Below are 115,045 nucleotides of genomic sequence, written 5' to 3' on the forward strand. Positions count from 1 at the left end.
CGTGCCGCGCGGGGTCGACGCGCGTCCACCGTTCCTGCACCGCACCCTCGGTGCGGACGAGCTGGCGGGGGCGATCGACGCGGCGGCCCGGCACCGGTTCGACCTCGCCACCGAACTCCCCGTGCGAGGCGTGCTGTTCAGCCTGCGCGACCGCCCCGACGAGCACGCGCTGCTCGTGCTGATCCACCACATCGCCGGGGACGGCTGGTCCCTCGCGCCGCTCTTCCGCGACCTGTCCCGCGCCTACGCCGTACGGGCGGCCGGCTCCGCAGGTGACGCGGACGCCCCCGTACTCCCGCCCCTGGCCGTCTCCTACGCCGAGTACGCCCGGCGCCGGGCCGACCGCCTCGGACGGGCCGACGATCCCGAATCCCTCCGACAGCGCCAAGTCGGCTACTGGAAGGACGTGTTGGCGGGCCTGGACCCCGAGGGCCCGCTGCTGCCGAGGCGTCCGGAGCGGCCCGCCGTGCCGGGCCCGGCCGCGGCGACCGTCGTGCGCCGCATGGACGCGGAGAGCCACGCCCGCGTCGTCGAGGCCGCCCGCGCCCAGGGCGGCACCCTCTTCATGGCCCTGCACGCCGCGCTCGCCGCGGCCCTCGTGCGGGTGGGCGCCGGCGCGGACCTGGCGGTCGGGGCGCCGGTCGCGGGACGAGCGGGCGACGACGGCGTCGAGGACGCCGTCGGGTTCTTCGTGAACATGCTCGTGCTGCGCACCGACGTCTCGGGCGACCCGACCGCGCGGCAGCTCCTCGCCCGCGTCCGGGACGCCGACCTCGGCGCCTTCGCCCACCAGGACGTGCCGTTCGAGCACGTGGTGGGCGAGCTCAATCCCGTACGGACGCAGGGCAGGCAGCCGTTCACCGACGTCGTCCTCGCCCTGCAGAACAACGCGCGCGCCGAGGTCGGCCTGCCCGGCGCCGACCGGGGCGTCGAGGTGGTGCGCGCCGGAGCCGCCCGCTTCGAACTCCTGGTGGACGTCACCGACGCGACCGGCCCCGGCGGCGTACCGGAAGGGCTGACCCTCACCTTCGAGTACCGCGCCGAATCCCTGGCCGCCGACTTCGTGACCTGGCTGGCGGACGCCCTGCCGCAGGCCCTGGAGAGGGCCGCCGCCGCACCGGACACCCCGCTCACCCGGCTCATCACCACGGAGCCGCCGCGCCGCGCCGACGAGCGGGACGGGAACGCGGCCCCGCCGGTCGCCTTCCCGGCCGCTTCGACGGCCGCCTCCGCGGCGGTCTCCGAGGCCCCCGCCACCCCGCTGGAGCGGGAGATCGCCGCCGTCTGGCGCGACGTGCTGGCGGGGCGGAGTGCCGGAGCGGGAGACGGGGCGCGCGGGGCGGGCACAGAGACTGTCCCCGATGCCGATGCCGATGCCGATGCCGATGCCGATGCCGCCACCGGCCCCGACATCGGCCGCCACGACGACTTCTTCGCACTCGGCGGCAACTCGCTGCGCGCGGTGCGTGTCGCCGCGCGGCTCAGCACCGGCACCCGCACCGTGACGGCCGCGCAGCTCTTCGCCGCGCCCACCGTCGCCGCCCTCGCCGCCGAACTGGCGCGGACGCCCACCCAGGACGGGCCCGCCCCGGCGCCCATCACCCGGCGGCCGCGCGTGCCGCGCCAACAGGACCAACAGAGCCGTCTCGGCGGGAAACAGGAGGAGAGGCCGTGGACCTCAGCGTGATGTTCTTCGGCGCGGACAGCGGCGCCGGCGCGGAGGGGACCGACCCCGCGGGAACGGGCACCCGGCACGCGGACACGTACGACGACATCCTCACCGTCGCGCGCACCGCCGACCGGCTCGGCTTCCACGCCGTGTGGACCCCCGAGCGCCATTTCCAGCAGGTGGGGCAGGTCTTCCCGAGCCCGCCCGTGCTCAGCGCCGCCCTCGCCGTCGCCACCGAGCGCATCGGCATCCGCGCGGGCAGCGTCGTCCTGCCCCTGCACCACCCGTTGAAGGTCGCCGAGGACTGGGCGGTCGTCGACAACCTCTCGCACGGCCGGGTCGGCCTCTCCGTCGCCACCGGCTGGCACTCCGCCGACTTCGCCCTGGCCCCCGGCCACTACGAGGACCGCAGGGAACGCACTCTGCGAACCATCCCCGAACTGCGCAGGCTGTGGGCGGGCGAGCCGGTCGAGTACCCGGACGGCACCGGGCAGCCGGTCAGTGTCGTCCCCCAGCCCAGGCCCGTTCAGCGCGAGTTGCCGCTGTGGGTCACCACGTCCGGCAACCCGGAGACCTGGGAGGCCGCAGGAAGGCTGCGCGCCGGTGTGCTCGGCGCGACCGTCGGGCAGAGCAGGGACGAGCTCGCCGAGAAGATCGCCCGCTACCGCGCGGCCTGCGCCGACGCCCCCGACCAGGGCGGCACCGACACCCACGGCCGTGTGACGCTCATGGCGCACACCTACGTCGGCGCCGACGACGCCCAGGTGCGGCGCCTGGCCGCCGCGCCCCTGAAGGCGTACCTCGCCTCGTACCTGCGCCAGACCGCCGCCAACCGCGCCGCCCAGGGCCGGGAGGGCGAGAAGCTGACCGACGAACAGACCGGCATGCTCGCCGAGTTCGCGTTCCAGCGCTACCTGAACTGGGGCAGCCTGCTCGGCTCGCCGGGCACCTGCGCCAAGATGCTCGCCGACCTGCGCGACCTGGGCGTCGACGAGGTGGCCTGCTTCATCGACTTCGGCATCGGACGGGACGAGGTCCTCGCCGGACTGCACCGCCTCGCGGAACTGAGAGAGGCCGCACTGTGACGTCGACATCCCCCTCCATGGCCGACCGGTTCAGCGCGCTCAGCGCCGAGCAGCGGGTGCGGCTCATGCGCCGCCTCGTCGAGGCCGGCCGCGCCCGGGAGATCCCCGCGGTCGTGCCGCCCCGGGACCCGGACGGGAGCGTGCGGCTGAGCTCCGCGCAGCGCGACCTGTGGGTGTACGAGTCGCTCTATCCCGGCACCCCGGCGCTGAACCTCTGCTGTGCCTACCACTTCGAGGAGACGCCGGAGTCACCGAAGTCACCGGAGGCGTCGGACCCGGCACAGTCGGACGGCCCCGTGGACCCGGCCCATCTGGAGGCCGCGCTCACCCTCATCCAGGCCCACCACGACATCCTGCGCACCCGCATCTCCGGTACGGCGGACGACCTGCGCGTCGACTTCCCCGACGAGGGCCCCTTCGTCCTGGAGCGCGACGACCTGCGCGGCACCGGCACGACCATCGAGGAGGCCTTCCGCGCCTTCCGCCGCCGCCCGTTCGACCTCGCCGGCGAGCGCCTGATCCGCGGCCGCTTCGTGCGCGTCGACGAACGGCGCTCGACGCTGATGCTGAGCCTGCACCACATCATCACCGACTGGTGGTCCTTCGACGTCCTGCAGACGGAGTTCGCCGAGGCGTACCGCGCGCTGCGCGAAGGTACCGAGCCGCGGCTGACCAGGCCCGCCGTCCAGTACGCCGACTTCGCCTCCTGGCAGGGCGAGTTGGAGGCCGCCGGGGTCTTCGAGGCGCGCCTGGACTTCTGGCGCCGCTATCTGGCCGCGCCACCGGGACCGCTGACCGTGCCGGGCCGCGGCGGCGCAGGGCTCGCCGACGACGGCCGGGACGGTGCGGACGGCGAGGACGGCATCGTCCAGATCCGCTTCCGGGTCGACGCCCCCACCGCCGGGGCCGTCCGCGCGCTGGCCCGTGAGCGCGGCGCCTCCGTGTACGTCGTCCTGATGACCGCCTTCGCGGTCCTCGCGCACCGCGTCACCGGCGCCGACGACCTGGTGCTCGGCACCCCGGTCGCCAACCGCTCGGCCAAGGGCCTCGACCAGGTCATCGGCTATGTGATGAACGCGGTGCCGACCCGCTGGCGCATCGCGGACCAGGACTCCTTCGCGGACGTCCTGGCCCGCTTCGGCACCGACTTCGCGGCGCTGATGGGCAACGCCGACCTGCCGGTGGGCCGGATCGTGTCGGCCGCCGCGCCGGAGCGCAGCGCGGGCCGTTCCCCGCTGTTCCAGTGGGTGTTCATGCACCTGACGGAGCAGTCGAGCGTGTCCGCCGTACGCGAGTTCGCCGAGCCCGAGCGCATCCACACCGGCGGCGAGCACGACCTCGTCGGCGTCGTGCGGGACAGCGGCGACGGCATGGACGGCAGCTTCGAGATCCGCACCGACCAGTTCTCGGCCGAGGCCGTGCGCCGCTGGGCGGACAGCTATCTCGCGCTGCTCCAGCAGATCACCGCGGACCCGACCGCCCTCGTCCGGGACCTCGACGTGCTGCCCGCCGCCGAGCGCCGCCGCGTCCTCGCCCTGTCGGCGGGCCCCGCCGCGCCCGCCCCCGAGACGCTGCCCGGCACAGTGGCCCGGCACGCCGCCCGCACCCCGGACGCGGTCGCCGTCGAGGGTGACGGCGTGCGCCTCACGTATGCCCAACTCGACGACCGCATCGACCTGTTGGCCGGGCTCTTCGCCCGGCACGGTGCGGGCCCCGGGCGGACCGTCGCCCTCGCGCTCGGCCGGTGCGCGACGCTGCCGATCGCCGCGCTCGCCGTACAGCGGGCGGGCGCCGCCTATCTGCCGGTCGACCCCGACTACCCGGCCGACCGTGTCCGCCGCACCCTCGACGACGCGGCCCCCGCGCTCCTGGTCACCGACGCGCGCACGGCCGCGGCGGGCGTACTGCCCGACACGGGCCTGCCCCGACTCGTCCTCGACGACGACGTGTGCGGGGAGTCGTACGACATCACGGACGGCAACACGGGCGGCACGGCGAACGGCATTGCGGACGGCGCCGCACCCGGTGTGCCGCTCGCGGGAAAGGCCCCGGTGCCCGCCCCGCCCCTCGACCCCGCGCACGCCGCCTACGTCATCCACACGTCCGGCTCCACCGGCACCCCCAAGGGTGTCGTGGTCCCGCACGCGGGCGTCGCCGCGCTGGCCCACAGTCTCGTGGACCGTTTCGCGCTGGACGCGAACACCCGTGTGCTGCAGCTCGGTTCGCCGTCCTTCGACATCTCCGTGGCGGAGATGTGCATGGCGTTCGGGCCCGGCGGCACGCTGGTCGTGCCCCCGCGGGGGCCGCTCGTCGGCGCCGCGCTCGGCCGGGTCCTCGCCGAGCGGCGGATCTCCTGCGCGATGGTGCCGCCGTCCGTCCTCGCCACCGTCCCCGAAGGGTCCTACCCGGCGCTGCGCGCCCTCGCGGTCGGCGCGGAGGCCTGCCCGCCCGCCCTCGTGGCCCGCTGGGCCGTCGGCGGCCGCCGCTTCCACAACGCCTACGGACCCACCGAGGCCACCGTCGCCGCCACCCTCTCCGGACCACTGACCGGCGACGGCACGGTCCCGCCCATCGGCACCCCGGTCGCGGGCACCACCACCCACGTCCTGGACGCGCGGCTGCGCCCGGTGCCGACCGGCGTCGCCGGCGAGCTCTACCTCTCCTCGGCGGGGCTGGCCCGCGGCTACCTGAACCGGCCGGGCGCCACCGCCGAACGCTTCGTCGCCGACCCCTTCGGCACCCCCGGCTCCCGCATGTACCGCACGGGCGACCTGGTCTTCCGCGACGACGACGGCACCCTGCACTACCTGGGCCGCACCGACGAGCAGGTGAAGCTGCGCGGCCTGCGCATCGAGCCGGGCGAGATCGCGTCCGTGCTCTCCGGACACCCGACGGTGTCCGTGGCCGCCGCGGTCGTACGCGACGACGACGCGGGCCGCCCGCAGCTGACCGGCTACGCGGTGCCCGCCCCCGGGGAGACCGTCGACCCGACCGCGCTCCTCGCGTACGCCGCCACGCGTCTGCCGGCCCACATGGTGCCCTCGGACATCGTGGACCTGCCCGAACTCCCCCTGACCCGCAGTGGAAAGCTCGACCGCGCAGCCCTGCCCGCGCCCCGGGCCGCCACGGCGACGCGCGCGCCCGCCTCCGCCCGCGAGAAAGAGCTGTGCGGCCTCTTCGCCGACATCCTGGGCGTGCAGCGGGCCGGTGCCGACGACGACTTCTTCCGCCTCGGCGGCGACAGCATCATGGCCATCCAGCTGGCCGGGCAGGCCTCGGCCGCCGGTCTCGTACTGGCCCCGCGCGACGTGTTCACGCTCCGCACCCCGGCCCAACTGGCTCTCCACGCGCGGTCGTCGGACGGCGTCGGCGCCATCGAGGGCCCCGACGGTTCCGGCACCGGCCGCTTCCCGCTGACCCCCGTCATGCGGTGGTGGCGCGAACAGGGCGGCGACACCTGGGCGTTCACCCAGTCGATGGCCTTCCCCGTGCCGCCCGGCACGGACCCGGTGCGGATCGGGGCCGCCGTCCGCGGACTCACCGAACGGCACGGGGTGCTGCGGATGCGCCTCCTGCCGGAGGAAGCGGCGGCCGAGGTCGCCGAGGTGATCCCGGCGGGCGTGGGCGCGGGCGTCGGCCCGGAGCGCGTCTCCGTCGCAGGGGAGGACGAAGCCCTGGACCTGGCCCGCGTACGGGCGGCATCGGTCCGCCTCGCCCCCGAGGACGGCGAGATGATGCGGGCCGTCTGGTGCGACGCGGGCCCCGAGCGGCAGGGCCTGCTGCTCCTGACCCTGCACCACCTGGCGGTCGACGGCGTCTCGTGGCGGATCATCGGGCCGGAGCTGTCGGCCGCCCTCTCCGGAGAGGACACCGGGGCGGCGCCGACGCCTCCCGGGACCTCCTTCCCGCGCTGGGCCAATCTGCTCGACGAAGAGGCCGTGCGTCCGGAGCGGGAAGCCGAACTTTCCTACTGGCAGCGGCAGGTGGAGCCCGCCACCGCCGATGACGCCAGGATCGCCGACGGCCGCGGCGCCGGCGCGCACCGCGCGACCGTCACCGTCGAACTCCCCGTCGACCTCACCACGGCCGCCCTCACCACCTTGCCCGCCGCCTACAACTGCGGCGCCGACGCGGTCCTGTTGACCGCCCTGGCGCTCGCGGCCGTACGCCACCGGGGCTCGGGCACCGGCCTGCTGGTGCACATGGAAGGGCACGGCAGGGAGACACTGTCGCGTCCCGCGGACGTGTCCCGCACGGTCGGCTGGTTCACCACGCAGTACCCCGTACTCCTCGACATCGGGGGAGCCGGGGGAGCCGGGGGCGCCGGGCGGTACGGCACATCGGGCGGCGCCGCCACGAGCGACGCCCTGAAGTCGGTGAAGGAGCAGCTGCGGGCCGTGCCCGACGGCGGCATCGGCTGGGGCCTCCTGCGCCACCTCAACCCGAAGACGGCCCCTGAGCTCGCCGGACTCCCCGTACCCGACGTGCGGTTCAACTACCTCGGCCGCCTCGCGTCCGGCGACGCGGCGGGCGGCACCCTGCTCGACGGCGGCCCCGGCGCGGTGCCGCTCGGCCACGCCCTGGAGATCGACGTCCTCGCCACGGAGACCACGGAGGCCACGGAGGCCGCGGAGGCCGCGGGCGGGGCCGGGAGTACGGGCGGCGGCGACGGGCTGCGCCTCGAAGCCACCTTCTCGTACGCCGAGGGGATCCTCGCGCGGGACGACGTGCGCGAGCTCGCCCGGCTCTGGCAGGAGGCGCTCGACACCCTCATACGGGAGACGGAACAGGGCGGGCCGGTCGGCGCCACCCCCTCCGACTTCCCGCTCGTGGACCTGTCCTACGACCAACTGGCCATGCTGGAAGGTGACATGGACGGGCTGCTCGACGGCGACCCCGGTGCGGAGGCCGCCCGATGAGCGGACACCCGGCCGGCACAAGGCCCACGAGCGGACGCATCGCGGACGTCCTGCCGCTCACCCCGGTCCAGGAGGGCCTGCTCTTCCACGCCGTGCGCGACGCCGAGGGACCCGACCCGTACCTGGTCCAGGCCCGCTTCCGCATCGGCCCCGCCGTGGCCCCGGCCGCCGTGCGCACCGCGCTCACCGCCCTCCTGGAACGGCACCCCAACCTGCGCGCCTGCTTCCGCCACGAACGCCTCGAACGCCCGGTGCAGGTGATCCCGCACACCGTCACCCTGCCCTGGGCCGAGGCCGACCTGACGGGCCGCGCGCCCGACGACGTCGAGTCCGGCATCGCGCGGCTGCTGGCCGAGGACCGCACGCGCCGCTTCGACGTGGCGCGCCCGCCGCTGGTCCGCGCGACGCTCGCCCGGCACGACACGGGCCACGAACTCGTCCTGTCCTTCCACCACATCCTGCTCGACGGCTGGTCGATCCCCATCCTGGAACGGGACCTGGCGGCCCTCGTCTCCGGCACCGCCCTGCCGCCCGCCGTGCCCTACCGTCAGTACGCCCTCTGGCTGAGCCGCCAGGACCGGGCCCTGGCGGAGGCGGCCTGGCGCGAGGCGCTCGACGGCCTGGAAAGGCCCGCGCCGCTCGCTGCCGAGGCGGTGAGCGCGGGGGAGCCCGCCACCGGGGGAGAGAGCGATGGGGAGCACGACGCGACCCGCGTCGACACGGTCCGCGTGCGGCTCACCGCCGACCTGACCGCAGCCCTGGTGCGCCGCGCCGCCGACGCGGGCGTCACCCTCAACACCCTGACGCAGGCCGCCTGGTCCCTGGTGCTCGCCCGGATGACCGGCGCCCGGGACGTCGTCTTCGGCGGGGTCGTGTCGGGCCGCCCGCACGACCTGCCCGGCGCCGGCGAGATGGTCGGCCTGTTCATCAACACGCTCCCCGTGCGGATCCGGCTCCGCGAAGGGGAGAGCGTCGCCGCCCTCCTGTCCCGCGTCCAGGACGAGCAGGCACGCCTCGGCGCGTACCATCACGTGCGGCTCGCGGACGTGGCGCAGGCTGCCGGTGCCGGGACCGGCGTCGGATCCGGATCGGGTGAACTCTTCGACTCCGTCCTCGCGTTCGAGAACTTCCCGCGCGGCAGCCAGGCCGCCCAGGACGGGCCCGGCACGGTCCGTGTCGTCGACGTCCAGGACGCCACGCACTACCCGGTGACGCTCGCCGTCGTCGCGGGCGAGCGGATGCTCCTCGCCGTGGGCTGCCGCCGCGGCCTCTCGGCCTCCGCCGTCGCGGCCCGGGTGGTGCGGGCCTTCGAGCAGCTGGCGGGCGACCCGGAGACACCGGCCGACCGGATCGACGTGCTGCCCGTGGAGGAGCACCGGGAGCTGGTGGCGGGGGCGGCCGGAGGCCCAGCCGATCAAGCCGATCAAAGCGATCAAGCCGATCAAAGCGATCAAGCCGATCAAGGTGACCAGGGCGGGCCGGGGGCCGTGCCGGCGACCGTGACGGCGCGGTTCGCCGCGCAGGCGGCCCGTACGCCGGACACGCCCGCCGTCGAGGCCGACGGCGAGGTCATGACGTATGCCCGGCTCGACGAGGAGTCCGACCGCCTCGCCCGCCGCCTCGCCGCGGCCGGGACGGCCCCCGGGGCCACCGTGGGCCTGCTGCTGCGCCGCTCCCCGTCCCTGGTCGTCGCCCAGCTCGCGGTGCTCAAGACGGGCGCGTGCTGGCTGCCGCTCGACCCGGCACAGCCGCGCGAGAGGCTGGCCCGGCTCCTGGACGAGGCGTCGGCGGAGCTGGTCCTGACGGACGAGGACCCGGCACACCCCGTACAACTGCCGCCGCACGTACGCCACTTGTCCGTACGGGGAGCGTCGCCCGAGTCGCCGTTCGGTGACCGTTCGCGTCCCGGGTCCACGGCCTGCGTGATGTACACGTCCGGGTCGAGCGGCGAACCGAAGGGCGTCGCCGTTCCCCAGCGGGCCCTCGTCGAACTCGCCGCGGACAGCCGTTTCGGGGGCGACGCGCACCGCCGCGTGCTCCTGCACAGCCCGCACACCTTCGACGCCGCCACCTACGAGGTGTGGGTCCCGCTCCTGAACGGCGGCACCGTCGTCGTCTGCCCCGCCGGGCCCGTCACGCCCGCCCTGCTCGCGCGGGTGCTGCCCGAGCGGCACGTCACCGCGCTGTGGCTCACCGCCGAGCTGTTCCGCACGGTCGCGGAGCTGGCGCCCGGTGCGCTGCGCGGGGCGCGGGAGGTGTGGACCGGCGGCGACGTCGTGGACCCCGAAGCGGTGCGCCGCGTCCAGGAGCACTGCCCCGGCACGCAGGTCGTGAACGGCTACGGACCCACCGAGACCACGGTGTTCGCCACCACGCACCCCGTCGGGCGCCCCGCCCCCCGCGGACCGGTCCCGATCGGCCACCCGCTCGACGGCACCCGCGTCCACGTCCTCGACGCCCGCCTGCGGCCCGTCCCGCACGGGTGCGTGGGGGAGGTGTACATCGCGGGGGCGGGGCTCGCCCATGGATACCTCGGCCGCCCCGGCGCCACCGCCGAACGCTTCGTGGCCGACCCGTACGGTCCGCCGGGCACCCGCATGTACCGCACCGGCGACCTCGCCCGCCGGGCCCCGTCCGGCACCCTCGTCTTCGCCGGGCGCGCCGACGACCAGCTGAAGATCCGCGGCTTCCGCGTCGAGCCGGCCGAGGTCGAGGCGGCCCTGGCGGCCTGCCCCGGCGTCACCCGCGCGGTGGTCGCCGCCGTACCCGCCCCGGGCGGCGGGAAGCGGCTGGCGGCGTGGGTGGTCATCGCCGACGGTGCCGGGCCGGCGGGCGCCGAGGGACTGCCGGAGAGGCAGGGGGCACCGGACGCGCCGGTGGCTTCGCCCGTCGCCGACGGCGATCCGCTGGAGCGGGTCAGGGAGGCCGCCGCCCGACTCCTTCCCGCGCACCTCCTGCCCACCGCCTGGGCCCGCGTCGACGCCGTGCCGCTGACCCCGCACGGCAAGACCGACCGGGCGGCCCTGCCCGAACCCGGCACCGGGGCAGCGCCCTCGCGTGCTCCGCGCACCGCCCGCGAGAAGGAGCTGTGCGCGCTGTTCGGCGAGGTCCTCGGGGGTGCGGAGGCTGGTCCCGACACCGACTTCTTCGCGGTCGGCGGGCACTCGCTGAGCGCGCTGCGCCTGGTGGGCCGCATCGAGACGGCCTGGGGCGTACGGGTCCCGGTGGCGACGCTCTTCGCGGCGCCGACGCCCGCCGCGCTGCTCGCCCGCCTGGACGGCCCGGCGCGGGACACCGCCGAGAGCCTGGCCCCGCTGCTCGCCCTGCGCGCGGAGGGCGACGGCGTCCCGCTGTTCTGCGTGCACCCGGGGCTCGGCGTGGGCTGGGCCTACACGGCCCTGCTCCCGCACCTGGACCCCGCCCGACCGGTGTACGCCCTGCAGGCCCCGGCCCTGACCGAGGAGTCTCACCAACCGCACGCCAGTGTGGGCGAGTTGGCGGAGGCGTACGTCGAGCGCGTCCGGGGCGTCCGGCCGCACGGCCCGTACCTCCTGCTCGGCCGGTCCTTCGGCGGACCCGTCGCGCACGAGATGGCGGTGCGGCTGCGCGCGGCGGGCGAGGAGGTCGCGCTGCTCGCCGTGGTCGACGCCATGCCCAAGCCACCGGAGGTGGCCGGTACGCCGCTCGCCCCTGACGTCGTCGAGGAAGAGGCCCGGCGCATCCTCAAGGAGGAGGGGGCCGCACTCGACGGGATCGGCGCGCGCCGCCTCGCCGCCCTGTCCGGCGCGATCGCCGAGCACGTCGTCCTGGGCCGCGCGTGGGTGCCGTCCCCGTACGACGGCACCGTGTCCCTCTTCGCCGCCACCCGTGACCCCGAGGCCATCCCCACCGGGACGAAGGCGGAAGCCTGGCGGCGCGCCGCCGCAGCGGTCGAGGTGCACGAACTGGCGTGCGCCCACGCCGAGGTGCTCGACCCGGCACCGGCCGCCCGGATCGCCGCGGCCATCGAGAGCTCCGTCCGGCGCTCCCTCCAGCACGGCTCCGAAACACCCCTCCAGGGAGAGTGAATCCAGTGAATCCATTGCACCCGGTGGACGCGGTGATCCCGGAGGATGATCCGGCGAGTCAGGTGGGGCAGGCTGGCCCGGAGGCGCAGGCCGACACCCTGGACGAGGCTCCGACGCCCGTCGAGGAGTACGAGTTCCCCGTCTCCGACGCCCAGAGCCGCCTCCTGGTCCTCGACCGGATGAACCCCGGCACCGCGCAGTACAACGTGCCCGCCGCCTTCGCCGTGCACGGCCCCTTCGACCTGGGTGCGTTCACACGCGCGCTCGACACCCTCGTGGCCCGCCACGAGTCCCTGCGGACGGTATTCCGCACCGCGCCCGACGGCACGCAGACCCAGATCGTCGCCGCCACCGGCCGCGCACACCTCGCGGTGGAGAAGGACGTCGCCGTCGGCGAGGCGGACGCCCGGCTGCGGGCCGACGCCGCCCTGCCCTTCGACCCGGCGACCGGACCGCTGCTGCGATGCGCGGTGTACGCCGTCGACGACGGCAGCCACCGCGTGCTGCTCGTCGCCCACCACCTGATCTGCGACGGCTGGTCGCTCGGCGTCATCCTGCGCGACCTGTCCGCCGCGTACGCGTCCGAGACCGGGGGAGTGGCCCACCAGGCCCCCGAACTCCCGCTCCAATACCCGGACTTCGCCGTCTGGCAGCGCGAGCGGCAGGCCGAGGGTGCCTACGCGCAGGCCGTCGCCCACTGGGCGGGACGGCTGCGCGGGGCGCCCGAGGTCGTCTCGCCGCCGCTGGACCGGCCGCGACCCCCAGTGCGCTCGGCGGCGGGCGGCAGTGAACGGTTCCTGCTGGACGGCGGGGTCCGCGCCCGCCTCGCCGAGGCGGCCGGAGCCCGTGGCGCCACGCCGTTCATGGCGCTGTTCGCCGCGTACGCCGCGTTCCTCGCCCGCCTCAGCGGCCGGGACGACCTGGTCGTCGGCTACCCGGTGTCCGGACGCGACAGGCCCGAGCTCCAGGAGATGGTCGGCATGCTGACCAACACCCTGGCCCTGCGTGTCGACCTCTCCGGCGACCCGTCCTACGCCGAGCTGATCGGCCGCGTCCGTGCCGCCCTGCTCGCCGGACAGCCCCACCAGGACGCGCCGTTCGAGGACGTCGTGGACGCCCTCGCCCCCGCCCGCGAGACCAGCCACGACCCGGTGGTCCAGCTCGTCTTCGCCTACGACGACGACACGGACCTCTCCCTCGATCTTGCGGGAGCCCGCGTCTCGCGTGTCGAACTGGCCCTGGATACCGCCAAGTTCGACTTCCACCTGCACGTGGAGCGATGGAGGGGTGCGGGTGGGGCGGCCGGCGCGGACGCGGCCCCGACAGCGGGTGGTGAGGCCGGCGCGGGCGGCGACGACCTCGCCGCGCAGTTCATCTACCGCAGCGACCTCTTCGAGCCCGCCACCGTGCGCGACTGGGTGCGCACCTTCGAGACGCTCCTCGACGCGGCTCTCACCCGCCCCGACGCGCCCCTCTCCACCCTCGACCCCGTCCCGGCCGACGAACGTGCCCGCGTCGTCGCGGCCGCCGACCGCACCGCGGAGGCCGCGCCGACCGACCGCCTGGTCCCCGACCTCATCGCCGACGTCGCCGCCGCCCGCCCCGACGCCACCGCCCTGGTCTGCGGCGACGTCCGGCTCAGCTACCGCGAACTCCTCGCCCGTGCGGACGCGTTGGCGGACCGGCTGCGTGCGGCGGGAGTGCGCCCCGGCTTCCGGGTCGGCCTGCTGCTGCCCCGCTCGCCCGAGATGGGTATCGCCGCGTTGGCGGTGCTCCGCGCGGGCGGCGCGTACGTCCCCCTCGACCAGGCCCACCCGCACGCCCGCCTCGCGCACATGGTCGAGGCGTCAGGAACGGGCCTGCTCGTCACGGCGGCGGAGACCGCGGCCAAGGGGGAGGCGCTGGCCGTGCCGTGCCTGCGCGCGGACGAACCCGCCGACGCGACGGCGGCCGTCGCGGACACGGACACGGACACGGACGCGGACACGGTCACGGTCACGGTCACGGATGGCGTGGCCACGCCCGACGAGACGCCCGCCCGCTCTCCGGAGGACCGGCCCTCGCCGCAGGATCTCGCGTACGTTCTCTTCACCTCTGGCTCCACGGGCGTGCCGAAGGGCGTCGCCGTCGAGCACCGCGCACTGCTCAACCTCACCGTCGCCGTGCGCCCCGCGTTCCCCGTCACCGCCGAGGACCGCGTGCTGCAGTTCGTGTCGTTCGGCTTCGACGTGGCGGTCTCCGACCTCTTCTTCCCCTGGGTCGCCGGCGCCGAGCTGCACATCGCACGCGACGACGAGCGGCTCGGCGACGCGCTGTACGCCCGGCTGCGGGACTCGCGCATCACGTACGTGTTCCTGCCGCCGTCCGCCGCGATGCTGCTGCCCGACGTCGCCGGGCGCCTGCCCCACCTGCGGACACTCGCCGTCGGCGGCGAGGCCTGCCCCGCCGAACTCGTCGAGCGGCTCAGCGAGCCGGGCCGCCGCATCGTCAACGCGTACGGGCCGAGCGAAGCCACCGTCTACGCCACCACCGCCGACCTCGAACCCGACGAGCCCGTGGTGATCGGCCGTCCGGTGCCGGGCTCGCGCGTGCACGTCCTCGACGACCGGTTGCGTACGGTGCCCACGGGCGTGACCGGCGAGGTCTACATCGCGGGTGCCTCGCTGGCCCGTGGCTACATCGGCCGCCCCGGCATGACCGCCGAACGCTTCGTCGCCGACCCGTACGGCCCGCCGGGCGCCCGCATGTACCGCACCGGCGACCTCGCCCGCATCGACGCGCGCGGCAGGACGCACTACCTCGGCCGCTCCGACTCCCAGGTCAAGCTGCGCGGCATCCGCCTCGAACTCGGGGAGATCGAGGCCCTGTTGGCGGGCTCGCCGGACGTGGCCGTCGCCGCGGCGGCCGTGCGCGGCAGCGGCGCCGAACAGCGCCTGGTCGCCTACGTCGTGCACCGGGAGGGCGCGGCCCCCTCGGACGCCACGCTCCGCGCCCACCTCGCCGAGCGGCTGCCCGGCTACATGCTGCCCGAGGTCTACGTCCACCTCGACGAGCTCCCGCTCAACCGCTCCGGCAAGATCGACCGCCCGCGCCTGCCCGAACCCCCCACCGACCGCCAGGAGTCGGCCCGCCCGTACGCCGAGGCACGCACCGCGACCGAGCGGCACGTGGCACGGGTGTGGGGGCGCGTCCTGAACCTCCAACGGGTCGGCGTCCACGACAACTTCTTCGACCTGGGCGGCAACTCGGTGCGGCTGCTGGGAGTCCTGGACGGGCTCCGCGCGTCGGCGCGGACGTCGGGGGCGGAGAACCCGGGGAGCCCGGGGAGCCAGAGCCCGCAGGGCCCGCAGAGCACTCAGGCCCCAGAGAGCCCGGGAAGCCAGACCCCGCAGGCCCCGCAGACCCCGCAGACCCCGCAGAGAACGCAGGCCCCGGAGAGCCCGCAGAGCCCGCAGAGCCCGCGGAACGGGGAGGTGGTTTCGCCGGACCCCGCCCCGGCCGACCCGCCCCCCGTCGGGCAGGCCCTGGCCGACCTCTCCCTCGTGGACCTGTTCCGCAACCCGACCGTCGCCGCCCTCGCGGCCCACCTCGACCGGGCCGCCCGAGCCACGGCCGAAGCCGTCACCGAAGCCGGTGCCGAACCCGGCACAGGGACCTCCACCACCCCCGAGGCCTCCGCCACCGCCGCCGACGCACAACGCCGGGGCAACGACCGCCGCGCACGCCAGAACGCCGCCGCACAACGGCTCCGCTCCAGGAAGGGCACGCCACGATGACCGAGCCAGCCACGCCAGCCACTTCAGCCGCTCGGGACACCGGCTCCGGCACAGCGCCCGACCTCGACCCCGACCTCGACCTCGACCTCGACCTCGACTCCGACCTTGGTCTCGACCTCGGTCCTGACCTCGACTCCGCCCTCGCGATCGTCGGCATGAGCGGGCGGTTCCCGGGCGCCCCGGACCTCGACACGTACTGGACGAACCTCCGTGACGGCGTCTGCTCCATCGCCGACTTCACGGAGGAGGAGCTGCTGGCCGACGGCGCCGACCCGGCGGAACTGCGCGGCCCCGAGCACGTGCCCGCCAAGGGCCACCTCGCCGGCGCCGACCGTTTCGAGGCCGAGCTCTTCGGCTTCAACCGGACCGAGGCCGCCGCGCTCGACCCCCAGCACCGGATCCTCCTGGAGACCGCCTGGGCCGCCCTGGAGGACGCCGGGCGCGACCCGCTCGCCACGCCGGGCCGCACCGGCGTCTACGTCGGCGGCAGCCCCACCGAGCACATGCTGGCGGCCCACACCGACCGCCGCCTCGCCGCCTCGATCGGGGCGATGCAGATCCGCATCCTCACCGACCGGGAGTTCCTGGCCCCCTGGATCTCCTACCGTCTCGGCCTCGAAGGCCCGAGCCTGACCGTGCAGACGGCCTGCTCGACCTCGCTGACGGCCGTCCACCTCGCCGCACAGGCGCTGCTCCTCGGCGAGTGCGACACCGCGCTCGCGGGCGGCGTCAGCGTCGACTCCGTACGCAAACAGGGGTACGTGCACTACGAGGGCGGCATCTTCTCGCCCGACGGCCGCTGCAGGCCCTTCGACGAGCGGGCGGGCGGCACCGTGCCGGGCAGCGGTGTGGGCGTCGTCGTGCTGCGCCGCCTCTCGGACGCGCTCGCCGACGGCGACCCGGTCCGTGCCGTCCTGCGCGGTACCGCACTGACCAACGACGGCGCGACGAAGGTCGGCTTCACCGCCCCCGGCGTCGAACAGCAGACGGCGGCCGTCGTCGAGGCATGGTCGGCGGCGGGTCTCGCACCGTCCGCGGCCCAGTACGTGGAGGCCCACGGGACGGCCACGGCGCTGGGTGACCGCATCGAACTCGCGGCGGCCACAGCGGCGTTCACGGACGCCCCCGACTCCCGCACGGAACCGGACACCGCCACCGATATCACCACTGGCACTGCCACTGCCACGGGTATCGGTATCGGCTCCGTGAAGTCCAACATCGGCCACCTGGACGCGGCCGCGGGCGTGGCCTCGCTCATCAAGGTGGTGCTCATGCTGGAGCACGCCACCCTCGCCCCGACCGTCAACCTGACCCGCCCCCACCCCGAACTGGGCCTGGCGGCAACCCCGTTCAGCGTGGTCGACCGCACCGCCCCGTGGCCGCTCCCCGCCCGGGGCGGCCCGCGCCGCGCGGGGGTGAGCTCCCTCGGCATCGGCGGCACGAACGTCCACGTCGTCGTGGAGCAGGCACCGGAACACTCCGCGCCACACACCCCGGGGGCGGCGGGCCGCACCGAGTTCCTCCCCCTCTCCGCCCGCACGGAGACCGCCCTCGCCACCCTCGCGGGCAAGCTCGCCGCCGCCCTGCGCGCCCCCGGCGCCCCGGCCCTCGCCGATGTGGCGCACACCCTGCGCACCGGCCGCACCCCCATGGACGTACGGGCGTACGTGGTGGCCACGGACCGGGCGGAGGCGGCCGACCGGCTCGCGGCCCTGGCGGCGGGCCGGCCGACGGGCGGGACCGACGCGGACACCGGCCCCGACACCGGTCCCGACCCGGACGGGCTGCGCGCGCTCGGCGAGCGGTGGCTGAAGGGCGGCACGGTGCCGTGGCCCGAGGAGGTGGGCGAGGGACGCCGGGTCAGCCTGCCGACGTACCCGTTCGCGGGGGAGAGCTTCGGCGCGCTCACCCTCGTGGGCCGTACCGAACCGTCCACGGCGGTCGAGGAGGCAGCCGCGCCGGGCGACGACCTGGCCGAGGGAATCACCGCCCTCCTTGAGGAGGCCCTTGGCCTGGACGAGCCCGCCGCCCCGGGGACGACCTACTTCGCGGCGGGCGGCGACTCGCTGACCGCCGTCCACCTGGTGGGCAGGCTCCGGGACGACTTCGGCATCGACGTGCCGATCACCCTGTTCCTGGAGGAGCTGACCCTCGGGGAACTGACCGTTCGCATCGTCGAGTCGAAGGAGTCCGACGGGACCGAGGACTCGCTGGACGCGCTCCTGTCGGAGTTCGAAGCGGAGTGAGGTGCCGCGCCCGCCCGGGGCGGCGCCGCGCACATCAGGTGAGGGCGGCGCCGTCACCCGTCACGGCGTCGCCGCGCTCCGGTCGGGCAGCGCGGAGGCGATGACCTCGGCGACGTACGGCAGGTGGGAGTCGAGGTAGAAGTGCCCGCCGTCCAGCACGTGGCAGGAGAATTCGCCCCGGGTCTCGCTCTCCCAGGGGCGCACGTCGTCCACCGCGACCCGGGGGTCGGCGTCACCGGTCAGGGCGATGACCGGGCAGTCGAGCGGGGGCCCGGGCCGGTGGACGTACCCGTCGAGGAGCCGGTAGTCGGCGCGCACCGGCGGCAGGATGATCGGCAGCAGTTCGGGGGAGGACAGGACCTCGTCGGCGGTGCCCGACAGCTTCCGCATCTCCGCGACCAGCTCGGTGTCGGACATCTCGTGCACCGGCCGCACCACCGCGGCGGGTCGCCACGGCACCGAGGGCGCCTGCCGCGCGGAGACGAACAGGGCCACCGGCGGCCGCCCCTCCGCGCTCATGCGCCGCGCGGTCTCGAAGGCGAGCACCCCGCCCATGCTGTGCCCGAACAGCGCCGTCGGCGTGCCGTCGCGCCACCCCGGCAGCGCGGCGAGCACGGCGTCGACGATCTCGTCGGCACGTTCGGCGAACGGCTCGCCGTACCGCTCCTGACGGCCCGGGTACTGCACGACCAGCGGGTCGACGATGCCGGAGACGGCGGCCGACAGCGGGTTGTAGGCGCTCGCGGAACCGCCCGCGTGCGGGAAGCAGAGCAGACGGGTCCCGGCATCGGGTGCGGGGTGGAAGCAACGTATCCAGTCGCCCACGAGCGCGCCCTCCTTTCGCGTGCCGCGTTCGGCGGCGGGTTCGGTGTCAGGTGTCAGGTGTCAGGCGTGACGATGACCGCCAGCATGCCTGATGAACGGGCCGCCGCGTTGATCGTTCGGCGGAGGGCGGCGCAGATCACGGTGCGGGTCACGGCTCAGGTCACGGTGCGGGTCACTGTGCGGTTCACGCCGCAGACCACGGAGCCGCGGCACGCGGGGAGGACCGGACCCGCACCCACCTAGACTTGCCCCTGGACCTGGAGGAAACAGCGGGCGGGAGGCGGGCACGTGACGACGACGGGAGTCGACGGCCACGACGCGCACGATCCCCCCGCCGAGCTGCTCACGGAGGCGGCCGCCGCCTTCGGCCTGCTCGCCTCGTCCGCGCGCCTGCACATCGTGTGGGCCCTCGCCCAGGGCGAGAGCGACGTGAGCGGCCTCGCGGAACGGGTGGGCGGCGCACTGCCCGCCGTCAGCCAGCACCTGACCAAGCTCAAGCTCGCCGGACTCGTGGGCTCCCGCCGCGAGGGCCGCCGCGTGGTGTACTTCGTCGCCGACCCCGACGTGGTGACGGTGGTGCGGCTGATGGTCACCCAACTCGCCTCCCGCGCCGAGGCGTCCGCCGCCCCGGTCCGCGGCCTGCGCGGAACCGGTGCCTGACGGGCTCGGTCCCGTGCCCGACGGCCCGGTGTCCGAGACGCCGACGGCCGTCGGGGAAGCGGGCGCCGCGGCGCCGACCGCACTCCAGGTGCTGCGCGCCCTGGACACCGGACCGCGCGGCCTCACCGAGGACGAGGCCGCGGCCCGCCTCGCCCGCCATGGCGAGAACACCCTGCCGGCCCGGCGGACGATTCCCTGGCCGGGTCGCTTCCTGCGCGGCCTGCGCGACCCGTTCACCGCCGTCCTGTTCTGTCTCGGCCTGGTCTCCGCGACCGTCGCGGCCTGGGGCACGGCCTGCGTGATCACCCTCCTCGTGGCGGTCAGCTGCGCGCTCCGCGCCACCGGCGAACACCGCGCCGACCGCGCGATGACGGCCCTGCGCGACCTGGTGCCCAGCACGGCGACGGTCCTGCGCCGCCCTGCCCCCGACGCGCCGGCGGAGCCCCGCGAACTCCCGGTGGACGAGCTCGTCCCCGGCGACATCGTCCGCCTCGGCCCCGGCGACCTGGTCCCGGCCGACGTCCACCTGCTCGGATCGCGGGGCCTGTACGTGAACCAGGCGCCGCTGACGGGGGAGTCGGCGCCGGCACCGAAGCACGCGCCGACCACGGCGGCACGCCCGCTCTCCTCCCCGGCCCTCCCCGCCCCGAGCCTTTCCTCAGCCCCGCCGCGTTCCCCCGCCCTCTTCGAGGCCCCTCACCTCTGCTTCCAGGGCAGCAGTGTCACGGCGGGAGGCGGCACGGCGGTGGTGACGGCGACGGGCGGACGTACGCGCTTCGCGACGGCGCACGTTCCGGGCGCCGCACCGCCCTCCGGGGCCGCGGGGGGCCGCCGCCCCACCGCCTTCGACCGCTCCGTGCGCGGCATCTCGTGGATCCTCATCCGCTTCATGCTGCTCACGCCCCCGCTGGTGCTCATGGCGGACGCGGCGCTGCGGGGCCGCGGCCTGGAGACGCTGCCGTTCGCCGTGGCGGTGGCGGTCGGGCTGACCCCGGAGATGCTGCCCGTCGTCGTCACCACCTGCCTGGCACGGGCCGCCGCACGCCTCGCCCGTACCCACGGCGTGATCGTCGGACGGCTGCCCGCGCTGCACGACCTGGGCGCCATGGACGTCCTGTGCGTCGACAAGACGGGCACGCTCACCCAGGACCGCCCCGTGGTCGAGCGGGGCGTCGACGCGGAGGGCCGCCCCGCCGCCGAGCCCCTGCACTGGGCGGCCGTCAACGCCTGGTGGACGCTCCAGCTGGCCGAGCTGCCCGCACCGGACGCGCTGGACGAGGCGATCCTCGACGCGGCCGACGAGGACGCCGTCACCCGCTGCGAGGGCGTCACCGCCCTGCCCTTCGATCCCGTACGCAGGCTCGCCACCGCCGTCGTCCTGCGCCCCGGCGCCGGCCTCGGTGTCCACACGCTCGTGGTCAAGGGCGCCGTCGAGAACGTACTGGAGCACTGCGCGCTGCCCGACGAGGAGCGCGCATGCCTGAACGCCCGCGCGGCACGCCTCGCGGGGGAGGGCCTGCGCGTCCTCGCCGTGGCCACCGCCGACCGCTCCGCCCGGCACCGCGACTGGATGCCCGCCGACGTGCGCGGCCTGACGTTCCGCGGCTTCGTCACCCTGCGGGACACGCTGGCACCGGCCGCGGGACCCGCACTGCGCGCCCTCGCCGACCGCGGCGTCAAGGTCAAGATCCTCACCGGTGACCACCCGGGCACGGCGGCAAGGGCCTGCGCCGACCTGGGCCTGGACCTGCCCCCCGACGACATCCGCACGGCCGCGGACCTCGACGCGCTCACACCCGCCGAGGTGGCCGAACTGGCCCACCGCACCACCGTCTTCGCCCGCTGCACCCCCGAACACAAGGCCCGCCTGGTCGAGGCCCTGCGCGCCCACGGCCACACCACGGGCTTCCTCGGCGACGGCGTCAACGACCTGCCGGCCCTGCGGACGGCCGACGTGAGTGTGGCCCCGCACGACGCGGTGCCGCTGGCGCGGGAGGCGGCGGACGTGGTCCTGCCGGAGCGCGCCCCCACCGAAGGACCGCCCGCCGGGCCCCCGGGCCTGATCGAAGGACCGCCCGCAGGACTCGTGGGCCGGACGCTCGTGGGCCGGACGGAAGAAGCGCCCGAAGGACCCTCGGGCCTGACGGCGATCGGCCACGCCATCACCGCCGGCCGGGGCAGCAGCGCGAACATCGCCACGTACCTGCGGATCACGCTCTCCTCGAACCTCGGCAACGTCATAGCGATGCTCACCGCCGGCCTCCTGCTCCCCTTCCTGCCGATGCTCCCGGCCCAGGTCCTGGCACAGAACCTCTGCTTCGACGCCGCCCAACTGGCCTTCGCGTACGAACGCCCCGCCCCCGGAGCCCTGCGCCGCCCCGCCGCCCTGCGCCCGCGCTCCTTCCTCCGCTTCATCGCGGGCTTCGGCGTCCTGAACGCCGTGGCCGACCTCGCGACCTTCGCGGTCCTCGCCCTCGCCGTGCCGGGCCCGACGGGTACGGAGGACGAGTCGCTGTTCCACTCGGGCTGGTTCACCGAGAACCTGCTGACCCAGGCCCTGGTCATGCTGCTCCTGCGCACGGTCCGCGGCAGGCCCACGCCGATCACCTGGGCGGCGGCTGCCCTGGCGACGACGGGCCTCCTGCTCCCGCTCTCCCCGCTCGGCCCCCTGCTGGCGATGACCGCGCTGCCACCCCTCTACTACGCGCTCCTGGCCGCGGTCCTCGCGCTGTACGCGGGGGCGTTGACGATGCTGAGGCGCGGGTCCGCGGGGTGGCGCTAGGCGAGCCCGGGTCGGTCGCGCGCGCCGGGTCGGTCGCGGGCCGGGTCAGCCGCGCGTGGCGTCGGCCGGCTCAGCCGTAGGAGAGATCGGAGCAGGGCCCGTCGTCGGCGGACCGCGCCTTGGCACCGGAGCGCCCTTCGCCCGCAGGGGCCGCCCCCTTCGCCCCACCGGTTGTTCCCTCGGCCGTGCCACCCTCCGCCTTGTCTCCCGCCCGCTGCTGCCCGACGTACGACCTGCCGAGAATCACGCTGATCCCGGCACGCCCGTCACCGGTCCCCTCCGTGGCGGCCCTGACCTTGGCCCCCGGAAAGGCGCGGGCCACGATCTCGGCCCGCGCTTTCAACTCTTTCCCGCTCCCCTTCGCAGCTGCCCCTCGCCCCTCCCCGTACTCGACGACGGTGTCGGCGTAGGCCTGACTCCCGGACGTACCGGTGTCGGTGACGGTGAACCCGCGGGAGGACAGGGCCCTGGCGGCGTCGGCGGCGAGACCGTCGACGGTGGTGCCGTTGTAGACGCCGACGGAAATCCCGTCACCGGAGACGGCGGCGTCGCTCCGCGACTTCTTCCCGTCCACGGCCTTGTCTCCCTTGAGAGCGGCCCACAATTCCGAGGCGTCCGGCTCGACGACGGCGACCCGGGCGCCGTCGTAACGCCAGGGAAGCGTGACGAACTTGGTGTTGTGCAGATCGATGTCCTTCATGGACATCGCGAAGGAGATCAGTTTGTCGGCGGACCCGAGCCCGGGATCGACGGTCATGGAATGCACGGCGGCATCGGCAAGCGGAAACAGCTTGCCGGGGCTCAGACCGTCACTCTTGACCTTCTTCAACAACGCGCTCACGAAGGCCTGTTGCCGCTTGATCCGCCCGATGTCGGAGCCGTCGCCGATGCCGTGCCGAATGCGTACGTAGTCGAGCGCACGCCGCCCGGAGACCTCCTGGACGCCTTCCTTGAAGATCCGCTTGCCGCGGGCGGTGCGATGGGGATTGAGATCCCGCTCGTACACGTCCTTGGGGAGACAGACCTCAACACCCCCCACCACATCGGTGAGTTCGGAGAACCCTTTGAAGTCGACGACCACGGTGTGATCCACCCGCAGGCCGCTCAACTTCTCCACGGTGTTCTGCGTGCAGGCGGGATTCCCCTTCGCGGTCTCTCCCACGGAGTACGCGGCATTGAACATCACGTGACGCTGCGGCTCGGTCCACTTCCCGTCCGGCAACTTGCACGGCGGTATGTCGACGAGGGCGTCGCGGGGTATGGAAACGGCGACGGCATGGCGCCGATCACCGTAGACATGCAGCAGGAAGGCGGTGTCGGACCGCCCGATGTCCTCGGCGTCCCCGCCGCCGAGCGCCTTGTTCCCCCCGGTCCGCGCGTCGGACCCGATGACGAGCACGTTCTGTCCCTCGGAGCTCCCGGCGTCGGGCCGGTCCCCGGAGACACCGTCGGCGCTGAACGTCTCGATGCTCCCGTTCAGCTTCAGATAGAGCCAGCCGCCCCCGCCCACACCCAGCACGAGGAGGGCCCCCAGAACGCCGAGCCCCACCCGCCGAGCCCGCCGTCCCCGCCCGCGCTTCCGCCGGACCCCAGCCATCCGCCCACCTCACTGCAGCCCCGTCGCCGTCGGTTGTACAGTTGCGCAATATAGCAACTGTTGCACGGCAGAGAACCCGACGAAGGCGAGGCCCCGCAGTGATCCGCAACGCCCTGGAGCCCTGGCACCTACTGATCGTGGCGATCGTGGTGATCGCCCTGTTCGGCTCGAAACGACTCCCGGACGCCGCCCGCTCGGTGGGCAAGTCGATGCGCATCCTCAAGAGCGAGACGAGGGCGCTGAAGGAGGAGGGCGGCGCGAAGGGCGAGTAGGGCTCCCCCTACTCGACGGCGGGCGCCCGCACCGCGGAGATGTCGAACTGCAACCGCACCTTCTCGCTCACCATGGTGCCGCCGGCGGCGAGGCGCTGGTTGTAGACGAGCCCCCACTCGGTGCGGTCGATGGTGGTGGTCCCGTCGAAGCCGACCCGCTCGAACCCGAAGGGGTCCACGACGGACCCGAGATAGTCGAGCTGCAACTCGACGGGCCGGGTGACATCGCGGATGGTGAGATCCCCCGCCATCCGAAAACTCTCGCCACCGTCGTGAACGGCGGAGGTGCTGCGAAAGACCATGTCGGGAAACCGGCGGGCGTCGAAGAAGTCACCCCCGACGAGATGGGCGTCCCGCTGCTCGACTCCGGTGTCGACGCTGCCGACCCGGATGACGATCTCGGCCCGCGACCGCGAGGGCCGGTCACCGTCGAAGTACAGGGCACTCTCGTAATCGGCGAAGGCCCCGCGAACGGTGGTGACCATCGCGTGCCGCACGGAGAACCCGATGCGGCTGTGCGGCCGGTCGATGGTCCACTGCCCGCTCAACGCGCTCAACGAGGGGTCGAGCGCGACCCCACCGCTCCCGGGCCCGCCCGTCGGCGCCGGCTCGATGGTGTCGGTCTGCCGCCGGCTGAAGATGCCCACGAGGTCGTACCCTCCTCCGAATTGATCACTCCGCTTGACCCCTCGTTCTATCCCGCCCCACCCACCCACCACACAGCGAGATGGCCCGCCTCGTCCGTCTTCCATGGCATCGGCGACAAGGATGCACAGGATCAACAAGTTGTGGATGCACGGTGGGGCGACCCGCGGTCACGCACGGTCATCGCGGGGCGATGGGCGGACGTCAGGCGCTCAACACATCGCCTGACGAGCCGAACAGGGGCCTGAGCCACCCTTCTGGATTTCCGCGACCGACCTGATCAGGTCGCCCAAGCCGTCGAAGCCGATGGGGCCTTCCGCGATACGCCGCACCGTCGGGAGACTCGCCGTCTTCTGGCCGAGGTCCGAGATCGCGGTGCGTGAGGCAACGTGGAACGACCACTGGGCGACGTTCAGCGAGTCGTAGTCCTTGTGCTGGACAGCGGTGTGCAGTGCGAAGACGTAGACGTCCGCGTTATGGGTGGCCTCGACCTCGCCGCCCCCCGGCGCCCGGACCCGGCGCTTTGCCACGGAGAAGCTGATCCGCGACAACTCGCGCTGTTCCCACGACTGGAGATAGGCGCTGGCTTTCACCTCGACTCGAAGCCCCTCGTCGCCCTCCACGTCGTAGCAGTCCCACTCATCCGGCTGGCCGGTGCTTCCCAAAGCGGTGTGCACGAGGAATTGGGCAAGCAGCCCGCGCGAGGTGTTGGTGACCAGACTGGGAACCGCGTACCGCCAGAAATCGGCAACCGTCCTGCCGCCCAAGCCGATGAAGGGCTCAGTTCCGGTGAGCTCCGCGGCACGCCGGGGAGCGCCCCAGGGCCTGTCGCCCGCATCCATGTCCGTCTCCCGCTCTGTCGGGCCGCGGCCGTGAGCCGTAAGGCCGGAGGCGTGTTCTCCGGCAGCGGCGAGGGCCGGGACGGCGTACGACGTTCATGGCGGAGGGTATCGAGACCGTTCTCCGCGAAGAGTAGGAGGAGGCTGCGGAACGGGCCCAGCCGTTCGACCGCCACCACCAGCTGACGGCGATGGCCGCCGGATCACTCCGCCAGGCGCACGCCCACCTGCCGTGTGGTCGTGGGGGCATGGCGTAACAAAAGGCGTAACAAGGGGTAGAGGCGTGCTCGGCTCTGCCGTGTGGCATCGCCGGCGGCGACGCTCCAAGATCTCGTCAACGCCTGGTCCACGCCTCGTCCACAGACCTCGACATGCGGCCGCTTCGGGCTGCACATACGCGAAGACCCCGGCCTCAGCGTTTCCGCTGGTGACGGGGTCTTCGGGCACCTCATACAAGGTGCCCCCGGCAGGATTCGAACCTGCGCACACGGCTCCGGAGGCCAGAGGAGCCGGATCGTCCATCCACCATCTGACCTGCGCGGGGGAGCGTCAGCCAGGGCTCGCGCTCCATGATCATTACGTCCCTATTACGCGGGCGACCTGTCAGCCTCCGCCCGTGCCCCGTATGGTCGTTGGCATGATCTCGGGCAGCGACGGCGGCGACGATACGGGGTTCACGGCCGAGAGTACGGGCCGCATCCTCCGGGACGCCTGCCGCTCCGCCGGCCTCGACCCGACCGGCGCCGAACTCCTCCGCCTCGGCTCGAACGCGGTCTACCGCCTTGCCTCGGAACCGATCATCGTCCGCATCGCCCGAGACCCGTCCGTCCTCTCCGAGATGGAGCGAGCCGTCGGCGTGGCCCGCTGGCTGGAGCGCTCCGACTTCCCCGCGAACCGGGTTCCGCCGCACGCCACTCAACCGGCCGTGTTCGGCGGCCGCGTGGTCACCTTCTGGGAGAGCGTCCAGGACCAGGAGGAGTACGCCACCGTGGGCGAGCTGGCCGACCTCCTGCGCCGCCTGCACTGGCTGGAGGAGCCCGAATCCCTCGGCTTCCCGTACTTCGACCCACACGCCAAGCTGGCGGCCTCCCTGGCCGGTCTGGACACCATCGCGGACCAAGACCGGGAGTTCCTGGAGGAGCGTGCGGCAAGGCTCGGCAAGGAGTACGACCGCCTGGACTTCGTCCTCCCCTTCGGCCTGATCCACGGCGACGCCAACATCGGCAACATCCTCCGCCACCGAGACGGCCACGCCGTCCTGATCGACCTCGACGGGTTCGCTCTCGCCCCGCGGGAATGGGACCTGGTCCTCACTGCCATGTACTACGAGCGGTACGGCTGGCACACGGCTGAGGAGTACCAGGACTTCGTCTTCCGCTACGGCTTCGACCTGATGAACTGGCCCGGCTACGAAACCCTCGCCGATCTCCGCGAACTGATGATGGTCGCTTGGGTTGGCCATCAGGCGAATGACAGCGAGCGCTCGGCCGCGGAATTCAGGAAGCGCCTGCACTCACTCCGGACAGGCGAAGGCCGGGAGACCTGGGGCGCCTTCTGAGCGCGCCCGTAGATCTGTAGTTGGCACGCCTACGCGGACGAACGGGTACCGCTCTCCGCGGTCAGCCACAACCGGTGCTCGCGTACCTGCTCCGCGAACGCCCGTGACACGGCGTTGTCCCCGGCCGTGAAAAGGCCCGTCCGGAACTCGGCCAGATAGCTCACACACCGCGCCGACTTCAGGTTCTCCCCGAGATCCAGCGCATCCACAGCCACCCGGCACGCCTCCTCGATGTCGCCGGCGCGAAGGTGGGCGTCGGCGAGCACCATGGTGGCGAAGAAGTCGCTCCGCACGTGGCTGCCGCTCATCGCGTTCTCGGCGTGCGCGACGGCCTGGCGAGCGCTGTTCACGTCACGGAAGCAGTGTGCGGCTTCGGCGGCCAGTTCAGCGGCGTCGAAGTAGGTGATCCACTCCGGCTCGTCCTCCGCGTTGCGGCTCTCCAGGGCACGTGTCGCGGCCGTTAGGGCGGCTTCGCATCCCCTTACGTCCCCGGTCCTGGCAAGCGCGCGTGCCTCCATGGCGTGGAACTGGGCCCGAAGCGTCGGCGTAGCCACCGCCGAGATCCCCATGAGCGCGGCGCGGGCGAGGGTTGCGGCCTCCGTGTACCGACCGAGGAAAGTGGCCTGGTGGCTCATGGCCGACAGGATGCTTCCGGCAAGGCGACGGTCGTTCCCGTCCTGGGCGAGCCGGAGGGCCTGGAGGAAGTAGCGCTGCGCGAGTCCGTGATGGCACGCGTCGTAGGACATCCACCCGGCGAGAAGCGTCGCCTCCGCCACGGTGGAGTAGAGCGCACGCCCCACGGCATCGCTGTAGCTGCCGCGCAGTAGGGGGACCACGTCCGTGCTGAGGTACTGGATCACGGAGCGCCGAGCGTGGTCGCCCCCGAACCGATCGTCGAGCTGGGCGAACATGTCGGCTGTCGTCTTCACCGCGGCTACGTCGCCGAGCCCCACCCGCACTGCTCCCGGCCGCACGGACCGGGGTGCGGGTCCCGGTGCGACCAGCCACCGCAAGGAAGCCTCGTTCCACGCGGGCTCGGATGCTTCGGCCTGTAACAGCGGCTCGTACCGGTTCAGATCCGCAGTCCAGAGCCGTTCAACGGTGCCGATCGCAGTGTCTGGGCTGTCCGGGTAGCCGGCGTCGAGAAGAGCAGCGTCCTGGCTTCCGCCCTGCTCCAGCCCCAGTGCGTCCGGCCCCAGCCCGAGCGCGTCAGCAAGCAACGCTCCGTAGAACGCGTCGGGTGTGCTGTGTCCGTTCTCCCAGCTGGCGATGCGCCGCTTCACGCTCTCGTCGGAGGGGAGTTGGTGTCCGCGTGCGGCTGCTACTCGCCGCAACTCACGTACCAATCGGAGCTGACTCCAGCCGCGTTCGGCTCGCGCACGGCGCAGACGTTCGTTGACCGGACCCATGGCTGACGTGTCCCCGCCCTCCTCGACGCATGGCAAAGGGGTGGTGCGTGGTGCTTGTCCATCATGAACGTACGTGACGGATCCGGCCTGTTGGCATAGGCGAACGGAATTCAATCGAACTCCATTCGCGGATGACGAGGGGTGACGCTTCCTCGTCCCGCACGTCACCCCTCGTCGCCTCTCGTCATCTGCCCAGCTCAACGCCCTCACCGGGAGTGTGGAACCACCGCGCCGCAGGACAGTGCGACGGCGGAACCGAGGTGGGGAGACGACGTGCAAACGATGACCAGGAGAGGCATCGAGTGGCTTTCGGCGAGCGCAGACGACCCGATGACGTGTCGAGCCCACTGGGCCGACGACCCGCGCCAGCCGACGATGCTCCACACCGGACGCCTCTTCGACGTGGTGTCCGTCGGACAACGCCTCGGGCTGGAGACCTTCGAGCAGATGTGCCGCCAGGGGTTGCCCTGCGGCCCGGCGATGGTGGATCGCGCAGCCCAGCGCGTCGGCTTCTTCCTCGGCTCGAACAGCCGCGATTGGTTCGCGCACTTCGTCAACCGCGAGAGCACCAAGCCGCTGGCCTACCGCTACCTCGGTGCGAACGCGGTAGTCGTAGTGCCGGGTCCCATGCCCTTGTCCGGCGATCGCTATGAATGGCTCCGTGCACCGATCCGCCGGCCGGAAGCCAACCCCCTCCGGCCGATCGCGTTGGCCATGCTCCTTGCTGCCTCCGCCGAGCTCCTGACCCGGGTCGACCACTACGGAGAGCGTTTCCGCTCTCCCGCCGATGCCCTCGCGGCCTATCCCGAGGAGCCGAGCACCAGTGCATGACGAACCGTCTGGCCGCGTCGATGCCGCCCGTTGGACACCACTGGACAGCGACGGCTGGTACGCCGCCCGCAACGCCACCATGGCCCTCCGGGACGCCCTGACCAGTGCTGGCCTCGACCACGACTTCCCGTACCTACGCGCCGACTTGAATGCCCTCGGCCACGGCCTGGTCGAACTGGGCCGTGTCTCGCCAAGCACGGCCGAGCACCTGGCCGAACTGTTGCGGCTGGGCTTGTCGAGCCCCGCAGAATCCCGCCCAGACACCGCGACCGACCACACCCCGGGGGAGTGAGCCATGACCGACCGACACGGAGTCATCGCCCCGCGCGCCGAGAATCTGAACACCGGCGTGAACTACGTCCGAGGCTGGGCGGAAGGCCGGCGCAGCGCGGACACCCTCGCTCAGCAGCTCGCCGCCCTCGGCCTGGAATCCGACTTCCCCGGCCTCAGGGTTGACGTGAACGTGCGCGGTGACGGACTGGTCCGCCTCGGCACGATCCGCCCGGAAGCGGCCGAGTTGCTGGCGCAGCTCATCACTGCGGGAGTACAGGCGAAAGCCTAGCGAGCAGCCTTGTCTGCCTCGGCTGTTGCCCGCTGAACGCCACGCACTACATCGCGATCACAAGCCAGGTGGCCTGCCGCCCGGCCGGGACCGGCGCCCCAGCGCCGCAGCCCGGGCGGACGACAGGCCACCTTCGTCGAGTATCAAGATGGTTCGGTTCAATGCCCTTCCGCGATGCATTGCTGCTCCCAGCTCGGCTGGTGCAGACATCGTGCGGTGATTGACTACGGACGATGGAGCCGCTTCCCAACGACCCGGCTGCTCTGTTCAACAAATCTGTGCAGCGCTGTGCGGTACCTGTCCCGTCGGGATCGATACTCGGGTTCTGCCGCATTACCTCGACGCCAGTACGCCCCTAAGGCTTGGCCGGCGTCGTTGACCTCCTGCAGGGCGGCCAACAGCGCAGCATCCTGAGACAAGATTTGTATGCGCGCAGTGGCCAGACGATGACTGGCCAAGTCCCAATGGATCACGCGATCCTCAAGGTTCAGGACCTGCTCTTCCCAGATACGGTTTAGAAGATCTCCACTGGAGGCTGCGACATGAGCGCACGCCTCCATGAGTGACTCCACAGCCCTCGCGCGTGCCTCACTCCGTTTGCTCAGGTACTGGCCCAGCAGCGCAATTGCCGCTCCCGTGGCGGTTGCGAGAAGCGTTCCCCAGGCGTTCACAGGGGAAGGATGCCCGCCAACACGCTTTCCAACTGTGGTGGTGGGGCGCTGGGGTGCGTTCGGGGGCGTCCACCTGGGTTCATGGCCGGTCAGCTACCTGTGCCAGCTCTGTTCTGGGTCTCGCCTGAACGGCTGTGAACGTAGCTGAATGAGACGCAAACTGAGACGGCTCCGACGAGGCTGGCCAACACCTCTGGGTAGCCGTGGGGGGAAGGGCAACTATGGAGAGCGTAACTATGGCGGCCGTGATTGCGGCTGTTGCAGCGGTGGTCGGGGGCCTCCCGACCGCGTTCGCCACACGGTCCGTGGAGCGGTTGCGGCTGCGGGCAAGCCTGCTGGAGAAGGCTCAGGAGCGCCGCCTGGCCAGCATCGAGAGCTTCATGTTGGCAACGAGCCTGTGGATGGACTGGCTCACGTTCGTCCAGGAGACCGGCTGCGAAGGAAAGCACAAGGAGCATAACCATCGGGTCCGCGCCCGCGACGAAGCGTATCGGCGGTTGTTGCTCTTGGCTTCAGATGAGTTGTATCGGTGGTTGAAGGACACCTACCTGCCCGCGGAATACCTGGTGCGGGAGACCTATGTGCGGCAACTGCGGCACGGTGTGGAGGTCGATGAGCGAGCACTGACCGCTCGACGAGCCTTCAACGCCATGCTGAGGGATGACCTCGTGGACAAGGTGCGCCCGGAGATCCACAAACTGCGCGCCCCCCTGGCGTGAGCCCTAGCTGCGCGGCCGGGGCTCTGAGCTTGGGAAGCTTGGGTTCTTTGAGGGCGTGTGCCCTATTGACCTGTGGGTATGTGGTGCCGACGTCGGTTGGTTGGCGACTGAGTGCCCCGCTGTTCCCCGTGGTTCCCCGCAGGATCTGGCACACCTATGTCCTTGTCGCGCCCATCGCAAGCCCACCACCCCCAAGGGCCCGGCGGTCCTGTACGGCGGTGGCGTCTTCGGCGGGTCGCTGACGCTCTGTCTGGTGGTGCTCACGTCGCTCGGCGTGCTTTGAACACTCTCGAAGTTCCCGGTGGACTCACCTTGCTTCCGGGACCTCGCGAGATACAGGCCTACGGTGCCGCGTCCGTGCCTACGCTCATCCTGTGACGATCACACCTGTTGTGGCTGGACTCCTCGGCACCGTAATCGGAGCCGTCGCGTCTATCGCTGCGTCAGTGTTGACCCAGCGGGCCACCAACGCGCGCGAACGCGACCACAAACTGTGGGAGCGGCGAGCCGACGCACTGGAGGAGATCCACCGGTACACGCTGGCGCGCAAGAACACCCGAGGGTGGGTGATGGCCAGCAAGCGACTACCGGACGACTGGGACCCCAACCGACCTCAGGAACCTGTACGCCTGCTCGAAACGAAGGTTGCGCTGTACGCGCCAGTGGCGGTCTCTGATGCTTACAAGGATTGGGGAACGAAACTCGTCGGCTTCGTCCTCGCTGTTGCTGGCTATCAAAACGAGACGGCGCGATTGTCGGGCTCACCGGAGCCAGAAGGGGCACAAATCCTCCTCGAAGCATCCTGGGCTATGGCCGAACACAGAGCCCGCGAATGGGAACAGGCCGAAGACCGCCTGTTCAAAGTCCTGCGTGATGCCTCGATCCTGCGTCCTGAACGGCAGTGGCGGCTCCGTCGCTGACCTCGGAAGGGCACGCCCCGCCACCACGTCGGCTGGCGGGCTGAATGCGCGAGAGCTCCGGAGACCCCTTGGGAGCTGGGCACCGCAGCAGGTCACGGCCCTGCACGTGGCGGACTAGGGCGACAAGGTCACGCATTGGGCACGGTTGGCTGAGCACCGCTTTAGGAGTTCTGCCGCACACCGAAACCGGACGGCTTTAGCGGCGCTTGAACCGACACCTACTACTGCGCAGAGCCGTTGCCATCTGCCGATGTTGATGTCAGTCGTAGATGTCAGGCGACACCGTTTGGCATGATCACGAGCGCTCGTAGCCGACCCCGTCAGTTATTCAACTGCCGTCGGCTGGGTCCTGCCAGTGCCAAGGCACGTGCGGAGGCACCCAGGCATCGCCGCTACCCCGGTCAAGTACGGGCGGCTCACAGTGATTGGGTACAGGGCTTCCGTCGATGACAGACTCCAGGGTGAGCTGCACGTAGCGAAGGTACCCACGTACGTCACGGATCTGGCGAGCACTGTTTCCTTGCCCTATGCCTCGCCGTGCGACATCGAAGCCCAGCTTAACCAGAGTTCTGAAGCGTGCCCGGACTTGATCGTCCTCGATGGACAGAAGATCCGTTTGCATGCCATGGCGGACGGATTCGAGAGCTTCCGCGCACCGCTCACGAGCCTCCGCACTCAACCGTGGCTCATCCAAAGCTACGTCCGGAAGTGAGGGTAGCCATGCGTAGAGTGCTGCGAGTCGTTCTAACAGCCGCTGAGCAGCCTCGGCAGAGCGCTGCTGAGTCCATTGGCTACGCGCCAACGCCGCACCGGCAGTCTGCTGCTCAGCGGCAAGTGCACCTTGAGCCTCTATGGACTTAGCGGTTTGCCAACGTGCCACATACACCGCGATTGCTCCGCCGGCCAAGGTCCCTATCAGCGCACTCGTCGTCTCGCCCGCTAGCTCTCCCCAGCTACTCATGGAGGCATCCTCGCCTCGACCGCGCCGGTCAAAACGGCGTGATGAGCAACGGCATGGGCGGAAAGGAGTGGAGGTCGAGCCCGAGCGACGAGCCCTCCGCTTGGGAAGCGGCGATCATCTGGGGCCTATTCGGAACTGACGTGGGAGAAAGGTTGAACTTCGGCCTCCCTGGGATTGACAGCCTTCACCGTGGTTCCCCGCTGTTCTCCGCGCGATCTGGTGCGCTTGTGGTGCGCGGACTGGCGTGCCGCATGCCGAGGCTCCGTCCGTGCAGCTGGCCATCGCGTACCGGTCCTACGACACGGAAGTCACCATCGTATTGTCGGCACGAGGCTCCAGCGGTAGAGAGGTTCACTACCGTGCCTCATCCGTCGGTCGGCGCCGCCGTGCAACGACCTTGCGTATCTGATCTAGAGGGTCTTGAAACCGCCCTCTCCTACGGCTGATGCATCGTGCTCGCGTCAGTTCCACGTCCTGCCTGTCGGGGTACGCGTCAGGCCTGTCTCGTTCCGCTGCGTAGAGGTATTCGGAGAGCATGCGGTACTGCCACTCCAAGGACGTCACCCGTGCTCCGTCGGGGTGCTTACCAAAGCGCTTCTGCACAGCCGTTCGCCCGACCCCGAAGTGCTCGGCGATACGACCCCACGAATAGCGTCTGGTCCGAGCCTCAGCTACAACGTCTCCCACCACACGTGGCATTGCGTCCTCGCACAGTGCAGCAGCGCGGAGGAGGCTTATCCCCTCGACGTGCGCGTGCAAGTACCAGATGCCGAAGCGCACCGCCGCTTCTGCCAGGTCCTCGTCGTTGGAGACGATCCATGGATCCAGAGGCCAGGCGGGATCTTCGTACGACACCCAAGGCCACGGGCGCGAAGGGTCAAACACCGGGTGGCCGGGATCGTTGACCGGCGAATTTTCCGCAGGTACGTCGTCCATGCGTCCACTGTAGGTGGACACTTAAGCCTATTCCATCCCGGATGTGTCGGGTGAGCATGCCAACATATGCACACATCAACGGAGTTGAGGCCAACAGGCGACCACTCCGACATCAACGGGAGTGGAAGACCGGAGGGCTGCGTGGCCGAGATCTACATGTATGCCGACGAAACTGGCGACCTCGACATGTCGGGCTCCACGGGCGCCAGTACCTACTTCGGCTTTGGAACGGCAGTCTTTGAGGGCGATCATGGCCACTGCCTCTGGCAGGGGCTCCAGCTGCGGTGTCGCCTAGAACGCAATGGCGTCCTTTTGCCTCAAGGGCTGCACGCCAAGAACGATTCGTACGCCACCCGGTCCGAGGTCTTCGACCTCATCAAGGAGCAAGCCCCCCGCATCGACACGACTTTCCTGTTGAAGAAGAACGCCTACCAGCGAATACGTGACGCAGGCCAGATGCGGCTGTACAAACTCGCCTGGTACTTGCACTTCAAAGAGATAGTCCGTCGCGTCAGCTCACCGGGCGACACGGTGTACGTGATTGCTGCTTCCCTGACGACGAACAAGAAGGAGGGCAGTGCACGCCTCGCGCTTCAAGATGTGTGCCAACAGCTCTCAACCGATCGCGAGATCATCCTTTGTGTCTGGAACGCGCCCACTTCGTGGGGTGTCCAGGTGGCCGACTACGCGCTGTGGGCGGTACAGCGGATCTTGGAAGGCCGTAAGTGTGCTTGGTACGAGCCCTGTGTGGCGCCCACCCTCGCCTCGACCTTCACTCCCTGGGGGCAGACAAGGTAAAGGCCAGCTATCCCGTAAGGGAAGAAGTCCCCTGGACCCCTTATCACTGGCCAGTAACCATGCAACCCGATGACGCCTCGGAGCGTCAAGCGTGCCGCCCGTTCTGCGTCGATTTTACATCGAGCACTTGATCCATTGAAGCGTCAGGCGGTCGCTTAAGGGCTCAGTGTGCGGTCTTCCCAGGCGCCCTCCGTGCATCGTCCGAGCGCTCATCATAGGGAGCTGTGCCCTCGACGGCTCGGGAGTTGATGAAGCTTGCCAAGCTGGCCCACCTCCTTAACCCGCAACTTCCCCAGCTCCCATCCCGTCCGCCGTCGACCCACATTCCGTGGAGCGGGCGTGGTTCGGGGCGTCAAGGTGGAGCGCGCCACTGTACGAACGACCTTGACGCCCCGGGCCGCGTCTGCTCGGCTCTGCCTGGGTCGATGGTGGACGGGATGGGAGCTCCCAACGCTCGCCACGATGTGCCCGCGGCCGGGAATGGCGCCCCCTCCATCCCGGTGCTGGCCGATCCCCCGCCGGAGGCATCGTCTGTGACCGTGTGTCGCGTGAGTGGGGCGCTCGATTCATGACCCCGGGCCAATCCATGCGTGGGCGGGCGTCGGCGCAGCCGGGGCGTAGCGGGCCGAAGGCAGGAGCGGCAGCCCCGGCGGAGCCGTGAGCCCGCCCGGCGGCGCGGAGCGGCGCCGGGTACTTGAAGAAGTAGAGAAAGTCTGAACCGTGCGCTGAATCCAGCGTGGCTCGCTACAGCCGGAACGCAAGCTCCAAGTCATGCCCTGGAAGGTGGAACTCCTCCAAGGCTAGCGGCTTGTCCGTGGCTGTGAGCGTGACTCGGAGGATGTGCAGCATCGGCACCCCGTCGGCGAGTCGGAGGGTCTGGGCCTGATCCGGGAGGGGCATGCGGGTGCGGATGTACTCAGTGAAGTGGAGTTCGTGGCCCAGCTCGGCGAGCGCGTTGTAGAGGTGCGGAGCCGGCGGCGGGGGCTGCTCCTCGTATTTGGTGTCCAGGAGAACCGAGAACGGGATGTAGGTGCGGTGGAGTTGGCGTAGGCGGCCCTGGTCGGCGGTCTGCAGGGCGTCGTAGGTGAACAGGGGCTCGCCGGGCGGGATACGGAGTAGGTCTGCCAGGGCAAGCGGGGCGTCAGTGCGCGTCGCCGTGGGCTCTTCGGCGTCGGTCCAGCGGATGCCGTCGGCCTCTGTGTATGAGCCGTCGGAGGCACGGCGGACGCCCCGGGGGAGCGTGAGGCTGGGGCGGTTTTGGGGAGAGCGGGCGAACGTGCCTCGGCCCATGATGGCCTCGACCAGTCCAGACGCCCTTAGTTCGGTGAGGCCCTGACGGACTGTCGGGCGCGTCACGCCGAACTGCTTGGCCAGTGACTCCTCAGAGGGGAGCGGCTGGCCGGCCGGGAAGGTGCCGTCCAGGATGCCTTCGCGCAGGTAGTCGGCGATCTGCCGGTACTTCGGCTGCGTGTTCTTTGGCGGCATGCCCAGTCCTCCGTGGCCTTCGGCCTTCGGCCTTCGCGGCTTGTGCGTTTCCGTAGACGAGCTGTCCACGAACGTGGACAGCTTCTCTTATCCCAACACGGTTCACAACCCGTACTACGGGTCGCCAATCTGGACTCACGTCACCCGTACTACGGGTGGTCTAGCAACCCGCAGGACTCGCTTGCGGGTGCCCATGAGAGGAGTCCAAGAAGTGGCAACCCTTCCGATCGACACCGCCAAGTTCACGGGGATCATCTGCGCCGTGCCCCCGACTCCGCGGCTCGTCAGCCGTGAGTCCGGGCAGGTCCGGGTGGACCGGGACACCGGCAAGACGCTGAATCAGGTGGGCCTGTGCCTGATGGCTGGCACCTCGGCGGACGTGGTGAACGTGAGCGTTCCCGGTGAGCCGTCCGGCGTGCAGAACGGCACGCCTGTCTCCGTGCGCGACCTCGTCGCCATCCCTTGGGAGAACGAGGGTCGGCACGGGATCGCCTACCGCGCCGCCGAGATTCGACCTCTGCAGGCGGCCTCTGCCGCAAAGGGGGCCGGGCAGTGATGACCCTGGCGTCCTCCGACCCGGCGGCCGGGGCTATCTGGCCGAGTTGGGTCCTTGTGGTCGCCGCCGTCGTGGTGCTGGGCCTGTTGATAGCGGGCCCGGCGCTTCGCCGGAGGCATCCGGCTGCCTGGTGGCTGTTACTCGGCTACCCGGCCGCCGCTTTCCGCGTCACCCGCACCTGGCGGGCTCTCATGGCAGGGTGCGGACTCGCCGTGAGTCGTCGCCCGGCGCTGACGGTGGTGGCCGGGCTCGTCGGCAACGGGGCTCCGCCGCCCCAACCCCGCGTTCCCCGTTACGGGTTCATCCGGCCCACGCCTACCGGCTTCGTCTTCCTGGCTCGCCTGCTCCCTGGGCAACTGCCCGAGGACTTCGTGAAGGCGGCTCCCGCCATGGCGGAGGACTGGCAGATCCACGCGGTCCGGGTCACGTCCCAGCGGCCCGGTGTCGTACGGATCAACGCCCTGTACGCCAACCCGCTCGCCGCACCACGGGCGCCGCACACCCGTGGACCAGGGCGACTGCTGCGGGTCGTCGTCGGGACACTGGAGACCGGAGCGGCCTGGGTCATAGACCTGCGCCACATACCGCACTGGCTGATCGTCGGTGCCACCCGTTCCGGCAAGTCGACGCTGATCAACGCACTCGTCGCCGGTCTCGCGCCGCAACCGGTCGCCCTCGTGGGCATCGACTGCAAGGGCGGCATGGAACTGTCGCTCTACGGGCCTCGCCTCTCCGCCCTCGCGACCAACCGGAGGCAGGCGGTGCGGCTGCTGTCCGCGCTGGTGGATCTCACCCTCGATCGCATGACGGTCTGCCGCGCGGCCGGCGTCCGCAACATCTGGGGCCTCGCGGAGAAGGAACGGCCGGTACCGGTCGTCGTGATCGTCGACGAGATCGCGGAACTCTTCCTCGTCGCCGGGCGCCACGAGAAGGACGAAGCACACGCAGCAGGTACCGCGCTGATCCGGCTCGCCCAACTCGGCGCCGCTCTCGGGGTGTTCCTCGTCGTCGCCGGACAGCGCGTCGGCTCCGACCTCGGCCCCGGGGTGACCGCGCTCCGGGCCCAGCTCGGTGGCCGGGTCTGCCACCGGGTCGCTGATCCCGGTACGGCGGAAATGACACTCGGCGACCTCAACCCTGACGCGCTCAAGGCTGCTCAGGCCATCGCTCCCGAAGAGGCCGGCACTGCCGTGCTCGCCTCTGGCGATGGCTGGGAGCGCGGCCGGTCTCACCTGATCACCGAAGCGGAGGCCGAAGCCGTTGCCGCCGCCCACGCGCACCTGGCACCCGCACTGCCCGAACTGTCCGTCGCCCTGGCCTGACAAGGAGAGTCACCGTGCTGGTCACCACGTCGGCCGTGCTGCTGCTCGGCAACAGGTCGTCCTGGTCGCCCTCGACGACACCGAACGCCGACTCTGCCCCGGACATGCCGCTGCGGTCTGGCTGACCGACCCGACGTACCGCTTCAGCGCTAAGACCCCGCCGGATGCCATCGCCGCCGTGATGGGGCACGCCTTCGGCCCCGGGGGCGGTGGTCGGCGATGAACGCGCCGTTCTCACCCTCCCCGGGCGTTGCCGCTCTCCTGGAGCGGGCGGCACAGCCGGACTTCCCCGGTTGGCGTCGCGCCATCGTCCGCCTAGGCGGCTGCACCAACCCCGTTCATCTCGTCGGCTCCAGCGTCCTGGTGGACACCGCCACGGGGGAGACCTTGGCCGGTGCCGAGGAGCCCAGCAGTCCGGCCAGCGCGCGGCGTCTGCTGACCGCCTGCGGGAACCGCCGGGCATCCGTCTGCCCTGCCTGCTCCCGCCTCTATCAAGCAGACACGTACCAGCTCGTACGCGCCGGCCTCGTCGGCGGCAAGGCGGTCCCGGAGACGGTGGACACGCACCCCCGGGTGTTCGCCACTCTCACCGCGCCCGGCTTCGGACCGGTCCACACTCGCCGGGAGCAGTCGGGCCGCGTACGCCCGTGCCGCCCCCGGCGGGGTGCCGCGGACTGTCCGCACGGCCTGCCCCTCGGCTGCACCCTCCGCCATGCTGCGGACGACCCTCGCCTTGGCGAACCGCTCTGCCCGCGCTGCTACGACTACGCCGGAGCCGTGCTCTGGCAGTCCTGCGCGGGCCTGCTCTGGCACCGCTTCGGCATGAGCTGCGACGGGAGATCGCCCGCCGGGTCGGAATCTCCCGCACGGAGCTGGGGGGCCCGGGTCTCGTACGCCAAGGTCGCCGAGTACCAGCGGCGCGGCCTGGTCCACTTCCATGTGGTCGTCCGCCTCGACGGCCCGGACGGACCGGACTCCTTCCCGCCCACCTGGGCGAGCATCGCCCTGCTTGCTGATGCCGTCCCGGCCGCAGCCTCCCGAGTGCGGCTGCGGGCGCCGGGTAGCTCGGTCGTCGGGGCCCGGGTGCTGTGCTTCGGCGCGCAGATCGACGTACGCCCGGTCGCCGCTTCCGCGACGGGAGAGCGGCCATCGTCGGGGGCTGTGGCCGGGTACATCGCCAAGTACGCGACCAAGGGCGCCGAGTCGGCCGGCGCGGTTGACGGGCGTATCCGTTCCCCGCGGGAACTGGTCCTTCTGCCGGTGCGGGCGCACGTGCTGCGGATGATCGGTACGTGCTGGTGGCTCGGCGGCCTGCCCGCGTTCGCCGCCCTCGGCCTGCGTCGCTGGGCCCACATGCTCGGCTACGGCGGTCATTTCTCCACCAAGTCCCGCCGCTACTCGACCACTCTCGGTGAACTCCGTCGTACCCGCGCCGACCACCGGGCCGAGGAGCAGCGAGCCGCGCTCGGCTTCGCCGGCCGTCCCGTAGCCCTGGTTGGGAATTGGCGGTACGCCGGGCGCGGCTTCTCACCGGAAGGGGCGCTGCTCGCGGCCTCCGTACGGCAAGGCGGTTGTCGGCATGGCGCGTAACCGGCCATCGGCCGAACTCCTCACCGTGCGGCAGGTCCTGGAGGAGTTAGGAGGCGTCTCCCGCCGCACCTTCTACCGCTGGCGTGAACTCGAACTCGCCCCGACCTGCATTCGCCTCCCGAACGGCCAACTCCGTGTGCGCCGCGACGTACTCGACGCCTGGGTGGACGAGCGGGCGGAAGGCGTGGACGGGGATGCGCGGTGAAGTCGTACAAGGTCGTCATCTGGAAGCTGAGCGTGAATCGCTCTGCCAAGAAGCCAACTCATCTCGTGCGTTGGTCAGCGGAGGGCGAGCCGTTCCACGACTCCTACAAGACCAAGCCGCTCGCCGACCGCTTCCGCGCCAAGCTCCTGCGTGCCACGGAGAGAGGCGAAGCCTTCGACACGGTGACGGGCCTGCCCGACTCCCTACGGGGCGGCAAAGTCGCGCTGAGTTTCGTGGAACTGGCCGTGAAGTACCTCGATGCCCGGTGGGCGGAGGCTTCGGCAAAGCAGCGCGACAGTGTCACCGATGCGCTGGCCACGGTCCTGCCGGTCCCCGTGAAGGCGTTGCGCGGGCGGCCTGACCCATCAGCCCTGCGTCGGGCGCTGCGGTCGCACCTGCTGCCTCCGCCTCGTCGAGAACGGGAGCGTCCCGAGGAGATTGCCGCTGCCTTGGCCTGGCTGTCGAAGGCGTCCTTGCCGGTGGTCGAACTCTCTGAGGGAACCCGCGCACAGGACCTGGTCGACGCGCTCACCCGACGTCTCGACGGCAAACCGGCCGCGACGCAGACCTACCGGCGTTGCCGCGCGGTGGTCTTCAACGTGCTGCAGTACGCCGTCGAACTTGGCGCACTGACCGTCAACCCGCTCTCGCAGGTGCGCCGGACTCGGGGCAAGCGGGCGGTGCATGAGGTTGATCGGCGCGTGGTGGTCAATCCCCGGCAGGCGCGGGAGCTGCTGACCGCGCTCACCTACGTCGGCGAGTACGACCGGGCGAGCGGCCGTCGACTCCGCGCCTTCTTCGGGTGCCTGTACTACGCGGCGGTGCGACCCGGCGAAGCACTGGGCTTGCGTCGCTCGGACTGCTTCCTCCCGGAGAAGGGATGGGGCCGCATCGAGCTGGCGGAGACCCGGCCGACAGCCGGGAAGGCGTGGACGGACTCTGGCGAGGCTCACGATCGTCGTGGACTCAAGCAGCGGGAAGCCGGTGAGATCCGGACTGTGCCCATCCCGCCCCCTCTGGTTCGACTGCTCCTCGACCACATCAAGGAGTTCGGTACGGCTGCGGACGGGCGTCTCTTCTCCAGCGAGCGGGGCAACGTCGTCGCGGCCTCGTCGTACTCGCGGGTCTGGAAGCAGGCTCGGGAACTGGCGCTCCCTCCGCAACAGGTCGGGTCGGTCATGGCGGCCCGGCCGTACGACCTCCGGCACGCGGGAGTCTCACAGTGGCTCAACTCCGGCGTCCCCGCGCCTGAAGTAGCCGCGCGGGCCGGGCACTCGGTCGACGTGCTGCTGAAGATCTACGCCAAGTGCGTCGACGGCCAGGAAGCGGAGATGAACGACCGGATCATGCAGGGGCTGGGGGAGGGGGACGGCGAGACCTGAGACCGAGGGAAGCCCGCTGAGAAAGGCCCTGGAGCCGTTGTGCTCCGGGGCCTTCTCCATGCCATCGACCGCACCCCGAAAACGGCCGCTCACCTGCACCAACAGCCGCCAAGATCATTACGTAGCCATTACGTGATCACTGGCAAACGACTGCTTCAGCCCGCCTCCACCTGCATATACAAAAAGACCCCGTCGTCAGCGTCTCCGCTGGTGACGGGGTCTTAGGCACACTTGCACAGTGTGCCCCCGGCAGGATTCGAACCTGCGCACACGGCTCCGGAGGCCGTTGCTCTATCCCCTGAGCTACGGGGGCGTATCAGCGCTGTTTGCGCGGTGACGGGTAGAACACTACCAGCTCTCCGGGGCTCTCCATGAACAGGTATTTCGAGGCCTCGACGGGGGTGCCGGAGCGGGTCCGGGCGGCGGGGCGGAGGCCCCCGTGCACGCGCTCCGCACGGGGCGGAAGTAGGGAAAACCGGGACGCGGTGGCGGGCGCGGACCTACTCTCGAGTTGTGCCAGGCATGCCCGGCCGCGTGCTTGTTGTGGACGACAACAAGGTCATTCGGCAACTGATCAGGGTCAACCTCGAGCTGGAGGGCTTCGAGGTCGTGACCGCGGCCGATGGTGTCGAATGCCTGGACGTCGTGCACCAGGTCCAGCCCGATCTGATCACCCTCGACGTCGTCATGCCCCGGCTCGACGGCCTGCGCACCGCGGCGCGGTTGCGCGCCGACGCGCGGACGCGGAACCTGCCCGTCGTCGTCATCAGCGCCTGCACCCAGTACGAGGTCGAGAGCGGGCTCGAGGTCGGCGTCGACGCCTTCCTCGCCAAGCCCTTCGAGCCCAACGAACTGGTCGAGGCCGTCCGCCGGTTGATGGGGCGCGGCGGGCGCGGACCCGGACACGATCCCGGCCATCAGGGGCCCGGACGCGGATACACGCGCGACCGCGGCCCCGTGCGGAACGAGTGCCGGGCCAGCGGGTCCGGCGGGAGCGAGCGCTCCGCGTAGTCCCACGTGACGTACCGATACGTACGTAGGCCGATGCGTACGTAGTACATGTCCCCACCTGCCCACACCCGCCCCCACGCGCTCACTCCTCCCGTGCGCCGGCGCCCCCGTCCACATCCCGGACTATCCGGGAAACCAAGTCGCGTTCCGGCCCCCCTCCTCCCATACGCTTGTCCCGTGACACCCGTCGAGCTCTCCCGCACCGTGCTGCGCGCCATGCGCCGTGCCGTCGATGCCGGGGAACTCAGCGTGGTGCTGCCCGAGGCCGGGAGCGTGCGCGTCGAGCGGCCGCGGCCCGGGGGGCGCGGGGACTACGCCACCAATGTGGCCCTGCGGCTGGCCCGTGCCGCCGGGCGGTCGCCGCGGCAGGTGGCCGAGGTGCTGTCCCCGCGGCTCGTCGCGGAGCCCGGTGTCGCCGGGGTCGAGATCACCGGGCCCGGGTTTCTGAACATCACCCTCGCCGGCAGCCGCGCCGAGACTCTCGTGCGGGACATCCTTGAGCGCGGGGGCTGCTACGGGCATGTCCACCCCGGCACCGGGGAGCTCGCGCAGCTCCACGTGGCGCGCGAGGTCCGCGCCGTCGTCGTCGCCGACAGCGTTTGCCGGATTCTCCGGTCCCAGGGTGCTCTTGTCCGCGTGACCTGCGACGAAGCGCCGGATCCCGCGTGGGTGGATGTGCTGGGCGTGCGGGTGGACGCATGGGGGAGGCCGCCCGTGCCGCTGACCGGACCCCGCCCCGTCCCCGCCGGAGCGGACCCGCTCCGCCTCGGCCGCGACGCCGCCCGGTGGGCCCTGCTCCATCCCGCCGCCCACGACCGTCCCCGTGTCAGCCCCGAGCAGGGCGGCGACGAGCATCTGGCGCAGCGTGAGGCCAACCCGCTCTTCCGGGTGCGGTACGCCTGCGCCAGGGCCCGCGCCCTGACGCGCAACGCCGCCGCGCTCGGCTTCGACGCCGCTCCCGGCGACCTGGGACACGGCGACCTGGGACAGGGCGACCTGGGACACGACGACCCGGGACACGGCGACCCGGCGCACGGCGCCCCCGCCCGCGATGGCCTCGCCCCCGGCGACACCGTCCTGCTCGACGCCCTCGGCGACCACCCGGCCGTCCTCGCCGCCGCCGCGCGCCACCGCGCCCCCGACCGCCTCGCCCGGCACCTCGTCGCCACCGCCGACGCCTTCCTCTCCTTCCAGAGCCCCCCGCAGGGGACGCCCGGAGGTGGCGTGCTGCCGCTCGGTGACGAGAAACCCTCGGCCGCCCACCGTGCCCGGCTCGCGCTCGCCGAAGCCGCCGGGACGGTGCTCGCCGGTGGCCTGTCCCTGCTCGGCATCAGCGCACCCGAATACCTGTGACATCCGTGAACGTGAGAGAGCATGCGACGGATGTGACGGACGTAACACACGTGAGAGACGAGACGACACAGCCATGAGCCGTTCCGCACACCCCGCAGGGCCCCGCCACGCCGACGTGCTCCCCGAGGGGCACTACAGCGCGCCGCCCGCCGACCTCAACGCCCTGGACGCGAAGGTCTGGTCCCGCACCGTCACCCGTACCCCCGAAGGTGCCGTCAGCGTGGGCGGCATCGAGGTGACCCGGCTCGCCGAGGAGTTCGGCACGCCGGCGTACTTCGTCGACGAGGCCGACTTCCGCGCCCGCTGCCAGGCCTGGCGCGACGCCTTCGGCCCCGGGGCCGACGTCTTCTACGCGGGCAAGGCCTTCCTCTCGCGGGCAGTCGTGCGGTGGCTGGACGAGGAGGGGCTCAACCTCGACGTGTGCAGCGGTGGTGAGCTCGCCACCGCCCTCGCCGCCGGGATGCCCGCCGAGCGCATCGCCTTCCACGGCAACAACAAGACGCCCGAGGAGATCGAGCGGGCCGTCGAGGCCGGCGTAGGGCGCATCGTGCTCGACTCCTTCCAGGAGATCGTGCGCGTCGCCCACATCGCGGAGCGGCACGGCAAGCGCCAGCGCGTGCAGATCCGCGTGACCGTGGGCGTCGAGGCGCACACCCACGAGTTCATCGCCACCGCCCACGAGGACCAGAAGTTCGGCATCGCGCTCGCGGGCGGGCAGGCCGCCGAGGCCGTGCGGCGCGCGCTCAAGCTCGACGGGCTCGAACTCATCGGGATCCACTCCCACATCGGGTCGCAGATCTTCGACATGGCCGGGTTCGAGGTCTCCGCCCGCCGCGTCGTCCAGCTGCTCGCCGAGGTGCGGGACGAGCACGGCGTCGAGCTGCCCGAGATCGACCTCGGCGGCGGCCTCGGCATCGCGTACACCTCCGACGACGACCCCCGCGAGCCGCACGAGATCGCCAAGGCGCTGAACGAGATCGTCACGCGCGAGTGCGCGGCCGCGAAGCTCAGCACCCCGCGCATCTCCGTCGAGCCCGGCCGCGCCATCGTCGGCCCGACCGCCTTCACGCTCTACGAGGTCGGCACGATCAAGCCGCTCGAAGGGCTGCGCACGTACGTCTCCGTGGACGGCGGCATGTCGGACAACATCCGCACCGCGCTGTACGACGCCGAGTACACCGTCGCCCTCGTCTCGCGCTCCTCGGACGCCGACCCCGTGCTGGTGCGCGTCGTCGGCAAGCACTGCGAGAGTGGGGACATCATCGTGCGGGACGCGTTCCTGCCGGCCGACCTGGCGCCCGGCGACCTGATCGCCGTGCCGGCGACCGGCGCGTACTGCCGCTCGATGGCGAGCAACTACAACCACGCGCTTCGCCCGCCCGTCGTCGCCGTCCGCGGCGGCGAGGCCCGGGTGATCGTCCGGCGCGAGACGGAGGAAGATCTCCTGCGTCTCGACGTCGGATAATGAAATAACCGTCTCAGGATCCGGACAATGGACAGAAAGTCCGTTCCGGTGGGTGAGACTGGTTCCACCGTAGATGTATGAGAAGTGAGGTCGGATGATGCGTACGCGTCCGCTGAAGGTGGCGCTGCTGGGCTGTGGGGTTGTCGGCTCAGAGGTGGCGCGCATCATGACGACGCACGCCGACGACCTCACAGCCAGGATCGGCGCCCCGGTGGAGCTCGCCGGGGTCGCCGTCCGCCGCCCCTCCAAGGTGCGCGAGGGAATCGATCCCTCCCTCATCACCACCGATGCGACCGCCCTGGTCAAGCGCGGCGACATCGACGTGATCGTCGAGGTGATCGGCGGCATCGAGCCCGCACGGACCCTCATCACGACCGCCTTCGAGCACGGTGCCTCCGTCGTCTCGGCGAACAAGGCGCTCATCGCGCAGGACGGCGCCGCGCTGCACGCCACGGCCGTCGAGCACGGCCGCGACCTCTACTACGAGGCCGCCGTCGCCGGCGCCATCCCGCTGATCAGGCCGCTGCGCGAGTCCCTCGCCGGCGACAAGGTCAACCGCGTCCTCGGCATCGTGAACGGGACGACCAACTTCATCCTCGACGCCATGGACACGACGGGGGCCGGGTATCAGGAGGCCCTCGACGAGGCCACCGCCCTCGGGTACGCGGAGGCCGACCCGACCGCCGACGTCGAAGGCTTCGACGCCGCCGCCAAGGCCGCGATCCTCGCCGGCATCGCCTTCCACACGCGCGTGCGCCTGGACGACGTGTACCGCGAGGGCATGACCGAGGTCACCGCCGCCGACTTCGCCTCCGCCAAACGCATGGGCTGCACCATCAAGCTCCTCGCCATCTGCGAGCGGGCCGCCGACGGCGGGTCCGTCACCGCGCGCGTGCACCCCGCCATGATCCCGCTCAGCCACCCGCTGGCATCGGTGCGCGGCGCCTACAACGCCGTCTTCGTCGAGGCGGAGGCCGCGGGACAGCTGATGTTCTACGGCCCCGGCGCCGGTGGCTCGCCCACCGCGTCCGCCGTCCTCGGCGACCTCGTCGCCGTCTGCCGCAACAAGCTCGCCGAGGCCACCGGGCCCGGCGACTCCGCGTACACCCAGCTGCCCGTGAGCTCCATGGGCGAGGTCGTGACGCGCTACCACATCAGCCTCGACGTGGCCGACAAGCCGGGCGTGCTCGCCCAGGTCGCGACGGTCTTCGCCGAGCACGGCGTATCGATCGATACGGTCCGTCAGACGGGGAAGGACGGCGAGGCCTCCCTCGTCGTCGTCACCCACCGCGCGCCCGACGCCGCCCTCACCGGCACCGTCGAGGCGCTGCGCAATCTCGACACCGTGCGTGGTGTCGCCAGCATCATGCGGGTTGAAGGGGAGTAAGCAGCAATGACCCACCAGTGGCGCGGAATCATCGAGGAGTACCGGGACCGTCTTCCGGTCTCCGGCACCACGCCGGTCGTGACGCTCGGCGAGGGCGGCACGCCGCTCGTGCCCGCACAGGTGCTCTCCGAGCGGACGGGCTGCGAGGTCCACCTCAAGGTCGAGGGCGCCAACCCCACCGGGTCCTTCAAGGACCGCGGCATGACCATGGCGATCACCAAGGCCAAGGAGGAGGGCGCGCAGGCCGTCATCTGCGCCTCCACCGGCAACACCTCGGCGTCCGCGGCCGCCTACGCCGTACGCGCGGGAATGGTCTGCGCGGTCCTCGTGCCGCAGGGCAAGATCGCGCTCGGCAAGATGGGCCAGGCCCTCGTCTACGGCTCGAAGATCCTCCAGGTCGACGGCAACTTCGACGACTGCTTGAACCTCGCTCGAGGCCTGTCGGAGAACTACCCGGTGGCGCTGGTCAATTCGGTGAACCCGTTCCGCATCGAGGGCCAGAAGACCGCGTCGTTCGAGATCGTCGACGCGCTCGGTGACGCGCCCGACATCCACGTCCTTCCCGTCGGCAACGCCGGCAACATCACCGCCTACTGGAAGGGCTACAAGGAGTACGCGGCCGACTCGGTGTCGACCCGTACCCCCCGGATGTGGGGCTTCCAGGCCTCCGGGTCCGCGCCCATCGTGCGCGGCGAGGTCGTCAAGGACCCCTCGACGATCGCCACCGCGATTCGCATCGGCAACCCCGCGTCCTGGGACTTCGCCCTGGCCGCGCGCGACGAGTCGGACGGCTTCATCGACGAGGTGACGGACCGTGAGATCCTGCGCGCCTACAAGCTGTTGGCGTCCCAGGAGGGTGTCTTCGTCGAGCCGGCGTCGGCCGCGTCCGTCGCCGGTCTGCTGAAGGCCGCCGAGCAGGGCAAGGTCGACAAGGGGCAGAAGATCGTCTGCACCGTGACCGGCAACGGCCTCAAGGACCCGGACTGGGCCGTCGCGGGCGCTCCGCAGCCCGTCACCGTCCCGGTCGACGCGGCGGCCGCGGCCGAGCGTCTGGGCCTCGCGTAACCGCAGGCCAAACCCGCGACTCCGGACAGGGGGTGGCACAGGGGGCTTACGACACGCATCGTGCGCCTCCTGTGCGCCCTATGTCGCCACAGAACCTTCCTTCGATAGGCTGTACCGAACCCGCCCCGCCGCACATGCCGCGGTGCCGCCGTCGTTCGCGGCCTTCGGGTGTTCCGTACATGTGGCACGTACTGAAAATACGGAGCCTCAAAAACACGCAGCTCAAGGAGAGTCATCGAGCGATGGCCGGTCCCGCGTTCCGCGCCGCCGCCGTCCGGGTGCGCGTCCCCGCCACCAGCGCCAACCTCGGTCCGGGCTTCGACGCCCTGGGCCTGTCGCTGGGTCTGTACGACGACGTGGTCGTCCGGGTGGCCGACTCCGGGCTGAACATCGACATCGCCGGAGAGGGCAGTGAGACCCTCCCGCGCGACGAGTCGCATCTGCTGATCCGTTCCCTGCGCACCGCCTTCGACCTCCTCGGCGGACAGCCGCGCGGGCTCGAGATCGTCTGCGCCAACCGCATCCCGCACGGCCGGGGCCTCGGCTCCTCGTCCGCGGCCATCTGCGCGGGCATCGTCGCCGCGCGCGCCGTGACCATAGGCGGCGAGGCCCGGCTCGACGATGCCGCGCTGCTCGAACTGGCCACCGAGATCGAGGGCCATCCGGACAACGTCGCCGCCTGTCTGCTCGGCGGTTTCACGCTCTCCTGGATGGACGGGGGAGCCGCGCGGGCCATCAGGATGGACCCCGCCGATTCCATCGTTCCGGTGGTTTTCGTACCCGGAAAGCCCGTCCTCACCGAGACGGCCCGCGGCCTCCTGCCGCGCACCGTCCCGCACGTCGACGCGGCTGCCAACGCGGGCCGGGCGGCCCTGCTCGTCGAGGCCCTGACCAGGCGCCCCGAGCTGCTGCTGCCCGCCACGGAGGACCGTCTGCACCAGGAGTACCGCGCCCCGGCCATGCCGGAGAGCGCCGCCCTGGTGGAGCGGCTGCGCGCCGACGGCGTGCCCGCGGTGATCTCCGGCGCGGGCCCCACGGTCCTCGCGCTGGCCGAGGAAAGCGCGGCCGACAAGGTCGCACGTCTGGCGGGAGAGGGCTGGGCGGCCAATCGCCTGGCACTCGACGCCACGGGAGCGAGCGTGCTGCCACTTGCGTCCTGACGCAGTGAACACAGGGATTTCGGGGTGTCCCGATCCCGAGAGGGGGAATGTTTGTTGGATCCGGTAGTGTTAATCTCAAGTCTGCACCCGTCCTCACCATGGCGAGGTGCTTTGTGTCCCCGTCCGGGACAACCATTCTTCCGGGAGCCCCCCAAACTGCTTCGTGCCTTGCACTGAGCGGTCCTGAACACGCTCCGGAACCGGCATGACCGAGCCGGGTGACACCGCACATCAGTGGCACCGCGCCGGGAATCGCCATCACCAATGAATTCTTCCGCCGCGTTGGCGGACCACCGCCCCGGCACGGTCCACAGAATGCAAGGACCGACCGCCGGACAGCACAACCGGTCGCCGAGCCAGACAGGCCGACGTCCGCTCCAGGGAAGGACCCTTCGTGAGCGACACCACCGATCTGATGGGCGTGACTGCCGACACGCCCGCCACGGACGCCTCCGCGGCGCCTGCCACCGGTGCTTCGGCCGGGTCCCGGCGGCGCCGCGGCACCGGCCTCGAGGGCATGGTGCTGGCGGAACTGCAGCAGGTCGCATCGGGCCTTGGGATCAAGGGCACCGGGCGCATGCGCAAGAGCCAGCTGATCGAGGTCATCAAGGAGGCGCAGGCAGGGGGCGGAGCCCCGGCGAAGAGCGCCGCGGCTTCCGGGGACACCACCGAGTCCAAGCCCAAGCGCCGGGCCACCTCGAAGGCCCGTACGGGCGAGGACGCCGCCGAGCCCGCCAAGGCGAGCGCGGACAAGTCCGCCGGTGCCAAGGCCGAGAAGGCCACGGCCCAGCAGCAGATCGACATCCCCGGCCAGCCGGCCGGCGGCCCCGCACGCTCGGGCGACGCCGAGCGGGACGAGCAGCCGGCCGGTGAGCGCCGCCGCCGTCGCGCCACCGCCGACGCGGGCAGCCCCGAGACGGTCACCGCCGAGGCGAAGGCCGACAAGGGCGACGCGTCCGAGGGCAAGGGCGAGAAGGCCGACAAGGGCGGCGACGGCTCCGGCGACAACGACGGCCGCCGGGACCGCCGTGACCGCCAGGGCCGCGGCCGTGACCGTGACCGCGACCGCCGCGGCAACAAGGGCGACGACCAGCAGGGTGGTGGCGGCCGCCAGGACCGTCAGGACCGCCAGCAGCAGGGTGGCGGCGGCCGTCAGGACCGCCAGGACCGCCAGCAGCGTGACAACGGTCCGCAGGACGACGACGACTTCGAGGGCGGCCGGCGCGGCCGCCGGGGCCGTTACCGCGACCGCCGCGGCCGTCGTGGCCGCGACGAGCAGGGCTTCGGCAACGAGCCGCAGGTCTCCGACGACGACGTCCTGATCCCCGTCGCGGGCATCCTCGACATCCTCGACAACTACGCGTTCATCCGTACGTCGGGCTACCTCCCCGGCCCCAACGACGTGTACGTCTCGCTGGCCCAGGTCCGCAAGAACGGCCTGCGCAAGGGCGACCACGTCACCGGCGCGGTCCGTCAGCCCAAGGACGGCGAGCGCCGCGAGAAGTTCAACGCGCTCGTCCGCCTGGACTCGCAGAACGGCATGGCGCCCGAATCCGGGCGCGGGCGGCCGGAGTTCAGCAAGCTGACGCCCCTTTACCCGCAGGACCGGCTCCGTCTGGAGACCGACCCGGGCGTGCTCACCACCCGCATCATCGACCTCGTCGCGCCCATCGGTAAGGGTCAGCGCGGTCTGATCGTGGCCCCGCCGAAGACCGGCAAGACCATGATCATGCAGGCGATCGCCAACGCGATCACGGTGAACAACCCCGAGTGCCACCTGATGGTCGTCCTGGTCGACGAGCGTCCGGAAGAGGTCACCGACATGCAGCGGTCGGTGAAGGGCGAGGTCATCTCCTCGACCTTCGACCGCCCCGCCGAGGACCACACCACGGTCGCCGAGCTCGCCATCGAGCGCGCCAAGCGTCTGGTGGAGCTGGGCCACGACGTCGTCGTGCTGCTCGACTCGATCACGCGTCTGGGCCGTGCGTATAACCTGGCGGCGCCGGCCTCCGGCCGCATCCTGTCCGGTGGTGTCGACTCGACCGCGCTGTACCCCCCGAAGCGCTTCTTCGGCGCCGCGCGCAACATCGAGGACGGCGGCTCGCTGACCATCCTCGCGACCGCGCTCGTCGACACCGGGTCCCGCATGGACGAGGTCATCTTCGAGGAGTTCAAGGGCACCGGCAACGCCGAGCTCAAGCTCGACCGCAAGCTCGCCGACAAGCGCATCTTCCCGGCGGTGGACGTCGACGCGTCCGGCACCCGTAAGGAAGAGATCCTGCTCGGCAGCGACGAGCTCGCCATCACCTGGAAGCTGCGCCGCGTGCTGCACGCGCTCGACCAGCAGCAGGCGATCGAGCTGCTGCTCGACAAGATGAAGCAGACGAAGTCGAACGCCGAGTTCCTGCTGCAGATCCAGAAGACGACCCCGACGCCGGGCAACGGCAACGACTAGTCGTCCTCTGCGGTCCCCGGCCGTCACAGGCCACTGGAAGGGCCGTCCCGTCACTGCTGTGACGGGACGGCCCTTCTGGCATGTGGTGTGGCGCGAGCGAGACCTTGGCCACACACATAAGAGATTCTCACGGTCACGGGCAGTAGCGCCGTGGCGGAAAAAACCGCAGGTGAGGGGCTGAAATCGAGGGGGAGGGGTACACGGTCGGTCACGAGTGTGCGCCGGGGCGCGCACGGGTCGCTGTGCAACCCTTCAAGCGGTTTTGCCGTCTGACAAGTACGACAAACCGCGCCTGACCCTGGAAGCAGGGGATATCCGACCGACGAGGACCGAGGAGCCCATGACCGACGAGAGCACTTCAGCGGACGCGGCCGAATCGAAGGCCAGGCGCGCCCGCGGGGGAGGTGGCCGTCGCCGCAAGCCGCGCAAGCGCAGCAAGGCGCTCGTGGTCACTGCGTGGACCGCGGCCTCGGTGGTCGTTCTCGGCGGAGGAGGCCTCGGCTTCCTGTACTTCAAGCTCAACGGCAACATCAAGGGCGTCGACATCAACGCCGCGCTCGGCACGGATCGCCCCATGGACGTCGACAACGGCTCCCAGGACATCCTCGTCCTCGGCTCCGACTCGCGCTCCGGCGACAACGCCAAGTACGGCAAGGACGAGGGCGCGGCCCGCTCGGACACCGCGATGATCGTCCACGTCTACAAGGGCCACAAGAAGGCCAGCGTCGTCTCCATACCGCGTGACACCCTGATATCCCGGCCCGAGTGCACGACGGACGACGACGAGACGGACCCCGGCGGCCAGCGGCAGATGTTCAACACGGCGTACGAGGTGGGCGGGCCCGCCTGCGCCGTCAAGACCGTCGAGAAGATGTCCGGCGTCAGGATGGACCACTACGTCGAGGTGGACTTCACGGGCTTCAAGAAGCTCATCGACACCCTCGGCGGCGTCGACATCACCACCAAGAAGGACATCCGCGACAAGGACAGCCACCTCGACCTGGACGCCGGCACCCACACCCTCAACGGGGAGCAGGCCCTCGGTCTGGTCCGCACCCGGCACGGCGTCGGCGACGGCAGCGACCTCGGCCGCATCCAGCTCCAGCAGGCCTTCATCAAGGCCCTGCTCAACCAGGTCAAGGACGTCGGCGTCTTCAGCAACCCGAAGAAGCTGTACGACCTCGCGAACGACGCGACCAGCGCCATCACCACCGACTCCGACCTGAACGACGTCAAGAGCCTCGCGAGCTTCGCGAACGGGCTCAAGGGCATCGGCGCGGGCGACATGAAGATGGTCACGCTGCCCATCCAGTACGACCCGGCCGACCCCAACCGGGTGCTGCCCCTGGAGAAGGCCGACCAGGAGGTCTGGGACGCGCTCAGGGCCGACAAGCCCATCCCCAAGTCCGCCACCGAGCAGTCGGCGGGCGACAAGGGCGACGCGGGTGACGTGGTCGACAGCCACTGAGCAGTCGGTGAGCAGTCGGTGGGCAGCCACTGACCGGTCACCGGCCGGTCACTGAGCCCGGCCCCCGGACCTTGGGGAATAGATCGGCCCCCACCCCGGTTTTGGGAGATACGGCCGGTCCTGGCAGACTGGTACGTCGGCCCCGGTTCACGTACGAGCAATCCGCGCGTACGACCCGGTGCCCTCCCGAAACTAGGAGACACCTTGAAGCGCGACATCCACCCCGAGTACGTCGAGACCCAGGTCAGCTGCACCTGTGGCGCCGAGTTCACCACCCGCAGCACGATCTCCAGCGGCACCGTCCGCGCCGAGGTCTGCTCCGAGTGCCACCCGTTCTACACGGGCAAGCAGAAGATCCTCGACACCGGTGGCCGTGTGGCCCGCTTCGAGGCCCGCTTCGGCAAGGCTGCAGGCTCCGCCAAGAAGTAGCGAGCCACTGCGCCGGTCATCGGCCGCCCTCGCGAGGGGGCGGCCGGGACCGGCGCTTTTGCCGTCCCGCAGCCAATTCGCGTGGATCCACCGCGCAGAAACCCAGGAGCCCCCGATGTTCGAGGCGGTCGAGGAACTGATCGGCGAGCATGCCGATCTCGAGACGAAGCTCGCTGACCCGTCGGTCCACGCCGATCAGGCCAACGCGCGCAAGCTCAACAAGCGCTACGCCGAGCTGACCCCGATCGTCGCGACGTACCGCTCCTGGAAGCAGACCGGGGACGACATCGAGACGGCGCGCGAGTTCGCCGCCGACGACCCCGACTTCGCCGCCGAGGTCAAGGACCTGGAGCGGCAGCGCGAGGAGATCACCGAGAAGCTGCGGCTGCTGCTCGTGCCCCGGGACCCGTCCGACGACAAGGACGTCATCCTGGAGGTCAAGGCGGGCGCGGGCGGCGACGAGTCGGCCCTGTTCGCCGGCGACCTGCTGCGCATGTACCTGCGGTACGCGGAGCGCGTCGGCTGGAAGACCGAGATCATCGACGCCACCGAGTCCGAGCTCGGCGGCTACAAGGACGTCCAGGTCGCGGTGAAGACCAAGGGCGGCCAGGGCGCCACCGAGCCCGGCCAGGGCGTCTGGGCGCGACTGAAGTACGAGGGGGGCGTGCACCGTGTGCAGCGCGTGCCCTCCACCGAGTCCCAGGGACGCATCCACACCTCCGCGGCCGGCGTCCTGGTGACGCCCGAGGCCGAGGAGGTCGACGTCGAGATCCACGCGAACGACCTGCGCATCGACGTCTACCGCTCCTCGGGCCCCGGTGGCCAGTCCGTCAACACCACCGACTCCGCGGTGCGCATCACGCACATTCCCACCGGAGTCGTCGCTTCCTGCCAGAACGAGAAGAGCCAGCTCCAGAACAAGGAGCAGGCCATGCGTATTCTGCGTTCCAGGCTCCTCGCGGCGGCCCAGGAGGAAGCGGAGAAGGAGGCCGCGGACGCCCGCCGCAGCCAGGTCCGCACCGTCGACCGCTCCGAGAAGATCCGGACGTACAACTTCCCCGAAAACCGGATCTCGGACCACCGCGTCGGCTTCAAGGCGTACAACTTGGACCAGGTGCTCGACGGTGACCTCGACGCGGTCATCCAGGCCTGCGTCGACGCGGACTCCGCCGCCAAGCTCGCCGCCGCGTAAGGCACCCCCCGAAAGACCCTTCACGACCCGCCCCGGAGGACCAGCGTGAACCTGCTGCTCGCGGAAGTGGCCCAGGCCACCCAGCGGCTGGCCGACGCCGGCGTGCCCTCGCCGCGCAACGACGCGGAGGAGCTCGCCGCCTTCGTGCACGGCGTGAAGCGGGGCGAGCTGCACTCCGTCAAGGACTCCGACTTCGACGCCCGCTACTGGGAGACGGTGGCCCGGCGCGAGGCCCGTGAGCCGCTGCAGCACATCACCGGGCGGGCCTTCTTCCGCTACCTGGAACTGCAGGTCGGCCCCGGTGTCTTCGTGCCGCGCCCGGAGACCGAGTCCGTCGTCGGGTGGGCCATAGACGCCGTCCGCGCGATGGACGTCGTCGAGCCGCTCATCGTCGACCTGTGCACCGGATCCGGCGCCATCGCCCTCGCCATGGCCCAGGAGGTCCCGCGCTCGCGGGTGCACGCCGTGGAGCTCTCCGAGGACGCCCTGAAGTGGACGCGGAAGAACGTCGAGGGGTCCAGGGTCGACCTCCGCCGCGGAGACGCCAGGGAGGCCTTCCCGGAGCTCGACGGCCAGGTCGACCTCGTGATCTCCAACCCGCCGTACATCCCGCTCACCGAGTGGGAGTACGTCGCCCCCGAAGCCCGCGACTACGACCCCGAGCTCGCCCTCTTCTCCGGCGAGGACGGCCTCGACCTGATCCGCGGCATCGAGCGCACCGCCCACCGGCTGCTGCGCCCCGGGGGAGTGGTCGTCATCGAACACGCGGACACCCAGGGCGGGCAGGTCCCGTGGATCTTCACCGAGGAGCGGGGCTGGGCCGACGCGGCCGACCACCCCGACCTGAACAACCGCCCGCGCTTCGCGACGGCCCGCAGGGCGATGCCGTGAGGACCAAGACTTCGAGTCAGCAGCACGTTTCAGTGAGGAGTCCGGACTAATGGCACGGCGATACGACACCAACGACGCGACCGACCGTACGACCGGTCTGCGCGAGGCCGCGTCCGCCGTCCGCCGTGGCGAGCTGGTCGTCCTGCCCACCGACACCGTCTACGGCATCGGCGCGGACGCCTTCTCCCCGGAGGCGTGCGCCGACCTGCTCGACGCCAAGGGCCGCGGGCGCAACATGCCCACCCCCGTCCTGATCGGCTCGCCGAACACGCTGCACGGCCTGGTCACCGACTTCTCCGAGATGGCGTGGGAGCTCGTCGACGCCTTCTGGCCCGGCGCCCTCACTCTCATCGCCAAGCAGCAGCCCTCCCTGCAGTGGGACCTCGGCGACACCCGCGGCACGGTCGCCATCCGCATGCCGCTGCACCCCGTCGCCATCGAACTGCTCACCGAGGTCGGCCCCATGGCCGTCTCCTCCGCCAACCTCACCGGGCACCCCGCCCCCGAGGACTGCGACGCCGCCCAGGAGATGCTCGGCGACTCCGTCTCCGTGTACCTGGACGGCGGCCCGACCCCCGGCATCGTCCCGTCGTCGATCGTCGACGTGACGGGCAAGGTGCCGGTGCTGCTCCGTGCGGGCGCCCTTGACGCGGACGAGCTGCGCAAGGTGGTACCCGACCTCGAGGTGGCGAATTGACAGCCCCTGAGACGGGGCGTGGCATAGCGGGCTTCCCGGGCTCTGCGGGTGCGTTCCGCATCCTCCACGTCAGTACCGGCAACGTGTGCCGCTCGCCGATCACCGAGCGGCTGACCAGGCATGCCCTGGCCGACCGCCTCGGGGACCCGCTGACCGGCGGCCTGATCGTGGAGAGCGCGGGCACCTGGGGCCACGAGGGCGCCCCGATGGAGACCAACGCCGAGACCGTCCTCGCCGACTTCGGGGCGGACGCCAGCGGCTTCATGGGCCGCGAGCTCCTCGACGACCACGTCATCCGCGCCGACCTCGTGCTGACCGCGACGCGCGACCACCGCGCGCAGGTCATCTCCATGGGGCACTCGGCGGGCCTGCGCACGTTCACCCTCAAGGAGTTCACGCGGCTCGTGCGGGCGATAGACCCGGCGACCCTGCCCGACCCCGACGGGGAGGGCGTGGTCGAGCGTGCCCGCGCCCTGGTGCGGGCCGCCGCGGCGCTGCGCGGCTGGCTCCTCGCGCCCAACGTGGAGGCCGACGAGGTGTACGACCCGTACGGGGCGCCCCTGCCGTTCTTCCGCTCGGTGGGCGACGAGATCAACCAGGCCCTGGACCCCGTGGTGACGGCGCTGACCGGGGTGCCCGCACACATGTAGCCGCGGCCCCGCGCGGGCCCGCCCGCACCGGCCTACATTGGATCTGAGGTCACCCCTGCGAGGCCCCGGAGCCCACGATGACGGTCAGCACGGCACCCAGCGCCCCCGCGGCGTACACGGATCTCGACGCGCTGCGCCGACAGGACCCGGAGCTCGCCGACGTCCTCATCGGTGAGGCCGCCCGGCAGGCCGACGCGCTCCAGCTGATCGCCGCCGAGAACTTCACCTCGCCCGCCGTCCTGACCGCCCTCGGCTCCCCGCTGGCCAACAAGTACGCCGAGGGCTATCCCGGCGCCCGCCACCACGGCGGCTGCGAGCTGGTCGACGTCGCCGAGCGGATCGCCGTCGACCGGGCCAGGGCCCTGTTCGGCGCCGAGCACGCCAACGTGCAGGCGCACTCCGGGTCCTCCGCCGTGCTCGCCGCGTACGCCGCGCTGCTGCGGCCGGGCGACACCGTCCTGGCGATGGGCCTGCCGTACGGCGGCCACCTCACGCACGGCTCGCCCGCGAACTTCTCCGGGCGCTGGTTCGACTTCGTCGGCTACGGCGTGGACCCCGAGAGCGGCCTGATCGACTACGACCAGGTGCACGCCCTCGCCCGCGAGCACCGGCCCAAGGCGCTCGTGTGCGGCTCGATCTCCTACCCGCGGCACATCGACTACGCGGCGTTCCGCGAGATCGCCGACGACGTGGGCGCGTACCTCATCGCGGACGCCGCCCACCCCATGGGCCTGGTGGCCGGGGGAGCGGCACCCAGCCCGGTGCCGCACGCCGACGTGGTCTGCGCGACCACGCACAAGGTCCTGCGCGGCCCGCGGGGCGGCCTCCTGCTGTGCGGGGCCGATCTCGCCGAACGGATCGACCGTGCCGTCTTCCCGTTCACGCAGGGCGGCGCACAGATGCACACGATCGCCGCCAAGGCGGTGGCGTTCGGCGAGGCGGCGGCACCGGCCTTCACGGCGTACGCCCATCAGGTGGTCGCGAACGCGCGGATCCTGGCCGAGGCGATGGCCGCGGGCGGTTTCGCGATCACGACCGGCGGTACGGACACCCATCTGGTTCTGGCCGATCCGGCACCCCTGGGAGTGGACGCGCACACCGCCCGCGGCAGGCTCGCCGCGGCCGGCATCGTCCTGGACACCTGCGCCCTGCCGCAGGGCGAGATCCGCGGCCTGCGCCTTGGCACCGCCGCCGCCACGACCCAGGGCATGGGCGGCCCGGAGATGGTGCGCATCGCCGGACTGCTGGTCGGCGCGGTGCGCGAGGACCCGGACGTACGAGAAGAGGTACGTGAACTGGTGGGAAGATTTCCGCCGTATCCGGGGTAGGACGGGGCGGCCGCGTCGGGGACCGACAGCTACTCGTGCAACCATCGTCGCTACCCGGAAGTCCCCAACCGTATGCGCGCAAAGCTAGGGTGTGGGGCTGAGATGGCCAGCGAGACCTGTGGGGAAGCCCGTGCGTGAATACCTCCTGACGCTCTGCATCACGGCCGCGGTGACCTACCTGCTGACCGGCCCGGTGCGGAAGTTCGCGATCGTGGCCGGCGCCATGCCGGAGATCCGCGCCCGCGACGTGCACCGGGAGCCCACACCGCGGCTCGGCGGCATCGCGATGTTCTTCGGCCTGTGCGCCGGACTCCTGGTCGCCGACCACCTGCCGAACCTGAACACGGTCTTCGAGAACTCCAACGAGCCGCGCGCGCTGCTCTCCGGGGCGGCGCTGATCTGGCTGATCGGTGTCCTGGACGACAAGTTCGAGATCGACGCCCTGATCAAGCTCGGCGGCCAGATGATCGCCGCGGGCGTCATGGTCATGCAGGGTCTGACGATCCTGTGGATCCCGGTCCCCGGCGTCGGCACGGTGTCGCTCACCTCCGGGCAGGGCACGCTGCTCACCGTGGCGCTCGTCGTCATCACGATCAACGCGGTCAACTTCGTCGACGGCCTCGACGGCCTCGCGGCGGGCATGGTCTGCATCGCCTCCGCGGCGTCCTTCATGTACGCCTACCGGATCTGGTACGGGTACGGCATCGAGGCCGCGGCACCCGCCACGCTCTTCGCCGCCATCCTCATGGGCATGTGCCTGGGCTTCCTGCCGCACAACATGCACCCCGCCCGGATCTTCATGGGCGACTCCGGCTCGATGCTGATCGGTCTCGTCCTCGCGGCGGGCGCGATCTCCGTCACCGGGCAGGTCGACCCGGCCGCGATGAAGCTGAACTTCGGCGGCGGCCGCGACGCCACCCACGCGATGCTGCCGGTCTTCATCCCGCTCCTGATGCCGCTGACGATCATCGCGATCCCCTTCGCCGACCTGGTCCTCGCGATCGTCCGGCGCACCTGGAACGGGAAGTCGCCGTTCGCCGCGGACCGCGGTCACCTGCACCACCGGCTCCTGGAGATCGGCCACTCGCACAGCCGCGCGGTGCTGATCATGTACTTCTGGTCGGCGCTCATCGCTTTCGGCACCGTCGCGTACTCGGTGCACTCGACGAGCACCTGGATCCTGCTGCTCATCGTCGCCCTCAGCGCGGTCGGCCTCGTTTTGCTCCTCCTGCCGCGCTTCACGCCGCGCACCCCGCGGTGGGCGGAGGCGTTCGTGCCGCCGCGCTACCGGCGCCGGGGCACGGCCGCGTCGGACGCGCGGGAGGCGGCGCTCGGGACGGGCGGGGACGGCGGGGAGGGGCAGGCGTCCGGTGACCCGGACCCGAAGGCTCCGGTGGCCGCGGGCGTCAACGGAGCGACCGCCATCGGCGGGCGTTCTCGCTTCGAGGAACGGCGAGAAGCGGAGTCGTCCCGTTGACGCGTGGGACTAAATCGCTCCATTACCAGACAAGTTGACGCTCCGGATGCACAGACGCGCGGATTACCTCTCATGTGTGACAGTGAGCACACCAGGCAGGTAAAGACCTCATCAAATAGTTTGTGATACGGTTCACGAGATCCCGGGGTAGAGCCGAAGGACCGTAGTGCGACGGTCCATTGGCCCGAGGGACCCTCTCGGCCCGGGTCTACGCTCGTCCATGACGACACCCTGCCCCCATCAGTAAGCGGAGCTGCCGCCATGCCGTCTCAAGACGCCCGAAATCTCCTTCAGTCCGCCGTGCCCACGGCTGCCGCCGGCGCGATCGTCGCCGCGGTCAGTGGTGTGGTCGCGGGTGGCAAGGGGGCGCTCGGTGCTGTCGTCGGCACGTTGGTGGTCATCGTCTTCATGGGGCTCGGAGTGTTCGTACTCCAACGCACGGCGAAATCGCTTCCGCAGTTGTTCCAGGCGATGGGGCTGATGCTCTACGTCGCCCAACTCCTGCTGCTTCTTGTCTTCGTGGCGCTCTTCAAGGACACCACGTTGTTCAACCCCAAGGCTTTCGCCGTCGGTCTTGTGGTCGCGACCGTCGTATGGATGGCGTCGCAGGCCCGCGCGTTCATGAAAGCCAAGATCCTTTACGTCGAACCCGACTCCGAGCAGAGCGACAAGCCGGAGAAGTCGGGGTCGTCGCAGTGAAGGGTAGGGGCGGGATAAATGGCCGTTCGAGATGCTGCTATCGTCCGGTGCCAACTGCGGCACTGCGGGCGCGGGCATCTGAGCTGACGCCTGCACGATCGCGAGGCTCGATGCCTGAATGCCGCTCACACTTCCGAAACACCAGTCCGGTGCCGACCCGCGGCTGCGCGCCGCGCCGACACGACAACGAGGTTGCCGTACCTATGCGTCACGCCGAAGGAGCCCGCGGTGAGTGCTGACCAAACTGAGCTCGCCTTTGACTGGAGCTGTCGGATCATGTCCGACAACGGCTGTGGCTTCCCGGCTCCGGGTTTGCACTCGTTCCTCTTCAAGCCGATCGCGACGGTCGGCGGGTTCGAGTTCAACAAGGTCATGCTGCTCGCCCTGCTCACCACGCTTGTCGTGGTCGCCTTCTTCTACACCGCGTTCGGCAAGGCCAAGGTGGTCCCGGGCAAGCTGCAGATGATCGGTGAGGCCGGCTACGACTTCGTACGACGCGGGATCGTCTACGAGACGATGGGCAAGAAGGAGGGCGAGAAGTACGTCCCCCTCATGGTCTCCATCTTCTTCTTCGTATGGATCATGAACATCTGGTCCGTGATCCCGCTGGCCCAGTTCCCCGTCTCGTCGGTCATCGCGTACCCGATCGTGCTCGCGGTCCTGGTCTACGTGCTCTGGGTGTCCCTGACCTTCAAGCGCCATGGCTTCGTGGGCGGCTGGAAGAACATCACCGGCTACGACAACTCGCTCGGTCCGATCAAGTGGCTCGTGTCGTTCATCGAGTTCTTCTCGAACCTGCTGGTGCGCCCGTTCACGCACGCCGTGCGACTCTTCGCGAACATGTTCGCCGGTCACCTGATGCTGGTGATGTTCACCGTCGCCTCCTGGTACCTGCTGAACAGCTACATGATCCCGGCCGCCGGCGTCTCGTTCGTGATGACCGTGGTCATGATCCTCTTCGAGCTCTTCGTGCAGGCCGTCCAGGCGTACGTCTTCGTGCTCCTCGCCTGCACCTACATCCAGGGCGCTCTCGCCGAGCACCACTGAGCACCCTGCCCTCCAAACCCCCAGATCGTCCGGTGGCCAACCCCCACCGGCCCATGAAAGAGAAGGAAGTAACGGCATGTCCGCGACCCTCGAACTCGCCGCTGGCGTCTCCGGCTCCCTCGGTTCCATCGGCTACGGCCTCGCGGCCATCGGCCCCGGCATCGGCGTCGGCATCGTCTTCGGTAACGGCACGCAGGCCCTCGCCCGTCAGCCCGAGGCTGCCGGCCTGATCCGCGCCAACCAGATTCTCGGCTTCGCCTTCTGTGAGGCGCTCGCCCTCATCGGCATCGTTATGCCGTTCGTGTTCGGTAAGTAAGCACTTCTTACTGACACTTTTCGACGAAAGGCATTGATGTGATCGCCAACCTGGTTCAGCTGGCGGCCGAGGAAGAGCAGAACCCGCTCGTCCCGCCGGGTCCTGAGCTGCTCGTCGGCGCCCTTGCCTTCGCCATCGTCTTCTTCTTCTTCTGGAAGAAGCTCCTCCCGAACATCAACAAGGTTCTGGACGAGCGCCGGGAGGCGATCGAAGGCGGTATCGAGAAGGCCGAGGCCGCTCAGACCGAGGCCCAGAGCGTTCTTGAGCAGTACAAGGCTCAGCTCGCCGAGGCCCGGCACGAAGCCGCGCGTCTGCGCCAGGAGGCGCAGGAGCAGGGCGCCCAGCTCATCGCCGAGATGCGGGCCGAGGGCCAGCGTCAGCGCGAGGAGATCGTCGCCGCCGGTCATTCGCAGATCGAGGCCGACCGCAAGGCCGCCGCGCAGTCGCTGCGCCAGGACGTGGGCCAGCTGGCCACCGACCTGGCCGGCAAGCTCGTCGGTGAGTCCCTCGAGGACAGCGCCCGCCAGAGCCGCACGATCGACCGCTTCCTCGACGAGCTCGAGGAGAAGGCCGAGGCTGCTCGATGACAGCGCACGGAGCTAGCCGCGAGGCCCTGGCCGCCGCGCGCGAGCGCCTCGACGCGCTGACGGACAGCACCTCGGTCGACGCCAAGCGGCTCGCGGACGAGCTCGCCGCCGTCACCGCGCTGTTCGGTCGCGAGGTCTCGCTGCGTCGGGTCCTGACCGACCCGGCGCAGTCCGGTGAGGCCAAGGCCGAGCTGGCCGGGCGCCTGCTGACCGGCCAGGTGGGCGGCGAGGCCGCCGACCTGGTGGCCGGCATGGTGCGCTCGCGCTGGTCGCGCTCGCGCGACCTGGTGGACGCCCTGGAGGAGCTCGCCAACCTCGCCGACCTGACCGGTGCGCAGAAGACCGGCGCCCTGGACAACGTCGAGGACGAGCTCTTCCGGTTCGGCCGGATCGTCTCTTCCAGCACCGAGCTGCGGGCCGCGCTGACGGACCGCGCCGCCACCGGTACGGCCAAGAGCGAGCTGCTGCGCAGCCTGCTCGGCGGTCGCGCCGAGGACGTCACGGAGCGTCTCGTCGAGCGCCTTGTGACCGCGCCGCGTGGACGTAGCCTGGAAGAGGGACTCGAGTCCCTCGCCAAGCTGGCCGCGGACCGTCGCAACCGCATGGTCGCCGTCGTCACTTCCGCCGTTCCGCTCTCGGACCGGCAGAAGGAGCGTCTCGGCGCCGTCCTGGCCAAGGTGTACGGACGCCCGATGCACCTCAACCTCGACGTGGACCCCACGGTCCTCGGCGGGATCACGGTCCAGGTGGGCGACGAGATCATCAACGGCAGCATCGCGGACCGCATCGAGGAAGCCGGCCGCCGCGTGGCCGGCCAGTAATTCAACAAGCATGACCTACGGCCCTAGTTGGGCCGTGCAGAGGATTCACCTCTTTCTTGGGGGGAGTCCCCATCCCCCCAAAGAAACTTCGGGCCCAACAAGGAGAGCAGGGAACCCAGATGGCGGAGCTCACGATCCGGCCGGAGGAGATCCGGGACGCGCTGGAGAACTTTGTCCAGGCGTACAAGCCGGACGCGGCCTCGCGCGAGGAGGTCGGTACGGTCACCCTTGCCGGCGACGGCATCGCGAAGGTCGAGGGCCTGCCCTCGGCCATGGCCAACGAGCTGCTGAAGTTCGAGGACGGCACGCTCGGTCTCGCGCTCAACCTGGAAGAGCGCGAGATCGGTTCGATCGTCCTCGGCGAGTTCAGCGGCATCGAGGAGGGCCAGTCGGTCAGCCGTACCGGCGAGGTCCTGTCGGTCGCGGTGGGCGAGGGCTACCTCGGCCGCGTCGTCGACCCGCTCGGCACCCCGATCGACGGCCTCGGCGAGATCGAGACCGTCGGCCGTCGTGCCCTTGAGCTGCAGGCCCCCACGGTCATGCAGCGCAAGTCGGTGCACGAGCCGATGGAGACCGGCTACAAGGCCGTCGACGCGATGACCCCGATCGGCCGTGGCCAGCGTCAGCTGATCATCGGCGACCGCCAGACGGGCAAGACCGCCCTGGCCGTCGACACGATCATCAACCAGCGCGACAACTGGCGCTCGGGCGACGTGAACAAGCAGGTGCGCTGCATCTACGTCGCCATCGGTCAGAAGGGCTCCACCATCGCCTCGGTGCGCGGTGCCCTCGAAGAGGCCGGCGCGCTGGAGTACACGACCATCGTCGCCGCCCCGGCGTCCGACCCGGCCGGCTTCAAGTACCTTGCGCCGTACACCGGTTCGGCCATCGGCCAGCACTGGATGTACGAGGGCAAGCACGTCCTCATCATCTTCGACGACCTCTCGAAGCAGGCCGACGCCTACCGCGCCGTGTCCCTGCTGCTCCGCCGCCCGCCGGGGCGCGAGGCCTACCCGGGTGACGTCTTCTACGTCCACTCGCGTCTGCTCGAGCGCTGCGCCAAGCTCTCCGACGAGCTGGGCAAGGGCTCGATGACCGGTCTGCCGGTCGTCGAGACCAAGGCGAACGACGTGTCGGCGTTCATCCCGACCAACGTCATCTCCATCACCGACGGCCAGTGCTTCCTGGAGTCGGACCTCTTCAACGCCGGTCAGCGCCCCGCGCTGAACGTCGGTATCTCCGTCTCCCGAGTCGGTGGTTCCGCGCAGCACAAGGCGATGAAGCAGGTCTCGGGCCGCCTCCGCGTGGACCTCGCCCAGTTCCGTGAGCTGGAGGCGTTCGCCGCCTTCGGTTCCGACCTGGACGCCGCGTCGAAGGCCCAGCTCGAGCGCGGTCAGCGCATGGTCGAGCTGCTCAAGCAGCCGCAGTACGAGCCGATGGCGACCGAGGACCAGGTCGTGTCCGTGTGGGCCGGTACCACCGGTCGCATGGACGAGGTGCCGGTCAACGACATCCGTCGCTTCGAGCGCGAGCTGCTCGAGTACCTGCACCGCAAGGAGCAGGGCCTCATGACCTCCATCAAGGAGGGCGGCAAGATGTCGGACGACACGCTGTCGGCCATCAGCGACGCCATCGCCGAGTTCAAGAAGCAGTTCGAGACCTCGGACGGGAAGCTTCTCGGCGAGGACGCTCCGGCCGCCGCCGGTAAGTGACGACGGAAGGGACCTGACTCATGGGAGCCCAGCTCCGGGTCTACAAGCGTCGCATCAAATCCGTCACCGCGACCAAGAAGATCACCAAGGCGATGGAGATGATCGCCGCCTCGCGCGTCGTCAAGGCGCAGCGCAAGGTGACGGCGTCCACGCCGTACGCGACCGAGCTCACCCGCGCGGTCACGGCGGTCGGAACGGGTTCGAACACCAAGCACCCGCTGACGACGGAACCGGAGTCGGCGACGCGCTCCGCGGTACTGCTCCTGTCGAGCGACCGCGGTCTGGCCGGCGCCTTCAACTCCAACGCCATCAAGGCCGCGGAGCAGCTGACCGCGCGTCTCGAGGCCGAGGGCAAGGAGGTCGACTCGTACATCGTCGGCCGCCGTGGTCTGGCCCACTACAACTTCCGCGAGCGCAAGGTCGTGGAGTCGTGGTCGGGATTCACCGATGAGCCTACGTACGCGGACGCCAAGCAGATCGCGGCGCCGCTGATCGAGGCGATCGAGAAGGAGACGGCTGAGGGCGGCGTGGACGAACTCCACATCGTCTACACCGAGTTCATCTCGATGATGACGCAGACGGCGGTCGACAGCCGCCTGCTGCCGCTCAGTCTCGAAGAGGTCGCGCAGGAGTCGAAGTCCACCAAGGACGAGATCCTTCCGCTGTTCGACTTCGAGCCGTCGGCGGAGGACGTCCTCGACGCCCTGCTGCCGCGCTACGTCGAGAGCCGTATCTACAACGCGCTGCTCCAGTCGGCTGCCTCCAAGCACGCCGCCACGCGCCGCGCGATGAAGTCGGCGACCGACAACGCCGGGGACCTGATCAACAGCCTCTCCCGGCTTGCCAACGCGGCCCGCCAGGCCGAAATCACCCAGGAAATCAGCGAGATCGTCGGCGGCACAGCAGCGCTGGCCGACGCGACCGCGGGGAGTGACAAGTAATGACGACCACTGTTGAGACGGCCGTTGCCACGGGCCGCGTCGCCCGGGTCATCGGCCCGGTCGTCGACGTGGAGTTCCCCGTCGACGCGATGCCGGAGATCTACAACGCCCTGCACGTCCAGGTCGACGACCCGGCCGAAGAGGGCGCGAAGAAGACGCTGACCCTCGAGGTCGCCCAGCACCTGGGTGACGGCGTGGTCCGCGCGATCTCGATGCAGCCCACCGACGGCCTGGTCCGCCAGGCGCCCGTCACCGACACCGGCAAGGGCATCTCGGTGCCGGTCGGCGACGTGACCAAGGGCCGGGTGTTCAACACCCTCGGTGAGGTCCTGAACGACGACCCGTCCACGGTCGCCGACGCCGAGCGCTGGACGATCCACCGCAAGGCCCCGGCGTTCGACCAGCTCGAGTCGAAGACCGAGATGTTCGAGACCGGCCTGAAGGTCGTCGACCTTCTCACCCCGTACGTCAAGGGTGGAAAGATCGGTCTGTTCGGTGGTGCCGGTGTCGGCAAGACCGTGCTGATCCAGGAAATGATCGTCCGTGTGGCCAAGCTGCACGACGGTGTCTCCGTCTTCGCCGGTGTCGGCGAGCGCACCCGTGAGGGCAACGACCTCATGGTCGAGATGGACGAGGCCGGCGTGCTGGACAAGACCGCCCTGGTCTTCGGCCAGATGGACGAGCCGCCGGGCACGCGTCTGCGCGTCGCCCTGGCCGGTCTGACTATGGCGGAGTACTTCCGCGATGTGCAGAAGCAGGACGTGCTGTTCTTCATCGACAACATCTTCCGCTTCACGCAGGCCGGTTCCGAGGTCTCGACCCTGCTCGGCCGCATGCCCTCCGCGGTGGGCTACCAGCCGAACCTGGCCGACGAGATGGGTCTCCTCCAGGAGCGCATCACCTCGACCCGTGGTCACTCGATCACCTCGATGCAGGCGATCTACGTCCCCGCGGACGACCTGACCGACCCGGCCCCGGCGACCACGTTCGCCCACCTCGACGCGACGACGGTGCTTTCCCGTCCGATCTCCGAGAAGGGCATCTACCCGGCCGTGGACCCGCTGGACTCCACGTCCCGCATCCTGGACCCGCGCTACATCGCGCAGGACCACTACGACACCGCCATGCGTGTCCGTACGATCCTGCAGAAGTACAAGGACCTCCAGGACATCATCGCGATCCTCGGCATCGACGAGCTCGGCGAAGAGGACAAGCTCGTCGTCGCCCGTGCCCGTCGCGTGGAGCGCTTCCTGTCCCAGAACACCCACGCCGCCAAGCAGTTCACCGGCGTGGACGGTTCGGACGTGTCCCTCGACGAGTCGATCGCGGCCTTCAACGCGATCTGCGACGGCGAGTACGACCACTTCCCGGAGCAGGCGTTCTTCATGTGCGGTGGTCTTGAGGACCTCAAGAAGAACGCCAAGGAGCTCGGCGTCTCCTGAGCCTCGTAGCTCATGTCGGAGAGGGGCGGGTTGCACCCCGCGCGGGGGCCGTGTCCCGCCCCTCTTCGTACGCCCACTAGAATTTGACCCAACACCCGGCTGAACCGCCGGGTGGTGACCCGAGGAGCCACCCTTGGCTGCTGAGCTGCATGTCGAGCTGGTCGCAGCGGACCGCAGTGTCTGGTCCGGTGAGGCCACCCTGGTCGTCGCGCGTACCACGTCCGGCGACATCGGCGTCATGCCCGGTCACCAGCCGCTGCTCGGTGTGCTGGAATCGGGCCCGGTGACCATTCGTACGAGCGACGGCGGCACGATCGTCGCCGCCGTCCACGGAGGATTCATCTCCTTCGCGGACGACAAGCTGTCGCTGCTGGCCGAGATCGCGGAGCTGTCCGACGAGATCGACGTCCAGCGTGCGGAGCGGGCGCTGGAGCGCGCGAAGTCGGAGGCGGACGCCTCCGCGGAGCGGCGTGCCGACGTCCGACTGCGTGCGGTGGCGCGCTGACCCCAGCGCGCGGCGTAACGTGACTCAGCCGCGGCCAGGTCCGGGAAGGTTCCGGACCGGGTCGCGGCTGAGGCAATGCGGGTGCAATGTATTGGTCCGTTGTCGGTCCTTCGACCGACAGTAGAGGCGAGGAGGTCGGTGCCGGATGATCCTCACTCTGCTCGTGTGCGGACTTGCTTTGATCGTGCTGGTGTTGCTGGGGCTCTTCGTCTTCGGACTGCGGCGCCGGCTGATCCAGCGCTCCGGCGGCACCTTCGACTGCAGCCTGCGCTGGCACGCGCCGGACAAGGGCGACACGTCCGGCAAGGGCTGGGGGTACGGCGTCGCCCGCTACAACGGCGACCGCGTCGAGTGGTTCCGCGTCTTCTCCTACGCTCCCCGGCCCCGCCGGGTCCTCGAGCGTTCCGCCATCGAGGTCGTGGACCGGCGCGCGCCGGACGGCGAGGAGGAGCTGGCCCTGCTCTCCGACGCCATCGTCCTCGGCTGTCTGCACCGGGGCTCCCGCCTCGAACTGGCGATGAGCGAGGACGCCCTCACGGGCTTCCTCGCCTGGCTGGAGGCGGCGCCTCCCGGGCAGCGCGTCAACGTGGCGTAGCCCGCGTACCACCTGAATAGCGTGAACCGGCCGACGGCATGAAGAAGCCGGGGAGACAGGGGGCGATCCTGTCTCCCCGGCTTCGTCCGTGGGGGACGGTCCCGGTTACTTCAGGCCGTCGTTGATGGCGCTCACCAGCTCGCCGTTGCTGGTGTCACCGCTGAACTCCCAGAAGAAGGCACCGCCGAGCTTCTGGTCCTTGGCCCAGGTCATCTTGGCGCGGACGGTGGCCGGGGTGTCGTAGCTCCACCAGTTGCTGCCGCAGTGGGCGTAGGCGGTGCCGGCGACCGTGCCGTTGGACGGGCAGGAGTTCTTCAGGACCTTGTAGTCCTCGATGCCCGCCTCGTAGGTGCCCGGGGCGGCGCCGGTGGCCGTGCCGCCCGGCTCCTTCTGGGTGACGCCGGTCCAGCCGCGGCCGTAGAAGCCGATGCCGAGCAGCAGCTTGGCCGAGGGGACGCCCTTGGCCTTGAGCTTGGCGATGGCGGCAGCGGAGTTGAAGCCGTCCTTCGGGATGCCCGGGTAGGACGTGAGCGGGGAGTGCGGGGCGGTGGGGCCCTTCGCGTCCCAGGCGCCGAAGAAGTCGTACGTCATCACGTTGTACCAGTCGGCGTACTGCGAGGCGCCGCCGTAGTCGGCCGCGTCGATCTTGCCGCCGTCCGAGCCGTCGGCGGTGATGGCGGCCGTGACGAGGTTCTTGGCGCCGAACTCGTTGCGGAAGGCCTGCATCATCGTCTTGAAGACGGCCGGGCCGCTCGTGTCGCAGGTCAGGCCGCAGGCGTTGGGGTACTCCCAGTCCAGGTCGATGCCGTCGAAGACGTCGGCCCAGCGCGGGTCCTCGACCAGGTCGTGGCAGGACTTGGCGAAGGCGGCCGGGTTCTTCATGGCGTCGGTGAAGCCGCCGGACCAGGTCCAGCCGCCGAAGGACCAGAGGATCTTGACGTTCGGGTACTTGGCCTTGAGCTTGCGCAGCTGGTTGAAGTTGCCGCGCAGGGGCTGGTCCCAGGTGTCGGCGACGCCGTCGACGCTCTGGTCGGCGGTGTAGGCCTTGTCGATCGCCGCGTAGGAGTCGCCCATGGTGCACTTGCCGCCCTGGACGTTGCCGAAGCTGTAGTTGATGTGCGTGATCTTGCCGGCCGAGCCGGAGGTCGCGATGTTCTTCGCGTGGTAGTTGCGCTGGTAGACGCCCCACTCGGTGAAGTAGCCGAGCTTGACCTTGTCGCCGGGCTCGGGGTCCGGGCCGCCGCCACCGGTGGTGCGGACCTTGACGGCGCCGCTGACGGGGCCCGTCTGGTCGGCGGTGTCGCGGGCCTGGACGGTGTACGAGTAGTCCGTGCCGGCGGTCAGGCCGGAGTCGCTGTAGGTGGTGCCGGTGACGGTGGCGACCTTGGCTCCGTCGCGCAGGACGTCGTAGTTCTTGACGCCCTTGTCGTCGGTGGCGGCCTTCCAGTCGAGCTTCACCCCGGTGTTGGTGATGCCGGAGGCGGTCGGGGTGCCGGGGGCGCTCGGCGGGTTGTCACCGGGGACGCTGCCGCCGTCACAACTGGCGCCGTTCAGCTCACACTTGGCGGGCGCGCCGGGACCGGTGCCGTTGAACCCGAAGGAGACCGAGGCGCCGGGGGCGAGCGTCCCGTTCCAGCCGAGGTTCTTGGCGGTCCAGCGGTTGCCGGAGTTGGTGACGGTGGCGTCCCAGGCGGAGGTCACCTTGGTGTCGGAGGGGAAGTCCCAGGCGACGTTCCAGGAGCTGATGCTGGTGGTGCCGGTGTTCTTGATCGTCCACTTGCCCTCGAAGCCGTTGCCCCAGTCCTGGGTCTTGGCGTACGTGGCGGTGGCCGCGGGGGCGGCGTCGGGAGCCGCCTCGGCGGAGCCGCCGAGCGCCACCAGGGTGGCGAGCGGCAGCAGCAGCGTGGTCACTCCCGCCACGGCTTTGTGTCTGAATCTGAGTCTCGGGCGGGTGGTGCTCTTCTTGAAGCGCACGAGGTGCTCCTCGGGTGAGATCCGGGGGTCTTAGGGGTTGAACCCTGCGCCGCCCGTGAGCACGTGGACACGTGGGGGAGTGCTCACCGCAGTGCGGCGAGAATAGAAAGGTCTGGACCAGCGGTCAAGAGGTCTGAACCATTGGCCGGATCGCGACGGTCCGCCGGCCGCCGTCCGGATCAGACGCCCAACTCCTGTGCCAGTACCGCCGCTTGGACCCGGCTGCGCAGCTCCAGCTTGCCCAGCAACCGGCTGACGTGCGTCTTCACCGTCGCCTCCGCCATGGACAGGCGGGTCGCGATCTCCGCGTTCGACAGGCCGTCGCCGACGCAGGAGAGCACTTCGCGCTCGCGGCGGGTGAGGCTGTCCAGGACGGCCGGGTCCGGCGCGTTCTGGTGGCGCACCGCCTTCGCCGGGGCGGCGAACTCGGCGATCAGGCGCCGGGTGACGGCCGGCGCGATCAGGCCCTCGCCGCGCGCGATCGTCCGCACGCCTTCGAGGAGGTCCTTCGCCTCGGTGTTCTTCAGGAGGAAGCCGGACGCGCCCGCGCGCAGCGCCCCGAACACGTACTCGTCGAGGTCGAAGGTGGTCAGGACCAGGACGTCCGCGAGCCCCTCGGAGACGACCTGGCGGGTCGCGGACACCCCGTCCAGGCGCGGCATCTGCACGTCCATCAGGACCAGGTCGGGGCGGAGTTCGCGGGCGAGCGCGACGGCCTCCTCGCCGTCCCCCGCCTCACCGACGACCTCGATGTCGGGCGCGCTGCCCAGGATCAGCACGAGTCCCGCGCGCACGGCTGACTGGTCTTCGGCGACTAGCACCCGGATCATGCATCGGCTCCTTCGTCTGCGGGGTCGACGGGCAGGGTCGCGGAGACGATCCACACCTTGCCGTCGGGGCTGGTCTCGGGGCCCGATTCGAAGGTGCCGCCGAGCAGTTCGGTGCGCTCGCGCATGCCGACGAGGCCGGCGCCCGAGCCGGGGGCACGCGGCCCGGAGGGGTCCCCGTAGGGGCTGGTCACACGGACGTCGAGGGCGCGGCGCCGCTGGGTGAGGGAGACGGTGACGCGGCCCGGCGACGCGTGCTTGAGGGCGTTGGTCAGGGACTCCTGGACGATGCGGTACGCGGCGAGCTCCACCGGTGTGGGCAGCTTCGGCCCGTCGGGGGTGCGGGTGTCGTCGAGGTCCACGTCCAGGCCGTTCGTACGCGCGTTCGCGACCAGCGGGCCCAGGCCGTCCAGGGTGGGCGCGGCCACGGGCGCCAGATCGCCGGTGTGGTCGCGCAGGATGCCGATGAGGCGGCGCATCTCGGCCAGCCCCTCGACGCTGTTCTCGCGGATGACGGCGAGGGCGTTCTTGCTCGTCGCCGCGTCGTCCAGGGAGAGCGCGGCCGTGGAGTGGATGGCGATCGCCGAGAGGTGGTTGGCGACCATGTCGTGCAGCTCGCGGGCCATCCGGGCGCGCTCGGCGGTGACGGCCTGGGCCCGGTCCATCTCGGCGAGCAGCGCGGTCTGCTCGGCCCGCAGCTTCGCCGCCTCCGCGGCCTCGCGGTGGTTGCGCACGAGGACGCCGGTCGTGGCCGGCGCGAAGGAGACGACACCGGTGACGAAGCCGAGGAGGATGGCCTCCGGCTTCTGGAACCAGGCGAGGAAGCCGACGGTGACCGCCACCGTGACCAGGCCGGTGGTGACCGGGATGCGGCGGGCGGCGGCCGGGGTGCCGTACACCACGGCCGCGTACACGAGGTCCGTGTACATCATGATCGAGACGAGATTGCCGTCGGTGAACTGGTCGGCGACCAGCGCGAGCGTGCCGACGACCAGGGCGAACTGGGGAGCCGTGCGGCGCAGCAGCGACAGGCACGCCAGGGTGCCGAGCGGGATCAGCGCCCAGGTGCCGCCGAGCGGCCGGTCCGTCTGCGCGTGCAGCCCGAGCGCCCACAGCGTGAGCCCGCTGAGCAGGCTGGCCGAGGCGATGGCGACATCGACGCGGTGCGGACGGGCGAGGGGCAGGGCCATGCCCCCATCCAACACGGTGAACCGGCGGTGCTGCCTGGTCCCGGGGGAGGAGCCGGGCCGGTGGCGAGTACATCGAACTGGGTACGGCGACGGCCGTAGCGGCGCCGCTACATCGAAGGATGCAGTCCCACTTCGTCACTGACGACGATGATCCGCGGCCTTCGCGAGGAGAACCTTGAGGGGTGACCGAAGAAGCGACCCCGAGGAGTGCGCCGTGATCGTCACACTGATCATCATCTGCGAGGTCGGCTTCTGGGTGCTGCTGGCCGGCGGGCTCGCCCTGCGGTACTGGGCGAAGATGCCGAGGGCGAGCATCGGCGTCCTGCTGTGCGAGCCGCTGCTGGAGGTCGTCCTCTTCGTCGTCACCGCGATCGACCTGAAGAACGGCGCCGAGCCGGACTGGAAGCACGGCGTGGCCGCGGCCTACATCGGCTATTCCGTCGCGCTCGGCCACTACACGATCAAGTGGGTGGACGTCCGCGTCGCCCACCGTTTCGCGGGCGGCCCGCCGCCCCGCACCCCCAAGTACGGCGCCGCCCGCGCCCTCCACGAGTGGAAGATCGCCGCACGCTGGATCCTCGCGGCGCTGATCGCGGCGGCACTGCTGCAGGGCGCGGTCTGGTACGTGGGCGGGGACGGGAACACCGACTCGCTGCGGATGTGGCAGCAGAGGATGCTGTGGGTGATGGGCATCAACGTCGTCATCGCCGCCACGTACACGCTCTTCCCCAAGAAGGCGCCGGCCACCGCGAAGGCACCGGCCGCCACGAGCGAGGACGCGGGGCCGGCCCCGGACCCGACCCAGGAGCGCAAGAACTTCCTGAGCAAGCTCTAGCGGAGGGGATCACTCCCCGGCCGAGGGCACGGCCGGGGACGGCCGGGAACAGACCGGCCCTAGCGCTCGCCCCCCGGCACCCACAGCACGTCCCCGACCGCCTTGTTCGCCGTGCGGGCGAGGATGAAGAGGAGGTCGGAGAGGCGGTTCAGGTAGGTGGCCGTCAGGGGGTTCATGACGTCGCCGTGGACCTCGAACGCCGCCCACGTCGACCGCTCGGCCCGCCGCACCACCGTGCACGCCTGGTGCAGGAGGGCCGCGCCGGGGGTGCCGCCCGGCAGGATGAAGCTGCGCAGCTTCTCCAGCTCCTCCAGGAAGCGGTCGCAGTCACCCTCCAGCTTGTCGATGTAGCTCTGCTCGACGCGCAGCGGCGGGTACTTCGGGTTCTCGACGACGGGGGTGGAGAGGTCGGCGCCCACGTCGAAGAGGTCGTTCTGGACCCGGACCAGGACCTTGACGACCTCCGCGTCGAGCTGTCCGAGGGCGATCGCCGTGCCGATGGCCGCGTTGGCCTCGTTGGCGTCGGCGTAGGCCGAGATCCGCAGATCGGTCTTGGCGGTGCGGCTCATGTCCCCGAGGGCCGTCGTCCCCCGGTCGCCGGTCCTGGTGTAGATGCGCGTCAGATTGACCATGCGGCCAGCGTAGTTAGGCGCCGGCCCTCCTGAAGACCCGTGTGCCCACCGTCACGGACAGCAGCACGAAGCCGAGGGCCGTCAGGGCGCCGTACAGCATGGTCGTGGTCGCGTACTCCCCGACGTAGCCCGCCCGCACCGCGTCGACGAGATAGCGGAACGGCATGAAGTGGGAGAGCACGTCCAGCCAGGCGGGCGCGAGCGCCATCGGCAGCATCAGGCCCGAGAGCAGCATCGAGGGCATGCTGACCGCGTTCACGACGGGGCCGAACTCGTGGGGCTTGTCGACCTTCATGGCCAGCGCGTACGAGAGGGAGGCGAGCCCCGCGGTCAGGAACGCCACGAACGCGAAGCCGATGAGGATGCCGCCGAGCGGCGCCCTGAGCCCCATCGCCAGCGCGGCGAGCACGAGCAGCACCGCCTGGAAGACGAAGAGCGCGGCGTCGCGCAGGACCCGGCCGAGCAGCAGCGCGAGGCGGCTGACCGGCGTCACCCGCATCCGCTCCACCACGCCGAACTGCTTCTCGATGATGAGCGCGAAGCCGCTGAAGGTGGCGCCGAACAGGCCGAGTTGGAGCAGCAGGCCCGGCACGAGCACCTGCCAGGAGTCGCCCTGTGAGCCGAGCGGCAGGTCGGTGAGCAGCGGCCCGAAGAAGAGCAGGTAGAGCAGGGGAGTGAGGACGCCGAAGAGGATCTGGAACGTGGAGCGCAGCGTCTGCCGGGCGTACCGCCCGAAGATCAGCGCGGTGTCGGAGAGCAGTGCGGACAACGACATGGCGGGGTCCCGGTTTCCTGTGCGCGGTGGTGGGGTGGGGTGGGTCAGACGGCGACGGGAGTCGTGTCCTTGGGGGCGATGTCGCGCCCGGTGATGGCGAGGAAGGTGTCCTGGAGCGTGGCGTCGATCGAGCCGCCGTACTGGAGCTTGAGCGCGCTCGGCGTGCCCTCGGCGACGACCACGCCCCGGTCGACGACGACCAGCCGGTCGGAGAGCGCGTCGGCCTCGTCGAGGTAGTGCGTGGTGAGGAAGACCGTCGTGCCGTGCTCGTCGCGCAACTGCCGCACCAGGCGCCACAGGTCGGCCCGGCTGCCCGGGTCGAGGCCCGTGGTCGGCTCGTCGAGGAAGAGGATCTCGGGTTCGTGGGTGAGGCCCATGGCGATGTCGAGCCGCCTGCGCTGGCCGCCGGAGAGCGCCGCGCAGGGGCGCTCCATCAGCTCGGTCAGGCCGAGGTCGCGGGCCAGCTCCTCGGCGCGGGCGGCAGCCCGGTCCTTCGTCAGGCGGTAGAGCCGGCCCTGGGTGACCAGCTCCTCGCGTACGGACATGCTCAGGTCGACGCCGCCGGACTGGGCGACGTACCCGATCCGGCTCCGTACGCCCGCGGGGTCCCTGAGGAGGTCGTGGCCCGCGACGGTGGCGGCGCCGCCGGTGGGCGGGAGCAGCGTGGTCAGCATGCGCAGCGTGGTCGTCTTGCCCGCTCCGTTGGGGCCGAGGAAGCCGAGGATCTCGCCGGGTTCGACGCGCAGGTCGATGCCGCGGACGGCCTCGACGGGGCCGCCCTTCGTACGGAAGGTCCGGGCGAGTCCGGCGGTGCTGATGATTGCCATGGCGACCACAAAAACAGAGTCCCTGAATTTTTGCAACGTCCCCAAAAATTCAGTGGCACCAAGTTTTCAGGCTCTCTAGGGAGCGGCCTACGATGAGGCCATGACGGAAGGCCTCAGGGAGCGCAAGAAGCGGCAGACGAAGCAGCGGATCTCGGACATCGCGACCGGGCTCTTCCTGGAGTACGGGTTCGTCACCGTGACCATCGCGGAGATCGCGGACGCCGCGGACGTCTCGGTCAACACGGTCTACAACTACTTCCCGGCCAAGGAGGACCTCTTCCTCGACCGGGGCGACGACGTGACCGACCGCCTCGCCCGCCACGTGCGCGGCCGCCGCGACGGCGAGTCGGCCGCCGACGCCGTCCTGCGCGAACTGCGCGCCGACGTGGAGGCCGTATCACCGGCCGTCGGGCTCTTCCCCGGCTGGGCCGACTTCATGAAGGTCATCACCGAGGCGCACCCCCTGCGCTCCCGGCTCTGGGCGATCCAGCAGGAGGCCCTCGACCGGCTCACGAAGACCCTCGCCGAGGAGACCGGCGCCGGGCCGGGCGACCCGCTGCCCGGCCTGGTCGCGGGCCAGCTCTCCTGGGTCCACAGCACCCTCATGGCCTGGATCGGCGACGAGATGTCGCAGCGCCGCGAACCCGCCGAGGTCTCCCGCGAAGCCCTCGCGCTCCTCGACGAGATGGAGGAGCTGCTCGGCGAGAAGGTCCTCAACTACGCGGTGCGCGCCGCCGAATGAGGCGTACCGGTGTGATGTCCGTCATCTGAGACGTGACGCGCATCTCTTCACCGCCACAGGCGCCCTCACGGACGCTAACGTGCGCCGCAGAGGCATGCGTAAACAGCGTGTAAGCCAAGCGTGATAAGCGGTAGGGGAGTCGGAACAGTGGCACGGAAGCTTGCCGTCATCGGAGCCGGACTCATGGGGTCCGGCATCGCTCAGGTCTCCGCCCAGGCGGGCTGGGACGTCGTCCTGCGCGACGTCACCGACGAAGCCCTGACCCGCGGCACCGACGGCATCAAGGCGTCGTACGACAAGTTCGTGAGCAAGGGCAAGCTCGCCGCCGACGACGCCGAGGCCGCGCTCGGCCGCATCACCACGACCACCGACCTGGACGCCGTCGCCGACGCCGACATCGTCGTCGAGGCCGTCTTCGAGAAGCTCGAGGTCAAGCACGAGATCTTCCGCACGCTCGACAAGCTCGTGCGCGACGACGCCGTGCTCGCCTCCAACACCTCCGCCATCCCGATCACCAAGATCGCGGCCGTCACGGAGCGCCCGGAGCGCGTCGTCGGCGCCCACTTCTTCTCGCCGGTCCCGATGATGCAGCTCTGCGAGCTGGTGCGCGGCTACAAGACGAGCGACGAAACCCTCGCCCGCACCCGAGAGTTCGCCGAGTCCGTCGGCAAGACCTGCATCGTCGTCAACCGCGACGTCGCCGGCTTCGTGACGACCCGTCTGATCTCCGCGCTCGTCGTCGAGGCCGCCAAGCTCTACGAGTCGGGCGTCGCCACCGCCGAGGACATCGACATCGCCTGCAAGCTCGGCTTCGGGCACGCCATGGGACCGCTCGCGACCGCCGACCTGACGGGCGTCGACATCCTGCTGCACGCCACGAGCAACATCTACACGGAGTCCCAGGACGAGAAGTTCGCGCCGCCGGAGCTGATGCGCCGGATGGTTGACGCCGGTGACATCGGACGCAAGAGCGGGCAGGGGTTCTACAAGCACTGAACCAGCACTGACGTACGCCGTCTGACGGCCCGTCGGACGCTTCGGCGCCCTACGGGTCACCCCTCGGAGTGAATTCGGTATCGGTTCGCTTACAGACGGCAACTTCCTCGCCCATGGGGCAGTCAGTTGCAGTGACATACGCAGATGCCCTACGTACCGGGCGTCACAGCAGACACAGCACTCTCGGGGAGCGCATATGCACATCAGGGGCGACCAGGCCCAGCTGGTCGTCGGGGGACGCCTCGACGTACGCAGCGCGGCGGACGCCCGCACGGTCCTGCACTCGGCCGTCGACGACGGAGCCGGCGACCTGGTGCTCGACCTGTCCGAACTGGACTCGTGGGACGCCACGGGACTCGGCGTGATCATGGGCGCGCACCGCCGCGCCGGACGGTGCGGACGCAGACTCGTCCTGCGCCACGTGCCGCCGCAGATGCAGCGCCTTCTCGTGGCGACCCGGCTCCACCGCATCCTCGCCATCGAAGGCGGCATCGGTGTCGAATCGCTCCCCAGAGCCTGAACCGCACCTCGCGCACAATCCTCACGAGACTGTGACGTCTCGGGCGGGGCGGGACCCCGCCCACTCGTAGATACTGAGCAAAGGTCTAGGGTTCGGTCGCCCACCGATATGACGAACCCGCACGGGGGCACCGGACCAGAAGCGACAGCGCAGTGTGCACGAAGGCCGGAGGGGGCTCTGCACACGACGCATCTGGGGGGCTAGGACCATGGACCCGATGAACCGGGGACCCGAAGAGTACGGCCACCGTTCCGGTGGCGACGATCACGACGGCCCGGCGCGGCCGCAGCGGCCGCGCGATCCCATCACCGCCGACTACAGTCAGCCCGCGCCCGCTCTGGCCCGCACCGTCCAGCTCGTCTCCGGCGACTTCCTGGTCACCGTCAACCCCGTCGACGGCAGCGAGATCGAACCCTGCCCGCCGGGCGAACGGCCCGAGCGCCCCGCCAAGCGCACCGCCGACGACCGCGCCGAGCTGCGCCGCGCCTCGATGCCGCCCGTGCCGCCGGGGCCCGCGCTGCCCAGGCTGCCGCTTCTGGAGCGCCAGGAGGACCGTGAACGCCTCGTACGGCTCCTCGCGCGCGGCCGCTCGGTGCGGCTGACCGGGCCCGCCGGATCGGGCCGCACGGCGCTCCTGAACACCGTCGCCGACGACTGCGCGGACCTCGCCCCCGACGGCGTCGTGCGCCTCTCGGGCTGCCGCAGGACGCCCACCGAGCTCCTCCACGACCTCTTCGCGACGGTCTACGACGCACCGCTGCACCGCCCCGAGCGCGCCCAGCTCCTCGAACTCGTCCACGACATCGGCGCCGTCGTCGTCCTGGACGACCTGGAGTTCGGCGGCGCCGGACTCGACGAGCTGCTCGACGCGACGCCCGAGTGCGCCTTCCTCATCTCCGCGACCCCCGACGTCGCCGCACCCTCGGCCGACTCCCACCTCGAAGAGGTCTTCCTCGGCGGGCTCGGCCGCGGCGGCGCCCTGGAGCTCCTGGAGCGCGCCGTCGGCCGGGTCCTGGACGACGACGAGGCCAACTGGGCGGGCGACCTCTGGTTCGAGTCCGAGGGCCTGCCGCTGCGCTTCGTCCAGGCGGGCGCCCTGCTCCGCCAGCGCGACCAGCTGCGCGCCGACCCGCACGCCTTCGAGGAGCGCGGCTCCTTCGGCGACGCCCCGGCCGACGCGCCCTTCGACGCCGATGACGGCTACGACGTGCCGCTGCCCTCGGTCGCCGACGGAGCCGCGCCCGCCGCCCTGCTCGCCGCGCGCCTGAGCCCGTCCGCCCGCACCACGCTCACCTTCGCCGTCGCCCTCGGCGGCGAACTCCCGCACCAGGCCCACCTGCCCGCCCTGGTCGGCGACACCCACGCCGACGCGGCCCTCGCCGAGCTCGTCGGCTGCGCCCTGGTCACCGCGGTGGGCGCGCACTACCGCCTCGCCGCGGGAGTGCGCGCCCAGCTGGAGGCCGCCGGGTACGCCGACGCGGCCCCCGAGCACGCCCTGGCCGCCGCCCAGCACTACGCCTGGTGGGCCGGACACCCCTCCGTCACCCCGGAGCGCGTCGCCGCCGAGGCGGCCGCCGTGCAGGCTGCCCTCGGCGCCCTGGTCGCCACCGAGAGCGGCGCGGCCGTGCTGCTCGCCCGCACCGCGGCGCCCGCCTTCGCCGGCGGGCTCGCCTGGGGCGCCTGGGAGCGTGCCCTGCGCTCCGGCCAGGAAGCGGCACGGAACGCGGGCGAGGTCGCCGAGGAGGCGTACTTCCACCACGAGCTGGGGATCCTCGCGCTCTGCGGCGGACAGCTCGACCGGGCCCGCGCCGAGCTGGAGGCCTCCATCGGGCTGCGCGGCGCACTCGCCGACAAGCGCGGCATGATCTCCGGGCGCAGGGCCCTCGCCCTGGTCGCCGACCGCTCGGGCGGCACGCCGCCCGGCGGGCAGACCGCCGCGGGCGAGGAGCTGCCCGACGCGCGCCACGAGGAGTCGGCGTCGCCCCCCGGCGGTGTGCCCGCCGCCTTCGCGCTGCCCGTACCGCCCCCGGAGCCGGACACGCTGGTCACCAGCCGCGTCACGCCCGCCGTGGTCGCGGGACCGGCACCGAGCCGCCGCTCCATCATCAGCGGCACCCGGCGCAACCTCGTCGCCGCGGGCGCGGGAGCCCTGCTCGCCGCCGTCCTCGGCACCGTCGTCACGCTCGGCGCCACGTCCGACAACGACGACCCGCCGGGCGACAAGGTCACGACGGAGCAGTCGGCGCAGGAGGGCGGCGGCGACGACGGGCTGACCGCCGACACGCCGCAGAAGGACTCCACCAGCCGCCCCGGCGGCCCGGGCGAGGGCACCGCCACCGGCACCTCGAACGGGCCCACGCCGAGCGACAGCGACGAGCCGTCCGGCAAGCCGAGCGGCAGTGACGAACCGTCGGGCGAGCCGAGTGGCAAGCCCACCGAGCCGACCGGCAAGCCGACGAAGCCGACGGACAAGCCCACCAAGCCCACGGACAAGCCGACGAAGCCGACGGACAAGCCCACCGAGCCGACGGACCCGCCGACCGAGCCGACGGACCCGCCGACGTCCCCGCCCACGAGCGGGGCCCCGCCCTCGGCGCCGAACAGCTCGAACTCGGTGAGCCGACCGGCGAGCTCTCCGGAGGCGGACAGCGGTACGGCGGGCTGACCGAGACGGCGAAGCGGCCACGTGAACGCGGAAGAGGGCCGGGTCCACCAGGACCCGGCCCTCTTGCCCGTAGGTGACGGGCCTGTACGTGACAGGACGTGTCAGGCGCGCGCGTCAGAACAGCCGCAGCTTGTCGTCCTCGATGCCGCGCAGCGCGTTGTAGTCCAGGACGGCGCAGCCGATGCCGCGGTCCGTGGCGAGAACGCGCGCCTGCGGCTTGATCTCCTGGGCGGCGAAGATGCCCTTGACGGGTGCCAGGTGCGGGTCGCGGTTCAACAACTCCAGGTAGCGGGTAAGTTGCTCGACGCCGTCGATCTCGCCGCGCCGCTTGATCTCGACGGCGACGGTCTGGCCGTCGGCGTCGCGGCAGAGGATGTCCACCGGGCCGATCGCCGTCATGTACTCCCGACGAATGAGTGAGTAACCCTCGCCGAGCGTCTCGATACGGTCGGCCAGCAGCTCCTGAAGGTGTGCTTCCACGCCGTCTTTGATGAGACCGGGGTCGACGCCGAGCTCGTGCGAGGAGTCGTGCAGGATCTCCTCCATCGTGATGATGAGCTTCTCGCCCCCCTTGTTCACGACGGTCCACACACCGGCGTCGTCCCCCGAACCCTCCTTCAACGTGCAGGGCGGGGACATCCAGTTGAGCGGTTTGTAGGCCCTGTCGTCCGCGTGGATGGAGACGCTGCCGTCGGCCTTCACAAGGATCAGACGGGGGGCCGACGGGAGGTGGGCGGTGAGCCGGCCCGCGTAGTCCACGGAGCATCGGGCAATGACGAGACGCATGGGGCGCAACGCTACTCGACTCGGGGCGGTGCACGCGATTCGCCTTCCCCCCTCCCGCCACCCGTGCAATGGCGGTAGCCTCCGGGCCGCTGAGCGCCCGCCGTACGCTCCGGGGCGCGCGTGACTTGTCCGTCGATGAACCTGTTCGATCCTGGCCGGTTATGCGCCCAATCTTCTGGTGCGGTCACCGCCCGTTGCCTACCGTAGAAGCTAGAGGTCGTCATCCGTGCACGCTGCGTAGGCGGACTCCATCCCTGTCCGTAGGCCCCCGCTCTCCGGGGGTGCGAGAGGAGAACCCATGTCGCTCGACGTCTCACCGGCACTGTTGGAACAGGCCGAGCGAGGCGAGGTCGACGAAGCGGAATTCGTCGACTGCGTCCGGACCTCCCTGCCTTACGCATGGGAGATGGTCAGCTCCCTGGTGGCCCAGTTGAAGGTTGACGGCGGCGAGTTCGCCGACAACCAGACTCCGCCGCCGGACGAGCAGGCTCGTGGTCAGCTGCTGCGCGCGCTCGCGAGCGACGCGATTCGCGGCGCGCTGCAGAGGCATTTCGGTGTCCGTCTGGCCTTCCAGAACTGCCACCGCGTGGCGGTTTTCCCGCTCGACTCCTCGGTGGACGACCGGCTCGCCCGCTTCACCTCGATACGGGGCCAGCTGCTCAACCAGTCACCGGAACTGCGGGACTGCTGACGTCTGTTGCTGCCGCTCCGTGCGCGGGAGGTGTTTCAGTTCGGAGCGGCAGCTCCGCGGCACGACAGCGCTTCTCAGCCGAGCTGGGGAAGCACTTCGGCGCCCAGCCTGCGGACGTTCTCCTCGGTGGCCGCGAGATCGCCCGAGCCCTCCACGAGCAGTGCGAAACGCGTGATGCCGGTCCGCTCCGACGTGGCGGCGATCCGGTCGGCGCACACCTGCGGGGTCCCCACGGGGTGCAGCCCGCAGAGCAGTTCGGTGTACGCCAGGGGATCCCGCATCGAGCGATGCCGGCCGTCCACGGTCACATGGGCGTCCAAGCCCTGCTTCAGCCAGCCCGGCATCGCCTTCTGTAACGTCTCGGCCGCCTCCAGGCGCCGGTCCGCGACCTGTGCGACGCCTGCCGACACGTGTGACGCGGCGGCCATCGCCTCGCGACCGTGCCCCGCGGCACGCGCGTGCCGATCCCACAAGGCCACCATTTCGGCCTTCTCCTCGTCACCCACATGCATGCCGAGCAGCATCGGCAGGCAGCGCTCCGCGGCCAGCCGCACACTGGACGGCGAGGTGCAGGCGACGACCACCTCGGGACCGCTCCCGCCCCCGCCGTTCAGAGCCTCCTGCGGGCTGGGAACGACGGCCACTTCACGGAACGCGAAGCGCTCGCCGCGGCCTTCGACGCGGGGCTCCCTCAGCCACTGGAGCAGCAGGTCGAGGGATTCCGGGAACCCCGACTCGTACGCCTCGAGGCCGGCTCCGAAGACCTCCAGGTCCACCCACGGGCCGCCGCGCCCCACACCGAGCGAGAAGCGGCCGCCGGACGTCAGGTGCAGCAGCGCCGCCTGCTCGCCGAGCGCCACGGGGTGCGCGGTCGGCAGGACGCTCACGGCTGTGCCGACGCGGATCCGTCGCGTCCGTCCGAGGAGCAGCGCCGCGAGGGTCACCGCCGACGGGCACGTGCCGTACGGAACGAAGTGGTGCTCGGCGAGCCAGACCGAGTCGAGCCCCGCCTCCTCGGCCACCTCGGCGGACCGCACCGCTCGGTGCAGCGCCTCCCCCTGCCCCTGTCCCGGGAACTGGGCGGCCAGAACAAAACTACCTACACGCATCGAACTCCTGCCTCCTATGGCGCCGACGCAGGCACTCCCCCTACGGGCAACAACGCGTGACACGTGCCAAAGGCACGGCTTGGCGAGAAGATTGTTGGATTTTCCGTGCGGTCGAGGGGAGCCGGGAGCCGTCGGCGCGGGACGGGTACCCCAGGGCGCGGCGCGTAGGCTGGTAGCCCCCTTGACCGCCGTACAGCCCGTGAGGTGTTTCCGTGTCCCCGCGTCGCAACCGCCCCAAGGGCGCCGGAGAGCCGACCGCGTCCGCGGACGCGCCTCCGCCGGGCCGCTACGGCGGCTTCCAGAGCACGGAGAGCTGGCAGGGCGATGAGTGGAGCGTGCGCCACGTCGCGGGCGCGAGCGCGGCGGGCAAGCGGTACCGCTGCCCCGGTTGCGACCAGGAGATCCCCTCGGGGCTCGCGCACGTGGTGGCCTGGCCCGAGCACTCGGGCGTGGACGAGCGCAGGCACTGGCACAAGGCGTGCTGGAACGCGAAGGACCGCCGCACCACGCGGGTGCAGCGGTCCCGTAACGCGCCGAGGCACTGAGGCCCGCGGGCCTACACGTCGCGCTTCTCCAGAAGGGCGAACGCACCGGCCACCGCGGCGGCCGTGACGACGGCGAGCAGCGCGAGCTGCGAGCCGCCGCTGCCGCCGGTGTCGTCGGCGCCGAAGACCTTGGCGAGCGCGGTGATGGCGTTGTAGTCGTTCATCTTCTCGCCCAGCGGCTCCGTGCTCTCCCAGATCATCAGGAACGCGGGCAGGATCGCGGGGACCAGGACCACGCCGAGCATCGCGGTGATGGCGCCCGCGGAGTGGCGCAGCATCGAGCCGACGCAGAGCGCGAGCACGCCGAGCAGCGAGACGTACAGGCCGCCCTTGAAGACCGTGCCGGCCCACGGCAGGTCGCCCGCCTCCGGGCCGCTGTGGGCGGCCGAGGCAGCGAGGCCCACCAGCAGGATGGAGCCCGCGGAGACCACGAAGGCGAGCACGAAGAAGATGATGATCTTCGCGGTGAGCACGCGGTGGCGCTGCGGCGACGCGGTGAACGTCGTACGGATCATCCCCGTGCCGTACTCGGACGAGGTGACCAGGACGCCGAGCGTGATCAGGCAGATCTGGCCGAGCATCAGGCCGAAGAAGGCCGGCACGGTGAAGGGCATGTCCGCGTAGTCGCTCGGCTGCGTGTTCGCCACGGCCAGCAGGCCGATGCCGACGACCAGGAGCAGGAAGATGCCCAGGGTCCACACCGTGGAGCGGACCGACTTGATCTTCGTCCACTCGGAGGAGAGGGCGTTGCCGAGGTGGGTCTTCTTGACCGGGATCGGCGAGGTGTAGGCGTTGGCCATCGCCTGCTGCCAGGCGGAGGGCGGTGCGGGGGCGGCGGGCGCGGGGGCCGCCGGGGCGCCCTGCATCGGGGCGCCCGGGACCGGGGCGCCCGCCGGTGCGTACGCCTGCTGGGGCTGCGCCTGCGGCTGCTGCTGCGGAGTCGGAGGCGTGGTCATCGAAGGTCCTCGCTGTCTCGCTTGGTCATGTCGGGGGCGGGTGCGGGGGCCGGCGGGGCGGCGGGGGCCTGCTGGGGTGCGGGGGCCTGCTGGGGGGCCGTGGCGTAGGGGTTCGGCGTCTCCGGCGCGCCCTGCGGGTGCGGCATCGCGAAGGGCCGGCCACCGGGCTGGGGCGGCGGCGGGGCGTACCAGCCGGGCTGGCCCTGGCCGGGCACCGGCGGCTGGCCCTGCGGCACCGCGCCGGGCGGCAGCTGCTGCTGGAGACCCGCCCGCTGGTCGGCCGTGGAGCGGTAGTCGACGGCGCCCTGCGTCATCCGCATGTACGCCTCCTCCAGGGAGGCCTGGTGCGGGGAGAGCTCCCACAGGCGCACGTCGGCGCCGTGCGCGAGGTCGCTGATGCGGGGGAGCGGCAGACCGAGCACGCGCAGCGCGCCGTCCTGCTCCGGCATCACCTGGCCGCCCGCCTCGGTCAGCGCGGCGGTCAGCTTCTCGCGCAGCTGCGGGTCGCTGTCCGGCGTGCGCACCCGCGCGAAGTCCGCGGAGTTCGCCGAGATGAAGTCCTTCACGCTCATGTCGGCGAGCAGCTGGCCCCGGCCGATCACGATCAGGTGCTCTGCGGTCAGTGCCATCTCGCTCATCAGGTGGGACGACACGAAGACCGTGCGTCCCTCGGCGGCGAGCGACTTCATCAGGTTGCGGACCCAGAGGATGCCCTCGGGGTCGAGGCCGTTGACCGGCTCGTCGAAGAGCAGCACCTGCGGGTCGCCCAGGAGCGCCGCGGCGATGCCGAGGCGCTGGCCCATGCCGAGCGAGAAGCCCTTGGAGCGCTTCTTCGCCACTTCCTGCAGGCCCACGACGCCGAGCACCTCGTCGACCCGGCGGGCCGGGATGCCGGAGAGCTGCGCGAGGCAGAGCAGGTGGTTGCGCGCGTGCCGGCCGCCGTGCACGGCCTTGGCGTCCAGGAGCGCGCCGACCTGGCGCGGGGCGTTCGGGAGCTTGCGGTAGGGATAGCCGCCGATCGTCACCTGCCCGGAGGTGGGCGCGTCGAGCCCCAGGATCATGCGCATCGTCGTCGATTTCCCGGAGCCGTTCGGCCCGAGGAAGCCCGTGACGGTACCCGGTCGCACCTGGAAGGAAAGGTTGTACACGGCTGTCTTGTCGCCGTAGCGCTTCGTCAGGCCGACTGCCTCGATCATTCTCCGCACCCATCGAATGGTTCAGGACGTCGGGGCACACGCCCCCGTAAGGGTTAGGAGGATAACGGGGAGCTGACGGTTCCAGCCAAGAGCGGGTAAAAGCGGCGGGCTCACAGAGGGGGGACCGGGAGCTCCGTCCACGGCAGGACCCAGCCCTCCTCGGCGAAGAGACGGGTGCCCCGAGCGCGCAGCTCGGCGTCGGCGGCGGCCCGCCGCACCCAGGACGCCGCGTCCGGCCCGAGCAGCTCGCGCAGGCGTGCGGAGGCGTCCAGGAGTACGCCGAGGAGTGCCGCCTGGTCGCCGCCGCCCGGTCGCGGCAGGCCGGTGAGCGGGTCGGCGAGGACGCCGTGCACACCGACGTAGACGTACGCCCCGGCGAGCCGCTCGCCGGACGGCAGGTCCATCCCGTACGGGTCGCCGGGCAGCAGCACGCGCCGGTAGTTGGGGTGCTCCGTGGCGTCGACCGCGGACAGCTGCACCCCGTCCAGCCAGGAGACGACGAGCGTGGCCCGGGTCGCGGGCGCGGCGTAGGGGGCGGCCGCCACGTACCCCGCCCGGCCGATGTGGGCGGAGCAGCCCACGCCGATGCCGCTCAGCCGCACGGGCACCATCGGCACGGCGCTCGGCAGCCCGAGCCGGGTGAGCTTGTACGCGAGCTGCCCGGGGGAGGCGTTCGAGCCGACGGCGATCACCGGGACGCGCTCGGCGACGGGCGGCTGTCCGAGGCGGGCGAGGACGTCGTCCAGCGTGCGCCGGGGCCGGTGGCCGGCCCCGGCCCCTTCCACCGTCCACGCGCCGGGCCCGCCGGCCGTGACGTGCAGCGGCAGCAGTTCGGCGCCGGTCAGCAGGGAGGGGGCCGTGGCCGGCAGGCCCGGGTAGGTGAGGGGCTGGAGGGCGGGCACGCCGTCGAGGCCGAGCGCCGCGAGTCCGCGGTCCTGCGTCGTCACACGTCTCCCTGCGCCCCGCGGGCGTACTCGCTCAGGACGCGGCGGTCACGCGTCCCTCTTCTTCAGCAGTACGTACCCACCGATGAGCGCCACGACGACCCAGGCGACCATGATGCCGAACCCGCCCCAGGGCCCGTAGGGGGTGTCGTCGTCGAGCGGCGACTTGACCTGCATGATCCGGCTGCCGGCCTGGTCGGGCAGGAAGCGGCCGATCTTCTTCGTCGCCGAGACGTTGCCGAGGATGCTGGAGATCAGGAAGAAGAACGGCATCAGGATGCCCAGGGAGAGCATCGGACTGCGCAGCATCGTCGCGACGCCCATCGAGAACATCGCGATCAGCGTCATGTAGAGCGCGCCGCCGATCACCGCGCGCAGCACGCCCGGGTCGCCGAGCTGGGCCTTGTACTGGCCGAGCATCGCCTGCCCGACGAAGAACGTGATGAAGCTGGTCACCAGGCCCACCACGAACGCGAGCAGCGTCGCCACGGCGATCTTGCTGAACAGGAACGTGGCGCGCTGCGGGACCGCGGCCAGCGAGGTGCGGATCATGCCGGTGCTGTACTCGTTCGAGACGACGAGCACCCCGAAGACGATCATCGCGAGCTGGCCGAGCGACATCCCGGCGAAGCTGATGTACGTCGGGTCGAAGGTCAGCCTGTCCTTGGCGTCCATGCTGTCGTAGTCGTTCTTGGACAGGATGCTGATCAACGTGCCGAGCGCGATCGTGACGACGACGGCGAGGCCGAGCGTCCAGACGGTCGACGACACCGAGCGGATCTTGGTCCACTCCGACTTCAGAACCTGCGTCGCGGCCATCGCTCAGGCGTCCTTCCGCTGCTGCCAGCCTTCGCCCCAGCCCGTGGCGGGCGGCGGCGCGGCGCTGTCGTGGTCCGTGTGCGCGTGGTACTCCACCGATTCGGCGGTGAGCTGCATGAAGGCCTCTTCCAGCGACGCCTGCTGGGGGCTCAGCTCATGGAGGACGAGCTGGTGGCTCGCGGCGAGCTCGCCGAGTTCCTCGGCGGGGGTCCCGTCGACCTCCAGGGTGCCGCCGCCCGCCTCGACGGCGGTGACGCCCGCCCCGTGCAGGACGTCGAGGAGCCGCTCCCGCTGCGGGGAGCGAAGGCGCACGTACGACCGGGAGTTCTGCCGGATGAAGTCCGACATCGACATGTCGGCGAGCAGGCGGCCCTGGCCGATGACGACGAGGTGGTCGGCGGTGAGTGCCATCTCGCTCATCAGGTGCGAGGAGACGAAGACCGTGCGGCCCTGCGCGGCCAGGGACTTCATCAGGTTCCGGATCCAGTGGATGCCCTCGGGGTCGAGGCCGTTGACCGGCTCGTCGAACATCAGGATCTCGGGGTCGCCGAGCAGGGCGCCCGCGATGCCCAGGCGCTGGCCCATGCCGAGCGAGAAGCCCTTGGCCTTCTTCTTGGCGACGGCGGTCAGGCCGACGGTGTCGAGGACCTCGGTGACCCGGCTGCGCGGGATGCCGTTGCTCTGCGCGAGGCACAGCAGGTGGTTGAAGGCGCTGCGGCCGCCGTGCATGGCCTTGGCGTCGAGGAGGGCGCCGATGTACTTCAGGGGGTCCTTCAGCTGCGCGTAGCGTATGCCGTCGATGCGCACCGCGCCGGCCGACGGGTTGTCGAGCCCGAGCAGCATGCGCATGGTCGTGGACTTGCCCGCGCCGTTCGGGCCCAGGAAGCCGGTCACGATGCCGGGGTGCACGCTGAAGGTCAGGTTGTTGACGGCCACCTTCTCGCCGTACCGCTTGGTCAGCCCCTCGAGCTCGATCATGCAGCAACGCTAAAACGGGACAAAGCCCCCTGCCACTTGGTGACAGGGGGCTTTACGCAGATGCACGAGGCCTCAGCGGGTCTGCTGCGCGGGCACCCCACGAGAGATCGGCTCGTCCTCGGCGGGCGTCCCGGCGGCGGCCACGGCCGCACCGGTGAGCGTCGCCAGCATCTCGCGCACGTTGGTGAGCTGCGCGTTGATGGAGTCACGGCGGTTGGTGAGCGCCGCGAGCTCGCGCTCGGACTCGGAGCGGATCCGGTCCGCCTTGGCGTTGGCGTCGGCGACGATGTCCTCGGCCTGCCGCTGCGCCGTCTCGACCGTCTGACGGGCCCGGCGCTCGGCGTCGGTGCGCAGCTTCTCCGCCTCGAGGCGCAGCTGCTCCGCACGGTGCTCGATCTCCGCGAGGCGCTTCTCGGCCTTGGCCTGACGCGAGGCCAGGTCGCGCTCGGACTGCTCGCGGCGCTTGGCGAGGTTCGTCTCGAAGTCGGCCGCGGCCTGGGCGGCCTTGGCGCGGGTCTCCTCGAAGAGGGCGTCGGCCTCCTCGCGCTTGGACTGCGCGTCCTTCTGGGCCTCGGCACGCAGCGCGTTCGCCTCGCCCTTGGCCTTCTCGACGATCCGGACGCCCTCGTCCTCGGCCTTCGACTTGCGCTCGGACGCGAACGACTCCGCGTCGTTGCGCACCTGCTGGGCGGCGGACTCGGCGAGCTCGCGGTGCTGCTCGGCCGCGCGACGGGCCTCCTCGCGCAGGTCCTTCGCCTCCTCCTCGGCGAGGCGGAGGATCTTCTCGACGCGAGCACCGAGACCGGCGTACGACGGCTCGGCGTCGGCAACCTGGGCCTGGGCGTTCTGCGTCTCGAGGTGCAGTTCCTCGATGCGCTTTTCCAGAGCAGTGATACGGGCAAGAGCGCTGTCACGGTCGGAGACGAGCTTGGAGATACGTTCGTCCACCTGAGCGCGGTCGTACCCACGCCGCACAAGCTCGAAGCCGTAGGGGGAAGTGTCGCTCATGGGGTTCCTGTCGAATGAGACCGGTGAGGTGATAGAGGGAATCCTAGGGGTCCGAGCGGCGTGTCATCGAGCAGATGCCCGTTTGATCTGGAGAATGACACCCCTTTTGAGTGGCTAACCGCCGGAGCGCTTGCCAGCGACAGGGTCAAAGGTCCTTACAGAGCACGGCAGATGCTCTTTGGCTAGCTCTCTGACTGCTTGCCACCCGAACGTGTCGACCCCGCCGCGGCTCCGGCCTTGACGCCGCCCGCGCCCGAGCCGCTGTTGGGCCCGGTCTTCGCACCGCTCGACGGGGCCTCGAAAGACTCCAACGCCTCGAGCACGTCCTGGACACGGGAGATCTCGGCATTGATGTCCTCTCGGCGCCGGACCAGCACCTCCAGCTCGTGCTTGCCCTCCTCGACGACACGGGTCGCCTCCGCCTGCGCGTCGGCCTTGATCTGCTCTGCCTCGCGCGAGAGCTCGGCCTTCTTCGCCTCGGCCTCCTTCAGGAGCCCCTCGGCCTTCTTCACGGCGGAGATACGGACCTTGCCCGCCTCGGAGTTGGCGTCGGACACCAGTTCCTTGGCCTTCGCCTGGGCCTCCGCCAGCTGCTCCTCCGCGGCCTTGACCAGCGCGTCGCAGCGCTCGCCCGCGGTCTTCATCGCCTCGGCGGACTCGCGGCGGGCGCGCTCGTGCAACTCCTCGATCTCGGCGGTCAGCCGGTCGCGCTGCTCCTCGGAGCGCTCCCTTATGGCCGTCGCGTCCCGGCGGGCGCCGACGAGCAGTTCGTCCGCGTCCGTACGGGCCTTCTCCACCAGGGAGTTGCCCTCGACCGTCGACTCGGAGATCAGCCGCTCGGCCTCCTTGCGGGCCGCGCCGACCATCGTGTCGGCCTGCGCCTCGGCGTCCGTGGTGGCCTTGAGGGCCTTCTCCTGGGCGTCGGCGGTCAGCTTCTCCGCCTCCGCGGCGGCCTCCGTGATGAGCGTGTCGACCTGCTCGGCGGCTTCCTGACGGCGCTTGTTGGCCGCCTGGCGGGCCTCGTCGAGGGTCCGGTCCGCCTCCTCGCGCGCCTCGGACGTGAGGCGCTCGGCCTCCCGGGCCGCGTCCGCCTTGACGCGCTCGGAGTCGCTGCGGATCCGCTCGGCGTGCTGCTGCGCGGAGTTGACCGTCTCGGCGGCCTCGGCGCGCAGCCGCTCCGCGTCGCCCGACGCGTCCGAGATGAGCTTCTCGGCCTTCGCCACGGACTCCGTACGGACCCGCTCGGCCTCGGTGGTGGACTCGGTCCTGAGCTGCTCGGCCGCCGCGGTCGACTCGGCGCGCAGCCGCTCGGCCTGCTCGGTGGCCTCCGTGTGCAGCCGCTCGGCCTCCGCGACCGTGTCGGTCTGCAGCTTCTCGGCCTCGCTGCGGGCCTCGCCGATCAGCTGGTCGGCCTGCGTCGCCGCGTCGCTGCGGATGCGGTTGGCGTCCTCGCGGGCGTCGGCCCGCGTACGGGAGGCGTCCTGCTCGGCCGACGCGATGGTGTCCGACGCCTCCGTGCGCACCCGCTGGGCGTGCTCGGACGCGTCCGAGCGCATCCGCTCTGCCTCCGCGATGGCCTCCGACACCGTGCGCTCGGCAAGGGCCTTGGCGGCCTCCGAGGCCTCCGACGCCTCGCGCCGGGTGCGATTGGCGTCCTCGGTGGCGCGCTCCCGCTCGGCGTAGGCGTCGGTGCGGACCCGGTCGGCCTCCTCCTGCGCCTCGGTCTTCGTGCGCTCGGCGGCGTGCTCGGCGGCCGAGCGCAGCCCGGCGACCTCTTCCTGCGCCGCCTCGTGCAGACCGGCCACGGAGTCCCGTACCGACTGGGCGTGCGCATCGGCGGCCGAGACCATCTCGGTCGCGCGGCGGTCGGCCTCCTCGACGAGACGGACGGCCTCGGCCTGCGCCTCCTCGACGCGGTTGCGGGCGGACGCGAGGAGTTCCTCGCTCTGCTCGCGGGCCCGCTCGCGCTCCTGGTCGGCCTCGGCGCGCGCGGAGCCCAGGGTCTCCTCGGCCTCCCGGCGGCGCCTCGCGGCCTCCTCCTGGGCGGCGGCCAGCTCCTCGGCGGCCTCCGCGCCGACGCGCTCGGCGGCGGCAGCGGCCTCCGCGCGGACCCGGTCGGCCGACTCCTGCGCCTCGGTCTTGAGCCGCTCGGCCTCGGCCGCGGCCTCCGAACGCAGGCGTACGGCGATGTTCTCGCCCTCGGCGCGGGCCTGTGAGGCATCGGCGGCCGCTTCGGTGCGCAGCCGCTCCGCCTCGGTCTCGGCCTGCGCCTGGAGCGTACGGATCCGCTCGGCGGACTCCGCCCGCAGCCGGTCCGTCTCGTCCGTGGCCTCCTTGCGGATGCGCTCGGCCTCCGCGCGGGCGTCGGTCAGCGCCTGCTCGGCGCCGGCCAGGCGCTCCTCGGCCTCCGTGTGCAGCCGGGTCAGCTCGTCGGCGGCCTCGGCCTGGCGTGCCGCTATGGCCCGCTCGGTCTCCTCGCGCAGCTCGCGCGCCGCGTCCTCGGCGTCCGACCTGGTGGTCTCGGCCTGCTCGGCGGCCTCCTCGCGGTGCCGCTCGGCCTCCGCGCGGGTGCGCTCCAGGGTCTCCTCGGCCTGCGTGCGCAGCGTCGTGGCGCGCTCGACGGCCTCGGTGCGCACCCGCTCGCTCTCGGCGGTCGCGGCCGTACGCAGCTCGTCGGCGTCGGCCTTCGCCTTGGCGAGCAGTTCCTCGGCGGACTTGGCCGCCTCCTCGATCTGCTGGACCGCTTCGCGCCGCGCCTCGCCGCGGATGCGTTCGCCCTCGGCGCCGGCGTCGGCCCGCAGCTGCTCGGCCTCGCCGCGCAGCCGGCGCGCCTCCTCCTGCAGCTCGACGGTCTTGGCGCGGTACTCCTTGGTGTCGTCCTTCGCCGCGCCCTTGAGCTCCTCGGCGATGTCGTGCGCCTCGGCGCGCAGCCGGTCCGCCTCGGTCTCCGCCTCGGTGCGGATCCGTTCGGCCTCCTCGGTGGCGGCCTTGGTGGTCTCCTTGGCGTCCTTGGAGGCCTTGTCCAGGACCTCCTCGGCGGTCCGCGCGGCCTTCGCGAGCTGGCCCGCGGTCTCCTCGGCGGTGATCGTGCGCGCCTTCTCGGCGGCGTCCGCGATCAGCTTCTCGGCCTCCGCGCGGGCGTCGGCGACCAGCTGCTCGGCCTCGGACTTGGTGGCCTCGGCCTCCTTGGTGGCCTCGCTGACCAGCCGGGCGACCTGCTCCTTGGCGGTACGCGTGCGCTGTTCGTTGGCGCCCTCGGCGGCCGAGAGCTGTTTGGACGCGGTGTCCTTGGCCTCGGCGAGGACCTTCTCCGCCTCCGCACGCGCCTCGCGCAGAGCCGTTTCGGCCTCCGTCATGCGCTGCTCGGCGGCGCGGCTCGCCTCGGTGGCCTGGCGGCGGGCCTGCTCGGACTCGGTCGCCGTGGTGGAGCGCAGCTGCTCCGCGTGGTCGGTGGCCTCCTGGGCCTGCGTGGAGGCGGCGTTCAGGAGGCGCTCGGCGTCCGTGCGGGCGCGGCGCAGGATCGCCTCGGCCTCGGCGCGGGCGGCCTCGGAGTCGCCCGCCAGGCGCTGGCGTGCCTCCTCGGCGACGCGGGCGGCCTCCGCGCGGGCGGCGGCCAGGGCCTGGTCGGCCTCGGCGCGCGACTCGTCGAGGAGCCTGCGGGCCTGCTGCTCGGTGCGGGCCCTGAGCTGCTCGGCCCAGGCCACGTTCTCGTTGACGTGCGACTCGACGGTCTGGCGGCGCTCGGCCAGCTCCTGGTCGAGCTGCTGGCGGCGCGAGACGGCCTCGGCGTGCAGCTCGGACTGCAGGCGGGCCTGCTGCTCGGCGTGCTCCTGGAGGATCCGTTGGGTCTGCGCCCGGGATTCGCGGAGCTCGCGCTCGGCGTCCTGGCGCAGCTGGTCGGCCTGGATCTGGGCATTGCGGAGCATCTGCTCGGCCTGATACCCGATGTCCGCGCTGTCGTAGGCAGGGCGGGACGCGAGGTTGCGGCGCGCCTCGTGCAACTTGGCGCGCAACACCTCGACCTGGTAGCCGAGGTCCTCGGCGTGCTGGACGGCCTTCTCCCGCTCGGTCTTCAGCCGGTCCATCTCGGCCTCGAACCGCGACAGACTGTCGGTCTCAGCCCGCGAGTTCTCTTGGCGTTCGTAGCCCCGCACTGCGCGGTCCCATCCTTCCCCAAGCTCTCCGAGCAGGGGATGCCCCAACCCTGGTCGCAAGTCTCTCCAACGAGCCCCGTCCATCCGCCGAACGGGGCCCCCGGGTGAATGGTGTCAGATCAACAGCGGAGCATGGGCTGCTGCCCCGACGCTCGTCCCCCGAAACCCGGACCCCGGCACGTGGCCGCCCCGAACTTCGGACGGCCGTCGCTCACCCTACCGGCCCGGATATACCGAGGTCAGTGCTCCGAGGGCTCGGAAGGTGCCGAAGTGACGAGTTCGGTGAGGACTCCGTGGCAGTCCTTGGGGTGCAGGAAGGTGATCCGCGAGCCCATGGAGCCGATCCGGGGCTCGTCGTAGAGGACGCGCACGCCCTTGTCCTTGACGGCCGCGGCGTCGCCGTCCACGTCGGCGGTGCCGAAGGCGATGTGGTGGACGCCCTCGCCGTTCTTGGCCAGCCACTTGCCCACCGCGGAGTCGTCGCGGGTGGACTCCAGGAGCTGCAGGTAGGAGGCACCTCCGTCGTCGGTCCCGTTGATCTTGAGCATGGCCTCCCGCACGCCCTGCTCCTCGTTGACCTCGGTGTGGAACACCTCGAATCCGTACGTCGCGCGGTAGAACTCGACGGTCTTGTCGAGGTCGAAACAGGCGATCCCGATGTGATCGATTCGCGTCAGCATGCTTCAAGTGCAGCGCTAGTCGCAGTGATTACGCAACGTGCGCGCGATCACACTCGCCGCCCGGTGACGGCAGGGGTACTGCTCAGTACATTCAGATAAACCCTCGTTAACTCCTCTCCTCCCAAGGGGTCGTCGCACATGGCAGGAACGACCGGTACCACCTCAGTGATCGTCTCGGGCGCGCGCACGCCCATGGGCCGTCTTCTCGGCTCCCTGAAGTCCTTCTCCGGTGCGGATCTGGGGGGATTCGCGATCAAGGCCGCCCTGGACCGTGCGGGCATCGGCGGCGACCAGGTGCAGTATGTGATCATGGGCCAGGTGCTCCAGGCCGGGACAGGGCAGATCCCGGCACGCCAGGCCGCCGTCAAGGCGGGCATCCCCATGAACGTCCCGGCGCTCACCGTCAACAAGGTGTGCCTCTCGGGTCTCGACGCCATCGCGCTCGCCGACCAGCTGATCCGTGCCGGCGAGTTCGACATCGTGGTGGCGGGCGGTCAGGAGTCCATGACCAACGCCCCCCACCTGCTCCCCAAATCCCGTGAGGGCCACAAGTACGGCGCGATCGAGATGCTCGACTCCATGGCGCACGACGGCCTGACCGACTCCTTCGACGGCGTCGCGATGGGCGAGTCCACGGAGAAGCACAACACCCGCCTCGGCATCGCCCGCCCGGAGCAGGACGAGGTGGCCGCGCTGTCCCACCAGCGCGCCGCCGCGGCCCAGAAGAACGGGCTGTTCGAGGCCGAGATCACCCCGGTCGAGATCCCGCAGCGCAAGGGCGACCCGGTCCTGTTCTCCCAGGACGAGGGCATCCGCGCGGAGACCACCGCCGAGTCGCTCGGCAAGCTGCGCCCCGCCTTCGCCAAGGACGGCACGATCACCGCGGGCACGTCCTCGCAGATCTCCGACGGCGCGGCCGCGGTCGTGGTGATGTCCAAGGCGAAGGCCGAGGAGCTTGGCCTCGCCTGGATCGCGGAGATCGGTGCGCACGGCAACGTGGCGGGGCCCGACAACTCCCTGCAGTCGCAGCCCTCGAACGCGATCAGGCACGCGCTGAAGAAGGAGGGCCTGCAGGCCTCGGACCTCGACCTGATCGAGATCAACGAGGCCTTCGCCGCCGTCGCGGTGCAGTCCATGAAGGACCTCGGGGTGTCCTCGGAAAAGGTGAACGTCAACGGCGGGGCCATTGCCCTGGGTCACCCGATCGGTATGTCGGGAGCGCGCGTCGTGCTGCATCTCGCCCTGGAGCTGAAGCGGCGCGGCGGCGGTGTCGGCGCGGCCGCGCTGTGCGGTGGCGGTGGTCAGGGCGATGCCCTGATCGTGAAGGTGGCCAAGGCCTGAGGCGTCGGCACTCGGCCGTCCCGCGGGCATGTCCCGTACGCGGTGAGCGTGCGTACACCCTCGTGCGCATGTCCCGTACGACTCGATCGGAGCTGTGATGCAGGACGTCCCCTCCCTGGTGGCGCAGGCCCGCGAGGGCAGGCCGCGGGCCGTGGCCCGGCTGATCTCACTGGTCGAGGGGGCGTCACCGCAGCTGCGTGAAGTGATGGCGGCGCTGGCGCCGCTGGCCGGCCACGCCTACGTGGTCGGCCTCACCGGATCGCCCGGTGTCGGCAAGTCGACATCGACGTCCGCGCTCGTCAGCGCCTACCGGCGGACCGGGAAGCGCGTCGGTGTCCTCGCCGTGGACCCGTCGTCGCCGTTCTCGGGCGGCGCGCTCCTCGGCGACCGGGTGCGGATGTCGGACCACGCGTCCGACCCCGGCGTCTACATCCGTTCCATGGCCACGCGCGGGCACCTCGGCGGGCTCGCGTGGGCGGCGCCGCAGGCCATCCGCGTGCTCGACGCGGCGGGCTGCGACGTGATCCTCGTCGAGACCGTCGGCGTCGGGCAGTCCGAGGTGGAGATCGCCTCGCAGGCGGACACCTCGGTGGTGCTCCTCGCGCCCGGCATGGGCGACGGGATCCAGGCGGCGAAGGCCGGAATCCTGGAGATCGGCGACGTGTACGTCGTCAACAAGGCGGACCGCGACGGCGCCGACGCGACCGCGCGGGAGCTGAACCACATGCTGGGCCTCGGTGAGTCCCGCGGCCCCGGCGACTGGCGCCCGCCGATCGTGAAGACGGTCGCGGCGCGCGGCGAGGGCACCGACGAGGTCGTCGAGGCGCTGGAGAAGCACCGGGCGTGGATGGAGGAGCGGGGGGTCCTCCAGGAGCGGCGGGCCGCCCGGGCCGCGCGCGAGGTGGAGACCATCGCGGTCACCGCCCTGCGGGAGCGCATCGAGTCCCTGCACGGCGACCGCCGGCTCTCCGCACTGGCGGAGCGCATCGTGGCGGGCGAGCTCGACCCCTACACGGCCGCCGACGAACTGGTCGAGGGCCTGACGGAGGGCTGATGCCCGTGGCCCGGCACACGGACCGACGCACGGGCCCCGGCAACCGGCCCGGCGCACGGGTGCGGCCCGGACCCGGGTCCGGGCCGGGCTTCCGGCGGTGATCACTCTCGGTGACCCCGCGGCCCGCGGGACGGCCCGGAGGCGGCGCCGATGACGCCGCCTCCGTGGCGGAAAACGTACTCCGGTCAGTCGTCCTGGCCGTCGTCGTCGTGGTCCTGGCCGTCGTGGTCGGCACCGTCGTCGCTGTCGCGGTGGTCCCCGTGGTCGTCACGGTCGTCGTCGTGCCGGTCCGCGGTGACCTTGCCGCTCTGGAGGTCGACGTTCCACTCGGACTCGGCGCCCTTGGCGCCCGTCGTCTCCACGCTCCAGGCGGTCGCCCCGCCGTCGTCGTCCAGGTCCACGGAGGTCACGTTCCCCTTGGCGGCACCGGCCTTCGCGGCGTCCTCGGCGCTGGTGGACGCGCCCTTGAGGGCGGAGTTCACCCGGGCGGCGTCGGCCGCGTCGTCGCCGTCGTCGTCCTTGTCGACCCACGAGCCGAGGATCTTGCCCGTGCCGGGGTCGACCTCGACGTTGTGCCAGGTCTTGCCGTCCAGGACGTCGACCTCCCAGACCAGCCCGCCGTCCTCGTCGTCGAGGTCCGCGGAGACGGCGGTGCCCTTGGTGTCCGCCAGCGCGGCCTTGATGGCCTCGGCGGCCGTCACCTTCGCGGCCTTCGCCTCGGCGGTGTTCTCCGCGGCGTCGTCGCGGTCGTCGTCCCGGTCGTTGCCGTTGGCGTTGCCGTTGCCGTCCTTGAGCTGGACGCTCGACTTGTCGGCGCCGGTCGGCCCGTCGTCGCCGGTGACCGCGAGGGCGGTGGCGGTGCCGCCACCGACGAGGGTCAGTGCGGCGACGGTGGCGATGACGATGTTGCGCTTCATGAGGGTTCCTCCCGAGTCGTTCGGCGCTTGGCCGTTCGCTTTCGACGAGGACCAATCTGGCCGAACGATCCTGAACGCACGCTGAAGCGTCCTGAAGAACTCTTCAGCTTCGCTCTGCCACCCTGAACACATGCGCCTGTTGATCGTTGAGGACGAAAAAAGGCTGGCCCTCTCGCTCGCCAAGGGCCTGACCGCCGAGGGCTACGCCGTCGACGTCGTCCACGACGGCGTCGACGGACTGCACCGGGCGAGCGAGGGCACGTACGACCTGGTCGTCCTCGACATCATGCTGCCCGGCATGAACGGCTACCGCGTCTGCTCCACGCTGCGTGCCGCCGGCCACGACGTGCCGATCCTGATGCTCACCGCCAAGGACGGCGAGTACGACGAGGCGGAGGGGCTCGACACGGGCGCCGACGACTACCTCACCAAGCCCTTCTCGTACGTGGTGCTGGTCGCCCGTGTGAAGGCGCTGCTGCGCCGCCGCGGCTCCGGGGGACCGTCCCCGATCCACACCCTGGGCGACCTGAAGATCGACACGGCCGCGCGCCGGGTCTTCCGCGACGAGGACGAAGTCACCCTCACCGCGAAGGAGTTCGCGGTCCTGGAGCAGCTGGTCCTGCGCACCGGCGAGGTCGTCTCCAAGGGCGAGATCCTGGAACACGTCTGGGACTTCGCGTACGAGGGCGACCCCAACATCGTCGAGGTGTACGTGAGCACGCTGCGGCGCAAGCTCGGCGCCGCCCTCATCAAGACCGTGCGCGGCGCCGGTTACCGACTGGAGGCCCCGCGATGAGGAAGCTGTTCGGCTCGGTGCGGGCCAGGGCCACGCTCGGCGCGAGCCTGGTCGTCGCGCTCGCACTGGTCGCCGCCGGCGCCGCCGTGCTGCTCGCGCTGCGCGCCAACCTCACCGACCAGGCGGACGCGCGGGCCGACTCCACGGCCCGCAAGGTCGCCTCGCAGCTCGCGGCAGACCGGCCCTACGTCGATCTCGACCTGCCGGACGACGAGGAGGAGCCCGTCCAGGTCGTCGACGGCAAGGGCAGGGTGGTCGCGGCCAGCGAGGACCTGGAGAAGATCAGCGGGACGGGCACCGGCGACGTCAAGCCCGCTCCGCGGGCCGGAGACACCGGCGAGGACACCGCCGAGGATGCCGAGGACGCCCGGGAGCGGGCCCGGGAGAAGGCGGAGGGCGACGGCGAACTCGGGGACGTCGACGACGAGAGCGAGTACAGCGACGGCACCGCCACCGTCGACGGCGAGAGCGCCGACTTCCGCTTCGCCGCCGTCGAGGTGAGCACGGAGACCAAGGGCGACCTCACCGTCTACGCGGGCGGCTCGCTCTCCAGTGAACAGAGCGCGGTCTCCACGGCGTTGACGTCCATGCTGATCGGCTTCCCGCTGCTCCTCGCGGTCGTCGCGGGCGTCACCTGGCTGGTGACGCGGCGGGCCCTGCGCCCGGTGGCGGCGATCACCGCGGAGATGTCCGCGATCACCGCGTCGCAGGACCTCGCGCGCCGCGTGCCCGAACCGGCCACGCACGACGAGATCGCCCGTCTCGCCCGCACCACGAACGAGACGCTCACCGCCCTGCAGACCTCGGTGGAACGCCAGCGCCGCTTCGTGGCGGACGCGTCGCACGAGCTGCGCAGCCCCATCGCGTCGCTGCGCACCCAGCTCGAAGTGGGCGCGGCCCACCCCGAGCTGCTGGACGTGGACGGCGCTGTCGAGGACACCGTGCGCCTCCAGGAGCTCGCCGCCGACCTGCTGCTCCTCGCGCGCCTGGACGCGGGGGAGAAGCCGGGCGGGGCGCGGGTCGACCTCGCGGCCTTCGTGCGCGAGGAGCTCTCGCAGCGCACCAGGGACCGGGTCGAGGTGCACGCGGACCTGAAGAGCGTCGAAGTCGCGGGCTCCCGAGGCCAGTTGGCGCGAGTGCTCGGCAACCTCCTGAACAACGCCCAGCGGCACGCGCGCTCCCGCGTCACGGTCACCACCCGGAGCGACGGCACCTGGGCCGTCCTGGAGGTGTCCGACGACGGGAGCGGCGTGCCGGAGGGCGAGCGGGAGCGGATCTTCGAGCGGTTCGTGCGGCTCGACGACGCGCGGACCCGCGACGAGGGCGGGGCCGGTCTGGGCCTCGCCATCGCGCGGGACGTGGCGGTGCGGCACGGCGGCGCACTCGTGGTGCGCCGGGCGCCGTCGGGTGGTGCGCTCTTCGAGCTCCGGCTGCCCTGCCCTCAGTCGTCGGCGGATTGAGGGACGTCGCGGCCGGCCGTGGCGGTTCGGAGCTAGGGCCTGCCGCGCTGGGAGCGCAGGTGTTCCGCGATCGGGGTCAGAGCCTTGCGCAGATCGTCGAGGGCCTCGGCGGAGATGAGGTCGACGAAGTGCTGCCGCACGGAGGCGACGTGGTGCGGAGCCACCTTCTGCATGGTCTCCATGCCCTCCTCGGTGAGGACGGTGTAGAGCCCTCGCCGGTCGGACTCGCAGTTCTCGCGGCGCACCAGGCCCGCGTTCTCCATGCGGGTGATCTGGTGGGACAGGCGACTCTTGGACTGCAGCGTGGCGGCGGCAAGATCACTCATGCGCATCCGCAGCTCTTCCGATTCGGAGAGATACACGAGAATGTCGTAGTCGTTCATGGTCAGGTTGAACGGCTGAAGGTCCTTTTCGAGCTGATACGTCAGCATCCTGTTGACCTCCACGTGGGTGCGCCAAGCGCACTGTTCCTCGTCGGTCAGCCACTGCGGGGCCGTCTCGGTCTCCATGGAATCGATTCTACCTAAGAAGTTGAAAGGTGAACGAATGGTGGGATGTGACGCGCCTCGCATCCCCCGCTGGCGGAGGGGCACAGGCGTTCGCCGTCACACTCCGCAGACTACCGCTCACAGCCCGAAGCGACGCTGGAGGTCCCCCAGTTGTCCGGGAAGGCGCGGTGCCCCGGGCTGCTGACCCGGTTGCCCCGGAGTGCCCCGTCCGCCGGGTACGCCCGCCTGGTGCGGCACCTCTCCCGCTGCCCGCTCGGGCATCAGTGCCTCCGTGGACTGGAGCAGGACCGTCCCCGCGCCCACGAACTCGAACTGGTGCTCCTCGCCGGAGGATCCGCCGATGCCGGTCAGTGCCCGCACGCCTCCGATCACGCCGGTGAGGTATCCGTGGTCGTAGTGGTGGCACGGTGAGGGGCAGTCCGCCCAGCCCACGAGCGCCTGCGGATCGACGCGGATCGGCGGCTCCATGAAGACCACCGGGCCGTTCGACGCGGCGACGAACTTGCCCGTGCCGATGAGTGTCAGAAACCCCGGAACGATCGATTGCTTCAGTGCGAGAGTTGGCTGAAAAGCGAGGAGGTTGCCGGAGCGAATGGTCAGGTTGCCCTCGTCGAGGTCGTACGAATTCACGTCGAAGGCCCGGTCGGCGAGGAGCATCTTGCCCTGGCCGTCCGCCACGACCCAGTCGCTTGCGTGCAGCGGCGAATGGAAACTCGTCCGCACCAGACGGTCCAGGCGGCCGTGCCCGATGCCGTTGAAGTCGATTCGCCCGTAGTAGGCGATCATCTTGCCCTTCTGCAGGAACCACTGGCTTCCCTTGAGCTCCACGCAGAAGGTGTACGCGTTGACGTTGTCGTCGCTCGGCAGCGTCATCGGGTCGAAGACGGCCGGCGCCCCCGCGGGGGTCGAGACGTTCGGATTCACAGCTTCTCCTCCGAAGCCTGGACGTACACCGCGCCGCTGCCCGAAAGCTCCAGCTGGAAGGCCTCTCCGGAGCCGCGGCCCACCATGTCGCGCCAGCCGAGCGCCGTGGAGAGCTTGTTGCGCACCTCGCCGTGGTGCGCGACGTACGCCTGCGGGTCGACGTGCACCGGGCGCTGCGGGGTGATCGGCACCTCGATGACGCCGCCGTGCGCCATGACGGCGACCGCGCCGTGGCCCTTCAGGGTCGTGGTGAACAGGCCCTGGCCGCTGACCTGGCCGCGGACCATGCCCATGACGCCGCCCTGCGAGCCCATGAACATCGTGCCCTGCTGGAGCGTGCCGTCGAAGGCGAGCAGCCGGTCCGCCTCCACGTACAGGGTGTCTCCGGAGAGGCCGATCACCTGGATGTGGTGGCCGCCGTGCCCGAACAGGACCGTGCCGCTGCCCTCGACGGTCATCAGGGGCGTGGCCTCGCCCGCGACCCGGCGCCCGAGCATGGAGGCGAGGCCGCCCTGGCCGCCCTGGAGGTTGGGTGTGAAGGAGACGTTTCCCTTGTAGGCGAGCATCGCGCCGCGCTGGCTGAAGATCTTGGCGCCCGGCTGGACCGTGGCCTCGATCATCTTCGAGTTGACCTCTCGGAAGGGCATCTCAGACGTCACCCCCGATCGTGGTGCGCTCGCTGGGCTGCACGTAGACGAGACCGTCGCCCTCGAAGCGGATCTGGAAGGCCTCGCCGCCGCCCTCGCCCATGAGGGTGCGGAAGGTCACGCCGGACTGGAAGCTCTGGTGGACGTCCCCCTGGTGGGCGATGTACGCCCCCGGGTCGACGGTGAGCGGGTACTGCCGTGAGACGCGCAGCACCACCGCGGGACCGTCGGAGACGATCGCCGCCTGTCCCGTGCCCTCGACGGTCGTCGTGAACAGGCCGTTCCCCTGCGTCGCGCCGCGCAGTCCCGTGAACGTGGTGCCGGTGCGCAGGCCGGCGTCGGTGCAGAGCAGATTGCTCGCCTCGACGTGCAGCTTCTCGCCGCTCAGGCGCACCAGGTTGATCTCCGTGGCACGGTCGGCGAACCAGCAGGTGCCGTGCCCCTTCACCTCCATCACCGTCAGCTGCTCGCCGGTGACGCGGCGGGTCACCATGCCGCGGATGCCCTCACCGCCGCCGGTCATCTTCTTGAAGGCCATCTGGCCGTCGTACGCGACCATCGAGCCGTTCTTCGCCTTCACCGCGTCGCCGGTCATGTCGACGGCGAGCACTCTGCTCCCTTGGAGCCGGAACGTAGCCACGAATCGACGGTAGCCGCCGCGTACCCACCCAGAACAGGGTGAAGGCCCCTGAGCGAACCCGGAGAACACCCCGATGTCACAATGGGGGTCGCTTGTGCGCCCGTTCACAAGATCGCCGCCGAGCCCCCGCCTGCGCCCGCCGCCCCACTCACCGAAGGTGACCCGTGGACATCAAGACCGCTTCCGCACTCCGCCGCCTCCGCCTGGTCTCGGCCCCCGAGGCCGTCTCCTTCCTGCTGCTGCTCGTCTGCTCGGTGCTCAAGCGGACCACGGAGTTCAACGCCGTGCCGGCGATGGGCATGATCCACGGCGTCCTCTTCGTGCTCTACGTGGTGTTCTGGCTCGACGCCTGGAACCGCACGAAGTGGGACCTCAAGACCGGGGCCCTGTACTTCGTCCTCTCCGTCCTGCCGACCGGCGGCTTCTTCGCCGAGCGCAAGCTGAAGCACGAGGCCGAGTCCGCCGTGATCGCCTCGCGCGCCCGCAAGGAAGGGGTCGTGAACGCATGATCGTCGCCTTCTCCGTGACCCCGCTCGGGGTCGGCGAGGACGTCGGTGACTACGTCGCCGACGCGGTCCGCGTGGTCCGGGAGTCCGGGCTGCCGAACCGCACCGACGCCATGTTCACCTCCGTCGAGGGCGAGTGGGACGAGGTGATGGACGTCGTCAAGCGCGCCGTCGCCGCGGTCGAGGCCCGCGCCCCGCGCGTCTCCGTCGTCATGAAGGCGGACATCCGCCCCGGCGTGACGGACGGCCTCACCTCCAAGGTCGAGACGGTGGAGCGCCACCTGTCCGCGTAGGACCACCGGGGCAGTTCCTGCCCGACGGCCCGCCGCCCGCCGTGCGCGGCGGGCAACCGCACGCCGCGCCGAATCCGGCGCGGCGTGTTCGTGTGTGCGCCACCTGACCGCCCCACCGGTCCGTCCCGGTGGTGCGCCCCGGTCGTCCGCCCCGGTCGTCCGCCCCGCGTCCGGCAAGTGACAGATGGCAAGTGCGGGTGGCGCGTGCGGGGAGCATGGAGGGGGCGCGCGACCCGGCCGTCAGTTACTCAGCGTCATACCTTCGAGGCGTTGACGGCATTCTCATCACTCTGCGTGGGTAGCCAGCGGCATATGCGGATGTATGCCTGCGAGGAGTGATGGTGACCCACGGCCAGTCGAGGACCCTGACGGATCGACGCGTGAGGGTCATACCGTTCGGCACCGGCAGCGAAGCGATCCTTCAACGGGGGGATCACGCGCTGTTCGGGGTGAGTACGGGCAACAGTTATTTCAGCCGCCAACGGCTGTCCGAGGCGATGGTGTGGGCGGCGGAGCGCTTCGCCGTCGTGGACGTGGTGCACGCGGACGTCGCCCTTCAGGCGATGCTCGAAGCCTTCGGCTACGAACGCCCCGCCGCGCGCAGGAGCGTGAGCAAACAGCTGCGCGGCGTGCGGCGGCGCGTCGACGGCGCCCTCGCCGACCTCGGCGCGACGGCGGAGCGCGTACGGGCCCGGCCCCTGTCCGCCTTCCTCGACCAGCCCGGCTACCAGGAGGTCCTGGCGCGGACCCGGACGGCCCTGCGGACCGACACGGAGCTGCGGTCGGTGCGGGACGCCATGGCGTACCAGTTCCTCGTCAAGCGGCTGCGGCCGAACGCTTCGCCCACTCCCGCCCAGGTGCAGGCGGCGCTCACGTACGTGGACGCGGAGCTGCCGTTCTTTGTCGACACGCCCCGGATCCTGGGCGTCGCCTCGTCCGTCCACTGCTACCACACCGTCCTCTCGCTGGGCGATCTGCTGTTCAGCGAGCGGCAGACAGGGCTGCGCCCTGCCGAGACCCAGGGCTACGCCGTCGTCGCGTGCCAGGACTGACCCCAGGAGGGCTCCTGCGGGCCCTTGGAAGAGAGCAGATCGCCATGGCATCCACCAGCACCGAAGCCTCCCAGCCGTACGCGGACGTCGAGTGGCCGCTGTCCCGGCGCGGCGACATCGTCCCCGCCGCGTGCACACGCCTGCGCGAGGAGAGCCCTGTCGCGCGGATCCGGACCCTCACGGGCGACGACGCCTGGCTGGTCACCAGCCACGCGCTGGCCCTGCGGGTCCTCGAGGACGAACGCTTCAGCCTGCGCGACACGGCGGCTCCCGGCGTGCCGCGCCAGTACGCGCTGACGATCCCCCCTGAGGTCGTCAACACCATGGGCAACGTCAACAGCGCCGGCCTCCACCAGGAGGTGCTGCGCGCCTTCGGACCCCGCTCCGGTCCCGCGTCCGCGGAGTGGATGGCCGAGCGGGCGCACGAACTGGTCGACGCCATGGTCGAGGAAGGGGCCCCCGTCGACCTGCGGCAGCGGTTCGCCGAGCCGTACTCCGCCGCCCTGGTCTGCAAGGTGCTCGGACTGCCGTACGAGGACGGGCTGCGGCTCATGTCCGGCCTGGACCTCGGCTTCGTCACCAGTCCCGTCGCCTACGAGGGCTGCACGGCCAACTGGGACAAGGACTACGCCTACGTACTGCGCCAGGTGTGCGCCGACCGCGGCGACCAGCAGGGCCTGATCAGACGGCTGTGCGAGCTGCGCGACGATCCGGAGCGCGACGGCGGCGACCTGACCGACGAGATGCTCGCCGCCACGGTCACCTCGCTCTTCGGTGCAGGCGCCATGAGTACGTACGTGTTCCTGCTGCACGCCGTGCTGACGCTGATCCAGCACCCGCAGGCGATGCGCCGCCTGAGGGAGCGGCCCGACGCGATGCCCCGCGCGGTGGACGAGCTGATGCGGTGCACGCTGTCGATCGGCGACGGGCTGCCCCGGATCGCCCGCGCCGACGTGCGGTTGGGTGACGTCCTGGTGCGGGCGGGAGAGCTGGTGCTCGTCTGCGTCGAGGGGGCGAACTTCGACCCCGGTCAGTTCCCGGATCCCGAGCGGTTCGACATCGACCGCTCGCCCGCCACGCACCTCTCGTTCGGGGCGGGCCGCCACTACTGCCCCGCCTCCGCGATCTCCCGGGTGCACGCCGAGAAGGCCCTGACCGTCCTCCTCGAACGCCTCCCGGATCTGCGGCTCGCGGTGCCCGTCGATCAGCTGGTCTGGCGCACGGGCAACATCAAGCGGGTCCCCGAGAGGCTGCCGGTTCTGTGGTGAGGCCGCTCACGGACTCCTGCCCCCTTTCGACTCGCGACTTGAGCGAGTGCTCAAACACCAGTACCTTCTGTTTGAGCACTCGCTCAAAAAGACGCTGACGTGGGGGTTAACCGTGAGCCTGTACATCGAGGCACGGATACGCGCCGATCTCGACGACCTCTGGGCACGCACCCAGGAGCCCGGCCGGCACCAACGCTGGGACCTGCGTTTCACCGAGATCGACTACCTGCCGTGCCGGGAGGGGGAGCCGCAGCACTTCCGGTACGCCACGCGCGTACTGCCGTTCCTGACCATCGCCGGCACCGGAGTGTCCGCGGGGGAGAAGCGGCGCTCCGACGGCACCAGGACCTCCGCCCTGCGCTTCGCCTCCCCGCACCCGCTCTCCCTTCTCAAAGAAGGCAGCGGCTACTGGCGCTACGTACCGACCGAGGACGGCGACGGCATCCGCTTCCTCACCGGCTACGACTACCGCCCGCGCTGGGGCCGCCCCGGGCGGATCGCCGACCGCGTCCTCTTCCGCCCCCTGATGGGCTGGGCCACCGCCTGGTCCTTCGACCGTCTGCGGCTCTGGCTGGAGCGGGACATCACCCCCGAACGCGCCCTGTGGAACGCCGTCGCCGAGACCACCGCCCGCGTCCTGTGCGTCGTGGCCGCCGTCGCCCTCGTCCCCATGCTGGCCCTGGCCACGGCGGCGCTGATGCTGGTCCTCCCGCCCCTGCCCACGACCCCGGCCGCCCGCCGCTGCCTGCGCACCCCACCGCAACGCTCCCGCTCCCCGCGCATCCTCGGCACCCTCGCCCCGGCCAAGGAGCAGCACTCGTGAAGCAGCCCGCATCGATCTTCCGCACCGTGATGGGAGCCGACTTCGAGCGGCTGCACCCACAGCTCCGGCGCCGGTTCTCCGTCGGCCTCGCGAGCGGTGAGGCCTGCACGGGCCGGGGCGTGATGGACCGCGTCTGGCACGGCCGGGGCTTCGTGAGGCCGTTCCTCGCGCTCGGCGGCACCCGCAACATCCTCGTCCCGCGCCAGGGCAGGAACGTCCCCTTCGTCATCGAGAACGTGCCGTACACCGACACGTACGGCCGTGAGACGGTGACCTTCGTGCGCACCTTCGACCTGCCCGGCGGACCCCGCCGCTTCGACGCCCAGATGGTCCTGAGCCCCCAGGGCGACCGCGTGCTCGACTACCTCGGCACGCATCAGCACCTCGCCAGCGACCTGCACTTCACGGCGGAGCCCGACGGCTCGCTCCTGATCCGCTCCGGAACGCACCGCTTCCGGGAGGGCCCGGTGGACTGCCGCGTCCCCGAGCTGATCGGCGGCGACGCCGAGGTGCGCGAGTCCTACGACGACGCGACCGGCCGCTTCCGCATCCGGGTCCGCGTCACCAACCGCCGCTTCGGACCGCTCTTCGGCTACGAGGGGTCCTTCGCGGCGACGTACGACGACGTCCGCAGCTGCGGCGTGCGGCCCGGACTCCGTCCGGTTCGCGAGGAGGCGCGCGCGTGAGCGCGGCCAAGGACCCGGCCAAGAGTCAGGAGACGCGGACCAAGCTCCTCCAAGGGGCCCTGCGGACGCTCACGGAGCAGGGCATCGCCAAGACGTCGGCGCGCAGCATCGCGGCCGCCGCCGGGGTCAACCAGGCGCTGGTCTTCTACCACTTCGGCTCCGTCGACGAACTCCTGGCGGCGGCGTGCCGACACGGTACGGAGCAGCGGGTCGCCCTCTACCGGGAGCGGCTCGCCACGATCGATTCCCTCTCCGGACTGCTCGCCTTCGGGCGCTCGATGCACGAGGAGGAACGCGAGGCGGGACACGTCGCCGTCCTCGGCCAGCTGCTCGCCGGGGCGCAGACCCAGCCGAGGCTCGCGGCGGCGACGGCGGCGGGGCTCGCCCTCTGGATCGAGGAGATCGAGCAGGTCCTGGTCCGGGTGCTCGCGCCGTCCCCGCTCGGGGAGTTCGTGGATCCGGTGGGGCTTGCCCGGGCGGTGGCGGCGTCCTTCGTGGGGCTTGAGCTGTACGAAGGGGTCGACGCGGAGGGTACGGAGCGGGCGCTCCAGGCCCTGGACCAGTTGTCCGTCCTCGTCACGGCGGTCGAGGACCTTGGGCCGCTGGCCCAGCGGGCGGTCCGGCACCGGCTGCGCCGGGCCGGGTCGTGACCCAGCCCCACCGCTTCGCGGCGGATTTCGCGGCGGACGGGGTCGTGTTGCGGCTGCGGGTTCGTCGTCGCCGTTCGCGCAGTTCCCCGCGCCCCTAAAGACCCACCCGCCGTTGCGGGGCGCGCTGCGTGTGTGGGTGCGGGTTGGTTGTGGCTGGTCGCGCAGTTCCCCGCGCCCCTTAAAAGCCCACCCGCCGTTGCGGGCCGCGCTGCGTGTGTGGCTGCGGGTGCGTTGTGGCCGCTCGCGCAGTTCCCCGCGCCCCTGAAAGCGACAGCGCGCCGCTCCCGCGCTCCTGAAAGCGACAGTCCGCTGCCCTCGTACCCCTGAAAGCGACAGTCCCCGCCCCCACGCCCCTGAAAGCGACAGCGCGCCGCCCTCGTACGCCTGAAGCGCTCGCGCTGAAAAGCCCCACCGGGCCGCACCCGCGTACGCGCCCGAGGGGCCGCGGGTAAACGCCCCACCGGGCCGCAGCCACCCAACCGGCCCGAGGGGGCGCGGGGGTATGTGCGCACGGAGCACCGAGGAAACAATGGCGTCTTTGTTCGTGCAGCGTGGCGCAGGGATAGTGAGTACGTACATACCCCCGCGACCCCGCCCCACAGACGAACCCGAGGCGACACCAGCCCAAGGTGCCCCCACCGCAAACCCGCTCAAACCGCCCACCATAAAACCGCTCGCACGGGCGTACCCGGTTCGACACGCCGACGTATCTCCACTTTTGTATGGGTATCGGCTCGTTCGATCACCAGAACCTGGAGGGCGCTGTGCGGCAGCCGGAGGGCTACGACTACGAGACCCACAGCACGCTCGCCGGTCCGCTCACAGAGCCGGCCGGCGAAGGCGGCAGTGACGCCGGAAGGTACCGGGTCCAGTACCGCAAGCTCCTGGCCGGCGAGCCCCACCGAATACGCGCCGTACTCCTCATGACGCTGGCCCCCCTCCTCACGGGCCTCCTCCTCGTCTACCTCGTCTGGCCCACCCACTGGACCGAGCGCGAGGGCGCCGACCGCTGGCTGATCGGCCTGGACGTCACGATGCTCGTCGCGATCGGGCTGATCGAGCTCTTCATGCTCGTCAACGTCATCTCGATCGCGCACGCCACGATGGTGGCGAGGGACCCGATCCCCGTCGTCCCCGAGCCCGGCACCCGCGTCGCGTTCCTCACCACGTACGTGCCCGGCAAGGAGCCCCTGGCCATGGTCCGGGCGACCCTCGAAGGCGCCGTCCGGGTACACCACCCGGGCCCCCTGGACGTCTGGCTCCTGGACGAAGGAAACAGTCCCGAGGCCAAGGCCCTGTGCGAAGAGCTCGGCGTACGGCACTTCACGCGCAACGGCGTGCCGGAGTGGAACCGCAAGAAGGGCCCGCACAAGACCCGCACCAAGCACGGCAACTACAACGCCTGGCTGGCGATGCACCACGCCGACTACGAATTCTTCGCGTCCGTCGACACCGACCACGTCCCGCTGCCCAACTTCCTTGAGCGGATGATGGGGTACTTCCGCGACCCGGACGTCGCCTTCGTCGTGGGCCCGCAGGTCTACGGCAACTACACGACGCCGGTGACCAAGGCCGCCGAGTCGCAGCAGTTCCTCTTCCACGCGCTGATCCAGCGCGCGGGCAACCGCTACCGCGCCCCCATGTTCGTCGGCACGAACAACGTCGTGCGGATCAGCGCGCTGACCCAGGTCGGCGGCCTGTACGACTCGATCACCGAGGACATGGCGACGGGCTTCGAGCTGCACCGGCACCGCAACCCCGACACCAGGCGGCACTGGCGCTCGGTCTACACCCCGGACGTGCTGGCCGTCGGCGAGGGCCCGGCCTCCTGGACGGACTTCTTCACGCAGCAGATGCGCTGGTCGCGCGGCACGTACGAGACGCTGTTCAAGCAGTACTGGAAGGCGCCGTTCACGATGCCGCCCGGGCGTCTCTTCTCGTACTCGCTGATGCTCGTGTACTACCCCATGACGGCGGTCAACTGGCTGCTCGGCATCCTGAGTTGCGTGCTGTTCCTCTGGTTCGGGGCGAGCGGCACGCAGGTCGCCGCGTCCGTGTGGCTGATGCTCTACAGCGATGCGGCGGCCCTCCAGGTCGGCCTCTACCTCTGGAACCGCAGGCACAACGTGTCCCCGCACGAGCCGGAGGGCTCCGGCGGCCTCGCGGGCATGGCGATGTCGGCGCTGTCCGCACCGATCTACGCCAAGTCGCTCGGCTCGGCGCTCCTGCGCCGCCCCAGCCGCTTCGTGGTCACGCCCAAGGGCGGTGACGCGAGCCCGGACCGGCTCATGACCTTCCGCATCCATCTCTTCTGGGCGGTGGTGCTCGCCGGTTCGCTGGCCGCCTCCTTCGTCCTGGACCACACGCACGTGGCGATGCGCACCTGGGCGGTCCTCGCGATGGTCATCTCGCTGGCGCCGGTCACGATCTGGGGCTGGACGCTCGTGAGGGAGCGCAAGGCGCGCGGCGCGCGCAAGGAGGCCCGTCAGGAGCGGCCCGCGGGGCTGCGGGACGAGGCGGCGGAGGGTGAGCCGGAGCCGGCCTTCGCCACCGGCACGACGACAGGAGGGAACTGACCCATGGCCTACCGCCCCTCGAAGCGCACCAGGAAGACGCTCATCGGAGTCGGAGCGGGCGTCCTGCTCGTGGGCCTGAACGCCCCCGCCGCGCTCTCCTTCGCCGAGGACCAGTACTACGCGTACAAGATCTCCCGGCCCGGCTACAAGGCCAAGTACGGCTCCTGGAAGCAGCTCGACATCCCCGACGAGTTCCGTACCAACGCCATCCACGCCGCGCTGCTGCACACCGGCAAGGTGCTGATCGTCGCCGGCTCGGGCAACGAGCAGAAGAAGTTCGACGCCGGGTCGTTCGACACGGTCCTCTGGGACCCGAAGAACGACACCTTCAAGAAGATCGACACACCCGAGGACTTCTTCTGCTCCGGGCACGCCCAACTCCCCGACGGGCGGCTCCTGGTGGCGGGCGGCACCGCGCGCTACGAGCTGCTGGACGGGGAGGTGGAGCGGGCCGGCGGCGGCATGCGGGTGAAGAACGAGAACCCGGACAAGCCGGTGGTCCTCAAGAAGGGCACCACGTTCCGCTCGCCGTCCGGGATCGAGTACGTCAGCAAGTTCGACGTCGAGGTCCCGAAGGCCAAGCGGGATTTCGAGATCACGTACTCCAAGTCCGGTGTGATGCAGCCCTGGAAGACGAAGGTCAAGGCGAGCGAGGCGCGCGTCTTCGTGGAGGCGGCCCAGCAGGGCCAGCAGTCGGTCACCGAGAAGTCGGCGCAGTACGAGATCGAGGGACTGACCGGCGAGGAGGCCGACAACACGTACGGCATCGCCGAGAAGATCGACATGGAGAAGCAGGACTTCCAGGGGATCAAGGCGGCGTACGAGTTCGACCCGAAGGCCGAGAAGTACGTGCCGGTCGAGCCGATGGACAAGGCCCGCTGGTACCCGACGCTCGTCGGCCTCGAGGACGGCAAGGTGCTCGCGGTCTCCGGCCTCGACGACGTGGGCGTGATCGACCCGGGCGACAACGAGATCTACGACCCGAAGACGAAGAAGTGGACGGACGGGCCCAAGCGGTACTTCCCGACCTACCCCGCGCTCTTCCTGACCAAGGGCGGCAAGCTCTTCTACCCGGCGTCGAACGCGGGCTACGGACCTGCCGAGAAGGGCCGCGAGCCGGGCCTGTGGGACCTGGAGACGAACAAGTTCGAGAAGGTCCCGGGCCTGGAGGACCTCGACCAGACCGAGACGTCCGCGTCCGTGCTGCTGCCGCCCGCGCAGGACCAGAAGGTGATGATCATGGGTGGCGGGGGCGTGGGGGAGTCGGAGAAGTCGACGCCCCGCACGGCCGTGATCGACCTCAAGGAGGACAGCCCGTCCTTCAAGACGGGACCTCAGCTCCCGCAGGGCACGCGCTACTTGAACAGCGTCCTCATGCCGGACGACTCGGTGTTCACGTCCAACGGCTCGGGAAACTACCGGGGCCGCAGCGCGAGCAACATCCTCAAGGCGCAGTTCTACGACCCGAAGGCCAACGCCTTCCGCGACGCGGCCTCGCCCAAGGTAGGCCGCAACTACCACTCCGAGGCGCTGCTGCTGCCCGACGGACGCGTCGCCACGTTCGGCTCCGACCCGCTCTACGACAACGAGCAGAACACCAAGCTCGGCCACTTCGAGCAGCGCATGGAGATCTTCACGCCGCCCGCGCTGCACAAGGGCGGCGCGAACCGCCCGGTCCTCGGCGAGGGCCCGGAGCGGCTCGCGGCGGACGGCCGCGCGACGTTCCGCACCGACCACCCCGAGAACCTCGCGTCCGCCCGTCTGATGCGCCCGAGCGCGGTGACGCACACGACCGACGTCGAACAGCGGTCCATCGCCCTGAAGCTCAGCAAGGGCAAGGGGTCGGTGACCGTGGACGTGCCGAGGGACGACGCGGCCCTGGTGCCGCCGGGCTGGTACATGCTGTTCGTGACCGACAAGGACGGCACGTCGTCGGAGGCGAAGTGGATCCACGTCGGCGAGAAGGGCTGAGCGGTGGATCCATGTCGGTGAGGACGGCCGGGCGTCCGGGCCGTCAGGCCGCTTTGGCGTTGCGCGCGAGGCCCAGCGCGTAGTCCGGCCACCACTGCCCGGCCGCCGGGCCGCCCCGGCACGGGCCGTCCGAGTCGCCGGGACGCTTGATCCACAGGACGGCGTCGAGCAGCGGGTCGCCCGTGCGGTCGGTCGGCGGGGTGCCGAGGCCGCGGCCCGGCGGGTTGCACCAGGCGTCCGCACGGTCGCCCGCCAGCGGGCCCCTGCCGTTGCGGCTGGTGTCCATGACGAAGTGCTTGCCGCCGACGGTGGCCGACAGCGTGCGCCCGTACGCCGTGGTCGTCGCGTCGCTCTGGAAGTTGGAGACGTTCAGCGAGAAGCCGTCGGCCCGCGTGACGCCCGCCTTCCGCAGCGGCTCGCCGAGCTTGCCCGCGTCCGAGATCCAGCCCGGGTTGCCCGCGTCGAGGTAGACCTTCGCCCTCGGCTGCCGCTTCAGCCGCTGGATCGCCTCGGAGAGCAACCGGTAGCGGTCCGCGTGGTACTCGGCCGGGGTGCAGCCGTCCACGATGTGCGGGATCGCGTCGGGCTCCAGGACGACCAGGGCGGGCGCGTCGCTGATCGCCCTGGCGAAGCCGTCCACCCAGTTCCGGTAGTAGTCGGCGCTGCCCGCGCCGCCCGCCGAGTGCTGGCCGCAGTCGCGGTGCGGGATGTTGTAGGCGACGAGGACGGCGGTGCGCCCCTCCTTCGCCGCGCCCCGCGTCGCCTCCTGGATGTCGGGCGCCGGGTCGTCCCCGGCCGGCCACACGGCGACGGGCTGCTCGGAGATGCGCTTGAGGGCCTGCGCGTCCTGCGCCCTGCCCTGCTCCTCCCACTGCTTGACCTGGCGTGCGGCGGCGCTGTCGGGGTCGACCCAGAAGGCGCCCTCGGGCGCCTTGGACGCTTCGGTGGAGGGCCCGCGCACGGCGGACGACTCCCCGCCGTCCCCGGAGTCCGATGAGCAGCCCGCCGAGAGCCCGAGGGCGGCGAGGGCCGCGAGTGCCGTGAACGTGCGGAGCAGCCGGTGCATCCAGCCCCCTTGGGCGACGGTGACGGTGTCTTTCGGTGACGGTCAGTCAGCCCGGCAATCGTTACATAAGGGACTGGTCAAGCCCTTGTGCCACACCGCCCCCGGCACCGAGCGCGATGCCGAGCGGCGTGCACTCGTAGAACACCTGGTGCCCGTACCGCCGGGCCACGAGAAGCCCGGCGTCCCGCAGTGCGCCCAGGTGCGCCGAGACCGTCGACGGCGCGAGCCCGAGCCGGTGCGCGAGCGCCGACGTGGTGGCCGGCGCGTCCAGCGCGGTCAGGACGGTGGCCCGCCCGCGGCCGAGGAGGCGTACGAGCGCCTCGGGAGTACGGTCGGCCGGCTCGGCCCACAGCCCCGCGATGCCCCGTACCGGATAGGCGACCGTCGGCTGCCACGGCCAGTCGAAGCCGCTGACCACGTCCGGCCACGAGAACACGCTCGGGATGAGGATCAGCCCCTGCCCCGACAGGTGCCGCACGTGGTCGTCCCGCCACTCGACGGTCAGCGTCCCCTCGTCCCACGTCAGCCGCCGGTCGAGCTCGGGGAGCAGCGCGCCGAGGCCGACCTCCGCGAGCCTGCGCGAGTGGAAGGCGACATCGGCCTCCAGGAGTGCCCGCAGCCGCGGCCAGTCCGGCTCGATCAGCGCGTGCCAGGCGGCCTCCATGGCGTCCGCCAGCTCCTGGACCGCGCGCGCGGGATCGGCGAGCAGGGCCCGGCCCTTCGGTGAATCCGCGGCGCCCGGGGTGCAGGCGAGCGCGCGTGCCATGTCGTCCGCCGCGGCCGCCGGATCGGCCGCGCGGACCCCCGCGATCTCCTCGTCGAAGCGGGCCGCGGGACCGATCGGCGGCGGCCCCAGGAAGTCGGGGGAGTGCCCGCGCCGGGGCATCAGGAGCCACAGGCCGGAGAGGTCGAGCCCGTGGCTCGCCGCACGGATCCGGCGCAGCCACTGCGGGTGGTAGCCGTGCCGCTCCGGGCGCTTGAGGGTCCGTACGGCCTCCTGCGTCTCCCACAGCGGCGACACCGCGAACCGGCAGCGCAGCAGGTCGTCCTGCCCGAAGTGGAAGTGGAACGGCACGGAATCCCCCATGCTCCGGCTGCTTGCTCCGGACGGAGATTCGCCGGAGACCGAAACTTTAGGGCAGGGCGTCCGCCCGCGTGAGGCTGCGCCCATGCCCGACACCGCACCCCCACCCGAACCCACCCCTGCCGCCACCGGGTCCCTCCCCGCCGACGCGTCCGCCGGGTACGCCCGCGTCTTCGCCGTGCGCGAGTTCCGCGCGGTCTTCGTCGCGCACGCGCTCTCGCTGCTCGGCGTCGTCGTCAGCGAGATCGCGCTGACCGTCCTGGTCTACGGGCTCACCGGATCGCCGCTGCTCAGCGCGCTCACCTTCGCGCTCGGCATGCTCCCGTACCTGGTCGGCGGGACCCTGCTCGCCGGGATCGCCGACCGGTACCCGCCCCGGCGGGTGCTCGTCGTGTGCGACCTGATCTGCGCCGGGTGCGCCGGACTGATGGCGCTGCCCGCCACCCCCGTGGCCGGGCTGCTGGCGCTGCGCTGCGCCATCGCCCTCGTCTCGCCCGTCTTCAACGGCACCCGGATGGCGACCCTCACCGACATCCTCGGCGACGGCGACGTGTTCGTGCTCGGCCGCTCCGTGCTGCGCATCGTCTCGCAGAGCTCCGTCCTGGCCGGGTTCGGGCTCGGCGGCGTCCTGCTCACGTTCGTGACGCCGCGCGGGGCGCTCGTGATCACCCTCTGCACGTTCGTGGCCTCGGCGCTGTTGCTGCGCTGCGGGACCCGTCGGCGCCCCGCACGCGCCGGGGGCGGCGGTGGCGGCACCCTCGTGCGGTACTCGCTGGGCGGCGCCCGGCAGGTGCTCGGCGACCGGCGGGTCCGGGCCCTGCTGCTGCTCTTCTGGGTGCCGCCCATGTTCATGGTCGTCCCCGAGGTGCTCGCCGCGCCCTACGCGGACGAGATCGGCGTCGGCGTCGCGGGTGTGGGGCTGCTCATGTGCGCGCTGCCGGTGGGCACCATCG

General features: G+C 71.1%; 96 protein-coding genes and 1 tRNA gene (2 of these 97 only partly in view). 67 read left to right on the plus strand and 30 right to left on the minus strand.

Annotated features, from left to right (window positions below; translation table 11 throughout):
• The 6 genes in view from ACZ592_RS33285 to ACZ592_RS33310 are tightly spaced (at most 5 nt apart) and all read left to right on the plus strand, a layout consistent with a single transcriptional unit that may run on beyond the window.
• Nucleotides 1–1,687, plus strand: partial view of an amino acid adenylation domain-containing protein gene (locus ACZ592_RS33285; protein ID WP_471585416.1) — the final stretch only. 2,222 nt of this gene lie to the left of the window's left edge; the window shows 1,687 of its 3,909 coding nt (coding positions 2,223–3,909); the start codon falls outside the window, past its left edge; its stop codon occupies nt 1,685–1,687.
• On the plus strand, nt 1,672–2,754 hold the full coding sequence (locus ACZ592_RS33290) for a MupA/Atu3671 family FMN-dependent luciferase-like monooxygenase (protein ID WP_471585417.1): 1,083 nt from the start codon (nt 1,672–1,674) through the stop codon (nt 2,752–2,754). The genes ACZ592_RS33285 and ACZ592_RS33290 overlap by 16 nt, the downstream gene beginning before the upstream one ends.
• Nucleotides 2,751–7,673 carry an amino acid adenylation domain-containing protein gene (locus ACZ592_RS33295; RefSeq protein ID WP_471585418.1) on the plus strand — a complete coding sequence of 1,641 codons (4,923 nt, stop codon included), beginning with the start codon at nt 2,751–2,753 and terminating at the stop codon, nt 7,671–7,673. Before ACZ592_RS33290 ends, ACZ592_RS33295 begins: the two co-directional genes overlap by 4 nt.
• Complete coding sequence (locus ACZ592_RS33300) at nt 7,670–11,740, plus strand: amino acid adenylation domain-containing protein (RefSeq protein WP_471585419.1); 4,071 nt, start codon at nt 7,670–7,672, stop codon at nt 11,738–11,740. The genes ACZ592_RS33295 and ACZ592_RS33300 overlap by 4 nt, the downstream gene beginning before the upstream one ends.
• 5 nt (nt 11,741–11,745) lie before the next feature.
• Nucleotides 11,746–15,516 (plus strand): non-ribosomal peptide synthetase, encoded by a 3,771-nt coding sequence (locus tag ACZ592_RS33305; protein ID WP_471585420.1) that lies wholly within the window; start codon nt 11,746–11,748, stop codon nt 15,514–15,516.
• Complete coding sequence (locus ACZ592_RS33310) at nt 15,513–17,762, plus strand: beta-ketoacyl synthase N-terminal-like domain-containing protein (RefSeq protein WP_471585421.1); 2,250 nt, start codon at nt 15,513–15,515, stop codon at nt 17,760–17,762. The genes ACZ592_RS33305 and ACZ592_RS33310 overlap by 4 nt, the downstream gene beginning before the upstream one ends.
• Before the next feature lie 60 nt (nt 17,763–17,822).
• On the opposite strand, the gene ACZ592_RS33315 is transcribed toward ACZ592_RS33310, so the two are convergent.
• Nucleotides 17,823–18,587 (minus strand): thioesterase II family protein, encoded by a 765-nt coding sequence (locus ACZ592_RS33315; RefSeq protein ID WP_471585422.1) that lies wholly within the window; start codon nt 18,585–18,587, stop codon nt 17,823–17,825.
• Between the two features lie 288 nt (nt 18,588–18,875).
• Here ACZ592_RS33315 and ACZ592_RS33320 point away from each other — a divergent pair, with 288 nt between their 5' ends.
• Nucleotides 18,876–19,247, plus strand: coding sequence for an ArsR/SmtB family transcription factor (locus tag ACZ592_RS33320; RefSeq protein WP_471585423.1), 372 nt, complete (start codon nt 18,876–18,878; stop codon nt 19,245–19,247).
• A complete protein-coding gene (locus tag ACZ592_RS33325; RefSeq protein WP_471585424.1) occupies nt 19,240–22,029 on the plus strand; it encodes a P-type ATPase actuator domain-containing protein in 2,790 nt (929 codons plus the stop codon). Before ACZ592_RS33320 ends, ACZ592_RS33325 begins: the two co-directional genes overlap by 8 nt.
• Before the next feature lie 70 nt (nt 22,030–22,099).
• On the opposite strand, the gene ACZ592_RS33330 is transcribed toward ACZ592_RS33325, so the two are convergent.
• Nucleotides 22,100–23,626: an LCP family protein gene (locus ACZ592_RS33330; protein ID WP_471585425.1), complete on the minus strand. Its 1,527-nt coding sequence runs from the start codon at nt 23,624–23,626 to the stop codon at nt 22,100–22,102.
• A 98-nt stretch (nt 23,627–23,724) separates the two neighbouring features.
• Between ACZ592_RS33330 and tatA the strand changes: the two genes are divergently transcribed.
• Nucleotides 23,725–23,898, plus strand: a complete 174-nt coding sequence (tatA, locus tag ACZ592_RS33335; protein WP_471585426.1) for a Sec-independent protein translocase subunit TatA — start codon at nt 23,725–23,727, stop codon at nt 23,896–23,898.
• A gap of 8 nt (nt 23,899–23,906) precedes the next feature.
• Here the strand turns inward: tatA and ACZ592_RS33340 are convergent, their stop codons facing one another.
• Both ACZ592_RS33340 and ACZ592_RS33345 read right to left on the minus strand, forming a co-directional pair.
• Entirely contained in the window at nt 23,907–24,545 is a 639-nt protein-coding gene (locus ACZ592_RS33340; protein ID WP_471585427.1) for a YceI family protein, read from the minus strand.
• Between the two features lie 210 nt (nt 24,546–24,755).
• On the minus strand, nt 24,756–25,385 hold the full coding sequence (locus ACZ592_RS33345; protein WP_471585428.1) for a hypothetical protein: 630 nt from the start codon (nt 25,383–25,385) through the stop codon (nt 24,756–24,758).
• Between the two features lie 634 nt (nt 25,386–26,019).
• Between ACZ592_RS33345 and ACZ592_RS33350 the strand changes: the two genes are divergently transcribed.
• Nucleotides 26,020–26,940: a phosphotransferase gene (locus ACZ592_RS33350; RefSeq protein ID WP_471585429.1), complete on the plus strand. Its 921-nt coding sequence runs from the start codon at nt 26,020–26,022 to the stop codon at nt 26,938–26,940.
• A 29-nt stretch (nt 26,941–26,969) separates the two neighbouring features.
• Here ACZ592_RS33350 and ACZ592_RS33355 read toward each other — a convergent pair whose 3' ends face one another.
• Nucleotides 26,970–28,223, minus strand: a complete 1,254-nt coding sequence (locus tag ACZ592_RS33355) for a hypothetical protein (RefSeq protein ID WP_362364784.1) — start codon at nt 28,221–28,223, stop codon at nt 26,970–26,972.
• Between the two features lie 408 nt (nt 28,224–28,631).
• Here ACZ592_RS33355 and ACZ592_RS33360 point away from each other — a divergent pair, with 408 nt between their 5' ends.
• The 6 genes from ACZ592_RS33360 (at nt 28,632) to ACZ592_RS33385 (ending at nt 34,747) form a co-directional block, all read left to right on the plus strand.
• The gene (locus tag ACZ592_RS33360) at nt 28,632–29,180 is read left to right on the plus strand and encodes a bifunctional DNA primase/polymerase (protein ID WP_471585526.1); all 549 of its coding nucleotides are present in this window, start codon (nt 28,632–28,634) and stop codon (nt 29,178–29,180) included.
• Nucleotides 29,173–29,472 (plus strand): hypothetical protein, encoded by a 300-nt coding sequence (locus ACZ592_RS33365; protein WP_471585430.1) that lies wholly within the window; start codon nt 29,173–29,175, stop codon nt 29,470–29,472. The genes ACZ592_RS33360 and ACZ592_RS33365 overlap by 8 nt, the downstream gene beginning before the upstream one ends.
• Before the next feature lie 3 nt (nt 29,473–29,475).
• A complete protein-coding gene (locus ACZ592_RS33370; RefSeq protein WP_471585431.1) occupies nt 29,476–29,742 on the plus strand; it encodes a hypothetical protein in 267 nt (88 codons plus the stop codon).
• 907 nt (nt 29,743–30,649) lie between these two features.
• Nucleotides 30,650–31,132: a hypothetical protein gene (locus ACZ592_RS33375; protein ID WP_471585432.1), complete on the plus strand. Its 483-nt coding sequence runs from the start codon at nt 30,650–30,652 to the stop codon at nt 31,130–31,132.
• 374 nt (nt 31,133–31,506) lie between these two features.
• Nucleotides 31,507–32,052, plus strand: coding sequence for a hypothetical protein (locus ACZ592_RS33380; protein WP_471585433.1), 546 nt, complete (start codon nt 31,507–31,509; stop codon nt 32,050–32,052).
• A gap of 2,038 nt (nt 32,053–34,090) precedes the next feature.
• On the plus strand, nt 34,091–34,747 hold the full coding sequence (locus ACZ592_RS33385) for a DUF3800 domain-containing protein (protein ID WP_471585434.1): 657 nt from the start codon (nt 34,091–34,093) through the stop codon (nt 34,745–34,747).
• 744 nt (nt 34,748–35,491) lie between these two features.
• Here ACZ592_RS33385 and ACZ592_RS33390 read toward each other — a convergent pair.
• A complete protein-coding gene (locus tag ACZ592_RS33390; RefSeq protein ID WP_471585435.1) occupies nt 35,492–36,232 on the minus strand; it encodes a GntR family transcriptional regulator in 741 nt (246 codons plus the stop codon).
• A 211-nt stretch (nt 36,233–36,443) separates the two neighbouring features.
• On the opposite strand from ACZ592_RS33390, the gene ACZ592_RS33395 reads away from it, so the two are divergent.
• From ACZ592_RS33395 to ACZ592_RS33415, 5 genes are all read left to right on the plus strand, one after another.
• Entirely contained in the window at nt 36,444–36,788 is a 345-nt protein-coding gene (locus ACZ592_RS33395) for an SCO3933 family regulatory protein (RefSeq protein WP_471585436.1), read from the plus strand.
• Entirely contained in the window at nt 36,788–38,110 is a 1,323-nt protein-coding gene (locus ACZ592_RS33400; RefSeq protein ID WP_471585437.1) for an FtsK/SpoIIIE domain-containing protein, read from the plus strand. The genes ACZ592_RS33395 and ACZ592_RS33400 overlap by 1 nt, the downstream gene beginning before the upstream one ends.
• A gap of 219 nt (nt 38,111–38,329) precedes the next feature.
• Nucleotides 38,330–39,700 carry a replication initiator gene (locus ACZ592_RS33405; protein ID WP_471585438.1) on the plus strand — a complete coding sequence of 457 codons (1,371 nt, stop codon included), beginning with the start codon at nt 38,330–38,332 and terminating at the stop codon, nt 39,698–39,700.
• Nucleotides 39,690–39,905 (plus strand): helix-turn-helix transcriptional regulator, encoded by a 216-nt coding sequence (locus ACZ592_RS33410; RefSeq protein WP_471585439.1) that lies wholly within the window; start codon nt 39,690–39,692, stop codon nt 39,903–39,905. Before ACZ592_RS33405 ends, ACZ592_RS33410 begins: the two co-directional genes overlap by 11 nt.
• Entirely contained in the window at nt 39,902–41,287 is a 1,386-nt protein-coding gene (locus tag ACZ592_RS33415) for a tyrosine-type recombinase/integrase (RefSeq protein WP_471585440.1), read from the plus strand. The genes ACZ592_RS33410 and ACZ592_RS33415 overlap by 4 nt, the downstream gene beginning before the upstream one ends.
• Nucleotides 41,288–41,528: 241 nt before the next feature.
• Here the strand turns inward: ACZ592_RS33415 and ACZ592_RS33420 are convergent.
• Nucleotides 41,529–41,600: transfer RNA gene (locus tag ACZ592_RS33420), tRNA-Arg, on the minus strand.
• Between the two features lie 209 nt (nt 41,601–41,809).
• Here ACZ592_RS33420 and ACZ592_RS33425 point away from each other — a divergent pair.
• From ACZ592_RS33425 to ACZ592_RS33545, 25 genes are all read left to right on the plus strand, one after another.
• Nucleotides 41,810–42,298 carry a response regulator gene (locus tag ACZ592_RS33425; RefSeq protein WP_471585527.1) on the plus strand — a complete coding sequence of 163 codons (489 nt, stop codon included), beginning with the start codon at nt 41,810–41,812 and terminating at the stop codon, nt 42,296–42,298.
• 177 nt (nt 42,299–42,475) lie between these two features.
• Nucleotides 42,476–43,651, plus strand: a complete 1,176-nt coding sequence (gene nrtL, locus ACZ592_RS33430) for an ArgS-related anticodon-binding protein NrtL (RefSeq protein WP_471585441.1) — start codon at nt 42,476–42,478, stop codon at nt 43,649–43,651.
• Nucleotides 43,652–43,724: 73 nt separating this feature from the next.
• Nucleotides 43,725–45,116, plus strand: a complete 1,392-nt coding sequence (gene lysA, locus ACZ592_RS33435) for a diaminopimelate decarboxylase (RefSeq protein WP_471585442.1) — start codon at nt 43,725–43,727, stop codon at nt 45,114–45,116.
• Between the two features lie 94 nt (nt 45,117–45,210).
• Nucleotides 45,211–46,503, plus strand: coding sequence for a homoserine dehydrogenase (locus tag ACZ592_RS33440; RefSeq protein ID WP_471585443.1), 1,293 nt, complete (start codon nt 45,211–45,213; stop codon nt 46,501–46,503).
• A 6-nt stretch (nt 46,504–46,509) separates the two neighbouring features.
• On the plus strand, nt 46,510–47,568 hold the full coding sequence (gene thrC, locus ACZ592_RS33445; RefSeq protein ID WP_471585444.1) for a threonine synthase: 1,059 nt from the start codon (nt 46,510–46,512) through the stop codon (nt 47,566–47,568).
• A gap of 242 nt (nt 47,569–47,810) precedes the next feature.
• Nucleotides 47,811–48,728 (plus strand): homoserine kinase, encoded by a 918-nt coding sequence (gene thrB / locus ACZ592_RS33450; RefSeq protein ID WP_471585445.1) that lies wholly within the window; start codon nt 47,811–47,813, stop codon nt 48,726–48,728.
• Nucleotides 48,729–49,122: 394 nt separating this feature from the next.
• Nucleotides 49,123–51,183 (plus strand): transcription termination factor Rho, encoded by a 2,061-nt coding sequence (gene rho, locus ACZ592_RS33455; RefSeq protein ID WP_471585446.1) that lies wholly within the window; start codon nt 49,123–49,125, stop codon nt 51,181–51,183.
• 340 nt (nt 51,184–51,523) lie between these two features.
• Nucleotides 51,524–52,651, plus strand: a complete 1,128-nt coding sequence (locus ACZ592_RS33460) for an LCP family protein (protein WP_471585447.1) — start codon at nt 51,524–51,526, stop codon at nt 52,649–52,651.
• Nucleotides 52,652–52,855: 204 nt separating this feature from the next.
• Nucleotides 52,856–53,080 carry a 50S ribosomal protein L31 gene (gene rpmE / locus ACZ592_RS33465; protein WP_471585448.1) on the plus strand — a complete coding sequence of 75 codons (225 nt, stop codon included), beginning with the start codon at nt 52,856–52,858 and terminating at the stop codon, nt 53,078–53,080.
• Between the two features lie 115 nt (nt 53,081–53,195).
• On the plus strand, nt 53,196–54,272 hold the full coding sequence (prfA, locus tag ACZ592_RS33470) for a peptide chain release factor 1 (RefSeq protein ID WP_471585449.1): 1,077 nt from the start codon (nt 53,196–53,198) through the stop codon (nt 54,270–54,272).
• A 45-nt stretch (nt 54,273–54,317) separates the two neighbouring features.
• A complete protein-coding gene (prmC, locus tag ACZ592_RS33475) occupies nt 54,318–55,163 on the plus strand; it encodes a peptide chain release factor N(5)-glutamine methyltransferase (RefSeq protein WP_471585450.1) in 846 nt (281 codons plus the stop codon).
• Nucleotides 55,164–55,212: 49 nt separating this feature from the next.
• The gene (locus tag ACZ592_RS33480; protein ID WP_150172252.1) at nt 55,213–55,860 is read left to right on the plus strand and encodes an L-threonylcarbamoyladenylate synthase; all 648 of its coding nucleotides are present in this window, start codon (nt 55,213–55,215) and stop codon (nt 55,858–55,860) included.
• A complete protein-coding gene (locus ACZ592_RS33485) occupies nt 55,857–56,510 on the plus strand; it encodes an arsenate reductase/protein-tyrosine-phosphatase family protein (RefSeq protein WP_471585451.1) in 654 nt (217 codons plus the stop codon). Before ACZ592_RS33480 ends, ACZ592_RS33485 begins: the two co-directional genes overlap by 4 nt.
• 77 nt (nt 56,511–56,587) lie before the next feature.
• Nucleotides 56,588–57,838 (plus strand): serine hydroxymethyltransferase, encoded by a 1,251-nt coding sequence (locus ACZ592_RS33490; protein WP_471585452.1) that lies wholly within the window; start codon nt 56,588–56,590, stop codon nt 57,836–57,838.
• Between the two features lie 130 nt (nt 57,839–57,968).
• Nucleotides 57,969–59,315, plus strand: a complete 1,347-nt coding sequence (locus ACZ592_RS33495) for an MraY family glycosyltransferase (protein WP_471585453.1) — start codon at nt 57,969–57,971, stop codon at nt 59,313–59,315.
• A gap of 261 nt (nt 59,316–59,576) precedes the next feature.
• Complete coding sequence (locus tag ACZ592_RS33500) at nt 59,577–60,014, plus strand: hypothetical protein (RefSeq protein ID WP_471585454.1); 438 nt, start codon at nt 59,577–59,579, stop codon at nt 60,012–60,014.
• 276 nt (nt 60,015–60,290) lie between these two features.
• Nucleotides 60,291–61,061 (plus strand): F0F1 ATP synthase subunit A, encoded by a 771-nt coding sequence (gene atpB / locus ACZ592_RS33505; protein ID WP_471585528.1) that lies wholly within the window; start codon nt 60,291–60,293, stop codon nt 61,059–61,061.
• Between the two features lie 76 nt (nt 61,062–61,137).
• The gene (atpE, locus tag ACZ592_RS33510; protein WP_055564408.1) at nt 61,138–61,377 is read left to right on the plus strand and encodes an ATP synthase F0 subunit C; all 240 of its coding nucleotides are present in this window, start codon (nt 61,138–61,140) and stop codon (nt 61,375–61,377) included.
• A 38-nt stretch (nt 61,378–61,415) separates the two neighbouring features.
• On the plus strand, nt 61,416–61,964 hold the full coding sequence (locus ACZ592_RS33515) for a F0F1 ATP synthase subunit B (protein WP_471585455.1): 549 nt from the start codon (nt 61,416–61,418) through the stop codon (nt 61,962–61,964).
• Nucleotides 61,961–62,785, plus strand: coding sequence for a F0F1 ATP synthase subunit delta (locus tag ACZ592_RS33520; RefSeq protein WP_471585456.1), 825 nt, complete (start codon nt 61,961–61,963; stop codon nt 62,783–62,785). The genes ACZ592_RS33515 and ACZ592_RS33520 overlap by 4 nt, the downstream gene beginning before the upstream one ends.
• A gap of 119 nt (nt 62,786–62,904) precedes the next feature.
• On the plus strand, nt 62,905–64,497 hold the full coding sequence (gene atpA / locus ACZ592_RS33525) for a F0F1 ATP synthase subunit alpha (RefSeq protein WP_471585457.1): 1,593 nt from the start codon (nt 62,905–62,907) through the stop codon (nt 64,495–64,497).
• 20 nt (nt 64,498–64,517) lie between these two features.
• A complete protein-coding gene (locus ACZ592_RS33530; RefSeq protein ID WP_471585458.1) occupies nt 64,518–65,438 on the plus strand; it encodes a F0F1 ATP synthase subunit gamma in 921 nt (306 codons plus the stop codon).
• A complete protein-coding gene (atpD, locus tag ACZ592_RS33535) occupies nt 65,438–66,880 on the plus strand; it encodes a F0F1 ATP synthase subunit beta (protein WP_471585459.1) in 1,443 nt (480 codons plus the stop codon). The genes ACZ592_RS33530 and atpD overlap by 1 nt, the downstream gene beginning before the upstream one ends.
• Nucleotides 66,881–67,013: 133 nt before the next feature.
• Nucleotides 67,014–67,385: a F0F1 ATP synthase subunit epsilon gene (locus ACZ592_RS33540; RefSeq protein ID WP_471585460.1), complete on the plus strand. Its 372-nt coding sequence runs from the start codon at nt 67,014–67,016 to the stop codon at nt 67,383–67,385.
• A gap of 145 nt (nt 67,386–67,530) precedes the next feature.
• Entirely contained in the window at nt 67,531–67,980 is a 450-nt protein-coding gene (locus tag ACZ592_RS33545; protein ID WP_471585461.1) for a DUF2550 domain-containing protein, read from the plus strand.
• A 105-nt stretch (nt 67,981–68,085) separates the two neighbouring features.
• Here the strand turns inward: ACZ592_RS33545 and ACZ592_RS33550 are convergent, their stop codons facing one another.
• From ACZ592_RS33550 to ACZ592_RS33560, 3 genes are all read right to left on the minus strand, one after another.
• Entirely contained in the window at nt 68,086–69,900 is a 1,815-nt protein-coding gene (locus ACZ592_RS33550) for a glycosyl hydrolase family 18 protein (protein ID WP_471585462.1), read from the minus strand.
• Nucleotides 69,901–70,133: 233 nt separating this feature from the next.
• Nucleotides 70,134–70,784: a response regulator gene (locus tag ACZ592_RS33555; protein WP_471585463.1), complete on the minus strand. Its 651-nt coding sequence runs from the start codon at nt 70,782–70,784 to the stop codon at nt 70,134–70,136.
• Nucleotides 70,781–71,971: a sensor histidine kinase gene (locus tag ACZ592_RS33560; RefSeq protein ID WP_471585464.1), complete on the minus strand. Its 1,191-nt coding sequence runs from the start codon at nt 71,969–71,971 to the stop codon at nt 70,781–70,783. The genes ACZ592_RS33555 and ACZ592_RS33560 overlap by 4 nt, the downstream gene beginning before the upstream one ends.
• A gap of 214 nt (nt 71,972–72,185) precedes the next feature.
• On the opposite strand from ACZ592_RS33560, the gene ACZ592_RS33565 reads away from it, so the two are divergent.
• Nucleotides 72,186–72,806 carry a hypothetical protein gene (locus tag ACZ592_RS33565; protein ID WP_471585465.1) on the plus strand — a complete coding sequence of 207 codons (621 nt, stop codon included), beginning with the start codon at nt 72,186–72,188 and terminating at the stop codon, nt 72,804–72,806.
• Between the two features lie 59 nt (nt 72,807–72,865).
• Here the strand turns inward: ACZ592_RS33565 and ACZ592_RS33570 are convergent, their stop codons facing one another.
• The 3 genes from ACZ592_RS33570 to ACZ592_RS33580 are packed head-to-tail and all read right to left on the minus strand — an operon-like array spanning nt 72,866 to nt 75,040.
• Nucleotides 72,866–73,438: a cob(I)yrinic acid a,c-diamide adenosyltransferase gene (locus ACZ592_RS33570; RefSeq protein WP_471585466.1), complete on the minus strand. Its 573-nt coding sequence runs from the start codon at nt 73,436–73,438 to the stop codon at nt 72,866–72,868.
• A gap of 13 nt (nt 73,439–73,451) precedes the next feature.
• Entirely contained in the window at nt 73,452–74,213 is a 762-nt protein-coding gene (locus ACZ592_RS33575; RefSeq protein WP_471585467.1) for an ABC transporter permease, read from the minus strand.
• Between the two features lie 44 nt (nt 74,214–74,257).
• On the minus strand, nt 74,258–75,040 hold the full coding sequence (locus ACZ592_RS33580) for an ATP-binding cassette domain-containing protein (protein ID WP_471585468.1): 783 nt from the start codon (nt 75,038–75,040) through the stop codon (nt 74,258–74,260).
• A gap of 100 nt (nt 75,041–75,140) precedes the next feature.
• Here ACZ592_RS33580 and ACZ592_RS33585 point away from each other — a divergent pair, with 100 nt between their 5' ends.
• The 4 genes from ACZ592_RS33585 (at nt 75,141) to ACZ592_RS33600 (ending at nt 79,963) form a co-directional block, all read left to right on the plus strand.
• Nucleotides 75,141–75,782 (plus strand): TetR/AcrR family transcriptional regulator, encoded by a 642-nt coding sequence (locus ACZ592_RS33585; protein WP_471585469.1) that lies wholly within the window; start codon nt 75,141–75,143, stop codon nt 75,780–75,782.
• A 147-nt stretch (nt 75,783–75,929) separates the two neighbouring features.
• Nucleotides 75,930–76,778: a 3-hydroxyacyl-CoA dehydrogenase family protein gene (locus ACZ592_RS33590; RefSeq protein WP_471585470.1), complete on the plus strand. Its 849-nt coding sequence runs from the start codon at nt 75,930–75,932 to the stop codon at nt 76,776–76,778.
• Nucleotides 76,779–76,974: 196 nt separating this feature from the next.
• A complete protein-coding gene (locus ACZ592_RS33595) occupies nt 76,975–77,298 on the plus strand; it encodes an STAS domain-containing protein (RefSeq protein ID WP_030792181.1) in 324 nt (107 codons plus the stop codon).
• 208 nt (nt 77,299–77,506) lie between these two features.
• On the plus strand, nt 77,507–79,963 hold the full coding sequence (locus tag ACZ592_RS33600; protein WP_471585471.1) for an ATP-binding protein: 2,457 nt from the start codon (nt 77,507–77,509) through the stop codon (nt 79,961–79,963).
• 114 nt (nt 79,964–80,077) lie between these two features.
• Here the strand turns inward: ACZ592_RS33600 and nucS are convergent, their stop codons facing one another.
• Entirely contained in the window at nt 80,078–80,749 is a 672-nt protein-coding gene (gene nucS, locus ACZ592_RS33605; protein WP_471585472.1) for an endonuclease NucS, read from the minus strand.
• 298 nt (nt 80,750–81,047) lie between these two features.
• Here nucS and ACZ592_RS33610 point away from each other — a divergent pair, with 298 nt between their 5' ends.
• Entirely contained in the window at nt 81,048–81,440 is a 393-nt protein-coding gene (locus tag ACZ592_RS33610) for an SCO5389 family protein (protein ID WP_471585473.1), read from the plus strand.
• 74 nt (nt 81,441–81,514) lie between these two features.
• Here ACZ592_RS33610 and ACZ592_RS33615 read toward each other — a convergent pair whose 3' ends face one another.
• Nucleotides 81,515–82,549 (minus strand): LLM class flavin-dependent oxidoreductase, encoded by a 1,035-nt coding sequence (locus ACZ592_RS33615; protein WP_471585474.1) that lies wholly within the window; start codon nt 82,547–82,549, stop codon nt 81,515–81,517.
• Nucleotides 82,550–82,761: 212 nt separating this feature from the next.
• Between ACZ592_RS33615 and ACZ592_RS33620 the strand changes: the two genes are divergently transcribed.
• Nucleotides 82,762–83,094 (plus strand): ATP/GTP-binding protein, encoded by a 333-nt coding sequence (locus ACZ592_RS33620; protein WP_471585475.1) that lies wholly within the window; start codon nt 82,762–82,764, stop codon nt 83,092–83,094.
• Between the two features lie 11 nt (nt 83,095–83,105).
• Here the strand turns inward: ACZ592_RS33620 and ACZ592_RS33625 are convergent, their stop codons facing one another.
• The 8 genes from ACZ592_RS33625 to mce form a co-directional block, all read right to left on the minus strand.
• Nucleotides 83,106–83,960: an ABC transporter permease gene (locus ACZ592_RS33625; protein WP_471585529.1), complete on the minus strand. Its 855-nt coding sequence runs from the start codon at nt 83,958–83,960 to the stop codon at nt 83,106–83,108.
• Between the two features lie 86 nt (nt 83,961–84,046).
• Nucleotides 84,047–85,246, minus strand: a complete 1,200-nt coding sequence (locus ACZ592_RS33630) for an ABC transporter ATP-binding protein (protein ID WP_471585476.1) — start codon at nt 85,244–85,246, stop codon at nt 84,047–84,049.
• Nucleotides 85,247–85,356: 110 nt separating this feature from the next.
• Nucleotides 85,357–86,193, minus strand: a complete 837-nt coding sequence (locus ACZ592_RS33635; protein ID WP_471585477.1) for a hypothetical protein — start codon at nt 86,191–86,193, stop codon at nt 85,357–85,359.
• 45 nt (nt 86,194–86,238) lie between these two features.
• Nucleotides 86,239–87,009 (minus strand): ABC transporter permease, encoded by a 771-nt coding sequence (locus ACZ592_RS33640; protein ID WP_471585478.1) that lies wholly within the window; start codon nt 87,007–87,009, stop codon nt 86,239–86,241.
• A 3-nt stretch (nt 87,010–87,012) separates the two neighbouring features.
• On the minus strand, nt 87,013–87,987 hold the full coding sequence (locus tag ACZ592_RS33645; protein WP_471585479.1) for an ABC transporter ATP-binding protein: 975 nt from the start codon (nt 87,985–87,987) through the stop codon (nt 87,013–87,015).
• 72 nt (nt 87,988–88,059) lie between these two features.
• On the minus strand, nt 88,060–88,995 hold the full coding sequence (locus ACZ592_RS33650; RefSeq protein ID WP_471585480.1) for a cellulose-binding protein: 936 nt from the start codon (nt 88,993–88,995) through the stop codon (nt 88,060–88,062).
• Between the two features lie 182 nt (nt 88,996–89,177).
• Entirely contained in the window at nt 89,178–93,149 is a 3,972-nt protein-coding gene (gene scy, locus ACZ592_RS33655; protein ID WP_471585481.1) for a polarized growth protein Scy, read from the minus strand.
• Nucleotides 93,150–93,388: 239 nt separating this feature from the next.
• Nucleotides 93,389–93,829 (minus strand): methylmalonyl-CoA epimerase, encoded by a 441-nt coding sequence (mce, locus tag ACZ592_RS33660; protein ID WP_471585482.1) that lies wholly within the window; start codon nt 93,827–93,829, stop codon nt 93,389–93,391.
• A 138-nt stretch (nt 93,830–93,967) separates the two neighbouring features.
• On the opposite strand from mce, the gene ACZ592_RS33665 reads away from it, so the two are divergent.
• Nucleotides 93,968–95,170 (plus strand): acetyl-CoA C-acetyltransferase, encoded by a 1,203-nt coding sequence (locus tag ACZ592_RS33665; protein ID WP_471585483.1) that lies wholly within the window; start codon nt 93,968–93,970, stop codon nt 95,168–95,170.
• A gap of 97 nt (nt 95,171–95,267) precedes the next feature.
• Nucleotides 95,268–96,224 carry a methylmalonyl Co-A mutase-associated GTPase MeaB gene (gene meaB, locus ACZ592_RS33670; RefSeq protein ID WP_471585484.1) on the plus strand — a complete coding sequence of 319 codons (957 nt, stop codon included), beginning with the start codon at nt 95,268–95,270 and terminating at the stop codon, nt 96,222–96,224.
• 185 nt (nt 96,225–96,409) lie between these two features.
• Here meaB and ACZ592_RS33675 read toward each other — a convergent pair whose 3' ends face one another.
• Nucleotides 96,410–97,141 carry a PepSY domain-containing protein gene (locus tag ACZ592_RS33675; RefSeq protein ID WP_471585485.1) on the minus strand — a complete coding sequence of 244 codons (732 nt, stop codon included), beginning with the start codon at nt 97,139–97,141 and terminating at the stop codon, nt 96,410–96,412.
• A 130-nt stretch (nt 97,142–97,271) separates the two neighbouring features.
• Between ACZ592_RS33675 and ACZ592_RS33680 the strand changes: the two genes are divergently transcribed.
• Nucleotides 97,272–97,937, plus strand: coding sequence for a response regulator transcription factor (locus tag ACZ592_RS33680; protein ID WP_471585486.1), 666 nt, complete (start codon nt 97,272–97,274; stop codon nt 97,935–97,937).
• Nucleotides 97,934–99,397, plus strand: coding sequence for a sensor histidine kinase (locus ACZ592_RS33685; RefSeq protein ID WP_471585487.1), 1,464 nt, complete (start codon nt 97,934–97,936; stop codon nt 99,395–99,397). Before ACZ592_RS33680 ends, ACZ592_RS33685 begins: the two co-directional genes overlap by 4 nt.
• Nucleotides 99,398–99,429: 32 nt before the next feature.
• On the opposite strand, the gene ACZ592_RS33690 is transcribed toward ACZ592_RS33685, so the two are convergent.
• From ACZ592_RS33690 to ACZ592_RS33705, 4 genes are all read right to left on the minus strand, one after another.
• On the minus strand, nt 99,430–99,906 hold the full coding sequence (locus ACZ592_RS33690; protein WP_471585488.1) for a MarR family winged helix-turn-helix transcriptional regulator: 477 nt from the start codon (nt 99,904–99,906) through the stop codon (nt 99,430–99,432).
• Between the two features lie 117 nt (nt 99,907–100,023).
• Nucleotides 100,024–100,779, minus strand: coding sequence for an AIM24 family protein (locus tag ACZ592_RS33695; protein ID WP_471585530.1), 756 nt, complete (start codon nt 100,777–100,779; stop codon nt 100,024–100,026).
• A 47-nt stretch (nt 100,780–100,826) separates the two neighbouring features.
• Nucleotides 100,827–101,477 (minus strand): AIM24 family protein, encoded by a 651-nt coding sequence (locus ACZ592_RS33700; protein ID WP_471585489.1) that lies wholly within the window; start codon nt 101,475–101,477, stop codon nt 100,827–100,829.
• A gap of 1 nt (nt 101,478) precedes the next feature.
• Nucleotides 101,479–102,117 (minus strand): AIM24 family protein, encoded by a 639-nt coding sequence (locus ACZ592_RS33705; protein WP_471585490.1) that lies wholly within the window; start codon nt 102,115–102,117, stop codon nt 101,479–101,481.
• A 164-nt stretch (nt 102,118–102,281) separates the two neighbouring features.
• Here ACZ592_RS33705 and ACZ592_RS33710 point away from each other — a divergent pair, with 164 nt between their 5' ends.
• From ACZ592_RS33710 to glxA, 9 genes are all read left to right on the plus strand, one after another.
• On the plus strand, nt 102,282–102,626 hold the full coding sequence (locus ACZ592_RS33710; protein WP_471585491.1) for a DUF3817 domain-containing protein: 345 nt from the start codon (nt 102,282–102,284) through the stop codon (nt 102,624–102,626).
• The gene (locus tag ACZ592_RS33715) at nt 102,623–102,916 is read left to right on the plus strand and encodes an MTH1187 family thiamine-binding protein (RefSeq protein ID WP_471585492.1); all 294 of its coding nucleotides are present in this window, start codon (nt 102,623–102,625) and stop codon (nt 102,914–102,916) included. Before ACZ592_RS33710 ends, ACZ592_RS33715 begins: the two co-directional genes overlap by 4 nt.
• A 380-nt stretch (nt 102,917–103,296) precedes the next feature.
• Nucleotides 103,297–103,968, plus strand: a complete 672-nt coding sequence (locus ACZ592_RS33720; protein ID WP_471585493.1) for a tRNA-dependent cyclodipeptide synthase — start codon at nt 103,297–103,299, stop codon at nt 103,966–103,968.
• A 44-nt stretch (nt 103,969–104,012) separates the two neighbouring features.
• Nucleotides 104,013–105,236, plus strand: coding sequence for a cytochrome P450 (locus ACZ592_RS33725; RefSeq protein WP_471585494.1), 1,224 nt, complete (start codon nt 104,013–104,015; stop codon nt 105,234–105,236).
• A gap of 112 nt (nt 105,237–105,348) precedes the next feature.
• Complete coding sequence (locus ACZ592_RS33730) at nt 105,349–106,059, plus strand: hypothetical protein (RefSeq protein ID WP_471585495.1); 711 nt, start codon at nt 105,349–105,351, stop codon at nt 106,057–106,059.
• Nucleotides 106,060–106,088: 29 nt separating this feature from the next.
• Nucleotides 106,089–106,745 carry a DUF4166 domain-containing protein gene (locus tag ACZ592_RS33735; RefSeq protein WP_471585531.1) on the plus strand — a complete coding sequence of 219 codons (657 nt, stop codon included), beginning with the start codon at nt 106,089–106,091 and terminating at the stop codon, nt 106,743–106,745.
• Nucleotides 106,742–107,395, plus strand: a complete 654-nt coding sequence (locus tag ACZ592_RS33740) for a TetR/AcrR family transcriptional regulator (protein WP_471585496.1) — start codon at nt 106,742–106,744, stop codon at nt 107,393–107,395. Before ACZ592_RS33735 ends, ACZ592_RS33740 begins: the two co-directional genes overlap by 4 nt.
• A gap of 722 nt (nt 107,396–108,117) precedes the next feature.
• Nucleotides 108,118–109,971 (plus strand): glycosyltransferase family 2 protein, encoded by a 1,854-nt coding sequence (locus ACZ592_RS33745; protein WP_471585497.1) that lies wholly within the window; start codon nt 108,118–108,120, stop codon nt 109,969–109,971.
• 3 nt (nt 109,972–109,974) lie between these two features.
• Nucleotides 109,975–111,942, plus strand: coding sequence for a radical copper oxidase GlxA (gene glxA / locus ACZ592_RS33750; protein ID WP_471585498.1), 1,968 nt, complete (start codon nt 109,975–109,977; stop codon nt 111,940–111,942).
• Between the two features lie 43 nt (nt 111,943–111,985).
• Here the strand turns inward: glxA and ACZ592_RS33755 are convergent, their stop codons facing one another.
• Together ACZ592_RS33755 and ACZ592_RS33760 are read right to left on the minus strand one after the other, a co-directional pair.
• Complete coding sequence (locus ACZ592_RS33755; protein ID WP_471585499.1) at nt 111,986–113,008, minus strand: glycoside hydrolase family 6 protein; 1,023 nt, start codon at nt 113,006–113,008, stop codon at nt 111,986–111,988.
• A 61-nt stretch (nt 113,009–113,069) separates the two neighbouring features.
• Nucleotides 113,070–114,083 carry an ArsR/SmtB family transcription factor gene (locus ACZ592_RS33760; protein WP_471585532.1) on the minus strand — a complete coding sequence of 338 codons (1,014 nt, stop codon included), beginning with the start codon at nt 114,081–114,083 and terminating at the stop codon, nt 113,070–113,072.
• Nucleotides 114,084–114,177: 94 nt separating this feature from the next.
• Here ACZ592_RS33760 and ACZ592_RS33765 point away from each other — a divergent pair, with 94 nt between their 5' ends.
• On the plus strand, nt 114,178–115,045 hold the 5' portion of the coding sequence (locus ACZ592_RS33765; protein ID WP_471585500.1) for an MFS transporter. It continues 485 nt past the right edge of the window; only the first 868 of its 1,353 coding nucleotides appear in the window; it begins with the start codon at nt 114,178–114,180; the stop codon falls past the right edge of the window.

The sequence above is a fragment of the Streptomyces sp. NPDC040622 genome, assembly GCF_055593965.1.

What these genes read in the sequence shown, in the direction of transcription:
- ACZ592_RS33300 (WP_471585419.1), top strand. Translation starts at nt 7,670, where the DNA reads ATGAGCGGACACCCGGCCGGCACAAGGCCCACGAGCGGACGCATCGCG.
- ACZ592_RS33310 (WP_471585421.1), top strand. Translation starts at nt 15,513, where the DNA reads ATGACCGAGCCAGCCACGCCAGCCACTTCAGCCGCTCGGGACACCGGC.
- ACZ592_RS33330 (WP_471585425.1), bottom strand. Translation starts at nt 23,626, where the DNA reads ATGGCTGGGGTCCGGCGGAAGCGCGGGCGGGGACGGCGGGCTCGGCGG.
- ACZ592_RS33345 (WP_471585428.1), bottom strand. Translation starts at nt 25,385, where the DNA reads ATGGATGCGGGCGACAGGCCCTGGGGCGCTCCCCGGCGTGCCGCGGAG.
- ACZ592_RS33350 (WP_471585429.1), top strand. Translation starts at nt 26,020, where the DNA reads ATGATCTCGGGCAGCGACGGCGGCGACGATACGGGGTTCACGGCCGAG.
- ACZ592_RS33360 (WP_471585526.1), top strand. Translation starts at nt 28,632, where the DNA reads ATGACCAGGAGAGGCATCGAGTGGCTTTCGGCGAGCGCAGACGACCCG.
- ACZ592_RS33370 (WP_471585431.1), top strand. Translation starts at nt 29,476, where the DNA reads ATGACCGACCGACACGGAGTCATCGCCCCGCGCGCCGAGAATCTGAAC.
- ACZ592_RS33375 (WP_471585432.1), top strand. Translation starts at nt 30,650, where the DNA reads ATGGCGGCCGTGATTGCGGCTGTTGCAGCGGTGGTCGGGGGCCTCCCG.
- ACZ592_RS33390 (WP_471585435.1), bottom strand. Translation starts at nt 36,232, where the DNA reads ATGCCGCCAAAGAACACGCAGCCGAAGTACCGGCAGATCGCCGACTAC.
- ACZ592_RS33400 (WP_471585437.1), top strand. Translation starts at nt 36,788, where the DNA reads ATGACCCTGGCGTCCTCCGACCCGGCGGCCGGGGCTATCTGGCCGAGT.
- ACZ592_RS33405 (WP_471585438.1), top strand. Translation starts at nt 38,330, where the DNA reads ATGAACGCGCCGTTCTCACCCTCCCCGGGCGTTGCCGCTCTCCTGGAG.
- ACZ592_RS33410 (WP_471585439.1), top strand. Translation starts at nt 39,690, where the DNA reads ATGGCGCGTAACCGGCCATCGGCCGAACTCCTCACCGTGCGGCAGGTC.
- ACZ592_RS33425 (WP_471585527.1), top strand. Translation starts at nt 41,810, where the DNA reads ATGCCCGGCCGCGTGCTTGTTGTGGACGACAACAAGGTCATTCGGCAA.
- lysA (WP_471585442.1), top strand. Translation starts at nt 43,725, where the DNA reads ATGAGCCGTTCCGCACACCCCGCAGGGCCCCGCCACGCCGACGTGCTC.
- ACZ592_RS33440 (WP_471585443.1), top strand. Translation starts at nt 45,211, where the DNA reads ATGATGCGTACGCGTCCGCTGAAGGTGGCGCTGCTGGGCTGTGGGGTT.
- thrC (WP_471585444.1), top strand. Translation starts at nt 46,510, where the DNA reads ATGACCCACCAGTGGCGCGGAATCATCGAGGAGTACCGGGACCGTCTT.
- thrB (WP_471585445.1), top strand. Translation starts at nt 47,811, where the DNA reads ATGGCCGGTCCCGCGTTCCGCGCCGCCGCCGTCCGGGTGCGCGTCCCC.
- ACZ592_RS33460 (WP_471585447.1), top strand. Translation starts at nt 51,524, where the DNA reads ATGACCGACGAGAGCACTTCAGCGGACGCGGCCGAATCGAAGGCCAGG.
- prfA (WP_471585449.1), top strand. Translation starts at nt 53,196, where the DNA reads ATGTTCGAGGCGGTCGAGGAACTGATCGGCGAGCATGCCGATCTCGAG.
- ACZ592_RS33480 (WP_150172252.1), top strand. Translation starts at nt 55,213, where the DNA reads ATGGCACGGCGATACGACACCAACGACGCGACCGACCGTACGACCGGT.
- ACZ592_RS33490 (WP_471585452.1), top strand. Translation starts at nt 56,588, where the DNA reads ATGACGGTCAGCACGGCACCCAGCGCCCCCGCGGCGTACACGGATCTC.
- ACZ592_RS33500 (WP_471585454.1), top strand. Translation starts at nt 59,577, where the DNA reads ATGCCGTCTCAAGACGCCCGAAATCTCCTTCAGTCCGCCGTGCCCACG.
- atpB (WP_471585528.1), top strand. Translation starts at nt 60,291, where the DNA reads ATGTCCGACAACGGCTGTGGCTTCCCGGCTCCGGGTTTGCACTCGTTC.
- atpE (WP_055564408.1), top strand. Translation starts at nt 61,138, where the DNA reads ATGTCCGCGACCCTCGAACTCGCCGCTGGCGTCTCCGGCTCCCTCGGT.
- ACZ592_RS33520 (WP_471585456.1), top strand. Translation starts at nt 61,961, where the DNA reads ATGACAGCGCACGGAGCTAGCCGCGAGGCCCTGGCCGCCGCGCGCGAG.
- atpA (WP_471585457.1), top strand. Translation starts at nt 62,905, where the DNA reads ATGGCGGAGCTCACGATCCGGCCGGAGGAGATCCGGGACGCGCTGGAG.
- ACZ592_RS33530 (WP_471585458.1), top strand. Translation starts at nt 64,518, where the DNA reads ATGGGAGCCCAGCTCCGGGTCTACAAGCGTCGCATCAAATCCGTCACC.
- atpD (WP_471585459.1), top strand. Translation starts at nt 65,438, where the DNA reads ATGACGACCACTGTTGAGACGGCCGTTGCCACGGGCCGCGTCGCCCGG.
- ACZ592_RS33545 (WP_471585461.1), top strand. Translation starts at nt 67,531, where the DNA reads ATGATCCTCACTCTGCTCGTGTGCGGACTTGCTTTGATCGTGCTGGTG.
- ACZ592_RS33555 (WP_471585463.1), bottom strand. Translation starts at nt 70,784, where the DNA reads ATGATCCGGGTGCTAGTCGCCGAAGACCAGTCAGCCGTGCGCGCGGGA.
- ACZ592_RS33560 (WP_471585464.1), bottom strand. Translation starts at nt 71,971, where the DNA reads ATGGCCCTGCCCCTCGCCCGTCCGCACCGCGTCGATGTCGCCATCGCC.
- ACZ592_RS33570 (WP_471585466.1), bottom strand. Translation starts at nt 73,438, where the DNA reads ATGGTCAATCTGACGCGCATCTACACCAGGACCGGCGACCGGGGGACG.
- ACZ592_RS33575 (WP_471585467.1), bottom strand. Translation starts at nt 74,213, where the DNA reads ATGTCGTTGTCCGCACTGCTCTCCGACACCGCGCTGATCTTCGGGCGG.
- ACZ592_RS33580 (WP_471585468.1), bottom strand. Translation starts at nt 75,040, where the DNA reads ATGGCAATCATCAGCACCGCCGGACTCGCCCGGACCTTCCGTACGAAG.
- ACZ592_RS33585 (WP_471585469.1), top strand. Translation starts at nt 75,141, where the DNA reads ATGACGGAAGGCCTCAGGGAGCGCAAGAAGCGGCAGACGAAGCAGCGG.
- ACZ592_RS33595 (WP_030792181.1), top strand. Translation starts at nt 76,975, where the DNA reads ATGCACATCAGGGGCGACCAGGCCCAGCTGGTCGTCGGGGGACGCCTC.
- ACZ592_RS33600 (WP_471585471.1), top strand. Translation starts at nt 77,507, where the DNA reads ATGGACCCGATGAACCGGGGACCCGAAGAGTACGGCCACCGTTCCGGT.
- nucS (WP_471585472.1), bottom strand. Translation starts at nt 80,749, where the DNA reads ATGCGTCTCGTCATTGCCCGATGCTCCGTGGACTACGCGGGCCGGCTC.
- ACZ592_RS33610 (WP_471585473.1), top strand. Translation starts at nt 81,048, where the DNA reads ATGTCGCTCGACGTCTCACCGGCACTGTTGGAACAGGCCGAGCGAGGC.
- ACZ592_RS33615 (WP_471585474.1), bottom strand. Translation starts at nt 82,549, where the DNA reads ATGCGTGTAGGTAGTTTTGTTCTGGCCGCCCAGTTCCCGGGACAGGGG.
- ACZ592_RS33625 (WP_471585529.1), bottom strand. Translation starts at nt 83,960, where the DNA reads ATGCAGGGCGCCCCGGCGGCCCCCGCGCCCGCCGCCCCCGCACCGCCC.
- ACZ592_RS33630 (WP_471585476.1), bottom strand. Translation starts at nt 85,246, where the DNA reads ATGATCGAGGCAGTCGGCCTGACGAAGCGCTACGGCGACAAGACAGCC.
- ACZ592_RS33640 (WP_471585478.1), bottom strand. Translation starts at nt 87,009, where the DNA reads ATGGCCGCGACGCAGGTTCTGAAGTCGGAGTGGACCAAGATCCGCTCG.
- ACZ592_RS33645 (WP_471585479.1), bottom strand. Translation starts at nt 87,987, where the DNA reads ATGATCGAGCTCGAGGGGCTGACCAAGCGGTACGGCGAGAAGGTGGCC.
- ACZ592_RS33650 (WP_471585480.1), bottom strand. Translation starts at nt 88,995, where the DNA reads ATGAGCGACACTTCCCCCTACGGCTTCGAGCTTGTGCGGCGTGGGTAC.
- mce (WP_471585482.1), bottom strand. Translation starts at nt 93,829, where the DNA reads ATGCTGACGCGAATCGATCACATCGGGATCGCCTGTTTCGACCTCGAC.
- ACZ592_RS33665 (WP_471585483.1), top strand. Translation starts at nt 93,968, where the DNA reads ATGGCAGGAACGACCGGTACCACCTCAGTGATCGTCTCGGGCGCGCGC.
- meaB (WP_471585484.1), top strand. Translation starts at nt 95,268, where the DNA reads ATGCAGGACGTCCCCTCCCTGGTGGCGCAGGCCCGCGAGGGCAGGCCG.
- ACZ592_RS33675 (WP_471585485.1), bottom strand. Translation starts at nt 97,141, where the DNA reads ATGAAGCGCAACATCGTCATCGCCACCGTCGCCGCACTGACCCTCGTC.
- ACZ592_RS33680 (WP_471585486.1), top strand. Translation starts at nt 97,272, where the DNA reads ATGCGCCTGTTGATCGTTGAGGACGAAAAAAGGCTGGCCCTCTCGCTC.
- ACZ592_RS33685 (WP_471585487.1), top strand. Translation starts at nt 97,934, where the DNA reads ATGAGGAAGCTGTTCGGCTCGGTGCGGGCCAGGGCCACGCTCGGCGCG.
- ACZ592_RS33690 (WP_471585488.1), bottom strand. Translation starts at nt 99,906, where the DNA reads ATGGAGACCGAGACGGCCCCGCAGTGGCTGACCGACGAGGAACAGTGC.
- ACZ592_RS33695 (WP_471585530.1), bottom strand. Translation starts at nt 100,779, where the DNA reads ATGACGCTGCCGAGCGACGACAACGTCAACGCGTACACCTTCTGCGTG.
- ACZ592_RS33700 (WP_471585489.1), bottom strand. Translation starts at nt 101,477, where the DNA reads ATGCCCTTCCGAGAGGTCAACTCGAAGATGATCGAGGCCACGGTCCAG.
- ACZ592_RS33715 (WP_471585492.1), top strand. Translation starts at nt 102,623, where the DNA reads ATGATCGTCGCCTTCTCCGTGACCCCGCTCGGGGTCGGCGAGGACGTC.
- ACZ592_RS33725 (WP_471585494.1), top strand. Translation starts at nt 104,013, where the DNA reads ATGGCATCCACCAGCACCGAAGCCTCCCAGCCGTACGCGGACGTCGAG.
- ACZ592_RS33735 (WP_471585531.1), top strand. Translation starts at nt 106,089, where the DNA reads ATGGGAGCCGACTTCGAGCGGCTGCACCCACAGCTCCGGCGCCGGTTC.
- ACZ592_RS33745 (WP_471585497.1), top strand. Translation starts at nt 108,118, where the DNA reads ATGGGTATCGGCTCGTTCGATCACCAGAACCTGGAGGGCGCTGTGCGG.
- glxA (WP_471585498.1), top strand. Translation starts at nt 109,975, where the DNA reads ATGGCCTACCGCCCCTCGAAGCGCACCAGGAAGACGCTCATCGGAGTC.
- ACZ592_RS33755 (WP_471585499.1), bottom strand. Translation starts at nt 113,008, where the DNA reads ATGCACCGGCTGCTCCGCACGTTCACGGCACTCGCGGCCCTCGCCGCC.